The organism is Pantoea sp. Cy-639, assembly GCF_011752525.1.
GTDB lineage: Bacteria > Pseudomonadota > Gammaproteobacteria > Pseudomonadales > Pseudomonadaceae > Aquipseudomonas.
In genome coordinates, this window is the sequence record NZ_VWXI01000002.1 from 340,911 (window position 1) to 454,984 (window position 114,074).

Annotated in this window: 107 protein-coding genes (2 of these 107 cut by a window edge); 29 read left to right on the plus strand and 78 right to left on the minus strand. The window is 64.1% G+C overall.

Annotated elements, in window-relative coordinates; all coding sequences use genetic code 11:
* The 11 genes from F3J43_RS03835 to F3J43_RS03885 all read right to left on the minus strand — a co-directional run.
* On the minus strand, nucleotides 1–18 hold the 5' end (the start) of the coding sequence (locus F3J43_RS03835) for a hypothetical protein (protein ID WP_166883492.1). It extends 534 nt beyond the left edge of the window; the window shows 18 of its 552 coding nt (coding positions 1–18); the start codon lies at nucleotides 16–18; the stop codon falls past the left edge of the window.
* 10 nt (nucleotides 19–28) lie between these two features.
* Nucleotides 29–1,759: a phage tail protein gene (locus F3J43_RS03840; protein WP_166883493.1), complete on the minus strand. Its 1,731-nt coding sequence runs from the start codon at nucleotides 1,757–1,759 to the stop codon at nucleotides 29–31.
* Nucleotides 1,752–2,360 (minus strand): phage tail protein I, encoded by a 609-nt coding sequence (locus tag F3J43_RS03845; protein WP_166883494.1) that lies wholly within the window; start codon nucleotides 2,358–2,360, stop codon nucleotides 1,752–1,754. Before F3J43_RS03845 ends, F3J43_RS03840 begins: the two co-directional genes overlap by 8 nt.
* Nucleotide 2,361: 1 nt before the next feature.
* Nucleotides 2,362–3,243: a baseplate assembly protein gene (locus F3J43_RS03850; protein ID WP_166883495.1), complete on the minus strand. Its 882-nt coding sequence runs from the start codon at nucleotides 3,241–3,243 to the stop codon at nucleotides 2,362–2,364.
* Nucleotides 3,240–3,566 (minus strand): GPW/gp25 family protein, encoded by a 327-nt coding sequence (locus F3J43_RS03855; RefSeq protein ID WP_166883496.1) that lies wholly within the window; start codon nucleotides 3,564–3,566, stop codon nucleotides 3,240–3,242. The genes F3J43_RS03850 and F3J43_RS03855 overlap by 4 nt, the downstream gene beginning before the upstream one ends.
* Nucleotides 3,567–3,655: 89 nt before the next feature.
* Nucleotides 3,656–4,216 (minus strand): phage baseplate assembly protein V, encoded by a 561-nt coding sequence (locus F3J43_RS03860; protein WP_166883497.1) that lies wholly within the window; start codon nucleotides 4,214–4,216, stop codon nucleotides 3,656–3,658.
* On the minus strand, nucleotides 4,213–4,710 hold the full coding sequence (locus tag F3J43_RS03865; protein ID WP_166883498.1) for a hypothetical protein: 498 nt from the start codon (nucleotides 4,708–4,710) through the stop codon (nucleotides 4,213–4,215). The genes F3J43_RS03860 and F3J43_RS03865 overlap by 4 nt, the downstream gene beginning before the upstream one ends.
* 56 nt (nucleotides 4,711–4,766) lie before the next feature.
* Nucleotides 4,767–5,597: a putidacin L1 family lectin-like bacteriocin gene (locus tag F3J43_RS03870; RefSeq protein ID WP_166883499.1), complete on the minus strand. Its 831-nt coding sequence runs from the start codon at nucleotides 5,595–5,597 to the stop codon at nucleotides 4,767–4,769.
* A 10-nt stretch (nucleotides 5,598–5,607) separates the two neighbouring features.
* Entirely contained in the window at nucleotides 5,608–5,796 is a 189-nt protein-coding gene (locus F3J43_RS24275) for a Com family DNA-binding transcriptional regulator (protein WP_166883500.1), read from the minus strand.
* Between the two features lie 24 nt (nucleotides 5,797–5,820).
* On the minus strand, nucleotides 5,821–6,168 hold the full coding sequence (locus F3J43_RS03880) for a phage holin family protein (protein ID WP_166883501.1): 348 nt from the start codon (nucleotides 6,166–6,168) through the stop codon (nucleotides 5,821–5,823).
* Nucleotides 6,169–6,634: 466 nt separating this feature from the next.
* Entirely contained in the window at nucleotides 6,635–7,372 is a 738-nt protein-coding gene (locus F3J43_RS03885) for a LexA family transcriptional regulator (RefSeq protein ID WP_205297608.1), read from the minus strand.
* A gap of 260 nt (nucleotides 7,373–7,632) precedes the next feature.
* Here F3J43_RS03885 and mutS point away from each other — a divergent pair, with 260 nt between their 5' ends.
* Nucleotides 7,633–10,206, plus strand: coding sequence for a DNA mismatch repair protein MutS (gene mutS / locus F3J43_RS03890; RefSeq protein ID WP_166883503.1), 2,574 nt, complete (start codon nucleotides 7,633–7,635; stop codon nucleotides 10,204–10,206).
* Nucleotides 10,207–10,345: 139 nt separating this feature from the next.
* Entirely contained in the window at nucleotides 10,346–10,669 is a 324-nt protein-coding gene (fdxA, locus tag F3J43_RS03895; RefSeq protein WP_166883504.1) for a ferredoxin FdxA, read from the plus strand.
* Nucleotides 10,670–11,171: 502 nt separating this feature from the next.
* On the opposite strand, the gene rpoS is transcribed toward fdxA, so the two are convergent.
* The 8 genes from rpoS to F3J43_RS03935 all read right to left on the minus strand — a co-directional run bounded on the left by rpoS (nucleotide 11,172) and on the right by F3J43_RS03935 (nucleotide 18,338).
* Nucleotides 11,172–12,179, minus strand: a complete 1,008-nt coding sequence (gene rpoS, locus F3J43_RS03900) for an RNA polymerase sigma factor RpoS (protein WP_166883505.1) — start codon at nucleotides 12,177–12,179, stop codon at nucleotides 11,172–11,174.
* A 105-nt stretch (nucleotides 12,180–12,284) separates the two neighbouring features.
* Nucleotides 12,285–13,100, minus strand: a complete 816-nt coding sequence (locus F3J43_RS03905) for a peptidoglycan DD-metalloendopeptidase family protein (RefSeq protein WP_205297609.1) — start codon at nucleotides 13,098–13,100, stop codon at nucleotides 12,285–12,287.
* A gap of 221 nt (nucleotides 13,101–13,321) precedes the next feature.
* Nucleotides 13,322–14,002, minus strand: a complete 681-nt coding sequence (locus F3J43_RS03910; protein WP_205297633.1) for a protein-L-isoaspartate(D-aspartate) O-methyltransferase — start codon at nucleotides 14,000–14,002, stop codon at nucleotides 13,322–13,324.
* Nucleotides 13,999–14,748: a 5'/3'-nucleotidase SurE gene (surE, locus tag F3J43_RS03915; RefSeq protein WP_166883508.1), complete on the minus strand. Its 750-nt coding sequence runs from the start codon at nucleotides 14,746–14,748 to the stop codon at nucleotides 13,999–14,001. The genes F3J43_RS03910 and surE overlap by 4 nt, the downstream gene beginning before the upstream one ends.
* Nucleotides 14,736–15,794 (minus strand): tRNA pseudouridine(13) synthase TruD, encoded by a 1,059-nt coding sequence (truD, locus tag F3J43_RS03920; RefSeq protein ID WP_166883509.1) that lies wholly within the window; start codon nucleotides 15,792–15,794, stop codon nucleotides 14,736–14,738. Before truD ends, surE begins: the two co-directional genes overlap by 13 nt.
* On the minus strand, nucleotides 15,791–16,264 hold the full coding sequence (gene ispF, locus F3J43_RS03925; protein WP_166883510.1) for a 2-C-methyl-D-erythritol 2,4-cyclodiphosphate synthase: 474 nt from the start codon (nucleotides 16,262–16,264) through the stop codon (nucleotides 15,791–15,793). Before ispF ends, truD begins: the two co-directional genes overlap by 4 nt.
* Nucleotides 16,265–16,367: 103 nt before the next feature.
* Nucleotides 16,368–17,210 (minus strand): S-formylglutathione hydrolase, encoded by an 843-nt coding sequence (gene fghA / locus F3J43_RS03930; protein ID WP_502706596.1) that lies wholly within the window; start codon nucleotides 17,208–17,210, stop codon nucleotides 16,368–16,370.
* 15 nt (nucleotides 17,211–17,225) lie between these two features.
* Nucleotides 17,226–18,338, minus strand: coding sequence for an S-(hydroxymethyl)glutathione dehydrogenase/class III alcohol dehydrogenase (locus F3J43_RS03935; RefSeq protein WP_166883512.1), 1,113 nt, complete (start codon nucleotides 18,336–18,338; stop codon nucleotides 17,226–17,228).
* Nucleotides 18,339–18,446: 108 nt separating this feature from the next.
* Between F3J43_RS03935 and F3J43_RS03940 the strand changes: the two genes are divergently transcribed.
* A complete protein-coding gene (locus tag F3J43_RS03940) occupies nucleotides 18,447–19,343 on the plus strand; it encodes a LysR substrate-binding domain-containing protein (RefSeq protein ID WP_166883513.1) in 897 nt (298 codons plus the stop codon).
* Nucleotides 19,344–19,376: 33 nt separating this feature from the next.
* On the opposite strand, the gene ispD is transcribed toward F3J43_RS03940, so the two are convergent.
* From ispD to rpsB, 23 genes are all read right to left on the minus strand, one after another.
* Nucleotides 19,377–20,084, minus strand: coding sequence for a 2-C-methyl-D-erythritol 4-phosphate cytidylyltransferase (gene ispD / locus F3J43_RS03945; protein ID WP_166883514.1), 708 nt, complete (start codon nucleotides 20,082–20,084; stop codon nucleotides 19,377–19,379).
* The gene (ftsB, locus tag F3J43_RS03950) at nucleotides 20,081–20,362 is read right to left on the minus strand and encodes a cell division protein FtsB (protein WP_166883515.1); all 282 of its coding nucleotides are present in this window, start codon (nucleotides 20,360–20,362) and stop codon (nucleotides 20,081–20,083) included. The genes ispD and ftsB overlap by 4 nt, the downstream gene beginning before the upstream one ends.
* Before the next feature lie 158 nt (nucleotides 20,363–20,520).
* Nucleotides 20,521–21,810, minus strand: coding sequence for a phosphopyruvate hydratase (gene eno, locus F3J43_RS03955; protein ID WP_166883516.1), 1,290 nt, complete (start codon nucleotides 21,808–21,810; stop codon nucleotides 20,521–20,523).
* A gap of 153 nt (nucleotides 21,811–21,963) precedes the next feature.
* Nucleotides 21,964–22,809, minus strand: a complete 846-nt coding sequence (gene kdsA / locus F3J43_RS03960; protein ID WP_166883517.1) for a 3-deoxy-8-phosphooctulonate synthase — start codon at nucleotides 22,807–22,809, stop codon at nucleotides 21,964–21,966.
* Between the two features lie 3 nt (nucleotides 22,810–22,812).
* Nucleotides 22,813–24,441: a CTP synthase gene (pyrG, locus tag F3J43_RS03965; RefSeq protein WP_028690661.1), complete on the minus strand. Its 1,629-nt coding sequence runs from the start codon at nucleotides 24,439–24,441 to the stop codon at nucleotides 22,813–22,815.
* A 269-nt stretch (nucleotides 24,442–24,710) separates the two neighbouring features.
* Complete coding sequence (tilS, locus tag F3J43_RS03970) at nucleotides 24,711–26,009, minus strand: tRNA lysidine(34) synthetase TilS (protein ID WP_166883518.1); 1,299 nt, start codon at nucleotides 26,007–26,009, stop codon at nucleotides 24,711–24,713.
* 100 nt (nucleotides 26,010–26,109) lie between these two features.
* The gene (locus F3J43_RS03975; protein ID WP_166883519.1) at nucleotides 26,110–27,057 is read right to left on the minus strand and encodes an acetyl-CoA carboxylase carboxyltransferase subunit alpha; all 948 of its coding nucleotides are present in this window, start codon (nucleotides 27,055–27,057) and stop codon (nucleotides 26,110–26,112) included.
* Between the two features lie 105 nt (nucleotides 27,058–27,162).
* Nucleotides 27,163–30,687 (minus strand): DNA polymerase III subunit alpha, encoded by a 3,525-nt coding sequence (dnaE, locus tag F3J43_RS03980; protein WP_166883520.1) that lies wholly within the window; start codon nucleotides 30,685–30,687, stop codon nucleotides 27,163–27,165.
* Nucleotides 30,688–30,862: 175 nt separating this feature from the next.
* A complete protein-coding gene (gene rnhB, locus F3J43_RS03985; RefSeq protein WP_205297634.1) occupies nucleotides 30,863–31,480 on the minus strand; it encodes a ribonuclease HII in 618 nt (205 codons plus the stop codon).
* Between the two features lie 7 nt (nucleotides 31,481–31,487).
* Nucleotides 31,488–32,615, minus strand: coding sequence for a lipid-A-disaccharide synthase (lpxB, locus tag F3J43_RS03990; protein ID WP_166883522.1), 1,128 nt, complete (start codon nucleotides 32,613–32,615; stop codon nucleotides 31,488–31,490).
* Nucleotide 32,616: 1 nt separating this feature from the next.
* Nucleotides 32,617–33,393: an acyl-ACP--UDP-N-acetylglucosamine O-acyltransferase gene (lpxA, locus tag F3J43_RS03995; RefSeq protein WP_166883523.1), complete on the minus strand. Its 777-nt coding sequence runs from the start codon at nucleotides 33,391–33,393 to the stop codon at nucleotides 32,617–32,619.
* The gene (fabZ, locus tag F3J43_RS04000) at nucleotides 33,390–33,830 is read right to left on the minus strand and encodes a 3-hydroxyacyl-ACP dehydratase FabZ (protein ID WP_166883524.1); all 441 of its coding nucleotides are present in this window, start codon (nucleotides 33,828–33,830) and stop codon (nucleotides 33,390–33,392) included. Before fabZ ends, lpxA begins: the two co-directional genes overlap by 4 nt.
* Nucleotides 33,831–33,944: 114 nt before the next feature.
* Nucleotides 33,945–35,000 (minus strand): UDP-3-O-(3-hydroxymyristoyl)glucosamine N-acyltransferase, encoded by a 1,056-nt coding sequence (gene lpxD, locus F3J43_RS04005; protein ID WP_166883525.1) that lies wholly within the window; start codon nucleotides 34,998–35,000, stop codon nucleotides 33,945–33,947.
* Between the two features lies 1 nt (nucleotide 35,001).
* Nucleotides 35,002–35,505 carry an OmpH/Skp family outer membrane protein gene (locus F3J43_RS04010; RefSeq protein ID WP_166883526.1) on the minus strand — a complete coding sequence of 168 codons (504 nt, stop codon included), beginning with the start codon at nucleotides 35,503–35,505 and terminating at the stop codon, nucleotides 35,002–35,004.
* 44 nt (nucleotides 35,506–35,549) lie between these two features.
* Nucleotides 35,550–37,910, minus strand: coding sequence for an outer membrane protein assembly factor BamA (gene bamA / locus F3J43_RS04015; protein ID WP_166883527.1), 2,361 nt, complete (start codon nucleotides 37,908–37,910; stop codon nucleotides 35,550–35,552).
* Nucleotides 37,911–37,986: 76 nt separating this feature from the next.
* Nucleotides 37,987–39,339, minus strand: coding sequence for a sigma E protease regulator RseP (gene rseP / locus F3J43_RS04020; RefSeq protein ID WP_166883528.1), 1,353 nt, complete (start codon nucleotides 39,337–39,339; stop codon nucleotides 37,987–37,989).
* A gap of 43 nt (nucleotides 39,340–39,382) precedes the next feature.
* A complete protein-coding gene (gene ispC / locus F3J43_RS04025) occupies nucleotides 39,383–40,564 on the minus strand; it encodes a 1-deoxy-D-xylulose-5-phosphate reductoisomerase (protein ID WP_353618200.1) in 1,182 nt (393 codons plus the stop codon).
* A gap of 5 nt (nucleotides 40,565–40,569) precedes the next feature.
* Nucleotides 40,570–41,385 (minus strand): phosphatidate cytidylyltransferase, encoded by an 816-nt coding sequence (locus tag F3J43_RS04030; RefSeq protein WP_166883530.1) that lies wholly within the window; start codon nucleotides 41,383–41,385, stop codon nucleotides 40,570–40,572.
* Nucleotides 41,385–42,140 (minus strand): polyprenyl diphosphate synthase, encoded by a 756-nt coding sequence (uppS, locus tag F3J43_RS04035; RefSeq protein WP_166883531.1) that lies wholly within the window; start codon nucleotides 42,138–42,140, stop codon nucleotides 41,385–41,387. The genes F3J43_RS04030 and uppS overlap by 1 nt, the downstream gene beginning before the upstream one ends.
* Nucleotides 42,141–42,155: 15 nt before the next feature.
* A complete protein-coding gene (frr, locus tag F3J43_RS04040; RefSeq protein WP_166883532.1) occupies nucleotides 42,156–42,713 on the minus strand; it encodes a ribosome recycling factor in 558 nt (185 codons plus the stop codon).
* Entirely contained in the window at nucleotides 42,710–43,453 is a 744-nt protein-coding gene (gene pyrH, locus F3J43_RS04045; RefSeq protein WP_166883533.1) for a UMP kinase, read from the minus strand. The genes frr and pyrH overlap by 4 nt, the downstream gene beginning before the upstream one ends.
* A 180-nt stretch (nucleotides 43,454–43,633) precedes the next feature.
* Nucleotides 43,634–44,497, minus strand: coding sequence for a translation elongation factor Ts (gene tsf, locus F3J43_RS04050; protein WP_166883534.1), 864 nt, complete (start codon nucleotides 44,495–44,497; stop codon nucleotides 43,634–43,636).
* A 185-nt stretch (nucleotides 44,498–44,682) separates the two neighbouring features.
* Nucleotides 44,683–45,420, minus strand: coding sequence for a 30S ribosomal protein S2 (rpsB, locus tag F3J43_RS04055; protein ID WP_166883535.1), 738 nt, complete (start codon nucleotides 45,418–45,420; stop codon nucleotides 44,683–44,685).
* 359 nt (nucleotides 45,421–45,779) lie between these two features.
* Between rpsB and map the strand changes: the two genes are divergently transcribed.
* Genes map through dapC form a run of 3 tightly spaced genes read left to right on the plus strand, consistent with a single transcriptional unit; the run spans nucleotide 45,780 to nucleotide 50,505 of the window.
* Nucleotides 45,780–46,562, plus strand: a complete 783-nt coding sequence (gene map / locus F3J43_RS04060) for a type I methionyl aminopeptidase (protein ID WP_166883536.1) — start codon at nucleotides 45,780–45,782, stop codon at nucleotides 46,560–46,562.
* 25 nt (nucleotides 46,563–46,587) lie between these two features.
* Entirely contained in the window at nucleotides 46,588–49,287 is a 2,700-nt protein-coding gene (locus F3J43_RS04065) for a [protein-PII] uridylyltransferase (protein WP_166883537.1), read from the plus strand.
* A gap of 21 nt (nucleotides 49,288–49,308) precedes the next feature.
* On the plus strand, nucleotides 49,309–50,505 hold the full coding sequence (dapC, locus tag F3J43_RS04070; RefSeq protein ID WP_166883538.1) for a succinyldiaminopimelate transaminase: 1,197 nt from the start codon (nucleotides 49,309–49,311) through the stop codon (nucleotides 50,503–50,505).
* 98 nt (nucleotides 50,506–50,603) lie between these two features.
* On the opposite strand, the gene F3J43_RS04075 is transcribed toward dapC, so the two are convergent.
* Nucleotides 50,604–52,250: a Na+/H+ antiporter gene (locus tag F3J43_RS04075; protein WP_166883539.1), complete on the minus strand. Its 1,647-nt coding sequence runs from the start codon at nucleotides 52,248–52,250 to the stop codon at nucleotides 50,604–50,606.
* Nucleotides 52,251–52,533: 283 nt separating this feature from the next.
* On the opposite strand from F3J43_RS04075, the gene F3J43_RS04080 reads away from it, so the two are divergent.
* The 4 genes from F3J43_RS04080 (at nucleotide 52,534) to F3J43_RS04095 (ending at nucleotide 55,643) form a co-directional block, all read left to right on the plus strand.
* Nucleotides 52,534–52,881, plus strand: a complete 348-nt coding sequence (locus F3J43_RS04080) for an ArsC family reductase (protein WP_166883540.1) — start codon at nucleotides 52,534–52,536, stop codon at nucleotides 52,879–52,881.
* 42 nt (nucleotides 52,882–52,923) lie between these two features.
* Complete coding sequence (gene dapD, locus F3J43_RS04085) at nucleotides 52,924–53,958, plus strand: 2,3,4,5-tetrahydropyridine-2,6-dicarboxylate N-succinyltransferase (protein WP_166883541.1); 1,035 nt, start codon at nucleotides 52,924–52,926, stop codon at nucleotides 53,956–53,958.
* Nucleotides 53,959–54,036: 78 nt separating this feature from the next.
* Complete coding sequence (locus tag F3J43_RS04090) at nucleotides 54,037–55,242, plus strand: cysteine desulfurase (RefSeq protein WP_166883542.1); 1,206 nt, start codon at nucleotides 54,037–54,039, stop codon at nucleotides 55,240–55,242.
* A complete protein-coding gene (locus F3J43_RS04095) occupies nucleotides 55,239–55,643 on the plus strand; it encodes a SufE family protein (protein ID WP_166883543.1) in 405 nt (134 codons plus the stop codon). The genes F3J43_RS04090 and F3J43_RS04095 overlap by 4 nt, the downstream gene beginning before the upstream one ends.
* Before the next feature lie 43 nt (nucleotides 55,644–55,686).
* On the opposite strand, the gene tcdA is transcribed toward F3J43_RS04095, so the two are convergent.
* Nucleotides 55,687–56,496, minus strand: coding sequence for a tRNA cyclic N6-threonylcarbamoyladenosine(37) synthase TcdA (tcdA, locus tag F3J43_RS04100; RefSeq protein ID WP_166883544.1), 810 nt, complete (start codon nucleotides 56,494–56,496; stop codon nucleotides 55,687–55,689).
* Nucleotides 56,497–56,730: 234 nt separating this feature from the next.
* Between tcdA and F3J43_RS04105 the strand changes: the two genes are divergently transcribed.
* The 4 genes from F3J43_RS04105 (at nucleotide 56,731) to F3J43_RS04120 (ending at nucleotide 61,824) form a co-directional block, all read left to right on the plus strand.
* Nucleotides 56,731–59,322: a glycosyltransferase gene (locus F3J43_RS04105; protein ID WP_166883545.1), complete on the plus strand. Its 2,592-nt coding sequence runs from the start codon at nucleotides 56,731–56,733 to the stop codon at nucleotides 59,320–59,322.
* A gap of 141 nt (nucleotides 59,323–59,463) precedes the next feature.
* A complete protein-coding gene (gene dapE, locus F3J43_RS04110; RefSeq protein ID WP_166883546.1) occupies nucleotides 59,464–60,615 on the plus strand; it encodes a succinyl-diaminopimelate desuccinylase in 1,152 nt (383 codons plus the stop codon).
* Nucleotides 60,615–61,427 carry a putative RNA methyltransferase gene (locus F3J43_RS04115; protein WP_166883547.1) on the plus strand — a complete coding sequence of 271 codons (813 nt, stop codon included), beginning with the start codon at nucleotides 60,615–60,617 and terminating at the stop codon, nucleotides 61,425–61,427. The genes dapE and F3J43_RS04115 overlap by 1 nt, the downstream gene beginning before the upstream one ends.
* 19 nt (nucleotides 61,428–61,446) lie before the next feature.
* A complete protein-coding gene (locus F3J43_RS04120; protein WP_166883548.1) occupies nucleotides 61,447–61,824 on the plus strand; it encodes a hypothetical protein in 378 nt (125 codons plus the stop codon).
* Nucleotides 61,825–61,909: 85 nt separating this feature from the next.
* Here the strand turns inward: F3J43_RS04120 and F3J43_RS04125 are convergent, their stop codons facing one another.
* A complete protein-coding gene (locus F3J43_RS04125; protein WP_011535295.1) occupies nucleotides 61,910–62,119 on the minus strand; it encodes a cold-shock protein in 210 nt (69 codons plus the stop codon).
* A 225-nt stretch (nucleotides 62,120–62,344) separates the two neighbouring features.
* Between F3J43_RS04125 and plsB the strand changes: the two genes are divergently transcribed.
* From plsB to F3J43_RS04145, 4 genes are all read left to right on the plus strand, one after another.
* Entirely contained in the window at nucleotides 62,345–64,834 is a 2,490-nt protein-coding gene (plsB, locus tag F3J43_RS04130; protein ID WP_166883549.1) for a glycerol-3-phosphate 1-O-acyltransferase PlsB, read from the plus strand.
* A gap of 159 nt (nucleotides 64,835–64,993) precedes the next feature.
* Nucleotides 64,994–65,392 carry a YbaY family lipoprotein gene (locus tag F3J43_RS04135; RefSeq protein ID WP_166883550.1) on the plus strand — a complete coding sequence of 133 codons (399 nt, stop codon included), beginning with the start codon at nucleotides 64,994–64,996 and terminating at the stop codon, nucleotides 65,390–65,392.
* A gap of 32 nt (nucleotides 65,393–65,424) precedes the next feature.
* On the plus strand, nucleotides 65,425–66,111 hold the full coding sequence (locus F3J43_RS04140) for a DUF4197 domain-containing protein (RefSeq protein ID WP_166883551.1): 687 nt from the start codon (nucleotides 65,425–65,427) through the stop codon (nucleotides 66,109–66,111).
* A 124-nt stretch (nucleotides 66,112–66,235) separates the two neighbouring features.
* On the plus strand, nucleotides 66,236–66,562 hold the full coding sequence (locus F3J43_RS04145) for a YbaY family lipoprotein (protein WP_166883552.1): 327 nt from the start codon (nucleotides 66,236–66,238) through the stop codon (nucleotides 66,560–66,562).
* Nucleotides 66,563–66,607: 45 nt separating this feature from the next.
* On the opposite strand, the gene F3J43_RS04150 is transcribed toward F3J43_RS04145, so the two are convergent.
* On the minus strand, nucleotides 66,608–69,673 hold the full coding sequence (locus F3J43_RS04150) for an efflux RND transporter permease subunit (protein ID WP_166883553.1): 3,066 nt from the start codon (nucleotides 69,671–69,673) through the stop codon (nucleotides 66,608–66,610).
* Between the two features lie 6 nt (nucleotides 69,674–69,679).
* Nucleotides 69,680–70,777 (minus strand): efflux RND transporter periplasmic adaptor subunit, encoded by a 1,098-nt coding sequence (locus tag F3J43_RS04155; RefSeq protein ID WP_166883554.1) that lies wholly within the window; start codon nucleotides 70,775–70,777, stop codon nucleotides 69,680–69,682.
* A 183-nt stretch (nucleotides 70,778–70,960) separates the two neighbouring features.
* Between F3J43_RS04155 and F3J43_RS04160 the strand changes: the two genes are divergently transcribed.
* Nucleotides 70,961–71,590 (plus strand): TetR/AcrR family transcriptional regulator, encoded by a 630-nt coding sequence (locus tag F3J43_RS04160; protein ID WP_166883555.1) that lies wholly within the window; start codon nucleotides 70,961–70,963, stop codon nucleotides 71,588–71,590.
* Between the two features lie 943 nt (nucleotides 71,591–72,533).
* On the opposite strand, the gene recJ is transcribed toward F3J43_RS04160, so the two are convergent.
* A complete protein-coding gene (gene recJ / locus F3J43_RS04165; RefSeq protein ID WP_166883556.1) occupies nucleotides 72,534–74,243 on the minus strand; it encodes a single-stranded-DNA-specific exonuclease RecJ in 1,710 nt (569 codons plus the stop codon).
* Nucleotides 74,244–74,271: 28 nt separating this feature from the next.
* On the minus strand, nucleotides 74,272–74,814 hold the full coding sequence (locus tag F3J43_RS04170; protein ID WP_166883557.1) for a YaeQ family protein: 543 nt from the start codon (nucleotides 74,812–74,814) through the stop codon (nucleotides 74,272–74,274).
* Between the two features lie 205 nt (nucleotides 74,815–75,019).
* On the opposite strand from F3J43_RS04170, the gene F3J43_RS04175 reads away from it, so the two are divergent.
* Both F3J43_RS04175 and F3J43_RS04180 read left to right on the plus strand, forming a co-directional pair.
* The gene (locus F3J43_RS04175) at nucleotides 75,020–76,219 is read left to right on the plus strand and encodes a CaiB/BaiF CoA transferase family protein (protein WP_166883558.1); all 1,200 of its coding nucleotides are present in this window, start codon (nucleotides 75,020–75,022) and stop codon (nucleotides 76,217–76,219) included.
* A 9-nt stretch (nucleotides 76,220–76,228) separates the two neighbouring features.
* Complete coding sequence (locus F3J43_RS04180) at nucleotides 76,229–77,107, plus strand: TIGR02285 family protein (RefSeq protein ID WP_166883559.1); 879 nt, start codon at nucleotides 76,229–76,231, stop codon at nucleotides 77,105–77,107.
* Between the two features lie 166 nt (nucleotides 77,108–77,273).
* On the opposite strand, the gene F3J43_RS04185 is transcribed toward F3J43_RS04180, so the two are convergent.
* The 6 genes from F3J43_RS04185 to xerD form a co-directional block, all read right to left on the minus strand.
* Nucleotides 77,274–77,555, minus strand: a complete 282-nt coding sequence (locus F3J43_RS04185) for a DUF3509 domain-containing protein (protein WP_166883560.1) — start codon at nucleotides 77,553–77,555, stop codon at nucleotides 77,274–77,276.
* Nucleotides 77,556–77,651: 96 nt separating this feature from the next.
* Complete coding sequence (locus F3J43_RS04190) at nucleotides 77,652–78,065, minus strand: histidine kinase (protein ID WP_166883561.1); 414 nt, start codon at nucleotides 78,063–78,065, stop codon at nucleotides 77,652–77,654.
* 163 nt (nucleotides 78,066–78,228) lie between these two features.
* A complete protein-coding gene (thrC, locus tag F3J43_RS04195) occupies nucleotides 78,229–79,638 on the minus strand; it encodes a threonine synthase (protein WP_166883562.1) in 1,410 nt (469 codons plus the stop codon).
* Nucleotides 79,639–79,692: 54 nt separating this feature from the next.
* Nucleotides 79,693–80,997, minus strand: a complete 1,305-nt coding sequence (locus F3J43_RS04200; RefSeq protein WP_166883563.1) for a homoserine dehydrogenase — start codon at nucleotides 80,995–80,997, stop codon at nucleotides 79,693–79,695.
* Nucleotides 80,998–81,079: 82 nt separating this feature from the next.
* Nucleotides 81,080–81,841 (minus strand): thioredoxin fold domain-containing protein, encoded by a 762-nt coding sequence (locus F3J43_RS04205; RefSeq protein ID WP_166883564.1) that lies wholly within the window; start codon nucleotides 81,839–81,841, stop codon nucleotides 81,080–81,082.
* Nucleotides 81,842–81,995: 154 nt separating this feature from the next.
* Nucleotides 81,996–82,892 (minus strand): site-specific tyrosine recombinase XerD, encoded by an 897-nt coding sequence (gene xerD / locus F3J43_RS04210; RefSeq protein WP_166883565.1) that lies wholly within the window; start codon nucleotides 82,890–82,892, stop codon nucleotides 81,996–81,998.
* A gap of 68 nt (nucleotides 82,893–82,960) precedes the next feature.
* Here xerD and F3J43_RS04215 point away from each other — a divergent pair, with 68 nt between their 5' ends.
* A complete protein-coding gene (locus F3J43_RS04215) occupies nucleotides 82,961–84,781 on the plus strand; it encodes a cation:proton antiporter (protein ID WP_166883566.1) in 1,821 nt (606 codons plus the stop codon).
* 78 nt (nucleotides 84,782–84,859) lie between these two features.
* On the opposite strand, the gene F3J43_RS04220 is transcribed toward F3J43_RS04215, so the two are convergent.
* The 6 genes from F3J43_RS04220 to ffh form a co-directional block, all read right to left on the minus strand.
* Nucleotides 84,860–85,267 (minus strand): acyl-CoA thioesterase, encoded by a 408-nt coding sequence (locus tag F3J43_RS04220; protein ID WP_009683444.1) that lies wholly within the window; start codon nucleotides 85,265–85,267, stop codon nucleotides 84,860–84,862.
* A 100-nt stretch (nucleotides 85,268–85,367) separates the two neighbouring features.
* Nucleotides 85,368–85,718, minus strand: a complete 351-nt coding sequence (gene rplS, locus F3J43_RS04225) for a 50S ribosomal protein L19 (protein ID WP_011535315.1) — start codon at nucleotides 85,716–85,718, stop codon at nucleotides 85,368–85,370.
* 42 nt (nucleotides 85,719–85,760) lie between these two features.
* Nucleotides 85,761–86,513 (minus strand): tRNA (guanosine(37)-N1)-methyltransferase TrmD, encoded by a 753-nt coding sequence (gene trmD / locus F3J43_RS04230; RefSeq protein ID WP_008094486.1) that lies wholly within the window; start codon nucleotides 86,511–86,513, stop codon nucleotides 85,761–85,763.
* A 3-nt stretch (nucleotides 86,514–86,516) separates the two neighbouring features.
* Nucleotides 86,517–87,053 (minus strand): ribosome maturation factor RimM, encoded by a 537-nt coding sequence (gene rimM / locus F3J43_RS04235; protein ID WP_134694047.1) that lies wholly within the window; start codon nucleotides 87,051–87,053, stop codon nucleotides 86,517–86,519.
* A gap of 5 nt (nucleotides 87,054–87,058) precedes the next feature.
* Nucleotides 87,059–87,310 carry a 30S ribosomal protein S16 gene (gene rpsP / locus F3J43_RS04240; protein WP_011535318.1) on the minus strand — a complete coding sequence of 84 codons (252 nt, stop codon included), beginning with the start codon at nucleotides 87,308–87,310 and terminating at the stop codon, nucleotides 87,059–87,061.
* Between the two features lie 233 nt (nucleotides 87,311–87,543).
* On the minus strand, nucleotides 87,544–88,920 hold the full coding sequence (ffh, locus tag F3J43_RS04245; protein ID WP_166883567.1) for a signal recognition particle protein: 1,377 nt from the start codon (nucleotides 88,918–88,920) through the stop codon (nucleotides 87,544–87,546).
* 303 nt (nucleotides 88,921–89,223) lie between these two features.
* Here ffh and F3J43_RS04250 point away from each other — a divergent pair, with 303 nt between their 5' ends.
* The 3 genes from F3J43_RS04250 to F3J43_RS04260 all read left to right on the plus strand — a co-directional run bounded on the left by F3J43_RS04250 (nucleotide 89,224) and on the right by F3J43_RS04260 (nucleotide 92,780).
* A complete protein-coding gene (locus tag F3J43_RS04250; protein ID WP_166883568.1) occupies nucleotides 89,224–90,033 on the plus strand; it encodes a cytochrome C assembly family protein in 810 nt (269 codons plus the stop codon).
* Between the two features lie 7 nt (nucleotides 90,034–90,040).
* Nucleotides 90,041–91,234: a transporter associated domain-containing protein gene (locus F3J43_RS04255; RefSeq protein ID WP_166883569.1), complete on the plus strand. Its 1,194-nt coding sequence runs from the start codon at nucleotides 90,041–90,043 to the stop codon at nucleotides 91,232–91,234.
* 241 nt (nucleotides 91,235–91,475) lie between these two features.
* Entirely contained in the window at nucleotides 91,476–92,780 is a 1,305-nt protein-coding gene (locus F3J43_RS04260; protein WP_166883570.1) for an MFS transporter, read from the plus strand.
* 78 nt (nucleotides 92,781–92,858) lie between these two features.
* Here F3J43_RS04260 and purT read toward each other — a convergent pair whose 3' ends face one another.
* From purT to F3J43_RS04285, 5 genes are all read right to left on the minus strand, one after another.
* On the minus strand, nucleotides 92,859–94,040 hold the full coding sequence (purT, locus tag F3J43_RS04265) for a formate-dependent phosphoribosylglycinamide formyltransferase (protein WP_166883571.1): 1,182 nt from the start codon (nucleotides 94,038–94,040) through the stop codon (nucleotides 92,859–92,861).
* 74 nt (nucleotides 94,041–94,114) lie between these two features.
* Entirely contained in the window at nucleotides 94,115–94,582 is a 468-nt protein-coding gene (locus F3J43_RS04270; RefSeq protein WP_166883572.1) for a 7-cyano-7-deazaguanine/7-aminomethyl-7-deazaguanine transporter, read from the minus strand.
* A 93-nt stretch (nucleotides 94,583–94,675) separates the two neighbouring features.
* A complete protein-coding gene (locus tag F3J43_RS04275; protein ID WP_286184328.1) occupies nucleotides 94,676–94,870 on the minus strand; it encodes a DUF1289 domain-containing protein in 195 nt (64 codons plus the stop codon).
* Entirely contained in the window at nucleotides 94,863–95,387 is a 525-nt protein-coding gene (locus tag F3J43_RS04280; RefSeq protein ID WP_166883574.1) for a gamma carbonic anhydrase family protein, read from the minus strand. The genes F3J43_RS04275 and F3J43_RS04280 overlap by 8 nt, the downstream gene beginning before the upstream one ends.
* A gap of 45 nt (nucleotides 95,388–95,432) precedes the next feature.
* Nucleotides 95,433–96,065: a CoA pyrophosphatase gene (locus tag F3J43_RS04285; protein WP_353618198.1), complete on the minus strand. Its 633-nt coding sequence runs from the start codon at nucleotides 96,063–96,065 to the stop codon at nucleotides 95,433–95,435.
* A gap of 99 nt (nucleotides 96,066–96,164) precedes the next feature.
* Here F3J43_RS04285 and F3J43_RS04290 point away from each other — a divergent pair, with 99 nt between their 5' ends.
* From F3J43_RS04290 to F3J43_RS04305, 4 genes are all read left to right on the plus strand, one after another.
* Nucleotides 96,165–96,719, plus strand: a complete 555-nt coding sequence (locus tag F3J43_RS04290) for an NUDIX hydrolase (protein WP_166883576.1) — start codon at nucleotides 96,165–96,167, stop codon at nucleotides 96,717–96,719.
* 19 nt (nucleotides 96,720–96,738) lie between these two features.
* Nucleotides 96,739–97,281: a L,D-transpeptidase family protein gene (locus F3J43_RS04295; protein WP_166883577.1), complete on the plus strand. Its 543-nt coding sequence runs from the start codon at nucleotides 96,739–96,741 to the stop codon at nucleotides 97,279–97,281.
* A gap of 437 nt (nucleotides 97,282–97,718) precedes the next feature.
* Nucleotides 97,719–99,332, plus strand: a complete 1,614-nt coding sequence (locus F3J43_RS04300; protein ID WP_205297612.1) for a ShlB/FhaC/HecB family hemolysin secretion/activation protein — start codon at nucleotides 97,719–97,721, stop codon at nucleotides 99,330–99,332.
* Nucleotides 99,333–99,364: 32 nt separating this feature from the next.
* A complete protein-coding gene (locus F3J43_RS04305) occupies nucleotides 99,365–103,834 on the plus strand; it encodes a hemagglutinin repeat-containing protein (protein WP_166883579.1) in 4,470 nt (1,489 codons plus the stop codon).
* A gap of 104 nt (nucleotides 103,835–103,938) precedes the next feature.
* Here the strand turns inward: F3J43_RS04305 and F3J43_RS04310 are convergent, their stop codons facing one another.
* The 12 genes in view from F3J43_RS04310 to F3J43_RS04365 are tightly spaced (at most 16 nt apart) and all read right to left on the minus strand, a layout consistent with a single transcriptional unit that may run on beyond the window.
* Nucleotides 103,939–104,598, minus strand: coding sequence for a type II secretion system protein N (locus tag F3J43_RS04310; protein ID WP_166883580.1), 660 nt, complete (start codon nucleotides 104,596–104,598; stop codon nucleotides 103,939–103,941).
* Nucleotides 104,595–104,981 (minus strand): type II secretion system protein GspM, encoded by a 387-nt coding sequence (gene gspM, locus F3J43_RS04315; protein ID WP_166883581.1) that lies wholly within the window; start codon nucleotides 104,979–104,981, stop codon nucleotides 104,595–104,597. The genes F3J43_RS04310 and gspM overlap by 4 nt, the downstream gene beginning before the upstream one ends.
* Nucleotides 104,978–106,051, minus strand: a complete 1,074-nt coding sequence (gene gspL / locus F3J43_RS04320) for a type II secretion system protein GspL (RefSeq protein ID WP_166883582.1) — start codon at nucleotides 106,049–106,051, stop codon at nucleotides 104,978–104,980. Before gspL ends, gspM begins: the two co-directional genes overlap by 4 nt.
* Nucleotides 106,048–106,641, minus strand: a complete 594-nt coding sequence (locus F3J43_RS04325) for a prepilin-type N-terminal cleavage/methylation domain-containing protein (RefSeq protein ID WP_166883583.1) — start codon at nucleotides 106,639–106,641, stop codon at nucleotides 106,048–106,050. The genes gspL and F3J43_RS04325 overlap by 4 nt, the downstream gene beginning before the upstream one ends.
* A complete protein-coding gene (locus F3J43_RS04330) occupies nucleotides 106,638–107,006 on the minus strand; it encodes a type II secretion system protein GspI (protein WP_166883584.1) in 369 nt (122 codons plus the stop codon). The genes F3J43_RS04325 and F3J43_RS04330 overlap by 4 nt, the downstream gene beginning before the upstream one ends.
* The gene (gene gspH / locus F3J43_RS04335; protein ID WP_205297613.1) at nucleotides 107,003–107,464 is read right to left on the minus strand and encodes a type II secretion system minor pseudopilin GspH; all 462 of its coding nucleotides are present in this window, start codon (nucleotides 107,462–107,464) and stop codon (nucleotides 107,003–107,005) included. The genes F3J43_RS04330 and gspH overlap by 4 nt, the downstream gene beginning before the upstream one ends.
* 16 nt (nucleotides 107,465–107,480) lie before the next feature.
* Nucleotides 107,481–107,915: a type II secretion system major pseudopilin GspG gene (gene gspG / locus F3J43_RS04340; RefSeq protein WP_166883586.1), complete on the minus strand. Its 435-nt coding sequence runs from the start codon at nucleotides 107,913–107,915 to the stop codon at nucleotides 107,481–107,483.
* Between the two features lie 14 nt (nucleotides 107,916–107,929).
* Nucleotides 107,930–109,132 carry a type II secretion system inner membrane protein GspF gene (gene gspF / locus F3J43_RS04345; protein WP_166883587.1) on the minus strand — a complete coding sequence of 401 codons (1,203 nt, stop codon included), beginning with the start codon at nucleotides 109,130–109,132 and terminating at the stop codon, nucleotides 107,930–107,932.
* A 2-nt stretch (nucleotides 109,133–109,134) separates the two neighbouring features.
* Nucleotides 109,135–110,583, minus strand: a complete 1,449-nt coding sequence (locus F3J43_RS04350; protein WP_166883588.1) for a GspE/PulE family protein — start codon at nucleotides 110,581–110,583, stop codon at nucleotides 109,135–109,137.
* Nucleotides 110,583–112,541, minus strand: a complete 1,959-nt coding sequence (gene gspD / locus F3J43_RS04355) for a type II secretion system secretin GspD (protein ID WP_166883589.1) — start codon at nucleotides 112,539–112,541, stop codon at nucleotides 110,583–110,585. Before gspD ends, F3J43_RS04350 begins: the two co-directional genes overlap by 1 nt.
* A gap of 3 nt (nucleotides 112,542–112,544) precedes the next feature.
* On the minus strand, nucleotides 112,545–112,970 hold the full coding sequence (locus F3J43_RS04360; protein ID WP_166883590.1) for a pilus assembly protein PilZ: 426 nt from the start codon (nucleotides 112,968–112,970) through the stop codon (nucleotides 112,545–112,547).
* Nucleotides 112,967–114,074, minus strand: partial view of a bifunctional UDP-sugar hydrolase/5'-nucleotidase gene (locus F3J43_RS04365; RefSeq protein ID WP_166883591.1) — the 3' portion only. It continues 533 nt past the right edge of the window; the window shows 1,108 of its 1,641 coding nt (coding positions 534–1,641); its start codon lies beyond the right edge, outside the window; the stop codon is at nucleotides 112,967–112,969. Before F3J43_RS04365 ends, F3J43_RS04360 begins: the two co-directional genes overlap by 4 nt.

A 114,074-nucleotide genomic window follows, 5' to 3' on the forward strand; every position in this document is an offset into this window, starting at 1 on the left:
TACTACGAAAATTGACATTGATTCCTCCTCAAAAACCAATCGCGCGCCACTGCACCATGCGCCCATCCGCAAGATTGGTGTCGCAGAAAGCCTGCCCATCAAACCCCAGCGCGCTAGGTTTCCCAATACTTACGGAATGTCGATCCTGACGGTAGAACGGCTCTTTATCGTAATCATCAATCGTCACACCAATGCTGGCGACAACTGACAAGCAGCCATTGGGAAACTTCAATGGGAAAACCGTATCAATGTTGACCGTTGAAATATTTGCCGGAAGATATATTGTCCCCCACTGCTCAATCAAACCGTTGGGGTTATTCGCCCAACCGTTCATAGCAATCAGAGAAGAGTATGCCGCCGTATTGGAAAGTCCTCCTGAAATGACCGTATAGATGTTATCGGATACACACATCAACATGACCGGCAGCTCGCTGGAGCGGATGGTGATCGCATCGTACTGAGCGGACCCAATGCTGATGTAGCCACCAACGGCCACAGGCTTCTTGATGGTCACTGTCCCGTTACCATTCCCTACCGAGATGGTGAAGATCGATCCTGTGGCAATGCCCGAGGAGGGCAACTGAAGACTGCCACTCCATACCCCGCTACCGCCCATGTAGGTCAAGCGCCCCACATGCTCGGCCGTCAGCGTGGAGCCCGTCGCCGCCGACACGATTTTTGAAGTCAGGTTCAGGCCAAGTTCTCTGGAAAACTCAGTGGTGGCCACACGGTTCGAACTGTCGCCCCGTGCCGCTGTCGGTGCCTTTGGATCGCCGATTAGTACAGGGCTTTCCAACGGAGCCTTGAGAGCTAACGCAGTATCCACCTGCCCTTTGGTGTAGACATCTGTCAAACCATAACCAGCAACAGTCGTTGGATTGGTTGCGGCAGTCACTCGCCCATATTTATCAACAGTGACACTCCGGTAAGAGCCCGCTCCCACGCCAGTGCGACCGAAGGCCATCTCATATTCCTGAGGGCTGACACCCAATGTGATTGGCCCATCACTGGTCAACTGCCAGGCACTATCGCCATTGACAGTGCCTTTTTCGACCAGCACCAGAAGACCCGGTGTGACCTTGGCATCGGTATCGGCATCCACCGTACGCACCCAAGCCCCTCCAGCGACCTGGTACAAACCATTGTCCTTAGCCGCCGCCTGGTTTTTCACCAGAACCCTAGCCCCCGCCAACAGCACGATGCCATCAATGGTCTGCAATCCACTCAAGATAATGGGAGCAGTGGTCGCCACCTGCACTGAATGTTTGAAATCCTGTCGGGCCAGCTCTTCAGTGACCCACTCGCGGGTAGCGAGCACGACAGCCGGATCAATTTTCAACTGCACGTTGCTGGCGCTGCTGACCACCAGGTTCATGCGTACTACCTGGGTACGCCCCGAGCCCTGACTGAGCAACGGTTTGTAGGTCGGCGCGCAGTTGGCCACGGCCACCATGTCGCCGTCCGCGTCGTACAACGCAATTTCACGGATCCACCTGCCACCGACATCCGCCGGAATGACCTGCTCGGCGACGATGATCGCGCTGTTCTTGTCGTCCACCTTCAACTGGTTCAGCGGGGCGCGGCGCCACTCGTTGATCAGGCTGGTCTGGGTGGCATTGGGCATCGGGTCGGCGCCATTGGCGTCGCCGATACCCATCTGGGTGATTTTCCAAGGGATGCCCAAGGCATCCGCGTTGGCCTGCTTCGCCGCTCCCACGTTGGTGAGGATGGCGTAGAACTGTGAATTCTGATCAACCATGTGCAATGTCCAAGGTATCGATTGTGTGTTCGCGACCACCGCGACCGATCACGCCACCGACGACAAGGTCAGGTGACGAGGGCGGATAGACGTCAAGCTCGTCGCCGTCCTGCTGCGCGCAGCCGAAATGGAGCCCGCCACGGCTTTCGAGACTGATCGCCAGGCCGGTCATGTGGCGGCTGACGGGGCGGGCGTCGTCGATCAACGACGACAGTTCGTTGTAGGTCTGCTCGTCGATGCCGCTGTCGGTCACCCCCACTTTCAGGGCGAAGGTCCCCGGCACGCCGGCAGGCTCGGCCTGCCACCACTCCTGCACCTCGATCAGGTAGCCGAACGGCTCGACCACGCGCCGCAGGGCGCCGAGAGTGCCCTTGTGGGCGTGAATGAAGAACGCCGAGCGAATCACCGAGCGCTTGATCGGCTCGCTCCAGCTGTCGTCCCAACGGTCCACCGACCAGGCCCAGGCCAGCTGGTAAAGCAGGTGTGCCGGGCAGGTGTCGGGGTTGTAGAGGGTACGCAGGGCGGCCTTGAGGTCCTCGTCGGCCGCCACTTCGATGGCCCGCTCCAGTGGTGTGCGGTTCAGTGGCAACAGGCTCTGCATGTCACTCACCTCGCCGCAGTTCGATGCCCGTGCACCAGGCGGCCTGGGCCTTGCTCGGGCGGATGTCCTGCCAGCCGACCAGCTCGACTCGGCTCACGCCGTCGATATGCAACTGGGCATCGACCCCGGAGCGCGCGACCTCGAGCCCCAGGCGGCGACGCGGATTGATCCAGGCCTCCAGTCGACGCCGGCACTCGGTGAGCAGCGTCTCGTATTCCGGCCCGCTGGCACCCATGTACAGCACGGCCTCGACCCGATAGGGCAACACCTCGGCGCTGCGCACGTTGACCCGGTCGGCGACCGGGCGAATATCGTCGTCGTTGAGGTAGGCCTTGACCCGCGCCAGCAGCTCGGGACTGGCCACGCCATCACCCTCCAGGCTCAGCACGGTGACATCCACCACCGCCGGCGACGGGCTTTCCGCCGTTGCATCGGCGACCTGCCCCGACGCATTGCGGGCATGCAGGATGTAGCTGTTGCGCGGGCCGGCGGTGGTCAGACCCTCATAGACCAGTTGCACCCGCTCGCGCAGGGCATCGTCGGCTTCGAGGATCGCCTCGGTGGGCGGAATCGTGGCTGGGTCGGCCGCCTGGATCACCAGGCGTTGCAAGCTGACGTTGGCCGCCAGCTGGTCGAGGTCGCTGCCTTGGGCATAGGCCAGCAGCAGGGCCTTGGCCGCGTCGTTGATTCGCGCCCGGTTGAGCAGCTTGCGGTAGGCGCCGACCTCCAGCAGCTTGGTCACCGGATCGCTTTCCAGGTTAGCGGTCCAGGCGTCGCCCATCTGGGCGCGAAAACTGTCCAGATCCTGCTGGTACAGCGTTTCGAAATCGAGGTCCTCGAGCAGTTGCGGGGCGGGGAGCTTCGACAGGTCGACCTGGCTCATACCGTCACCTCCACCAGGGCGTCGTCACCCAGGTAGCGACCGGTCAAGGCCAGACTGACCTGGCCGTCGAGCACGGCGACCACCTTGACCCGTTCCAGCTTGAGTCGCGGCTCCCAACGCCCGAGGGCACGGGCTACCTCGGCCTGCACGGCGCTCTTCCAGCCATCGTTGACCGGCAGGTCGACGTAGCGGCGCAGTTGGCTACCGTATTCCGGGCGCATGCGGCGGCTGCCCAGAGGCGTGGTGAGGATGTCTTCGATGGATTGGCGCAGGTGGGCGATGCCCGCCAGGGGCTGGCCGGTGTGACGGTCCATGCCGATCATGGGGCACCTCCTGTCCTGGGCACATCCCGTCGGCGGATATGCATGGCGTTCTCCTGAAATGAAAAAGCCCGCAGTGGCGGGCATTGGGTTCAGTGCTTGTGGTTGGCCGTGTTGCCGGCGGTATCGATGATTCGTCCGCCACCATTGATGTCGCCGGTGACCGTCAACGGCCCCTTGACCGCAACCGTACCGGTCAGGGTGATCGTGGCCGCCTCCAGGGCAATCGCACTGTCGCTGACCACCAGGGTGCTGCCGCCAACCTTGATCGTGGCGTTGCCGCTGGGCAGCTGGATGTCGTAGCGCTTGGCCTGCCAGTCGTAGACCAGCGAACCGCCGTCGTCGAAGCGCCAGACCTCGACATGGTCACGACTGTCCGGCGCCGATCCGGCGTTGCCATAGAGCCCAGGCACGAAGGTGCCCTGGGCCGGATCACCACTGGGGCTGACCAGCACGCCCTGTTCATCGAGACTCGGCACCCGCCAGTGGCGGGCCTTGCCCGCCGCCTGGGCATGCCAACGTACCCAGGCGCTGGTCCAACCGCCGCCGTCGGAGACCCTGACCCGTGCGGCGGCAAGGTCCACCGCCACCACGCGACAGGGGATCACCAGACTGGCCAGCATGCGGTCGTGCATGGCGCTGGCGTAGCTCATGCCAGGTCCTCCGGGGCGAAGTACTTGTCCTGATTACCCGACCCGGTTTCCGGGGCAAACCCCAGCGCCAGACTGCCAGGCGGCTGGTCCGGCCACGGCCACTGGGCGACACCGAGCAAGACCGGCTGCTCCCATTGCACCCGCCACGACGCGCCTTCGGCCTCGGCGGTGACATTACGCGCCGCCTCGACGAAATCTAGCCCCCAGAACTGCTGCCGCAACTGGTCGACCACCTGCGCCGCCAATATGCCGGCCTGCGTTCGTGCCTGTGCGGAACTGCCCTGGGCAGTGATACGCGCCTCCAGCGTCGCCATCAGCAACGAACGCCCGTCGCGCAGCGCCTCGTCGCCACGCAGGCGTACCAAGCTGTGCACCAGTGCCGGAAGTTGCAACTCGCCGTGCGCGTCAGCGTCGGCCAGCACCGTGGCAAGCTCCGGAAGGGCGGCTTGCAGGGTGGAGGTGACGGCCGCATACAACTGGACCAGCTCGCTCATGTGAGTACTCCTCGGGTCGTGGCGAAAGCCGGGTCGGCGAGGACCCGGCATCCGGCTCAGAAGTGCCAGGTCCAGATATCGATCGGCTTCTGGTCAGGGTTGATCTTGCGGATATGCCGATAGGTCGGCTGGAAACCGAAGCGTGCCCACACCGGTTTTTCCTCCAGGATGGCGATACCGCCATTGGCCTGCAGGCGCAGTACCGCCGAGGCATGACCAGCCGTGTGCGACTGCCACAGCACCGCATTGCCGGCACCGTACACCACCAGGTTGCCGTCCCCTTGGAACAGCGCGCGCGTCGCGCCTTTGCCGTAGGTCCCGGAGTTCCAGGTCGCGGCGCCATTCGGGCCATAGGCCACGACATTGCCATCGCCCTGGAACACCAGTTTGCTGGCACCGGCGCCGTAGAGAACGCCCTGCGTCAGTTCAGTGCCGGCCGGCAGCAGCAGCGAATCCACCGCGCCCGGCACCAGCGGGATGGCTGCAGTACCGTTCCACAGCGCCAGGGAGTCGACAAGCACGATATTGCCGTCGTCCTGCAATACCAGGTGGGTGCGGTTCCACTGATCCTGGCTGGTGAAGGTGGTGTTGTTGGTCAGCCAGACCCGGCGACGCGAGTAGTCGTCGAGGAACGCGCCGTACTGCACATAGAAGGCCAGCGGCGCTTTCTTGTCGCGCAATGGAACGCTCGAACTGAACGGTTGGTTGCCATCGGCAACCCACACCGTGGCGCCATTGTCCTGGATCACCAGGTTGCCATCGCCCTGGAGCAGCAGCTTGAAGCGCTGGTTGGGCGACAGCAGGTACTGGCCTGCGGACAAGGTCTGATAAGCGGGCAGCACCGAAGTGCCGACGCCGTTGAAGGGAATACGCGAACGACCTGCCATGGTCTGTCTCCTATTGAATCGCTTGAAGGGTGTGTGGACTTGAAGTCCCGTGCTGTTCGCTCGGAGGCGGATCGTCGAGGCGCATGGCCTTCATGTGATTGAGGGTGGCGCAGCGTGGGCATTTGATCTGCACCAGCGCCGGCCCGTCAGCTCTCGCCAGCAAGCGGTTGCATTGACCGCAACGGAAATCATGGAGCATCCGTTTCTCTTCCTTGTTAGCGCTTTACTCTTTGTCCTGGCGCGCCATCGCTGCCGGGTCGCCCAGCCCAAGACGCCGCGCCGCCCAGCGCTCGTACAGGCCGATGGCCACGTCGGCGCCGGCCATGGCGGTCAGGCAGCCGAAGGCGCTGGCACTCCAGATCGACATGCCGCTGGCATACAGCAGCATCACCGTCGACACCCCGCAGACCATGCAGGCCCCCGAGCGCAGCGCCAGACGCCGCAGCAGCGACCAGCCGCGAGCGCCGGCCTTGTCAGCCCGCCACATCTCGCCGGAAAGACCGCCCAGCAATGCCAGGACGATCACCAGCCAGAGCGGCATTTCCAGCAACGTCTGTTGCTCGTTAGTCACTGTCCTGTCTCCTGTGTGAATGCCCATCGGCGACATGCCGATGGCGCGTGTTGTCGTTGGACTTGGCATTCCAAAAAGCCCGCCCCGCAGGCTTTTCAGTAATGCGTTGTCGAACCGCCGGCCACGACTGGTGACGCCAAGCGGTTCCGCTTCAATTTGATGACTCCGACCGCGGCCGCCTGCCCGCCGGATAACTGATCGTGGTGCTTTACGCTGCACACCCGGGCCAGTTGCCAACCCTCTGAACAGTCGAGGCCTGTTCATTGCTGCCTGTGTAACAACCGGTTGCTGACCGGCTTGAGACACAGATTATGCATTCATGCATATGCAGTCAATGCATTTTTGGAAATATTTATGCACGCGAATTTCCGCAAATGCATGCAGTCCTTTGTCGGCGTAGGTTGTAGGGCTTTTCTGCGGGCGAAAAAAAAACCCGCCAAGGCGGGTCTCTTTCAGGAGGGAGGGATCAGCGGGCGTACATGCCCCACCAGAAGACATGGCCCAGGACACTGATCTGCTCGTCCTGCATCTGTTGGAAGCTGTAGTCTTCGTCCGGATGCTCGTCGCGGTTGAAACTGCGCAGGCGAATACCGGTAGGCAAGCGGTAGACCTGCTTAACCCGCAGTTGCCCGTTGTGGTTGATGGCATAGAGGTCGCCGTCGATGATGTCGCTGATCGAGCTCTTGCCGGTATTGACCCCGACCGTCGCGCCATCGCGCAGCACCGGCAGCATGCTGTTGCCGCGCACCGTCACGCACTTGGCGTTGTCGAACTGCACACCGTTATGGCGCAGGCTGCGCTTGCCGAAGCGCAGGCGGGCGTGCTCGCTCTCCTCGATGACGAATCTTCCTGATCCTGCTGCCAACTCGACCTCGCGTAGAAAAGGAACGGATACCTCGTCGTCCTCGACGGGGGTTTCATCGTCCCAGAGACTGATGTCGCTCAGTTGCGCATGCCCTTGGGTCAGGGGCGCAGCTTCGCGGGAGTCGCCCAGCTCGGCACGGCCACGCAACTGATCGGTGCTGACGCCGAAGTATTCGGCAATCTTCGACACGTGCTTGTCCGACGGGTCGACGATCTTCTCGCTGAGAATGCGCGACAGGGTGGATTGAGGGACGCCCGTGCGCCGGTGCAGCTCCGTCGGGGACAGGCCGTGGCGATCGAGCAGTTCTCTGAGTACGGATGCTACGTTGCGTTTTTGCATAGCCCGCATGGTGCATCGGAATCATGGGTTTTGCAATCCCCTCCTCGCTATGGCAGCAAGACCTGCCGTAGCAGGACTGAAGCCGTACTGGAATGCGCCAAGAAGCAACTTGCACAAATGCATATTCATGGGTAAAATCCCCCTCCTGGAGGCGTCCATGCAACCTGCTGCGGCCATCGGCCCCGGCATGCGGAGAAAAATCCCTGTACTATTAGCCGTTTCGCAAAAACGCCAACCGGATTCCCGCTGTAAGGCCCCGAATGTCTGATCTCTCCGCACACACCCCGATGATGCAGCAGTACTGGAAGCTGAAGAACCAGCATCCGGACCAGCTGATGTTCTACCGCATGGGCGACTTCTACGAGATCTTCTATGAAGATGCGAAGAAGGCCGCGAAACTGCTGGACATCACCCTGACCGCCCGCGGCCAGTCGGCCGGCCAGTCGATCCCCATGTGCGGGATTCCGTTCCACTCGCTCGAAGGCTACCTGGCCAAGCTGGTCAAGCTCGGCGAGTCGGTGGTGATCTGCGAACAGATCGGCGACCCGGCCACCAGCAAGGGCCCGGTGGAACGCCAGGTCGTGCGCATCATCACCCCTGGCACCGTCAGCGACGAGGCGCTGCTCGACGAGCGCCGCGACAACCTGCTGGCCGCGCTGCTCGGTGACGAACGGCTGTTCGGCCTGGCCGTGCTGGACATCACCAGCGGCAACTTCACGGTGCAGGAGATCAAGGGCTGGGAAAACCTGCTGGCCGAGCTCGAACGCATCAACCCGGTGGAACTGCTGATTCCCGACGACTGGCCACAAGGCCTGCCGGCCGAAAAGCGCCCCGGCGCCCGACGTCGCGCGCCCTGGGACTTCGACCGCGATTCTGCACGCAAGAGTCTGTGCCAACAGTTCGCCACCCAGGACCTCAAGGGCTTCGGCTGCGACAAGCTGACCCTGGCCATCGGCGCCGCCGGCTGCCTGCTGAACTACGCCAAGGAAACCCAGCGCACCGCCCTCCCCCATCTGCGCAGCCTGCGCCACGAGCGCATGGACGACACGGTCATCCTCGACGCCGCCAGCCGCCGCAACCTGGAGCTGGACATCAACCTGGCCGGTGGTCGCGACAACACCCTGCAATCGGTGATCGACCGCTGCCAGACCGCCATGGCCAGCCGCCTGCTGACCCGCTGGCTGAACCGCCCGCTGCGTGACCTGAAAGTGCTTCGGGCACGCCAGGACTCGATCCGCTGTCTGCTCGACGGCTACCGCTTCGAGAAGTTGCAGCCGCAGCTCAAGGAAATCGGCGACATCGAGCGCATCCTCGCACGCATCGGCCTGCGCAACGCCCGTCCTCGTGACCTGGCGCGCCTGCGCGATGCCCTCGGCGCCCTGCCCGAACTGCAGAACGCAATGGCCGAGCTGGAGGCCCCGCACCTGGCGCGCCTGGCCGCCATCACCGGCACTTACCCGGAGCTTGCCGGCCTGCTCGAGCGGGCGATCATCGATAACCCGCCAGCAGTGATCCGCGACGGCGGCGTACTCAAGACCGGTTACGACAGCGAACTCGACGAACTGCTGGCGATGAGCGAGAACGCCGGCCAGTTCCTCATCGACCTGGAAGCCCGCGAAAAAGCCCGCACCGGCCTGGCCAACCTCAAGGTCGGCTACAACCGCGTACACGGCTACTTCATCGAACTGCCGACCAAGCAGGCCGAGCAGGCGCCCGCCGACTACATCCGCCGGCAGACCCTCAAGGGCGCCGAACGCTTCATCACGCCCGAGCTCAAGGCCTTCGAGGACAAGGCGCTGTCGGCCAAGAGCCGCGCCCTGGCCCGGGAAAAGATGCTCTATGATGCCCTGCTGGAAACCCTGATCAGTCACCTGGCGCCCCTGCAGGACAGCGCCGCCGCCCTGGCCGAACTGGACGTGCTGAGCAACCTGGCCGAGCGAGCACTCAACCTCGACCTGAACTGCCCGAACTTCGTCGACGAGCCTTGCCTGCGCATCGACCAGGGCCGTCACCCGGTGGTCGAGCAGGTGCTGACCACGCCGTTCGTGGCCAACGACCTGCAACTGGACAACAGCACACGCATGTTGATCATCACCGGCCCGAACATGGGCGGTAAGTCCACCTACATGCGCCAGACCGCATTGATCGTGCTGATGGCCCATATCGGCAGCTTCGTGCCTGCTGCACGCTGCGAGCTGTCGCTGGTCGACCGTATCTTCACCCGCATCGGCTCCAGCGACGACCTGGCCGGCGGACGCTCGACCTTCATGGTCGAGATGAGCGAGACCGCCAACATCCTGCACAACGCCACCGACCGCAGCCTGGTGCTGATGGACGAGGTAGGCCGTGGCACCAGCACCTTCGACGGTCTGTCGCTGGCCTGGGCCGCCGCCGAGCGCCTGGCCCAGCTACGCGCCTACACCCTGTTCGCCACCCACTACTTCGAGCTGACCGTACTGCCGGAGAGCGAGCCACTGGTGGCCAACGTGCACCTGAACGCGACCGAGCACAACGAGCGCATCGTCTTCCTGCACCATGTGCTGCCAGGGCCCGCCAGCCAGAGCTATGGCCTGGCCGTGGCGCAACTGGCCGGCGTGCCGGGACCGGTGATCCAGCGTGCCCGCGAACACCTGGGACGACTGGAGACCGCCAGCCTGCCCCACGAAGCGCCGATTGCCAGCAAGAGCAAGGGCGAGCCAAGCGTGCCGCACCAGAACGACCTGTTTGCCAGCCTGCCGCACCCAGCCATCGAGAAGCTGGGCAAACTGGACCTGGACGACATGACGCCGCGCCAAGCTATCGAAACGCTATATCAACTGAAAAACCTGTTATAACGGCCAACCGCGCAAGCTGGTAGAATCCGGCGCGGTTTGCGAGCGCTGCAGGTTATTAGCCTGGCCTGCAGCCACAACCGTGAACCGCGCTGCCCCGGAAGGAGGGGCAAGCTGCCGTCGCCTGAGGAGAGAACTAGAAATGACCTTCGTCGTCACCGACAACTGCATCAAATGCAAGTACACCGACTGCGTGGAAGTCTGTCCGGTGGACTGCTTCTACGAAGGCCCGAACTTCCTGGTCATTCACCCGGACGAGTGCATCGACTGTGCACTGTGCGAGCCTGAATGCCCGGCCCAGGCGATCTTCTCGGAAGACGAGGTGCCGTCTGGCATGGAGAACTTCATCGAGCTGAACGCCGAGCTGGCGGAGATCTGGCCGAACATCACCGAGAAGAAGGACGCCCTGCCGGACGCCGAAGAATTCGACGGCAAGCCAGGCAAGATCGCCGATCTGGAACGCTGAATAGAACCCAGACACGAAAAAGGCCCTCACGGGCCTTTTTCATTTCTGCAGGCAAAAAAAAGGGGCGGTTTGACCCGCCCACATTTTTTCCGTAGTCCCTGTATATCCCACTCATCATCCTGATGAATCGCATCCTGCGATGTCCTTGGCCCTCATCCTTGAAAGCCTGTGTCAGTCCGTCGACACAGTTCGAATACTAGCGACTTCAGCGGGCTAGGCAACGGACAGATCTCTCAAAAGATTTCGAGCGACATACTTTTTCAAATCAGCAAATTCTTTATATTTCATGAAGTTATGAAATATGAGCAGCTGAAAACGACTTTGATTTACTGATCCCTACAGCAATCACTTACGCATCGAGTAAGCAATTGCTTACACGCAATGATACGAGGGTGGATAAGTACATCTCTTGCGCCCACACGGCGCGCCCCCGATGGATAGGTTCAGCCGCAAACGAAAACGCCCCGACAAGGTCGGGGCGTTCGTCTGCCAGTGCCTGGGGCTACTGGAACAACGACTCGCTGGATAGGCCATTCTTTTCCAGGATCTCGCGCAGGCGCTTGAGCCCTTCGACCTGAATCTGCCGTACCCGCTCACGGGTCAGGCCAATCTCCAGGCCGACGTCTTCCAGGGTACTGCTTTCGTGGCCGCGCAGGCCAAAACGGCGCACCACCACCTCACGCTGCTTGTCGGTCAGCTCACCCAGCCACTGATCGATGCTTTGCGACAGATCATCGTCCTGCAGAAGCTCGCAAGGGTCGGTCGGACGATCATCGGTCAGGGTGTCCAGCAAGGTCTTGTCGGAGTCCGGCCCCAACGACACATCCACCGAAGACACCCGCTCGTTCAGTCCGAGCATGCGCTTGACCTCGGACACGGGTTTCTCGAGCAGGCTGGCAATCTCCTCCGGCGACGGTTCGTGGTCGAGCTTCTGGGTCAGCTCGCGCGCGGCACGCAGGTAGACGTTGAGCTCCTTCACCACGTGAATGGGCAGGCGAATCGTGCGGGTCTGGTTCATGATCGCCCGCTCGATGGTCTGGCGGATCCACCAGGTGGCGTAGGTCGAGAAGCGGAAACCGCGCTCAGGATCGAACTTCTCCACCGCGCGGATCAGGCCAAGGTTGCCTTCCTCGATCAGATCGAGCAAAGAGAGGCCACGATTGACATAGCGGCGGGCGATCTTGACGACCAGGCGCAGGTTGCTTTCGATCATGCGCTTGCGCCCGGCAGGGTCGCCTTTTTGCGACAGGCGCGCGAAATGCACTTCCTCCTCCGGCGAAAGCAGAGGCGAGAAGCCGATTTCATTGAGATACAGCTGGGTGGCATCGAGCGCCCGGCTGTAATCGATGTACTTGTGTTGTTTGAGCGAGGCACTCTGTTTCGACTTTGTCCGAACCGAAGGTACAGCAGGTTCGTCTGACACCACATCCGTTTCCAAAACGATCCCTGTCTCCATCAAGAGCAGATCATCGTCGATGTCAAACTCCGGCACTTCTTTACTGAGAGCCATTGTTATAGTCCTTTGCTGAGTTCGAACTCAGACTCGAGCGTCACCTTTCCATGGTAGCGCTGGAGCCTGTCCCCTCTACATCCAAGGAACAGGCCGGGCCACTGATCAACGGCGTGGCAGGAACTGGAGAGGATCTACGGGTTTGCCCTGACGGCGAATCTCGAAATGCAGCTTCACCCGATCAGTGCCCGTGGACCCCATTTCTGCGATCGTCTGCCCTGCCTTGACCTGCTGCCCCTCCCGAACCAAAAGCCTGCGGTTGTGACCGTAGGCGCTGACGTAGGTATCGCTGTGTTTGATGATGATGAGCTCGCCATAGCCCCTCAGGCCACTACCGGCGTAGACCACCGTGCCACCAGATGCAGCAAAAACAGGCTGTCCCAAATCACCGGCGATATCAATGCCTTTATTCAAACTACCGTTTGAAGCGAATTTTCCAATCAGCACGCCGTTCGCCGGCCACGTCCATCCCCCCACCGCACGCTCTGCGGCGGGCACTTGGGCAACCGTTTGCGACGTGCTGGAAGAGACAGGCGTGGCAGGTTTGCCACTGTTCGCCGGGGACTGCGTGGTGGTGCCCACTGGCCGACGAATGACCGTGGTCCTGCTCGATGACGACGGGCCTGAGACTACCGTGGTGCTACCTCTGCTGGCGCTGTTGAAGCGGATCGGCTGGCCAGGACGGATGGTATAGGGCGCGGGGATATTGTTGCGCGCCGCCAGTTCCTTGTAGTCCCAGCCATAGCGAAAGGCAATCGAGAACAGGGTGTCACCGGGCTTGACGATGTACTGCCCGGAAGTGACGGTCGCGCGCTTGGGCGCCGCGTTGTTGCGGTCGACCACCCGGGCACCGTTCGAGCCAGTGCTGGAGCAGCCGGCCAGCAGGGTACCCATGGCCAGCGCGAGCACCAGAAGCTTCAATCCCGATCGATCCTTGCGCTGCCGAACGACTGTGTGACCCACCCGCGCTCCCCTCATGGTGCCAAAAGCTGACGATATGAAATGCAATATTGTTTCAATTATAACCGAGCCGCCACGCTTGGGGGGACTCAGGGTGTGGCCTGGCAGCGCCAGGCACCACGCCAGATAGACAGGGGCGGGCCGGAGGAATTCGCCGCGGCCGCAAAAAATCCGGCGCGGACTCAGGCCAGCGGGCCGTTGAGCAACGGCACGAACCGCACCGCCCCCAGCACCCGACGGCTGAACCCCTGATCTTCACGCACGATCAGCATCAGTTGCTGGACCTCTCCGGCCGGGCCGACCGGGATCACCATGCGCCCACCCGGCGCCAGCTGATCGAGCAATGCCTGGGGAACCTCCGGCGCCACGGCAGTGACGATGATGCCGTTGTAGGGCGCCAGCGCTGGCCAGCCTTCACAGCCATCGCCCCAGCGGAATACCACGTTGCGCAGGTTGAGCTCGACCAGGCGCTCCTTGGCCCGGTCTTGCAGGACCTTGATCCGCTCGACCGAAAACACCCGTTCGACCAGCTGGGCGAGGATGGCGGTCTGGTAGCCGGAACCGGTACCGATCTCCAGCACCTTGTCCAGAGGACCTGCCTCCAGCAGCAGCTCGCTCATGTGCGCCACCATGAATGGCTGGGAGATGGTCTGGTTGTGGCCGATCGGCAGTGCGGTGTCCTCGTAGGCGCGGTGCGCCAGGGCCTCGTCGACGAACAGGTGGCGCGGGGTGCGCCGGATCGTCTCGAGCACCTTGGTGTTCGACACGCCCTCTTCGTACAGGCGCTGGATCAGCCGCTCCCGCGTGCGCTGGGAGGTCATGCCGATCCCGCGGCGCATCAGATCGTCCTGCTCACGCATCAGAGCACGCCCTCCAGCCAGCCTTCGAATCGTTCGAAAGCATCGTTGAAGGTGCGATCCAGTTGCAGCGGGGTGATCGAGACATAGCCCTGCATCACCGCGTGGAAGTCGGTGCCAGGACCGCCGTCCTCGGCATCACCGGCCACGGCGATCCAGTAGCCCTCCTTGCCCCGCGGATTGACCACCTTGGTCGGTGCCGCCGCGCGCGCCCGATGCCCCAGGCGAGTGAGCTGGATGCCACGGATATGCTCCAGCGGCAAGTTGGGGATGTTGATGTTCAGCACCGTACGCGGCGGCAACTCCAGGCGCGACTGTGCCTCGACCAGACGCCGGGCGATATGGGCCGCGGCTGGCAGGTTGTCGGGCTGGCGAGACAACAGCGAGAACGCCAGCGAGGTACCACCGAGGAAGCGTCCCTCCAGGGCCGCCGCGACCGTGCCGGAGTACAGCACGTCGTCGCCCAGGTTGGCCCCCAGGTTGATGCCGGAGACCACCATGTCGGGCGTCTGCGGCAACAGACCATTGAGCCCCAGGTGCACGCAGTCGGTCGGCGTGCCGTTGAGACTGATGAAACCATTGGCCAGGGTCTGCGGATGCAGCGGCCGGTCGAGCGTCAGCGAACTGCTGGCGCCGCTCTTGTCTTGATCCGGGGCAATCACCGCGCACTCGGCGTAGTCCGCCAGCGCTGCATGCAGCGCGGCGATGCCAGGTGCGGTGACACCGTCGTCATTCGAAATCAGAATACGCATGGGCTGTCCGTCTGCCCTGCCGGCACCAGATCGACGAGTTCGCGCACCACCACGGTGGCGAAGCATCCGGCCGGAAGGACGAATTCCAGTTGCAGGATATCAGGCTCGGGATAATGCCACGTAAGCCGCCCAATAGGGAGCCGCAGGATACGCCGTTCGTGACTCATGCCCGCACCTGCCAGCCATTGGCACAATGCCGGGTGGCGCGCCGCGATAGCCGCCTCGACACACTGGGTGGCGCCGCCGGTGGGCGTTTCGCCCTCGCCCCACATCGGACCGGTCGGGTGCAGGTCGAGGATAGCCAGGCGCGGATCAGAACATTCCTGTTCACCTGCAGGAAAGAAGCTACGGCTGTCCGTGAACGCCAGCAGGTCGCCGACCTGCGCGTGCTGCCAGCTGCCGTCGGCGACACGTGCGGCCAGGACCTGGTTGAACAGGTAGCTGCGCCCGGCAGAGAGCAGCCGCGAGCGAACATTGCGCTGCTCCGGCAGCGCCTGGCGCGCCGCCCAGTCCTGGGCGTCATGCACGTTGCCGCCGGCGTGGCCAAAGCGTTGAGTGCCGAAGTAGTTCGGCACCCCTTGTGCCTGCAACTGCTCGAGGCGGGCATCCAGAGCCTGGCGATCGGCCTGCAGGGCCGTCAGGCGCAGGGTGAAGCCGTTGGCCGAGTGGGCGCCACGTTGCAGCTTGCGCTGGTGGCGCACCTGCTTGAGCACCCGCAGCGTATCGTCCTCGGCGCGGGACAGGTCGGGGTCGGCCTTGCCCGGCAGGTGCAGACTGAACCATTGGCGAGTCAGGGCCTGGCGGTCCTTGAGGCCGGCATAGCTGATGGCGCGCACCGGCACCCCGGCGGCGCGGGACAGGCGACGAGCGGCCTCCTCAGTGTTGAGGTCGCGCTTCTCGACCCACAGCCACAGATGCTCGCCCTGGCCGGACAGCGGGATATCGAGCACTTCATCAACCTGGAAGTCCTCGGCCACCGCCTTGAGTACGGCAGTCCCCAGCGCATCGCCCGTAGCCCTCGGGCCCAGCAGTTCCAGTTCGGTCATACTGGCAGCAACAGGGCCACCGCGTGAACGGCGATACCCTCCTCACGGCCGGTGAAGCCCAGTTTCTCTTCGGTAGTGGCCTTGACGTTGACCTGGTCGAGTTCGACCTGCAGATCGGCAGCGATCTGCTGGCGCATGGTGTCGATATGCGGGGCCATCTTCGGCGCCTGGGCGACGATGGTGGCGTCGACGTTGCCGACCTTCCAGCCCTTGTTGCGGACGACCCCGACCACATGGCGCAGCAGCACGCGGCTATCGGCCCCCTTGAACTGCGGGTCGGTGTCGGGGAAATGCTTGCCGATGTCGCCCAGCGCCGCAGCGCCAAGCAGGGCATCGCTCAGGGCGTGCAGCAACACATCGCCGTCGGAATGGGCCAGCAGGCCGTACTTGTGGGGGATACGCACCCCGCCCAAGGTAATGAAATCACCGTCGCAGAAGCGGTGGACATCGTAGCCGTGGCCAATACGCATAGAAAAACGCCCTGATTATGTCAGGGCGTGATTCTACCTGCTTTGCCGGGGCTTGGGCGGATGTGTTTGGGGCTGTACCGGCCTCGCCCGGCGCGGCCTTGGGCTACAACCTGCCCAGTGCCACCGCGTGATGGCGCAGGTGCTCGTCGATGAAGCTGGCGATGAAGTAGTAGCTATGGTCATACCCCGGCTGCAGACGCAAGGTCAGTCCATGCCCGCCCTTGCGTGCGGCCTGCTCCAGCGCCTGTGGCTTGAGCTGCTTGTCGAGGAAGTCGTCGCGATCGCCCTGGTCCACCAGCAGCGGCGGGCACTCCCCCGCCTGCGCCAGCAGCACGCTGGCATCCCACTCCCGCCAACGTGCACGATCTTCGCCGAGGTAGCGGGAAAATGCCTTCTCCCCCCACGGGCAATCCATCGGGTTGCTGATCGGCGAAAATGCCGACACCGAGCGGTATCGCCCCGGGTTGCGCAGGGCACAGACCAGCGCCCCATGCCCACCCATGGAGTGGCCACTGATACTGCGCAGCTCCGATGCCGGAAAGTGCGCCTCGATCAACGCGGGCAGTTCGTGCACCACATAGTCGTGCATCCGGTAGTGCTGCGCCCAGGGTTGCTGGGTGGCATTGAGGTAGAAGCCAGCGCCCAGGCCGAAGTCCCAGGCGCCGTCCGGATCCCCCGGCACCTGCTCGCCACGCGGGCTGGTGTCGGGCGCGACGATGATCAACCCTAGCTCCGCGGCCAGACGCTGGGCCCCGGCCTTCTGCATGAAGTTCTCGTCGGTGCAGGTCAGGCCGCTGAGCCAGTACAGCACCGGCAGTTGCTCGCCCTGCTCGGCTTGGGGCGGCAGGTAGACGGCGAACACCATGTCGCACCCCAGCACCTTGGAACTGTGCCGGTAGCGCTTGTGCCAACCGCCGAAGCTCTTCTGGCAGGAGATGTTTTCCAACGTCATGGCCAGTCCTCAGAAGTGGATGACGCTGCGAATGCTCTTGCCTTCGTGCATCAGGTCAAAGGCCTTGTTGATGTCTTCCAGGCCCATGGTATGGGTGATGAACGTGTCCAGCGGGATTTCGCCCTTCTCGGACATCTCGACATAACTTGGCAATTCGCTGCGACCGCGCACGCCACCGAACGCCGAGCCACGCCAGACGCGGCCGGTGACCAGCTGGAACGGACGGGTGGCGATTTCCTGGCCGGCCCCGGCCACGCCGATGATCACCGATTCGCCCCAGCCCTTGTGGCAGCATTCCAGCGCCGCACGCATCAACTGAACATTGCCCACGCACTCGAAGGAGAAGTCCACGCCACCGTCGGTGAGGTCGACGATGACTTCCTGGATCGGCCGGTCGTAGTCCTTCGGGTTGACGCAGTCGGTGGCGCCCAACTGGCGGGCGATCTCGAACTTGCCCGGGTTGATGTCCACGGCAATGATGCGCGAGGCCTTGGCCTTGACCGCGCCAATGATCGCCGACAGGCCGATGCCGCCCAGGCCGAAGATGGCCACGGTGTCACCAGGCTTGACCTTGGCAGTATTGAGCACCGCGCCGATGCCGGTGGTCACGCCGCAGCCGAGCAGGCAGACTTTTTCCAGCGGCGCCTCTTTCTGGATCTTGGCCACTGAAATTTCCGGCAACACGGTGTACTCGGAGAAGGTCGAGGTGCCCATGTAATGGAACAGTTGCTGGCCCTTGTAGCTGAAGCGAGTGGTGCCGTCGGGCATCAGGCCCTTGCCCTGGGTGGCACGGATCGCCTGGCACAGGTTGGTCTTGCCCGACAGGCAGAACTTGCACTTGCCGCACTCGGGGGTATACAGCGGAATCACGTGGTCGCCCACCGCCACCGAGGTGACGCCCTCGCCCACAGCCTCGACGATCGCCCCGCCCTCGTGGCCGAGAATCGACGGGAAGATACCTTCCGGGTCGGCGCCGGACAGGGTATAGGCGTCGGTATGGCAGACGCCCGAGGCCACCACGCGCAGCAAGACTTCGCCTGCCTTCGGCATGGCTACGTCGACTTCGACGATTTCCAGGGGTTTCTTCGCCTCGAAGGCGACAGCAGCGCGGGACTTGATCATCAATGGTCTCCAGACAGAGTGTCGATTACAGTCCCGCAGTGTAATTCACCATCTTTTGATGAATAATCGGGCTTACCACAAAACATTATTGCCACGCAGGGATAATCCATGAGCAGTCGCTGGGAGGGCATCGACGAGTTCGTCGCCGTGGCCGAGTCAGGCCAGTTCACCGCTGCGGCGGAGCGTCTCGGCGTGTCCTCGTCACATATCAGCCGGCAGATTGCCCGCCTCGAAGAACGCCTGCAGACACGCCTGCTCTACCGCAGCACGCGTCGGGTGACCCTGAGCGAGGCCGGCCAGACCTTCCTGCAGCATTGCCAACGCCTGCAGGATGGACGCGAGGAAGCCCTGCGGGCCATGGGCGACCTGGCCAGCGAACCGAAGGGGCTGTTGCGCATGACCTGCGCGGTGGCCTACGGCGAACGCTTCATCGTGCCGCTGGTGACACGGTTCATGGCGCTGTATCCGCAGTTGCGGGTCGAAGTGGAATTGAGCAACCGCACCCTCGACCTGCTGCACGAAGGCATGGACCTGGCCATCCGCCTGGGCCGCCTGCAGGACTCCCGGCTGGTGGCCACGCGCCTGGCACCGCGACGCATGTACCTGTGCGCCTCGCCGGCGTACCTGGAACGCTACGGGCGGCCGCACAGCCTGTCGGAGTTGGCTCGGCACAATTGCCTGATCGGCAGCTCCGACCTGTGGGTATTGCAGCAGGATGGCCGCGAGATCAGTCAGCGGGTACAGGGCAACTGGCGCTGCAACAGTGGCCAGGCGGTACTGGATGCGGCCTTGCAAGGGATGGGGTTGTGCCAGCTTCCGGACTATTACGTCCTGGAGCACTTGCACAACGGCGCGCTGGTCTCGTTGCTGGAGGGGCATCAGCCGCCGAACACGGCGGTGTGGGCGCTGTATCCGCAACAACGACACCTGTCGCCGAAAGTCAGGCGCCTGGTGGATTACCTGAAGGAAGGGTTGGCGCAATTACCAGAATATCGGGGCGCCTGATCGAAAGCGGGTCCGTTGTGCGGCCCCACAATCTCAGCGTCTGGCTGTCCAGCGCTGGCGCAGCCACTCCAGGTCTTCCGGTCGGGTCACCTTGATGTTGTCGCTACGCCCTTCGACCAGGCGGGGCGCATGCCCGGCCCATTCGATGGCCGAGGACTCGTCGGTCACGGCGACATCGGAGACCAGGCACTCGGCCAGCGCCCGGTGCAAGGTGCCCAGTCGGAACATCTGCGGTGTATAGGCCTGCCAGACGGTGCTGCGATCCACCGTAGCGGCGACCCGACCATCCGGCCCCGCACGCTTGAGGGTGTCGCGCGCCGGAACAGCTAGCAACCCTCCTACAGGATCATCAGCTAGCTCTGACAGCAATTTGTCCAAATCACTACGCGCCAAGTTCGGGCGGGCGGCATCGTGCACGAGCACCCAATCGTTATCCGAAGCCCCCTGGGCGTGCAGCAGCAACAGGGCGTTGAGCACCGAGTCTGCACGCTCGCGCCCACCCGGTGCACGCTGGATGCGCGGATCGCCGGCGCAGCGTAGGCCGGGCCAGTACGGGTCTTCATCGGCAATACTGACCACCACGCCCTTGAGCGCGGGATGGTCGAGAAAACAGTCGAGGCTATGCTCGAGAATGGTCTGCCCACCCAGTTGCAGATATTGCTTGGGCCGGTCGGCAGCCATGCGGGCACCTACGCCCGCGGCGGGAATCACGGCCCAGAAGGCCGGCAGTAGTTCGATCATTTCTGTGGCAACTGGTAGAGGGTTTCGCCCTCCTTGACCATCCCCAGTTCGTGGCGAGCCCGTTCTTCCACGGTCTCCATACCTTTCTTCAACTCCAGCACCTCGGCGTCGAGCACGCGATTGCGCTCCAGCAAGCGCTCGTTCTCAGCGTGCTGGTCGGCGATCTGCTGCTTGAGTTCGGTCACTTGCGCCAGGCTGCCAGTACCGACCCAGAGCCGATATTGCAGGCCGCCGAGCAACAGGAGCAGGACGAGGAACAACCAATAGGGACTGCGCATGAAGATATCCAGGGTAAAAAAGGCCGCCGCAGCGAGCTTCCGATAGCACGAAGCCTGGCCGAGGCCAGGCTTCGATGACAGAAACCCTTGTAGGACGTCTGAAATTTCAGTGTGAAAGTTCAGACAGCCTCGGCTGCTGCCTTTTTACCATCTCTTGCTCAGCCGCGAAACTCGGCACGACCGCGGTAAACGGCCTTGGCACCCAGTTGCTCCTCGATGCGCAGCAGCTGGTTGTACTTGCTGACGCGGTCGGAACGGCACAGCGAACCGGTCTTGATTTGGCCAGCAGCGGTACCAACCGCCAGGTCGGCGATGGTCGAGTCCTCGGTTTCACCGGAACGGTGCGAGATGACCGCGGTGTAGCCAGCGGCCTTGGCCATCTGGATGGCTTCCAGGGTTTCGGTCAGCGAGCCGATCTGGTTGAACTTGATCAGGATCGAGTTGCCGATACCCTTCTCGATGCCTTCCTTGAGGATCTTGGTGTTGGTCACGAACAGGTCGTCACCGACCAGTTGCACCTTCTCGCCAATCTTGTCGGTCAGGATTTTCCAGCCCGCCCAGTCGGACTCGTCCAGGCCGTCTTCGATCGAGATGATCGGGAAGCGCTCGGTCAGGCCTTTCAGGTACTCGGCAAAACCTTCGGCGTCGAACGACTTGCCTTCACCGGAGAGGTTGTACTTGCCCTCCTCATAGAACTCGGAAGCTGCGCAGTCCAGGGCCAGGGTCACGTCGGTACCCAGCTTGTAGCCGGCTTTCTCGACGGCTTCGGCGATGGCGCCCAGGGCGTCTTCGTTGGAAGCCAGGTTCGGAGCGAAGCCGCCTTCGTCACCGACGGCAGTGTTCAGGCCACGGGCCTTGAGCACGGCTTTGAGGTGGTGGAAGATCTCGGTGCCCATGCGCAGACCGTCGGAGAAGGTCTTGGCGCCTACCGGCTGAACCATGAACTCCTGGATGTCGACGTTGTTGTCGGCGTGCTCGCCGCCGTTGATGATGTTCATCATCGGAACCGGCATGGAGTACTGACCCGGGGTGCCATTGAGGTTGGCGATGTGTGCGTACAGCGGCAGGTCCTGGTCCTGGGCTGCAGCCTTGGCAGCCGCCAGCGACACGGCCAGGATGGCGTTGGCGCCCAGCTTGGCCTTGTTCTCGGTACCGTCGAGGTCGATCATCGCGCGGTCCAGAGCTTTCTGGTCAGCCGGATCCTTGCCCAGCAGCAGTTCGCGGATCGGACCGTTGATGTTGGCAACGGCCTTCAGCACGCCCTTGCCCAGGTAACGGCTCTTGTCGCCATCACGCAGCTCCAGCGCTTCGCGCGAGCCAGTGGAAGCACCCGACGGCGCGCAAGCGCTGCCGATGATGCCGTTGTCGAGCAATACATCGGCTTCCACGGTGGGGTTGCCACGCGAATCGAGAACTTCACGACCTTTGATGTCGACGATCTTTGCCATTGTTGTAAGCACTCCAGAATTGACGAAAACAACGCAGCTTTGGGAATTCTTGCCGTTCACCAGGCGACATGGCACGGGCAGGCCTGGGGAAGGGAGCCCCTGACCGATGGGTCAGGGGGTGGAACGGGCGGTACTTTACCCGAGAAATGAGCTTTACGCGGTTTCTACCGTCGGAAAACTTTTCACCAGGTCGTCCAGCTGCTTGAGCTGGCTGAGGAACGGTTCCAGCTTGTCCAGGCGCAAGGCGCACGGGCCGTCGCACTTGGCGTTGTCCGGATCCGGGTGGGCCTCGAGGAACAGACCGGCCAGGCCCTGGCTCATGCCGGCCTTGGCCAGGTCGGTGACCTGGGCGCGGCGACCACCGGCGGAGTCGGCACGACCACCCGGCGTCTGCAGCGAGTGGGTCACGTCGAAGAACACCGGGTACTCGAACTGCTTCATGATGCCGAAGCCGAGCATGTCCACCACCAGGTTGTTGTAGCCGAAGCTCGAACCACGCTCGCAGAGGATCAGTTGGTCGTTGCCCGCCTCGACGCACTTGGCGAGGATGTGCTTCATCTCGTGGGGCGCCAGGAACTGCGCCTTCTTGATGTTGATCACCGCGCCGGTCTTCGCCATCGCCACGACCAGGTCGGTCTGGCGCGACAGGAAGGCCGGCAACTGGATGATGTCGCACACCTTGGCTACCGGCTCGCACTGGTAGGGCTCGTGCACGTCGGTGATCACCGGCACGTTGAAGGTCCGCTTGATCTCTTCGAAGATCTTCAGCCCTTCTTCCATGCCCGGGCCACGGTACGAGTTGACCGACGAACGGTTGGCCTTGTCGAAGCTGGCCTTGAACACGTACGGGATGCCGAGTTTCTCGGTCACCCGCACGTACTCCTCGCAGACCTTCAGGGCCAGGTCACGGGACTCCAGGACGTTCATGCCGCCGAACAGGACGAACGGCTTGTCGTTGGCGATCTCGATGTTACCGACGCGAATGATCTTCTGAGTCATGGATCAGGCCTTGTTCTTCTGTGCCAGGGCCGCCTTGACGAAACCGCTGAACAGCGGGTGACCGTCACGCGGGGTGGAGGTGAACTCCGGGTGGAACTGGCAGGCGACGAACCATGGGTGGTCCTTGGACTCGACCACTTCGACCAGCGCGCCGTCTTCGGAACGGCCGGAAACCACCAGGCCGGCGTCGACCAGTTGCGGCAGCAGCACATTGTTGACTTCGTAACGGTGGCGGTGACGCTCGGTGATCACATCCTTGCCGTAGCAGTCATGGACCTTGGAGCCGGCCGCCAGTTGGCAGTCCTGTGCACCCAGGCGCATGGTGCCACCCAGATCGGAGGCTTCGGTACGGGTCTCGACCGCGCCGGTGGCGTCAGCCCACTCGGTGATCAGGCCAACGACCGGGTGGCCGCTGTTGCGGTCGAACTCGGTGGAGTTGGCGTCTTTCCAACCCATGACGTTGCGCGCGAACTCGATCACGGCCACCTGCATGCCCAGGCAGATGCCCAGGTACGGCACCTTGTTCTCACGGGCGTACTGCACCGCGGTGATCTTGCCTTCGACGCCACGCAGGCCGAAACCGCCCGGGACGAGGATGGCATCGGCGCCTTCGAGCAGGCTGGTGCCCTGGTTCTCGATGTCTTCGGAGTCGATATAGCGCAGGTTGACCTTGGTGCGGTTGGTGATGCCGGCGTGGCTCATCGCTTCGATCAGCGACTTGTACGCGTCCAGCAGCTCCATGTACTTGCCGACCATGGCGATGGTGACTTCCTGCTCAGGGTTGAGCTTGGCGTCGACCACCTTGTCCCACTCGGACAGGTCGGCACTGTTGCACTGCAGGCCGAAGCGCTCGACGACGAAGTCGTCCAGGCCCTGGGCGTGCAGTACGCCTGGAATCTTGTAGATGGTGTCGACGTCTTCCAGCGAGATCACCGCACGCTCTTCGACGTTGGTGAACAGCGCGATCTTGCGGCGCGACGAGGCATCGACTGGGTGGTCGGAGCGGCAGATCAGCACGTCCGGCTGCAGGCCGATGGAGCGCAGCTCCTTGACCGAGTGCTGGGTCGGCTTGGTCTTGGTCTCGCCAGCGGTGGCGATGTACGGGACCAGGGTCAGGTGCATCAGCATGGCGCGCTTGGAGCCCACTTCGACACGCAGCTGGCGGATCGCCTCGAGGAACGGCTGCGACTCGATGTCACCCACGGTGCCGCCGATCTCGACCAGGGCCACGTCGGCGTCGCCGGCACCCTTGATGATGCGGCGCTTGATTTCGTCGGTGATGTGCGGGATGACCTGGATGGTCGCGCCCAGGTAGTCGCCACGGCGCTCTTTACGCAGCACGTGCTCGTAGATGCGGCCGGTGGTGAAGTTGTTGTTCTGGGTCATCGTGGTGCGGATGAACCGCTCGTAGTGGCCCAGGTCGAGGTCGGTCTCGGCGCCGTCGTGGGTGACGAACACTTCACCGTGCTGGAACGGGCTCATGGTGCCCGGATCGACGTTGATGTACGGGTCCAGCTTGAGCATGGTGACCTTCAGGCCCCGCGCTTCCAGGATGGCCGCCAGGGAAGCCGAGGCAATGCCTTTCCCCAATGAAGAAACAACACCGCCCGTGACGAATATGTAGCGCGTCATGAAAAACCCTAGAAGTCTGCGTTAAGGCGGCCAGCGCCGCCGGAGAAAGCGAAGGAAGGCCGAAGCCCCCGATCACCTGCGTCAATTACAGTGCATCTCGAACAACTGCCGCGTCTGTACAGACCAGGGGTGTCCCCGGTTTGGAGCTCGCTCGTCATTTTAAGAATCAGCCCAGCAAAAAACTGCTTGGTAATCGGCAACTCCTGTGTTTTCGAGGAACCCACAGAAGCTGTATCAAGAAGGGAGGGTAGTCTACCCGAATGTACCCTTCAGCTCAAACCTTGCGCGCTGGTCGGCGGTTGCCAGCGCAACTGCCAGCCTGCCTGGCCAAGGGCCGGCAGGTTGGCCACCGCCAGCAACCGCTCGCCCTGGAACAGCAGCGGCAGGCGCGGACGCACGAAGCACGGAATCATCTGCTCGTTGAGCAGGCGCTTGAGATCGCGTCGGCCGCGACCGGGCACCTCGAGCACTTCGCCGCCCTGGCGGTAGGCGATACGCAGCTCGATGTCGCCGGGCTGGCCTTCAAGCCATATCCGACCGTTGCCAGGCAGCGTCACCGGCACGCGGTGGTCCGGCCAGTCGATGGCGCAGGCATCCGGGCTGCCCTGCCATGGCCCGCTCAACCACCAGATACGACCATGACTGCGCTGCAACTCACCGTCGGTCAGGCGCCAGACTGGCCGTGCATCGACAGCCGCGTCGCGCAAGTCCTCCCAACCGGCCCAGTGGCGGCTGTCCGGCAACCGGGTACGCTGGCCGAGCCAGTATTGCAGTGCATTGCGCTGACGCGCCGGCGACAGCGCAGCCAGTACCTCCAGGTCGAGAGAGTCCAGGCCGAGCCAGGGCAGCGGCGCATTGCCGCAGGCCTTCGCCAGATCGCCCCTCGCCAGCTCGTCCAGCAAGCCCAGCGCCTCGCCAAGATGCTCGGCGCTGCGGGCAAGATTGCCTGCAGCCTGCGGCCAGCGCTGGCACAGCAGAGGGAAAACCTCGCCTCGCAAGAAGTTGCGGGCAAAAGCGGTATCGCGATTGGATGGATCTTCGACCCACCTCAGCGCGTGGACTTCGGCATAGGCCTGCAACTGCTGGCGCGACGTCTTCAACAGTGGACGCACCAGGCTGCCCTGCCCCAACGGCCGCGCCTCGGGCATGGCGGACAGGCCACGCAGGCCGGCACCACGCAACAGGCGGAACAGCAAGGTCTCGGCCTGGTCATCGCGGTGCTGGCCGGTGAACAGTACCGCGCCGGGACCCAGCAGCTTGGCGAAGGCAGCATAACGGGCATCCCGGGCAGCCTGTTCGAGGCTGGCGCCAGGCGCGACCTGAACGGGAATCACGTCGAGTTCGACCCCAAGGGCATCGCAGATCGACTGGCAATGGCCAGGCCAGGCATCGGCCACGGTTTGCAGACCATGATGCACGTGCACGGCGCGCAGGGGCGGCGAGGGATGGCCATGGGCGTAGCCGGCGAGTTGGTGCAGGAGGACGGTGGAGTCGAGGCCGCCAGAGAAGGCGACGTACCAGGCGGGGGCATTGAGCCAGGGAGCGAGTTGCGTGGCGAGGTCTGGCATTGGCGTCCCTCTCCTGGATCGCATCGCGGGACAAGCCCGCTCCCTCGCGCGCAATCCTTGCGTGGGAGCGGGCTTGTCCCGCGATTATCACTGCGACCTGTTAGAGGCCGTAGCTCATCAGGCGATCGTAACGGCGCTTGAGCAGCGCGTCGTGGTCGAACTTGCCGAGCATGTCCAGCTGTTCGATCAGGTCGGCGCGGATGCTCTCGGACATTTTCACCGGGTCACGGTGAGCGCCGCCCAGCGGCTCCTGGATGACCTTGTCGACGATGTTCAGGCTCTTCAGGCGCTCGGCGGTGATGCCCATGGCCTCGGCGGCGTCGGCAGCCTTCTCGGCGGTCTTCCACAGGATCGAGGCGCAGCCTTCCGGCGAGATTACCGAGTAGGTCGAGTACTGCAGCATGTTCAGTTGGTCGCACACGCCGATGGCCAGTGCGCCGCCGGAACCGCCCTCACCGATCACGGTGGCGATGATCGGGGTCTTCAGGCGTGCCATGACACGCAGGTTCCAGGCGATGGCCTCGCTCTGGTTGCGCTCTTCGGCGTCGATGCCCGGGTAGGCGCCCGGAGTATCGATGAAGGTCAGGATCGGCATCTTGAAGCGCTCGGCCATTTCCATCAGGCGGCAGGCCTTGCGGTAGCCTTCCGGACGCGGCATGCCGAAGTTGCGGCGCACCTTCTCGCGCACCTCACGGCCCTTCTGGTGACCGATGACCATGACCGGCTTGTCGTTCAGGCGCGCGGTGCCACCGACGATGGCAGCGTCGTCGGCGAAGTGACGGTCGCCGTGCAGCTCTTCGAACTCGGTGAAGATGTGCTCGAGGTAGTCGAGGGTGTACGGACGGCGCGGATGACGGGCCAGGCGTGCGATCTGCCAGCTGGTCAGGTTGCCGAAGATGCTCTCGGTGAGGGTGCTGCTCTTGTCCTGCAGACGGGCAATCTCATCGCTGATGTTCAGCGAGTTGTCGTTGCCCACCAGGCGCAGCTCTTCGATCTTGGCTTGCAGGTCGGCAATCGGCTGTTCGAAATCGAGGAAATTCGGGTTCATAGGCTTCCGTCTTGGGTCTACGGCCAGGCGGCCGGCCGGTGGATCCGTTTGGCGCCCTACCTTAAGGGATCAGGCGCATTCAGGTCGAGATTAAAATTCGTCGCTTCAACGATATTGCAGGAAGACGTTCTCACGCCCGAACTGGTCACGCAGCGTCTGTATCAGACCGTCGGCCGGGTCGATGCACCACTGGTCGCCGAACTGCAGCATGGCCTTGGCGTCGCTGCCGGTGTACTCGAGGGTGATCGGACATCCCCCGCGGTGGCGGGTGATCAGGTCGCCCAGCCAGCTCAGGCGATCGCCCTTGAGCGCGTCATGGGCGACTTTCAGGCGCAGGCTCTCGGCCAGCTTGGTGCGCGCATCCTCGAGGGTCATCACGGTCTTGACCCGCAGGCGCAACCCGCCGGAGAAGTCATCGTTGCTGACCTCGCCCTCCACCACCACCATGGCGTCGGTCTGCAACAGGGCCTGAGCAGCCATGAAGGCGTCGGCGAACAGCGAGGCCTCGATACGTCCGGAACGGTCGTCGAGGGTGACGAAGCCCATCTTGTCACCCTTCTTGTTCTTCATGACCCGCAGGGCAATGATCATCCCGGCGATGGTCTGGGTATCGCGCGCGGGCTTCAGGTCGACGATGCGCTGGCGGGCGAAACGACGGATCTCGGCCTCGTACTCGTCGATCGGGTGGCCGGTGAGGTACAGGCCCAAGGTGTCCTTTTCCCCTTTCAGACGCTCCTTGAGCGTCAGTTCGCGCACCTTGCGGTGGTTGGCGTAGACGTCCACATCGGCGGCATCGAACATGCCGCCGAACAGATCGACGTGGCCACTGTCGGCAGTGTGGGCAGCCTGCTCGGCGGCCTTCACGGCCTCGCCCAGCGCCGACAGCAAGGTCGCGCGGTTGAGGTCGATGTTGGCCTGGTAGGCCTTGATCTCGTCATGGAAGTGCGGGCCCAGGCGGTCCAGCGCACCGCTGCGGATCAGCGCATCGAGGGTACGCTTGTTGACCCGTTTGAGGTCGATACGCTCGCAGAAGTCGAACAGGTCCTTGAACGGGCCACCTTGGGCACGCGCCTCGACGATCGCCTCCACCGGCCCCTCGCCCACGCCCTTGATCGCTCCCAGGCCATAGACGATGCGGCCATCGTCATTGACGGTGAACTTGAAGTCGGAGAAGTTCACATCAGGCGCGTCGAGGCGCAGCTTCATGCTGCGCACTTCCTCGACCAGCACCACCACCTTGTCGGTGTTGTGCATATCCGCCGACAGTACCGCCGCCATGAACGGCGCCGGGTGGTGGGTCTTCAGCCAGGCGGTCTGGTAGGACACCAGGCCGTAGGCGGCGGAGTGGGACTTGTTGAAGCCGTAACCGGCGAACTTCTCTACCAGGTCGAAGATGTTACCGGCCAGGTCCGCGTCGATATTATTGGCCACGCAACCTTCGATGAAGCCACCGCGCTGCTTGGCCATCTCCTCGGGCTTCTTCTTGCCCATGGCCCGGCGCAGCATGTCGGCGCCACCGAGGGTGTAGCCTGCCATCACCTGGGCGATCTGCATCACCTGTTCCTGGTACAGGATGATGCCGTAGGTAGGCGCGAGTACCGGCTTGAGGCCTTCGTACTGGTAGTCGGAATGCGGGTACGCAAGCTCGGCGCGACCGTGCTTGCGGTTGATGAAGTCGTCGACCATGCCCGATTGCAGCGGGCCGGGACGGAACAGCGCCACCAGTGCGATGAGGTCTTCCAGGCAGTCAGGCTTGAGCTTCTTGATCAGCTCCTTCATGCCGCGGGATTCGAGCTGGAACACCGCCGTGGTCTCGGCCTTCTGCAACAGCTCGTAGGTCTTGCGGTCGTCCAGCGGGATGAAGTCGATATTGACGTCGGGCAGGTCCTTCTTGGCCTGCTCGCGGTTGATGATTTCCATCGCCCACTTGATGATCGTCAGCGTCCGCAGGCCGAGGAAGTCGAACTTCACCAGGCCCGCGGCCTCGACGTCGTCCTTGTCGAACTGGGTCACCAGACCGCCACCCTCTTCGTCACAGGCGATCGGCGAGAAGTCGGTGAGCTTGGTCGGGGCGATCACCACGCCACCGGCGTGCTTGCCGGTACCACGGGTGACGCCCTCGAGCTTGAGGGCCATGTCCCAGATCTCGCGGGCGTCCTCGTCACCCTTGAGGAAATCGCGCAGGATCTCTTCCTGCTCGTAGGCCTTCTCCAGGGTCATGCCCACTTCGAACGGGATCATCTTCGACAGGCGGTCGGCCAGGCCGTAGGACTTGCCCTGCACCCGCGCCACGTCACGCACCACCGCCTTGGCGGCCATGGTACCGAAGGTGATGATCTGGCTCACCGCGTTGCGCCCGTAGGCCTCGGCCACGTAGTCGATCACCCGGTCACGGCCGTCCATGCAGAAGTCGACGTCGAAGTCGGGCATGGAAATACGTTCGGGGTTGAGGAAACGTTCGAACAGCAGGTCGTAGGCCAGCGGATCGAGGTCGGTGATCTTAAGTACGTAGGCCACCAGCGAGCCGGCACCCGATCCCCGCCCCGGACCAACCGGCACGTCGTTGTTCTTGGCCCACTTGATGAAGTCCATGACGATCAGGAAGTAACCGGGGAAGCCCATCTGGATGATGATGTCCAGCTCGAACTTCAGGCGGTCCAGGTAGACCTGGCGCTTCTCTTCGTAATTCGGCGTGGTCTCCTTCGGCCAGAGCACCGCCAGGCGCTCCTCCAGGCCTTCGTGGGAGACGTGGCGCAGGTAGTCGTCGATGCCCATGCCGTTGGGCGTGGGGAAGTCGGGAAGGAAGTACTTGCCCAACTGCACGGTGATGTTGCAGCGCTTGGCGATCTCCACGGTGTTGGCGATGGCATCCGGCAGGTCGCTGAACAGCTCGGCCATTTCCTCGGCCGACTTGAGGTACTGCTGGTCGCTGTAGCCGCGCGGACGGCGCGGATCGTCGAGGGTCCAGCCCTCGCCGATGCATACGCGAGTCTCGTGGGCGTCGAAGTCCGACTGCTTGACGAACCGCACGTCGTTGGTCGCCACCAGCGGTGCGCCGAGCTTGTCGGCCAGGGCCACGGCGGCGTGCAGGTACTCTTCGTCACCGGCGCGGTTGGTGCGCTGCACCTCGACATAGAAACGCTCGGGGAACATGCCCATCCAGTCGCCGAGCAAGGCCTCGGCCTCGGCCTGGCGACCGGCCATCAGGGCCATGCCGATATCCCCCTCCCTGGCCGCGGACAGGGCAATCAGCCCTTCGCTGGCCGGGGCGATCCAGTCGCGCTGGATGACCACCAGGCCGTTGCGCTGACCGTCGGTCCAGCCTCGCGAGATCAGCTCGGTGAGGTTGCGGTAGCCCTTGGGGTTCATGGCCAGGAAGCAGATCCGCGACAGCGGCGCGTCCGGCTCGTCACCGGCCAGCCACAGGTCGGCGCCGCAGATCGGCTTGATGCCGGCGCCCATGGCGGTCTTGTAGAACTTCACCAGCGAGCACATGTTGCTCTGGTCGGTGATCGCCACCGCCGGCATGTTCATCCCGGCCAGGGCCTTGGCCAGCGGCTTGATCCGCACCAGGCCATCGACCAGGGAGAATTCGGAGTGCACGCGAAGGTGAACGAAGGAGACCGACATGGAGGATCCTGTAGCAGAGCTGAACGACAAGGGCGGGATTGTAGCGTATTGAACTTCACTTGCCTCACCTGGAGGCCAGCGGTTGGTTGCAGAATGCATCGCGGGGCAAGCCTGCTCCTACGCGCATCCATCTGCGCGAGGGAGCGGGCTTGCCCCGCGAATGGGCACGCCAGGATCAGATCAGCGAGCTGGAGATCCCTGCACGGGCCTCCCACGCAGCCCGTACCGGCGCGAACGAACGCCGATGAATGGGCGTCGGCCCGAGACGGGCCAGGGCCTCGAGGTGCACCGGGGTCGGATACCCCTTGTGCCCACCGATACCGTACCCCGGATAGATCCGCTCGAACTCGCTCATCTCGCGGTCACGGGTAACCTTGGCCAGGATCGAGGCCGCCGCAATGGCCGGCACCTGGGAGTCACCCTTGACCACCGGTGCCGCTGGCACCGCCAGCTTCGGGCAGCGGTTGCCGTCGATCAGCGCCAGTTTGGGCGTGACATGCAAGCCTTCCACCGCGCGCTGCATGGCCAGCATGGTGGCCTGCAGGATGTTCAGGCGGTCGATTTCCTCGACCTCGGCGCGGGCAATGCAAAAACTCAGCGCTTTTTCGCAGATCTCGTCGAACAGTGCCTCGCGCTTGGCCTCGGTGAGTTTCTTCGAATCGTTCAAACCAAGAATCGGCCTGCGCGGATCGAGGATCACCGCGGCGGTGACCACGGCGCCGCACAACGGGCCACGACCGACTTCGTCGACACCGGCGACCAGTTCCTCGACCAGGTTGAAATCCAGTCCCATCTGCATGTCAGCGGTCCTTCAACAGGGCCAGCACCGCCTCGGCCGCCTGGTTGGAGGCGTCACGGCGCAGGGTTCGGTGAATCTGATCGAAGCTCTCGGTCTGCTGCGAGCCATCGGCGACCAGCGGTGCCAGGGTCTGTGCCAGGGCTTCGCTGGTGGCGGCATCCTGCAGCAGCTCAGGCACCAGCAGACGCTGGGCCAGCAGGTTCGGCAACGACACGTAGGGGCTCTTGACCAGGCGCTTGAGAATCCAGTAAGTCAACGGCGCCAGGCGGTAGGCCACCACCATCGGCCGCTTGTACAGCATGGCCTCCAGGGTCGCGGTGCCGGACGCGATCAGCACCGCGTCACAGGCCGCCAGCGCGTTGTGCGACTGGCCGTCGAGCAGGGTCAATGGCAGCTCGCGCCCTTCCAGCATCTGTTCGACCTGGGTCCGGCGCGCGGCATTGGCGCACGGCAGCACGAAACGCACCCCCGGCACCAGTTCGCGCAAACGCTGGGCAGCATCGAGGAACAAGGCCCCCAGGCGCCCGACCTCACCGCCCCGACTGCCCGGCATCAGGGCAATGACCGGACCTTCGCCCAGCCCCAGTTCGGCACGCGCCGCACCACGGTCGGCCTCGAGTGGAATGGTGTCGGCCAGCGGGTGGCCGACGAAACGCACCGGCACGCCCTGCTCTTCATAAAAGCGCGCTTCGAACGGCAGCAGCGTGAGCATCAGGTCACAGCCTTCGCGGATCTTCAGCACACGCTTCTGCCGCCAGGCCCAGACCGACGGGCTGACGTAGTGCACCGTCTTGATCCCGGCCTGACGCAACTTGAGTTCGATATTGAGGGTGAAGTCCGGCGCATCGATACCGATGAAGACATCGGGCTTTTCGTCGATCAGCGTCTGGATCAGCGCCTTGCGCCGCTTGAGCAGCTCGCGCAGGCGTCCGAGCACTTCCACCAACCCCATGACCGCCAGGCGTTCCATGGGGAAGTAGGAAGTCATACCCTCGGCTTCCATCAAAGGCCCGCCAACACCGATGAAACGCACATCGGGATGACGGGCCTTGATGGCGCGCATCAGGCCGGAACCAAGAATGTCGCCGCTGGCCTCGCCCGCGACCAGCGCAACGCAGAGCGGGGCCATGTCAGCGGGTGATGCCGCGGGCGGAGGCGATGATCGACTGGCGGAACACTTCGACTTCCGGGAACTGGCTCGCCAGCTCGTCCAGCTCCTTCATCGCCTCTTCGACGGTTAGCCCTTGGCGGTAGACGATCTTGTAGGCGCGGCGCAGCGCATGCAGCACTTCATCGCTGAAGCCACGACGGCGCAAGCCCTCGAAGTTCATGCTGCGGGCTTCGGCAGGGCTGCCGAACACGGTGACATAGGCTGGCACGTCCTTGCCGATCGCCGTGCCCATGCCGGAGAAGGCATGAGCGCCGATGTGGCAATACTGGTGGACCAGGGTGTAGCCAGACAGGATCGCCCAGTCGCCGACATGCACATGACCCGCCAGCGCGGTGTTGTTGACCAGGATGCAGTGGTTGCCGATCACGCTGTCGTGACCGATATGGGCATAGGCCATGATCAGGTTGTGATCGCCCAGCGTCGTTTCCGCGCGGTCCTGGATGGTACCGCGGTGGATGGTGACGCCCTCGCGAATCACGTTGTGATCGCCGATTACCAGGCGGGTCGGCTCACCCTTGTACTTCAGGTCAGGGGTGTCTTCACCGATCGACGAGAACTGGTAGATGCGGTTGTGCTTGCCGATACGGGTCGGCCCCTTGAGCACCACATGCGGACCGATGACGGTGCCCTCCCCGATTTCCACATCGGGGCCTACGATCGACCAGGGGCCGACCTCGACACCCTCGGCCAGCTTGGCCGAGGGGTCGATGATCGCCCGAGGATCAATCGAACTCATAGGGAGCGTTCCGCGCAGGTGATCTCGGCCGAGCAGACCTGCTTGCCGTCGACCAGGGCGCGGCATTCGAATTTCCAGATCATGCTCTTGCGGCTGAGGAACTTGGCTTCCAGCACCAACTGGTCGCCCGGCAGTACCGGCTGGCGGAAGCGCAGCTTGTCGGAACCGACGAAGTAGTAAAGGGTGCCATCAGCCGGCTTGGTGTCGAGCATCTTGAAGCCGAGAATCCCGGCCGCCTGGGCCATTGCCTCGATAATCAGCACGCCCGGCATGATTGGATGCGCCGGGAAGTGGCCGTTGAAGAACGGCTCGTTGATGCTGACATTCTTGTAGGCACGAATGCTTTGAGCCTCGACATCCAGATCCGTGACCCGGTCCACCAGCAGGAACGGGTAACGGTGAGGCAGGTATTCGCGAATCTCGTTGATGTCCATCATTTCGGGGGGAAGCCTGTAATAAGAATAGGGAGCGCAGGGACTGACCTCACGCTCCTTTTGCAGATCCAAAGAGGAGCCAGCTAGCGACAGTTGACGCGTGCTCAGGGAATGGTATCAGCCTTCTGATGTCGGCTGGCCAGCCAAGGTCACGGTGTCGACACGTTTTTCCAGCTGCTGGAGACGTTTGGACATCTCGTCCAGCTGGCGAATACGCGCGGCGCTCTTGCGCCATTCGGCCAGGGGTTGCATGGCCGTGCCGGACGAATAACCGCCCGGTTCGGTGATCGAACGCGTCACCATGGTCATACCGGAAACGAACACGTTGTCACAGACGTCGATGTGACCGACCATCCCGACGCCGCCGGCGATCATGCAGTGCTTGCCGATCTTCGTGCTGCCGGAGATGCCGACGCAGGCCGCCATCGCAGTGTGGTCGCCAACCTGGACGTTATGGGCGATCTGGATCTGGTTGTCGAGCTTGACGCCATCGCCGATACGGGTATCGGACAACGCGCCACGGTCGACCGCAGTGTTCACGCCGATCTCCACGTCATCGCCGAGGGTGACCCCGCCGATCTGGGCGATCTTGCGCCAGATGCCTTTCTCGTTGGCGAAACCGAAGCCCTCGCCACCGATCACCGCACCCGACTGGATGACCACGCGCTTGCCGATGGTCACGTCGTGGTAGAGCGTGACACGGGGAGCCAGCCAACCGCCTTCGCCGATCACGCAACGGGCACCGATGAAACAGTGCGCACCCACGGTGACATTGGCACCGATGCGGGCACCGCTTTCGATGACCGCGAACGGACCGACGCTGGCGCTGACATCCACGTGCGCGTCCTCATGCACCACGGCGCTGGGATGAATGCCCGCCACAGCCTTGGGTTTCGGATCGAACAGGTGGGAAATGCGTGCGTAGGCCAGGTAGGGGTCCGCCACGATCAGAGCATTGCCGGTAAAGCCTTCGGCGTCCTCGGCCTTGAGCAGCACCGCACTGGCCTGGGACTCGTCCAGGAACTTGCGGTACTGCTTGTTGGCGAGGAAGCTCAATTGTCCGTGGCTGGCTTCCTGCAAGGTGGCCAGCCCGGTGATTTCCAGCGCCTCGGGGCCGTTCAACGTGGCCCCGAGGGCCTCGGCCAGCTGGCCGAGTGTCATCATCACGGTCATATCAACGCGCTTGGTTCATGCGCTCGATGACTTGGCGGGTGATGTCGTACTGCGGTTTGACATCGATGACCGCACCGCGCTCGAGCACCAGATCGTAGCCGCCCTTCTTGATCACTTCCTCGACGGCACCGTCCAGCTTGGGCTTGAGCTGCTTGAGCATGTCGCGATCGGCAACGGCCTTGGCTTCGTTCAGTTCCTTGGACTGGAACTGGAAGTCACGGGCCTTCTGCTTGAACTCGAGCTCCAGGCGCTCACGCTCTGGCTGAGGCATCTTGTCGCCGCCCTTGATCAGACGGTCCTGGATACCCTTGGCGCTGCTTTCCAGGCCCTTGAGCTTGGTCAACTGCGGACCGAACTTCTTCTCGGCGTCGACAGCGTACTTCTTGGCCGCGTCGGATTCGAGCAGGGCCATCTGATAGTTCAGCACCGCTACCTTCATTTCAGCAAAAGCCGGGGTGGCGACAAGCGCCGCGGCCACGATGGCCAGTTTGGTCAACTTACGCACGATGCACTCCTGGATAATTCGTTGTCGTTGTACGCGGGCCGACCTCAGAAGGTCTGGCCCAGAGAGAATTGGAACACTTGCGTATCGGCGTCGGATGGCTTCTTGACCGGCATCGCCAGGCTGAAGCTCAACGGGCCCAGGGCGGTAATCCAGGTCACACCCAGACCGACCGAGCTAGCCATGTCGGAGAAGCCGGGCTTGGAGCAGCTAGGCTTCGAGCCACAGTTGGTATCGAACACGTTACCGACATCCCAGAACACGGACGTACGCAGCGAGCGCTGATCCTTGACGAACGGCAGTGGGAACAGCAACTCGACACCGCCCTGGACGAGGACGTTGCCACCGAACGGCAGCGGATCCTGGTCCGGGTCGGCCACGGTGCCACGGTTGCCCGTCACTGCCGCGCCACGGCTTGGCGTACTGCGCGGACCGAGGGTGCTGTCCTTGAAGCCACGTACCGAGTTGAAACCACCCGCGTAGTAGTTCTCGTAGAACGGCAGGCCGGAGGTCGAACCGTAGCCGTCACCATAGCCCAGCTCGGTGTGCAGGCGAAGGGTGTAGTCGTTGCTCAGCGGCTTGAACAGCTGGCCACGGTAGTCAAGCTTGTAGAACGACAGGTCGCTGCCCGGCACGGTGGTTTCCAGGGTCAGACTCTGGGAATGACCACGGGTTGCCAGCACGCCTTTGTTCAGCGTGGATTCGGACCAGCCGATCGACGCCTTGAAGTTCAGGAAGTTGTCGCCTTCGTCCTGGAGGAACTTGAAGATCTCGTCGACGGTGTAGCGGCCGGTCTTGATCTTGTCCTGCTGCACGGTCAGGCCGTAGGTCAGACGCGAAGTCTCGCTGATCGGGTAGCCAAGGCTGACACCGGCGCCGAGGCTGTCCACCGCATAGCTTGCCACGTCGACGTCAAGGTCGTCGTAGTTGGTGCTGCGATAGAAGGCGTTGTAGCCCAGGCTCACGCCATCGGCGGTGAAGTAGGGATCAACGAAGCCAAAGTTATAGCGAGTCTGGTATTCCGAACGGGTCAGACCGATGGAGACCTTGTTACCGGTACCCAGGAAGTTGTTCTGGCTGATCGAGCCGCCAAGGATCAAACCCGCGCTCTGGGCGAAGCCCACGCTGGCGGTGATCGAGCCGGAAGCCTGCTCTTCGACGCTGTAGTTGACGTCGACCTGGTCGTCGGTACCAGGCACCGGCGGCGTCTCGACGTTGACTTCCTTGAAGAAGCCCAGGCGCTCGAGACGGGTCTTGGACTGGTCGATCAGGTAGGTCGAGGCCCAGCCGCCTTCCATCTGGCGCATCTCGCGGCGCAGCACCTCGTCCTCGGTCTTGGTGTTGCCGCGGTAGTTGATGCGGTTGACGTAGGCGCGCTTGCCCGGATCGACGACGAACATGATGTCGACGGTGTGATCCTGGTCGTTCGGTTGCGGCACGCCGTTGACGTTGGCGAAGGTATAGCCTTCGTTACCCAGGCGACGGGTGATCAGGTCGGAAGTGCTGGTCATCACCTTGCGCGAGAATACCTGGCCCGGTTGCACCAGCAGCAGCGAACGGACCTGGTCTTCCGGCACCTTCAGGTCACCGGAGAGCTTCACGTCGCGAACGGTGTACTTCTCGCCTTCGTTGATGTTGACGGTGATGTAGACGTGCTTCTTGTCCGGGGTGATCGACACCTGGGTGGAGGCGATGTCCATGTTGATGTAGCCGCGGTCCAGGTAGTAGGAACGCAGGCGCTCCAGGTCACCGGACAGTTTCTCGCGGGCGTACTTGTCGTCGTTCTTGAAGAACGACAGCCAGTTGGTGGTCTTGAGCTCGAACAGCTGCGACAGCGTTTCGTCGTCGAACACCGTGTTGCCCACCACGTTGATGTGCTGGATCGCGGCCACGGTGCCTTCGTTGATCTTGATCTTCAGGCCGACGCGGTTGCGTGGCTGCGGTACGACTTCGGCGTCGACCTCGGCCGAGTAGCGGCCCTGGGCGACGTACTGGCGCTGCAACTCGTTACGCACGCCTTCGAGGGTCGCGCGCTGGAAGATCTCGCCTTCGGCCAGGCCCGACTGCTTCAGGCCCTTCATCAGGTCTTCGGTGCTGATCGCCTTGTTGCCTTCGATCTCGATGCTCGACACCGACGGGCGCTCGACCACGTTGATGATCAGGACATTGCCGTCGCGGTTCAGCTGGATGTCCTGGAAGAAGCCAGTCTTGAACAGCGAGCGAGTCGACTCGACCAGACGCCGGTCATCGACCTGGTCACCGACGTTCAGCGGCAACGCGCCGAAGACGCTGCCGGCGGACACCCGCTGCAGGCCGTTGACACGAATATCGGAGATGGTGAAGGACTCGGCGTGAACTTCAGCGATCATCAGTGCGGAGAGCACCGCAGTTAGCAGCAGACGTTTCATGAAGTCCTTTTATTCCAACTGGCAATAAACAACCTGCCGTGAAGAAACGGCAGGTTTTCGCGATTGAGCGAAGCTTTTATAGTCGACCCAGATCGTTGATCAGGGCGAGCAGCATGACCCCGACGACCAAACTGACACCGATCTGGACCCCCCAACCTTGCACCCGATCAGAGAGCGGACGACCGCGCGCCCACTCGATCAGGTAGAACAGCAAATGCCCCCCATCCAGTACTGGGATGGGCAGCAGATTCAGAACCCCCAGGCTTATGCTCAGATAGGCCAGGAAATTCAGGAAATCCCCAATGCCGGACTGGGCCGAAGCGCCCGCCACTTTAGCAATGGTTATCGGTCCGCTCAAGTTTTTTACCGAGAGCTCCCCGAACAGCATTTTCTTCAGCGACTCGAGGGTCAGGACACTCATGTTCCAGGTCCGCGACAGCCCCTCGCCCACCGCCTCCAGAGGCCCGTAGCTGACTTCGCGGAGCATCTGCGCCGGCCATTGGGCAGCTTTCACCCCAGCCCCGAGATACCCCCCGGACGCTTGCCCTTCCCCCTTGCGCGCCAGCGTCACCGGCAACTCCAGCTGCGTACCATCGCGTTCTATACGCAGGCTGACCTTGCGCTCGGGGCGGGCACGCACCGCATCGACCACCTGCTGCCAGTCGCCCAGTGCGACACCGTCGAGCGCCAGCAGCGTATCGCCGGTCTTCAGCCCTGCGGCAGCGGCCGGCCCTTTCGGGTCGATCTCGGCCAGCACCGGCGCTACCGCTGGGCGCCACGGACGCAAGCCCAGGGACTGGATCGGATCAGGCTCGTCGACGCCCTTGAGCCAGTGAGTCAAGGTGATCTCGCGACTACGCTCGACACTTGCCCCCTCTTCACGCACCCCCACCTTGAGCGTGCCGCTCTCACCAAGGCGACGCACCAACTGCAGATTGACCGCCGACCAACCGTTGGTCGGCTTGCCGTCGATGGACACGATTTCCTCGCCGACGCTCAGCCCGGCACTCGCCGCCAGGCTGCCCGGCTCGATGGCGCCGATGACCGGGCGCACCTGCTGGGTGCCCAGCATGGCGATGAGCCAGAAGAACAGGATGGCCAGCAGGAAGTTGGCAATCGGACCAGCGGCGACAATGGCGATACGCTGGCGCACCGACTTGCGATTGAACGCCTGCCCGAGCTGCGCCGGCGACACCTCGCCCTCGCGCTCGTCGAGCATCTTGACGTAGCCACCCAGCGGAATCGCCGCGACCACGAACTCGGTGCCATGCCGATCATGCCAGCGCAGCAGCGGCGTGCCGAAACCCACCGAGAAACGCAGCACCTTGACCCCGCAGCGCCGCGCCACCCAGAAGTGGCCGAACTCGTGGAAGGTGACCAGCACACCTAGGGCGACCAGGGTGCCGACAATCATGTAGAGCGCAGTCATGTCCAATCTCCGGATGACGTTCAGCGGAGCCGGTCGGCGCCGGTCAGCGACCGTGGCGCCGCAGCCACTCCCGGGACAGCTCCCGGGCACGCTGATCGGCGGCGAACACCGCGTCGAGGGTGGCAAGCGGCACCACCGGCTCCTGGTCGAGCACCTGCTCGATCATACCCGCGATCTCCGGGAAGCGGATACGCCCCTGGAGAAACGCATCCACCGCCACTTCGTTGGCGGCATTGAGCACGGCCGGCGCACTGTGACCAGCCTCGGCAGCCTGACGCGCCAGGCGCAGGCAAGGGAAGCGCTGTTCGTCGGGCGCCTGGAAATCCAGACGGGCGATGGCGAACAGATCGAGCGGCGCGACCCCCGAATCGATACGCTCCGGCCAAGCCAGAGCGTTGGAGATCGGCGTGCGCATATCCGGGTTGCCCAACTGGGCCAACACCGAACCATCGACATAGTCCACCAGCGAGTGAATGACGCTCTGCGGGTGCACCACCACCTCGATCTGCGCAGGCTTGGCATCGAACAGCCAGCAAGCCTCGATCAATTCCAGGCCTTTGTTCAGCATGCTCGCCGAGTCGACCGAGATCTTGCGCCCCATGGACCAGTTCGGGTGGGCGCAGGCCTGCTCCGGCGTGACATCCAGCAAGGCCTCGGCCGGCGTTTCGCGGAACGGGCCTCCGGAGGCGGTCAGCAGGATCCGACGCACGCCGACAGCGCCAAGGCCGCGGGCATAGTCACCAGGCATGCACTGGAATATCGCGTTGTGCTCGCTGTCGATCGGCAACAGCACCGAACCACTGCGGCGCACCGCATCCATGAACAACGCCCCTGACATGACCAGGGCTTCCTTGTTGGCCAGCAGCACCTTCTTGCCCGCCTCGACGGCAGCCAGGGTCGGACGCAGGCCGGCGGCACCGACGATGGCAGCCATCACCGTGTCCACCTCGCCGGCAGCCGCCACCTGGCACAGCCCACCCTCGCCTTCCAGCACTTCGGTGGCGCAGCCGGCAGCCGCCAGCCCTTCACGCAGACGCACGGCGGCGTCGCTGGAAGGCACCACGGCATAGGCCGGGCGGTGGCGTACGCACAGGGCCAGCAACTCGTCGATACGCGAGAAGCCGCTCAAGGCGAACACCTGATAGCGATCCGGATGACGAGCGATGACATCCAGGGTGCTCAAACCGATGGAACCGGTGGCACCCAGCACGGTGATACGTTGCACGCGAGTCACAGCACACCCCATTCGGCAGCCCACAGCAGTACGGCGAACATCGGCACGGCCGCGGTCAGGCTGTCGATGCGATCGAGCACGCCACCATGGCCTGGCAGCAGATTGCTGCTGTCCTTGATGCCCTCGCGGCGCTTGAACATGCTTTCGGTCAGGTCACCGACCACCGAAGACATGACCACTATCGACGCGCCCAGCAGCCCCAGCAGCAACTGGCCGATAGACCAGTCGCGAACCAGGCCGACGCCCAGAGTGATCAGCAGGCTGACCAGCAGGCCGCCATACACGCCCTCCCAGCTCTTGCCCGGGCTGACCTGTGGCGCCAGCTTGCGCTTGCCGAAGGCACGCCCGGAGAAGTAGGCACCGATGTCGGCAGCCCAGACCAGCACCATGACGGCCAGGATCAGCCCATTGCCCAACGGCCAGTGCTTGAGCAGCACCAGCCCCTGCCAGGCCGGCAACAGCACCAGCAAGCCGATCAGCAGGCGACAGGCGGCGCTGCTCCACAGTTCGTTGCTGCGCGGATAGGTCAACACCAGCCAGGTGGCCAGCGCCCACCAGATCACCGAAGCGCCCAGCACCCAGGGTGCCAGCTCCGGCAGGACGTACAGCAGCATCAGCGCCCCGGCCACCACGGCGGCATAGGCGATGCGCAGCGGCTGGGCCATCAGGCCGGCCAGGCGCGCCCATTCCCAGGCACCGAGCGTCACCACGAAGCCGATGAACAGGGCGAAATCCCCACCGTTGAGCAGGAAGAATCCACCCAGCGCGATCGGCAGCAGGATCAGCGCGGTAATGATGCGTTGTTTAAGCATTAAGCACGGGCTCCAGCCTCGACCTGCTCGCTGGTCTTACCGAAGCGGCGCTGGCGCGAGGCGAAATCGGCTAGCGCGTTGCGCATGGCCTCGTGTTTGAAGTCCGGCCAGTACAGGTCGGAGAAATACAGCTCGGCATAGGCCAGCTGCCACAGCAGGAAGTTGCTGATGCGATGCTCGCCACCGGTGCGGATGCACAGGTCGGGCAGCGGCAGGTCACCGGTGGCCAGGCAGGTCTGCAGCAGGCCCGGGGTGATGTCCTCCGGGCGCAGATGCCCGGCCTGGACCTCTCGCGCCAGACGCTGAGCGGCCTGGGCGATATCCCACTGCCCACCATAGTTGGCGGCGATCTGCAGGATGAAGCGGTCGTTGCCGGCCGTGATGGCCTCGGCCTCGCGCATCGCGGCCTGCAGCTCGGGATGGAAGCGCGAGCGATCACCAATGATCCGCAGGCAGATGTTGTTCTCGTTCAGGCGCTTGGCCTCGCGACGCAGCGCCGAGAAGAACAGCTCCATCAACGCACCGACCTCTTCGGCCGGGCGTTGCCAGTTCTCGCTGGAGAAGGCGAAGAGCGTGAGCACCTCGACCTTCGCCTCGGCGCAGACCTCGATCACCGCCCGAACGGCATCCACGCCGGCCTTGTGCCCGGCGACGCCGGGCAGCAGGCGCTTCTTCGCCCAGCGGTTGTTGCCATCCATGATGATCGCGACATGGCGCGGCACCGAGGACGGCGCCGCTGACTTGGTCTTTTCCATTAAAAAACCCCGGCCTTAGACGGCCATCAGGTCCTTTTCCTTGGCCTTGAATGCCGCATCGACTTCTGCGACGAACTTGTCGGTCAGCTTCTGGATGTCATCCGCTGCGCGACGCTCTTCGTCTTCGCTGATTTCCTTGTCCTTGGTCAGCTTCTTCAGATCGGCCAGGGCGTCACGGCGCACGTTGCGCACAGCGACCTTGGCGTCTTCGGCCACGCCGCTGGCCTGCTTGGTGTAGCCCTTGCGGGTTTCCTCGGTCAGGGCAGGCATCGGCACACGGATGGTGGTGCCGGCGCTGGACGGGTTCAGGCCCAGGTCGGAGGTCAGGATGGCCTTCTCGATGGCGGCGCTGAGGTTCTTGTCGTGGGCGACGATCTTCAGGGTACGGGCGTCCTCGACGGTGATCGCGGCCACCTGGTTCAGCGGCATGTCGCTACCCCAGGCCGGAACCTTGACGCTATCCAGGATGCTCGGGTGGGCGCGACCGGTGCGGATCGCCGCCAGGTTGCGACCCAGGGCCTCGATGGACTTGGTCATGCGCTCCTGCGCGTCTTTCTTGATGTCGTTGATCATGCTTCGCCTTCCTCGATCAAAGTACCTTCAGCGCCACCCACCACGATGTTCAGCAGGGCGCCAGGCTTGTTCATGTTGAATACCCGCAATGGCATCTTGTGGTCGCGGCACAGGCAGATTGCGGTCAGGTCCATGACGCCGAGCTTGCGGTCGAGCACCTCGTCATAGGTGAGGTGATCGAACTTCTCTGCGTGGGGATCCTTGAACGGATCGGCAGTGTACACGCCGTCGACCTTGGTCGCCTTCAGCACGACGTCGGCATCGATTTCGATGGCGCGCAGGCAAGCTGCGGAGTCGGTGGTGAAGAACGGGTTGCCGGTACCGGCGGAGAAAATTACCACATCACCCGAGTTCAGGTGACGAATAGCTTTGCGACGATCGTAATGATCGGTGACACCGACCATCGAAATGGCCGACATGACCAGGGCCGGGATATTCGAACGCTCCAGCGCATCGCGCATGGCAAGGCCGTTCATCACGGTAGCCAGCATGCCCATGTGGTCGCCGGTGACGCGATCCATGCCAGCCGCGCTGAGCGCCGCGCCACGGAACAGGTTGCCACCACCGATCACCAGGCCGACCTGGACACCGATCCCTACCAACTGGCCAACTTCCAGGGCCATGCGGTCCAGCACCTTCGGGTCGATCCCGAAGTCTTCCGAGCCCATCAGGGCCTCGCCGCTAAGTTTGAGCAAAATGCGTTTATAGCGAGGTTGGCGACCACTCACCTGCTGAGCCATTGCGAGTCTCTCCTGCGGCGTACTTTTAAGATATTCGTGCGAGCTGCTTGCAGCCCGCTAACTGTAGCGCGGCACCGCTTCGGTGCCAGCAAGGCCAGGTTTCACAAACCTTTCCTCGCTTTGACAAAGAGGCTGCGCGCGTGAGCGGGCAGCCTCTTTGGGGCGACAGACGGGGCTGTCTTACTGCTTGGCAGCAGCTACCTGGGCAGCAACTTCGGCAGCGAAGTCGTCAACCGGCTTCTCGATGCCTTCGCCAACCTTGAAGTAGGTGAAGGAAACGATTTCGGCACCGGCTTTCTTGGCCAGCGCGCCGACCTTGACTTCCGGATCCATCACGAAGGCTTGCTCTTTCAGCGAGGCTTCGGCTTTGAACTTGGAGATACGACCGTTGATCATGTTTTCAACGATGTTTTCCGGCTTGCCGGCGATCTTGTCGGCGTTCAGCTGCAGGAAGACGTTCTTCTCGCGCTCGATGGCCTCGGCGGAAATTTCCGACGCATCCAGGAACTCTGGGTTCGAAGCAGCAACGTGCATGGCAATGTTCTTGGCCAGCTCGACGTCGCCGCCTTTCAGGACAACGACAGCACCAATCTTGTTGCCGTGCAGGTAGGCGCCGACAACGTCACCCTCAACGCGCGCCAGGCGACGGATGTTGACGTTTTCGCCGCACTTGGCGACCAGGGCTTCACGAGCAGCTTCGCGCGAGGCGATCAGCGGAGCGGCGTCGGTCAGCTTCTGGGCGAAGGCTTCTTCGATGCTCTCGGCAACGAAGTTCTTGAAGTCGTCTTGCAGGGCCAGGAAGTCGGTCTGCGAGTTCACTTCCAGCAGGACGGCGGATTTACCGTCGGTCTTGACGGCGATAGCGCCTTCAGCAGCGACGTTGCCAGCCTTCTTGGCAGCCTTGATGGCGCCCGAGGCACGCATGTCGTCAATGGCTTTTTCGATGTCGCCGCCAGCCTTTTCCAGGGCCTTCTTGCAATCCATCATGCCTTCGCCGGTACGCTCGCGCAGTTCTTTGACCAGCGCCGCAGTAATTGCTGCCATTTCAAAATCCTCTTGGAAAGTTTTTCAACCATTCCACCCGCTGTTCACGGGCGTTAAATTCTGCAAATCGCTGCTTTTATATCAGCTCGCCCATGATGCGGGGCCGTTGCTGACAGCAGGATTTCAAGGTGGCAAAAAGGGGGCCAAGCCCCCTTTTTGCGTGCCAAGTAGACGCTAAGCGTCAATTACTCAGCAGCAGGTGCAGCCGCTTCTTCAGCGTAGACTTCGGTGCCGCCGGCAACATTGTTGCGGCCGCGGATGATGGCGTCAGCCATCGAAGTCATGTACAGCTCGATGGCGCGAATGGCGTCGTCGTTACCTGGGATCACGTAGTCAACGCCTTCCGGGCTGCTGTTGGTATCGACAACGCCGATAACCGGGATGCCCAGCTTGTTGGCTTCGGTGATGGCAATGCGCTCGTGGTCGACGTCGATCACGAACAGGGCATCAGGCAGGCCGCCCATGTCCTTGATACCACCCAGGCTGCGGTCCAGTTTTTCCAGATCGCGGGAACGCATCAGGGCTTCTTTCTTGGTCAGCTTGGCGAAAGTGCCGTCTTCGGCCTGGGTTTCCAGGTCGCGCAGACGCTTGATCGAAGCGCGGATGGTCTTGTAGTTGGTCAGCATGCCGCCCAACCAACGGTGATCAACGTATGGCGAACCAGCGCGAGCAGCCTGCTCGGCGACGATCTTGCCGGCGGAACGCTTGGTGCCGACGAACAGGATCTTGTTCTTGCCCTGGGCCAGGCGCTCTACGAACGACAGAGCGTCGTTGAACATCGGCAGGGTTTTTTCCAGGTTGATGATGTGGATCTTGTTACGCGCGCCGAAAATGAACTTGCCCATTTTCGGGTTCCAGTAACGGGTCTGGTGGCCGAAGTGCACACCGGCCTTCAGCATATCGCGCATGTTGACTTGGGACATGATAGTTCCTTGATAAGTCGGGTTGGGCCTCCACGTATCCCAATGACCAACCCGCGTCTCCAAGAGGAGTCGGGGCACCCAGGCCATCGTGTCGACACGTGTGTGGGTTTGAGCTTGCGAAGGACCTCCTCCGAAAGCGGCGCATGTTATACCACAGACCACGGACGAACGGAACCCGGATGATGCAGCGTCCGTCAGTGGTTTTTGCAGCGACCCGCCTTTGGGGCCAGAATGCCTTCAATAGCCCACCGGATCGCCGGGATTCTCCCATGGGATCCCGCCAGATCGCCGCCGCGCTCTGGTAGAATCCGGCCTTTCCCGTTCGTTCGCGCCGCCCGCGGCGCCGTAGAGAGCCTGTAATGACCGTCACCATCAAGACCGCAGAAGACATCGAGAAGATGCGCATCGCCGGCCGCCTGGCCGCCGAAGTGCTGGAAATGATCGAAGAGCACGTCAAGCCCGGCGTCACCACCGAAGAGCTCGACCGCCTGTGCCACGACTACATCGTCAACGTCCAGCAGGCCATCCCGGCGCCCCTCAACTACAAGGGCTTCCCCAAGTCGATCTGCACCTCGATCAACCACGTGGTATGCCACGGGATCCCCAATGACAAGGCCCTGAAGGACGGCGACACCATCAACATCGACGTCACCGTGATCAAGGACGGCTACCACGGCGACACCAGCCGCATGTTCCACGTCGGCAACGTCGCACCGTGGGCCGAGCGCCTGTCGGCAGTCACCCAGGAATGCCTGTACAAGGCCATCGAGCTGGTCAAGCCGGGCTGCCGCCTGGGCGACATCGGCGAGGTGATCCAGAAGCACGCCGAGAAGAACGGTTTCTCGGTAGTCCGCGAGTTCTGCGGCCACGGCATCGGCAAGGTGTTCCACGAAGAACCGCAGATCCTTCACTACGGCCGCGCCGGCACCGGCATGGAGCTCAAGGAAGGCATGACCTTCACCATCGAGCCGATGATCAACCAGGGCAAGGCCGACACCAAGGTGCTGGGCGACGGCTGGACCGCCATCACCAAGGACCGCAAGCTCTCGGCCCAGTGGGAGCACACCCTGGTGGTGACCGCCACCGGTTACGAGATCTTCACCCTGCGCAAGGACGACACCATTCCGCGCACTTCGGCCTGACTCTCCTCGACAGGAACGCGACTCGATGCCCCAGGTGGATCCCGAGCTGTTCGACCGCGGCCAGTTCCAGGCGGAACTGGCCCTCAAGGCAAGCCCCATCGCCGCCTTCAAGAAAGCCATTCGCCTGGCCGGCGAGGTGCTCGACAAGCGTTTCCGGGAAGGCGGCGAGATCCGCCGACTGATCGAGGACCGCGCCTGGTTCGTCGACAACATCCTGCAACAGGCGTGGAACCAGTTCGACTGGGGCAACCCCGACGGCATCGCCCTGGTCGCGGTCGGTGGCTACGGCCGTGGCGAGCTGCACCCGTATTCCGACATCGACCTGCTGATCCTGCTCGAGGCCGCCGAGCACGAGCAGTACCGCGAGGCCATCGAGCGCTTTCTCACCCTACTGTGGGACATCGGCCTGGAGGTCGGCCAGAGCGTGCGCACCCTCGACGAGTGCGCCGAACAGGCCCGCGCCGACCTCACCATCATTACCAACCTGATGGAGAGCCGTACCATCGCCGGCCCCGAGCCACTGCGCCAGCGCATGCTCCAGGCCACCAGCACCGAACACATGTGGCCGAGCAAGGAGTTCTTCCTGGCCAAACGCGCCGAACTCAAGGCTCGCCACCACAAGTACAACGACACCGAGTACAACCTCGAGCCCAACGTCAAGGGCTCGCCCGGCGGCCTGCGCGATATCCAGACCGTGCTGTGGGTAGCCCGCCGTCAGTACGGCACGCTGAACCTGCACGCCCTGGCCAACGAGGACTTCCTGCTGGAGAGCGAGAGCGAGCTGCTGGCCTCCTCCCAGGCCTTCCTCTGGCGCGTGCGCTACGCCCTGCACATGCTCGCCGGACGCGCCGAGGACCGGCTGCTGTTCGATCACCAGCGCAGCATCGCCAGCCTCCTGGGCTATCACGACGACAACCCCAAGCGCGCCATCGAACAGTTCATGCAGCAGTACTACCGGGTGGTGATGAGCATCAGCCAGTTGTGCGACCTGATCATCCAGCACTTCGAGGAAGTCATCCTCGCCGACGACAGCGGCACCACGCAGCCACTCAACGCCCGCTTCCGCGTGCATGACGGCTATATAGAAGCGGTAAACCCGAACGTGTTCCGGCGTACCCCGTTCGCCATGCTGGAAATCTTCGTGCTACTGGCCCAGCACCCCGAGATCAAGGGCGTGCGCGCCGATACCGTGCGCCAGTTGCGCGAGCACCGGCACCTGATCGACGACAAGTTCCGCAACGACATCCGCAACACCAGCCTGTTCATCGAGCTGTTCAAGTGCGCGATCGGCATCCACCGCAACCTGCGGCGGATGAACCGCTACGGCATCCTCGGCCGCTACCTGCCGGAGTTCGGCCTGATCGTCGGGCAGATGCAGCACGACCTGTTCCACATCTACACCGTGGATGCGCACACGCTCAACCTGATCAAGCACCTGCGCAAGCTGCAGTACACCCCGGTATCGGAGAAATTCCCGCTGGCCAGCAAGCTCATGGGCCACCTGCCCAAACCCGAGCTGATCTACCTGGCCGGGCTGTACCACGATATCGGCAAGGGGCGTCAGGGCGACCACTCCGAGCTCGGCGCGGTGGACGCCCAGCAGTTCTGCGAACGCCACCAGCTCCCGGCATGGGACAGCCGGCTGATCGTCTGGCTGGTGCAGAACCACCTGGTGATGTCCACCACCGCCCAGCGCAAGGACCTGTCCGACCCACAGGTGATCAACGACTTCGCCCTGCACGTGGGCGACGAAACGCGCCTGGACTACCTCTACGTGCTCACCGTGGCCGACATCAACGCCACCAACCCCAGCCTCTGGAACTCCTGGCGCGCCAGCCTGCTGCGCCAACTCTACACCGAGACCAAGCGCGCCCTGCGCCGCGGCCTGGAGAACCCGCTGGACCGCGAGGAACAGATTCGCCAGACCCAGAGCGCGGCACTGGACATCCTGGTGCGCGAAGGCACCGACCCGGACGATGTCGAACAGCTATGGTCGCAACTGGGCGATGACTATTTCCTCAAGCACACCGCGGCCGACGTGGCCTGGCATAGCGACGCGATCCTCCAGCAGCCGGCCGACAGCGGCCCTTTGGTACTGATCAAGGAAACCACCCAGCGCGAGTTCGAGGGCGGCACGCAGATCTTCATCTATGCCCCCGACCAGCACGACTTCTTCGCCGTGACCGTGGCGGCCATGTCGCAGCTCAACCTGAACATCCACGACGCCCGGATCATCACCTCGAGCAGCCAGTTCACCCTCGACACCTACATCGTGCTCGACAATGATGGCGGCTCGATCGGCGACAACCCGCGGCGGGTCAGGCAGATCCGCGACGGCCTCACCGAAGCGCTGCGCACCCCCGAGGACTACCCCGCGATCATCCAGCGCCGGGTGCCGCGCCAGCTCAAGCACTTCAATTTCCCGCCCCAGGTGACCATCCTCAACGACGCCCAGCGCCCGGTGACCATCCTCGAGATCACCGCCCCCGACCGCCCCGGCCTGCTGGCACGGATCGGGCGGATCTTCCTGGAGTTCGACATCTCGCTGCAGAACGCCAAGATCGCCACCCTCGGCGAACGGGTCGAAGACGTGTTCTTCATTACCGACGCCGACAACCAGCCGCTGTCCGACCCACAGCTGTGCAGCCGCCTGCAGGAGGCCATCGTCCAGCAGTTGCAGGCCGGCCAGGCCAGCGACGCCAGCCCCACCCGCATGACTTTTTGACGATAACGAGACCTTGCGCCGATGAACCACGCCTTGACCCAGCTTCAGCCCTACCCGTTCGAGAAACTGCGCGCCCTGCTGGGCACCGTGAAACCGGCAGCCGACAAACGCGCCATCGCCTTGTCGATCGGTGAACCCAAGCACGCCTCGCCGGCGTTCGTCGCCCAGGCCATGGCCGATAACCTCGACAAGCTGGCGGTCTACCCGAGCACCCTGGGCCTGCCGGCGTTGCGCCAGGCGATCGGCCAATGGTGCGAGCGCCGCTTCGGCGTGCCAACCGGCTGGCTCGATGCCGAGCGCCACATCCTGCCGGTCAACGGCACCCGTGAAGCGCTGTTCGCCTTCACCCAGGCGGTGGTCAACCGCGCCGACGACGGCCTGGTGGTCAGCCCCAACCCGTTCTACCAGATCTACGAGGGCGCGGCGCTGCTGGCCGGCGCCACTCCACACTACCTGCCATGCCTGGAAAGCAACGGCTTCAACCCGGACTTCGACGCGGTACCGGCCGAGGTCTGGCAACGCTGCCAGATCCTGTTCCTGTGCTCGCCGGGCAACCCCACCGGCGCCCTGGTGCCGATGAACACACTGAAAAAGCTCATCGCCCTGGCCGACGCGCACGACTTCGTGATCGCCGCCGACGAATGCTACAGCGAGCTGTACTTCGACGAAGACGCCCCGCCACCCGGCCTGCTGAGCGCCTGCGCCGAACTGGGTCGCCATGATTTCAAGCGTTGCGTGGTGTTCCACAGCCTGTCCAAGCGCTCCAACCTGCCAGGCCTGCGCTCGGGCTTCGTCGCCGGCGATGCCGAGATCATCAAGCCGTTCCTGCTGTACCGCACCTATCACGGCTGCGCGATGCCGGTCCAAACCCAGCTGGCCAGCATCGCTGCCTGGCAGGACGAGGCGCATGTGCGCGAAAACCGCGACCTGTACCGCGCCAAGTACGACGCCGTGCTCGACATCCTGCAGCCGGTGCTTGACGTACAGCGCCCGGATGGCAGCTTCTACCTGTGGGCCAAGGTGCCGGGCAACGACGCCGACTTCACCCGCGACCTGTTCGAGGCCGAGCATGTGACCGTGGTGCCGGGGTCGTACCTGTCCCGCGAAGTCGATGGCGTGAACCCTGGCGCCGGTCGAGTGCGCATGGCGCTGGTCGCGCCGCTGGCCGAGTGCATCGAAGCCGCCGAACGCATTCGCGCTTTCACGCAACGACGCTGAACACGTCGCTGCACCCACCCGGAGCGACGCCAGCCTTGCTGGCGAAACCAACGTCGCAGCGCAGGGCACCGGCACAGCCGGCGCCTCCATGCTTCTGGCTAGCGCACCTGGCCGAGGTTCGCCTCGCTCAGATCCAGCTCGCCCAGCACCTTGCGCACCACTTCGTCGCCGACCAGGTGCTGGCGGTGCAGCTCATACAGCTCCAGACGCTGGGCACGCAGCGCCCGCAGGCGCAGGCGGCGCTCCAGCAGGTCCATCTGCTCGGCCAGGGCGCGGGCCTCGGCAGTGTCGTTGTAGCTGTCCAGCTCGTCCCGATATTCGGCCATCAGGCGTGCCTTGAGCTCCGCGGCCAGGGTCGCCTGGGCAGCATCCTGTGGCGCATTGGCATCACTCACCTCCTCGGCCTCCAGGGCATGGATCGCCGCCTCCGCAGTACGCCGCCAGGCCTCCTGCACTTCCTGGCGCAGGCGCTCGTCCGGGCTCTTGGTGACGCCACGCAGCAACACCGGCAGGGCGATCACGGCACTGATCAGCGACAGCAGGATCACCCCTGCGGCAATGAAGATCAGCAGGTCACGCTCGGGGAAGGCCTTGCCAGCCCCCATCAGCAACGGCACCGACATCACGCCCGCCAGGGTCACCGCCCCGCGCACGCCGCCCAGGGTGAGCAGCCAGCAGGAGCGAGCGGTCGGCATCAGCACCAGGGCCGGCTTGCCGCGCCAGCGCCGCACCACGCCAATGGCGCGCCAGATGCTTTGCACCCAGACGAAACGCAGCAGCACCAGGGTGGCGAAGATGGCCAGCACGTCCAGGCAGCGCCAGGCCAGCGTTGGCCACACTGCGGCTTCGTCGGTGACCACCGCTTTGATGATGTCCGGCAGTTGCAGGCCCAACAGCAGGAAGATCAGGCCGTTGAAGGCAAACTCCAGCAATGACCAGACACTGCGGTTGAGCAGGCGCGTGCTGGTCTGGCGTGGCAGCAGGTCGAGCCAGCTCTGCATCATGCCCGCCGCCACCGCCGAGAGGATGCCCGAGACGCCAAGGCGCTCGGCCAGCACATAGGCGGCGAACGGCAACAGCAGCATGAACACCACGTGAGTGGCCGGATCGTCCCAGCCACGGGTGATCATCCACATGCGCAGGCGTCCCACCAGCCAGCTCAGCGCCACGCCCACCGCCAGGCCACCCAGGGCAACGAGGACGAAAGTGAGGCTGGCCTCGGTCAGCGAGAACACCCCGGTGATGGCGGCGGCCAAGGCGAACTTGAAGGTCACCAGGCCCGAGGCGTCGTTCATCAGCGCCTCGCCCTGGAGCATGTGCATCAGCGGCGTCGGCAGGCGGTCCTGGGTAATCGCCGAAACCGCCACGGCGTCGGTAGGCGACAGTACCGCGGCAAGGGCGAAGGCCACCGGCAGTGGAATGCTTGGCAGCAGCCAGTGGATGAAGTAACCGGCTCCGACCACGGTAAACAGCACCAGCCCCACCGCCAGCGCCACCACCGGCCCACGCAGACGCCACAGCTCGCGCTTGGGCATGCGCCAGCCATCGGCGAACAGCAGCGGAGGCAGGAACAGGAACAGGAACAGCTCGGGGTCCAGCGCCACATGCAGGCCCAGGGTCGGCCAGGCGAGCAAGGCACCGGCGGCGATCTGCACCAGCGGCAACGGCAGCGGCAACAGGCGCCCCACCAGTTTTGACACGCTCACCAGCATCAGCAGGATAAGGACGGTATAGGCTGACTGCATCGGCAAGTTTCCTGTGTGATCGGAGGAACGACAGCGGGGCGAAACATCGCCATTGAAACAATATGTTAGCGGTCGGCGTCTATCTTGGGCCGCTGCACGATAGTCGCAGCCTGCCCGGGAATATGTAACACAATGCTACGCGAAGCGCCGTGCCCCCCCCTCCTCCCCTGCCGATGGGCCCGCAGCCGTGGCGCCAACCCCATCGATGCCGCATAATCGGCCCCACCCAATCTTCAAGGAGTATCGGGGACGCCAGGCCCGGCCCGGCAGCCCCAGGCATTCAATGGCTTACACTCTCTACGGCATCAAAGCCTGCGACACCATGAAAAAAGCCCGTACCTGGCTTGAAGAAAACGCCATCGGCTTCGAGTTCCACGACTACAAGACCCAGGGCATCGACCGCGACAGCCTCAACCGCTGGTGCGACGAGCACGGCTGGCAAGTACTGCTGAACCGCGCCGGAACCACCTTCCGCAAGCTCGACGATGCCAGCAAGGCCGACCTCGACCAGGCCAAGGCCGTCGAGCTGATGCTCGCCCAACCGTCGATGATCAAGCGCCCGGTGCTCGACCTCGGCGAACGCACGCTGGTCGGTTTCAAGCCCGACCTGTACGCCGCCGCGCTGGCCTGATCCCGCCTTACGCTCCATCCCCTTTTCGCATGAGGTAATCGCATGTCTCAATCGCTGTTCAGCCTGGCCTTCGGTGTCGGCACTCAGAATCGCCAGGGCGCCTGGCTGGAAGTCTTCTACGCCCAACCGCTGCTCAAGCCGTCCGCCGAGCTGGTCGCCGCCATCGCGCCGATCCTCGGCTACGAGGGTGGCAACCAGGCCATCGCCTTCAGCACCACCCAGGCCGCACAGCTGGCTGAAGCCGTCAAGGGCGTGGATGCCGCCCAAGCCGCCCTGCTGACCCGCCTGGCCGAAAGCCACAAGCCGCTGGTCGCCACCGTGCTGGCCGAAGATGCCGCGCTGACCTCGACCCCCGAGGCCTACCTCAAGCTGCACCTGCTGTCGCACCGTCTGGTCAAGCCACACGGCGTATCGCTGGCCGGCATCTTCCCACTGCTGCCGAACGTTGCCTGGACCAACCTGGGCGCCATCGACCTGGCCGAACTGGCCGAGCAACAGCTCGAAGCGCGCCTCAAGGGCGAGTTGCTGGAAGTGTTCTCGGTGGACAAGTTCCCGAAGATGACCGACTACGTGGTCCCGGCCGGCGTGCGCATCGCCGACACCGCCCGCGTACGCCTGGGCGCCTACATTGGCGAAGGCACCACCATCATGCACGAAGGCTTCGTCAACTTTAACGCCGGCACCGAAGGCCCTGGCATGATCGAAGGCCGCGTGTCCGCCGGCGTGTTCGTCGGCAAGGGCTCGGACCTGGGCGGCGGCTGCTCGACCATGGGCACCCTGTCCGGTGGCGGCAACATCGTCATCAAGGTCGGCGAAGGCTGCCTGATCGGCGCCAACGCCGGTATCGGCATCCCGCTGGGTGACCGCAACACCGTCGAGGCCGGCCTGTACATCACCGCCGGCACCAAGGTGAACCTGCTGGATGAAAACAACCAGCTGGTCAAGGTGGTCAAGGCCCGCGACCTGGCCGGCCAGACCGACCTGCTGTTCCGCCGCAACTCGCTCAACGGCGCGGTGGAATGCAAGACCCACAAGTCGGCCATCGAGCTGAATGAGGCACTGCACGCCCACAACTGAGAACCCTCAGGTGTGAAGTGATAAGATCGGGTCTGCTCTCGCGAGCAGACCCGATCTTTCATTCCAGGCCCCGCGAACATGTTCCAGCCCTCCCCCTGGCGTGCCGACTTTCCCGCCATCGCCGCCCTGCAACGGCAGCACCAGACCTACCTGGACAGCGCCGCCACCACACAGAAACCCCAGGCCCTGCTCGACGCCCTGAGCCACTACTACGGTCACGGTGCCGCCAACGTGCATCGCGCCCAGCACTTGCCCGGCGCACTGGCGACCCAGGCCTTCGAAGGCACGCGTGACAAGGTCGCCGCCTGGCTCAACGCCGAGGACGCCCGACAGGTTGTCTTCACCCATGGCGCCACCTCGGCGCTCAATCTGCTGGCCTATGGCCTGGAGCACCATTTCGAGGCAGGTGACGAGATTGCCGTCAGCGCCCTGGAACACCACGCCAACCTGCTGCCCTGGCAGCAACTGGCCCTGCGCCGCAATCTGCGCCTGGTGGTCCTGCCGGTGAACGACCATGGTCATGTCGACCTGGAGCAGGCCCTGCAACTGATCGGCCCACGTACCCGCCTGCTGGCCGTCAGCCAGCTGTCCAACGTGCTCGGCACCTGGCAACCGTTGGCGCCGTTGCTGGCCCATGCCCGTGCCCAGGGTGCCTTGAGCGTGGTCGACGGCGCCCAGGGCGTGGTCCATGGCCGTCATGACGTGCGGCAACTCGGCTGCGACTTCTATGTGTTCTCCAGCCACAAGCTCTACGGCCCGGAAGGTGTCGGCGTGCTGTATGGCCAACCACAGGCGCTGGCGAGGCTGCGACACTGGCAGTTCGGCGGCGAGATGGTGCAATTGGCTGACTACCACGATGCCAGCTTCCGTCCCGCCCCCCTGGGCTTCGAGGCCGGCACCCCACCGATCGCCGGGGTGATCGGGCTGGGCGCCAGCCTGGATTACCTGGCCAGCCTCGACGCCAATGCCGTGGCCAACCATGAAGCCAACCTGCACCAGCACCTGCTGCGCGGCCTGGCCGATCGCGAGGGTGTCCGTGTGCTGGGCTCGCCGCAAACGGCACTGGCCAGTTTCGTCATTGACAGCGTGCACAACGCCGATATCGCCCACCTGCTGACCGAACAAGGGATTGCCGTGCGTGCCGGGCAGCACTGCGCCATGCCATTGCTCAAGGGGCTGGGCTTGGACGGGGCGATCCGCGTCTCCCTCGGTCTCTATTCCGACAGCGATGACTTGCAACGCTTCTTCGACGCGCTCGACCAGGGCCTGGAGCTGCTGCGATGAGCCTGTCGCCAGAAGCCAGTCAGGCGCTGGAGCTTTTTGAACAAGCCCGAGGCTGGGAACAGCGCGCGCGTTTGCTGATGCAGTGGGGCGAACGGCTGGAGCCGCTGGATGACAACGACAAGACCGAAACCAACCGGGTGCACGGCTGCGAGAGCCTGGTGTGGCTGGTGGCGCAGCAGGTCGAGGGCCGGTGGCGGTTCAAGGCGACCAGTGATGCGCGGCTGCTGCGCGGGTTGCTGGCGTTGTTGCTGGTGCGGGTGCAGGGCTTGCCCAGTGAAGAGCTAGCCGGGCTGGATCTGGGTGCATGGTTCACCCAGTTGGGGCTGGAACGTCAGCTTTCGCCGTCGCGCAGCAATGGTTTGCATGCCGTGTTGCTGCGCATGGCCGAGCTACAGCACTGATTGCATCGCGGGGCCCGTGGGAGCGGGTTTGCCCCGCGATGCTTCACTCGGGCCTGGCCCGCTCCGAAGGCCGCCGCGCGCCGGCCACCAGTTTTTCCACTGCCTTGCTCGCCGCCACCATGCCGAAGGTGGCGGTGACCATCATCACCGCGCCAAAACCTCCCGCGCAGTCCAGGCGTACGCCCTCGCCGACGAAACTCTTCTGCAGGCACACACTGCCATCCCCCTTGGGATAGCGCAGTTGCTCGCTGGAGAATACGCACGGCACACCATAGTTGCGGCTGGTGTTGCGCGAGAAGTTGTAGTCCCGACGCAAGGTCGAACGTACCCGCGAGGCCAACGGGTCATTGAAGGTCTTGTTCAGATCACCCAGCTGGATCTGCGTCGGGTCGATCTGCCCGCCCGCACCACCAGTGGTGATGATGGCGATCTTGCGTCGACGGCACCAGGCGATCAGCGCGGCCTTGGCCATTACGCTGTCGATGCAGTCGATGACGCAGTCCATCTCTTCGCTGATGTACTCGGCCATGGTCTCGCGGGTGACGAAGTCAGCCACCGCATGCACCGTGCAGGCAGGGTTGATGGCGCGCAGGCGCTCGGCCATCACCTCGACCTTGGCCCGGCCGACCTGGCCTTCGAGGGCATGGGCCTGGCGGTTGGTGTTGCTCACGCAGACGTCGTCGAGATCGAACAGGGTGATCTCACCCACACCGCTACGGGCCATGGCCTCGGCCGCCCACGAGCCGACCCCGCCAATACCGACGATCGCCACATGGGCCTGGCGCAAGCGTTGCAAGCCCTGGTCGCCGTACAAACGGGCGACGCCGGCGAAGCGTGGATCTTCTGTGCTCATGACTCAACCTCGAAAAAAACGCCGCGCATTATAAGCCAAGCCGCCTGATTGCGGACTGCCGTTGGAAAGAGTCCTACCAAGACTGCTTTAATGTCCTATCAAGCAAACAGATCTGGACGACAATCGAGCGGGTTCAGAACTTCAGCCCCAGGCACCGATCCAACACGGTGCCCGTTCCGGCAGTGTAACGCCCTGACGGTCCCGCCCCGCTCCCCTTCGGAAATTCGAGCACCTATGTCATCACGCAAATTCGGCCTCAACCTGGTGGTGGTCCTGGCCATCGCCGCGCTGTTCACCGGGTTCTGGGCCCTGATCAACCGCCCAGTTTCCGCTCCCGCCTGGCCGGACCAGATCTCCGGCTTCTCCTATTCGCCGTTCCGCCTGGGCCAGAGCCCGCAAAAAGGCCAGTACCCGAGCGAAGACGAGATCCGCCAGGACCTGGAGCAGTTGAACAAGCTGACCGACAACATCCGCATCTATACCGTCGAAGGTACCCAGGCCGAAGTACCGCGCCTGGCCGAGGAATTCGGCCTGCGGGTCACCCTGGGCATCTGGATCAGCAACGACCTGGAGCGCAACGAGCGTGAGATCGAAAAGGCCATCGGCCTGGCCAATACCTCGCGCAGCGTGGTGCGGGTGGTGGTCGGCAACGAGGCGCTGTTCCGCGAAGAGGTCACCGCCGAGCAACTGATCGGCTACCTGGACCGGGTCCGCGCAGCGGTCAAGGTGCCGGTGACCACCAGCGAACAATGGCATATCTGGAAGGAACACCCGGAACTGGCCAAGCACGTCGACCTGATCGCCGCGCACATCCTGCCCTACTGGGAGTTCGTGCCGATGAAGGATTCGGTGCAGTTCGTCCTCGACCGCGCCCGCGACCTGCGCAAGCAGTTCCCACGCAAGCCGCTGCTGCTCTCGGAGGTGGGTTGGCCGAGCAACGGCCGCATGCGCGGCGGTGCCGACGCCACCCAGGCCGACCAGGCGATCTACCTGCGCACCCTGGTCAACACCCTCAACCGTCGCGGCTACAACTATTTCGTCATCGAAGCCTACGACCAGCCGTGGAAAGCCAGCGACGAAGGTTCGGTGGGCGCCTACTGGGGCGTGTACAACGCCGAGCGCCAGCAGAAATTCAACTTCGAGGGGCCAATCGTGGCGATCCCGCAGTGGCGCGCCCTGGCCGTGGCCTCGGTGGTGCTGGCGATGATCGCCCTGACCGTGCTGCTGATCGACGGCTCGGCGCTGCGCCAGCGCGGGCGTACCTTCCTCACCTTCGTCACCTTCCTCGGCGGATCGATGCTGGTGTGGATCGCCTACGACTACAGCCAGCAATACAGCACCTGGTTCAGCCTCACCGTGGGCGTGCTGCTGGCGCTCGGCGCGCTGGGCGTGTTCATCGTGCTGATGACCGAAGCCCATGAACTGGCCGAAGCGGTGTGGATTCACAAGCGGCGTCGGGAGTTCCTGCCAGTGCAGGCCGACAGCGCCTACCGCCCGAAGGTCTCGGTGCATGTGCCGTGCTACAACGAGCCACCCGAGATGGTGAAACAGACCCTCGACGCCCTCGCCGCATTGGACTACCCCGACTACGAAGTGCTGGTGATCGACAACAACACCAAGGACCCGGCCGTGTGGGAGCCGTTGAAGGCCCATTGCGAGAAGCTGGGCGAGCGTTTCAAGTTCTTCCACGTCGCACCTCTGGCCGGCTTCAAGGGCGGCGCGCTGAACTACCTGATCCCGCACACGGCCAAGGATGCCGAGGTGATCGCGGTGATCGACTCGGACTACTGCGTCGACCGCAACTGGCTCAAGCACATGGTGCCGCACTTCGCCGACCCGAAGATCGCCGTGGTGCAGTCGCCGCAAGACTACCGCGACCAGCACGAAAGCACCTTCAAGAAGCTGTGCTACAGCGAGTACAAGGGGTTCTTCCACATCGGCATGGTCACCCGCAACGACCGTGACGCGATCATCCAGCACGGCACCATGACCATGACTCGGCGCAGCGTGCTCGAGGAACTGGGCTGGGCCGAGTGGTGCATCTGCGAGGACGCCGAACTGGGCCTGCGGGTGTTCGAAAAGGGCCTGTCGGCCGCCTACGCCCACAACAGCTACGGCAAGGGCCTGATGCCCGACACCTTCATCGACTTCAAGAAGCAGCGCTTCCGCTGGGCCTATGGCGCCATCCAGATCATCAAGCACCATGCCGCCGCCCTGCTGCGCGGCAAGGGCAGCGAACTGACCCGCGGCCAGCGCTATCATTTCCTGGCCGGCTGGCTGCCATGGATCGCCGACGGCATGAACATCTTCTTCACCGTCGGTGCACTGCTGTGGTCGGCGGCGATGATCATCGTGCCGCACCGGGTCGATCCGCCACTGATGATGTTCGCCATCCCGCCGCTGGCGCTGTTCTTCTTCAAGGTCGGCAAGATCCTGTTCCTTTACCGCCGCGCGGTGGGCGTCGACCTCAAGGATGCCTTTGCCGCGGCGCTGGCGGGGCTGGCGCTGTCGCATACCATTGCCAAGGCGGTGCTGTACGGCTTCTTCACCAGCAGCATGCCGTTCTTCCGCACGCCAAAGAACGCCGACAGCCATGGCCTGCTGGTGGCGATCGCCGAAGCGCGCGAAGAGCTGTTCATCATGCTGCTGTTGTGGGGCGCGGCGCTGGGCATCTATCTGGTACAGGGGCTGCCGAGTTCGGACATGCGTTTCTGGGTTGCCATGCTGTTGGTGCAGTCGCTGCCTTATGTCGCGGCGCTGGTGATGGCGTTGCTGTCGTCGCTGCCCAGGCCGGCGGACAAACCCGCCGCAACACAAACCGTCTGAGTACGCGTGGGAGCGGGCTTGCCCCGCGATCGATTCGTGGCACAAGCCCGCTCCCGCCAAGCACACCGTGCCCGTTGACATCATTTGATATAAGATAACGCCCCTCAGTTTTCCCGCCTTGCCTTGCCCCGGAGTCCCGCAATGACGGCCCCTGCCGAGCTTTCGCCTACCCTGCAACTGGCCTGCGACCTGATCCGTCGCCCGTCGGTCACCCCGGTCGACGCCGACTGCCAGACCCAGATGATGAATCGCCTGGGCGCCGTCGGCTTCCAGCTCGAACCGATGCGCTTCGAGGACGTCGACAACTTCTGGGCCACCCACGGTACCCAGGACGGCCCGGTGCTGTGCTTCGCCGGGCACACCGACGTGGTCCCCACCGGCCCCGTGCAGCAGTGGCAGCATGAGCCGTTCGAGGCGCTGATCGACGCCGACGGCATGCTCTGCGGCCGCGGCGCCGCCGACATGAAAGGCAGCCTGGCGTCGATGGTGATCGCCTGCGAACGCTTCGTGCAGGACTACCCCGACCACCGCGGCAAGGTCGCCTTCCTGATCACCAGCGACGAGGAAGGCCCGGCCCACCATGGCACCAAGGCCGTGGTCGAGCGCCTGAAGGCGCGCAACGAACGCCTGGACTGGTGCATCGTCGGCGAGCCGTCGAGCACCACCCTGCTCGGTGACGTGGTCAAGAACGGCCGCCGCGGCTCGCTCGGCGCCAAGCTGACCGTGCGCGGCAAGCAGGGCCACGTGGCCTACCCGCACCTGGCGCGCAACCCGATCCACCTGGCCGCCCCGGCCCTGGCGGAGCTGGCGGCCGAGCACTGGGACGAAGGCAACGCCTTCTTCCCGCCGACCAGCTTCCAGATCTCCAACCTCAACTCCGGCACCGGCGCCACCAACGTGGTCCCGGGCGATCTGACCGCGCTGTTCAACTTCCGCTTCTCCACAGAGTCGACAGTCGAGGGCCTGCAGCAGCGCGTCGCGGCGATCCTCGACAAGCACCAGCTGGAATGGAGCATCGACTGGGCGCTGTCGGGCCTGCCGTTTCTCACCGAGCCAGGCGAACTGCTCGATGCGGTGTCGTCGAGCATCCAGGCGGTCACCGGCCGCGAGACCCGGCCATCCACCAGCGGCGGCACCTCCGATGGTCGCTTCATCGCCACCATGGGCACCCAGGTGGTCGAGCTCGGCCCGGTCAACGCCACCATCCACCAGGTGGACGAACGCATCCTGGCCAGCGACCTCGACCTGCTGACCGAGATCTACTACCAGACCCTGGTACGGTTGCTCGCCTGATGCTCGCCTGTCCACTTTGCCAGGCGCCTCTGGCGCAGCTCGACAACGGCGTGGCCTGTCCCGCTGGTCATCGTTTCGACCGCGCCCGCCAGGGCTACCTGAACCTGCTGCCGGTGCAGCACAAGAACAGCCGCGACCCGGGCGACAACCAGGCTATGGTCGAGGCCCGCCGCGACTTCCTCGATGCCGGCCACTATGCACCGGTTGCGCATCGCCTGGCGGAACTGGCCGCCGAACGCGCGCCACGCGCCTGGCTGGACATCGGCTGCGGCGAGGGCTACTACACCGCGCAACTGGCCCAGGCCCTGCCCGCGGCCGACGGCTATGCCCTGGACATCTCCCGCGAGGCGGTCAAGCGCGCCTGCCGCCGAGCCCCGGACGTGACCTGGATGGTCGCCAGCATGGCTCGGGTGCCCATGCAGGACGCCAGTTGCGGTTTCATCGCCAGCGTGTTCAGCCCGCTCGACTGGAGCGAGGCCAAGCGCCTGCTGACGCCAGGTGGAGGCCTGATGCGGGTCGGCCCGACCAGCGGCCACCTGATGGAATTGCGCGAGGTGCTCTACGATGAAGTACGCCCCTACGCCGACGACAAACACCTGGCCCTGGTGCCAGAAGGCATGCACCACGCCCACGGCGAAGTCCTCGAGTTCCGCCTGAGCCTGGCCGAGGCCAAGGCCCGTGCCGACCTGCTGGCGATGACCCCTCACGGCTGGCGCGCCAGCGCCGAGCGGCGCGCGCGGGTGATCGAGCAAGCCGAGCCGTTCGAGGTTACCGTTTCCATGCGTTATGACTATTTCGTGCGCCAAGACTGAGCACACACCGGAGCCCCCCATGCGCCAACCCGATATCGAGATCTACCTCAAGGACGACGAGGTCGATCACAAGCAGATCGCCGACTGGCTGACCCAGGCCCTGGGCCCATGCAGCGAATGGAAGCAGAAAGGTCAGACCTTCAAGTGCACCGCCGGTAACATTCCGGTCACCTGGTTACCGAAGGCTGTAGGGAAATGGAACAGCTTGTTCCTGGAAAGCGACCAGACTCCATGGGACGACGACATCGCCTGCGCCCGTGCGGCCCATGCCGTACTCAACGTCGAAGTCCGTTGCGCACCCGGCAGCTGGAGCGAGGAAGACGGGGAAGAAGATGCCGATCGCTGGATCCGCATCAGCGCCGACGGTGAACAGGAAATCACCTGGCGCACCAGCTGAAGCTACACGTTTGAGCGTTCGATCGCATCAGGCTGCAAGCTCCACGGACAGCTTGCAGCTTGAAGCTTACCGCTTCAGACAGCGGTCAGAGACCGACGACGTCTTCAGCCTGCAGGCCTTTCTGGCCTTGCACGAGGGCGTACTCCACCTGCTGTCCCTCGACCAGGGTGCGATGCCCCTCGCCGCGGATAGCCCGATAGTGGACGAACACATCCGCCCCACCTTCGCGCTGAATGAAGCCATAACCCTTGGCATCGTTGAACCACTTCACATTCCCAGTCTCACGAGACGACATCTGACTACTCCGGATTTTTATTTTGAAGATCGCCTTGCTGGCACAGGGTCACCCCGTTGCCGACGCAGCTTGCGTGATTAACTTGCAAGCGGCAGGCCGAGTATATGACAGGGAACAAAAAATTTTCATGACGGGACTGATTTTTGCCGAATTTTGCTGAACTTACGCAGATACGGCAGACTAACGCCCTGTAAAAACACCGAAACCTCACCAGGGCCTCACCCCATGACCCGTTCTCCCCTGCGCCGCCTCATCTTCGGCGCCCTGCGTCGCGTGCTGTACCTGTGGGTGCGCTCCGAGACCATCAACCAGTCCTCGCTCACCCTCAAGCTCGACCGCAGCCGCCCGGTGTTCTACGCCCTGTCCTCGCCATCGCTGACCGACCTGGCAGTAGTGGACCACGAATGCTCCAAGGCGGGCCTGCCGCGCCCGGTGCTGCCCGTGGCCGTCGGCCCGCTGCAGGAGCCGGCGGCGTTCTTCTACCTGACCCCCGACCCGGACTGGCTCGGCCGCCAGGACAAACGCGGCGCCCCTCCCACCCTGGAGCGCCTGGTCGCGGCGATCAACCAGCACGCCGAGGAGGATGCGCAGATCATCCCGGTCAGCGTGTTCTGGGGCCAGAGCCCGGCCAGCGAATCGAGCCCGTGGAAACTGCTGTTCGCCGACAGCTGGGCGGTCACCGGGCGCTTGCGCCGCCTGCTCAGCGTACTGATCCTCGGGCGCAAGACCCGGGTGCAGTTCTCCGCGCCGATCCACCTGCGCGAGCTGGTCGAGCAGAACAAAGGCCATGAACGTACCGTGCGCATGGCCCAGCGGGTCATGCGCGTGCATTTTCGCAACCTCAAGAGCGCAGTGATCGGCCCGGATATCTCGCACCGGCGCAACCTGGTCAAGGGGCTGGTCCACGATCCGCTGGTACGCCAGGCCATCAGCGACGAGGCCGAGCGCGAGAAGATCCCCTACGCCAAGGCCGAAGCCAAGGCGCTGCACTACGGCAACGAGATCGCCTCCGACTACACCTACACCGCGATCCGTTTCCTCGAAGTCGTGCTCAGCTGGTTCTGGAACAAGATCTACGACGGCATCAAGGTCAACCACATCGAGCAGGTACAGGGCATCGCGCCAGGCCACGAGGTGATCTACGTGCCCTGCCACCGCAGTCACATCGACTACCTGCTGCTGTCCTACCTGTTGTTCCGCAACGGCCTGACCCCACCGCACATCGCCGCCGGCATCAACCTCAACATGCCGGTGATCGGTGGCCTGCTGCGCCGTGGCGGCGCCTTCTTCATGCGCCGCACCTTCAAGGGCAACCCGCTGTATACCGCCGTGTTCAACGAGTACCTGCACACCCTGTTCACCAAGGGTTTCCCGGTGGAGTACTTCGTCGAAGGCGGCCGCTCGCGCACCGGACGCATGCTACAGCCGCGTACCGGCATGCTGGCGATCACCCTGCGCAGCTTCCTGCGTTCGTCGCGTACACCGATCGTCTTCGTACCGGTATACATCGGCTACGAACGCGTGCTCGAAGGCCGCACCTACCTCGGCGAACTACGCGGCGCGAGCAAGAAGAAAGAATCGATCTTCGACATCTTCAAAGTCATCGGCGCGCTCAAGCAACGCTTCGGCCAGGTCTACGTCAACTTCGGCGAGCCGATCCGCCTGAACAGCTTCCTCGACCAGCAGCAGCCCGGATGGCGCTCACAGGAGCTCGGCCCGCAGTTCCGCCCGGCCTGGCTCAACGACACCACCACCCGCCTGGGTGAAACCGTCGCCCGCCACCTCAACGAGGCGGCAGCAGTCAACCCGGTCAACCTGGTGGCCCTGGCGCTGCTGTCGACCAGCCGCCTGGCCCTGGACGAGCGCGCCCTGACCCGCGTGCTCGACCTGTACCTGATCCTGCTGCGCCAGGTGCCCTACTCGCCGCACACCACCCTGCCCGAGGGCGACGGCAAGGCGCTGATCAATCATGTGCTGGGCATGGACCTGCTGGCCGAGCAGAAGGACGCGCTGGGACGCATCCTCTACCTGGACGAAGCCAACGCGGTGCTGATGACCTACTACCGCAACAACGTACTGCACATCTTCGCCCTGCCGGGGCTGCTGGCGAGCTTCTTCCTCAGCAGTTCGCGCATGAGCCGCGAGTTGCTCGGCCAGTATGTGCGGGCACTGTACCCCTACCTGCAAGCCGAACTGTTCCTGCGCTGGGCGCCCGAGCAACTGGACGAGGTGATCGACCAATGGCTGGCAGCGCTGGTCGAGCAGGGCCTGCTGCGCCACGAGAACGGCGTCTACATGCGCCCGGCGCCAAGCTCGCGTCAGTTCGTCCTGCTGACCCTGCTGGCACGCACCATCACCCAGACCCTGCAGCGCTTCTACATGGCCACCTCGCTGCTGCTCAACAGTGGCCAGCACAGCCTGAGCGCCGAGGCGCTGGAAGAACTGTGCGTGATGATGGCCCAGCGCCTGTCGATCCTGCACGGCCTGAACGCCCCGGAGTTCTTCGACAAGACCCTGTTCCGCCACTTCATCCAGACCCTGGTGCGCGAAGGCGTGCTGCAACCCGACGGCGAGGGCAAGCTCGGCTACCACGACAAGCTCGGCGAACTGGCCGAAGGGGTGGCCAAACGCGTGCTGTCGGCGGAGTTGCGCCTGTCCATCCGACAGGTGGCACTGCAACGGGATGAAACGTCGGAGCCCGTTACGCCTGAATGATCGGCCCCCCAAGCCCGGCTGGGTGGTGCCGGGATTTGTGGGCGCGGGCTTGCCCGGCGATGGCATCAGCCCATGACGCCCGCAACACCTCGGCACGGCAAAATCCGCTAAAGTCCCTGTGGTTCGCCACACGCCAGCCTCATGTACACCGGAGACATCATGAAAAAGATCCTCACCCTGTGTTGCGCCACGCTGCTGGCGGCCTGCTCCAGCCACACGCCATCGCACCAGGCCAGCCTGGATGGCGAAGTCTTCTACCTGCAGCGCATGGCCCTGCCGCCAGCCGCCACCCTCAGTGTCGAGCTGCAGGACGTGTCCCTGATGGACGCCCCCGCCGTGACCCTGGCTCGCCAGGCCGGCCCGGTCAAAGGCAACGTACCACTGCCATTCCACCTCGACTACAACCCGAACCAGGTCAAGCCTGGCCATCGCTATGCGGTCAGCGCGCGTATCGAACTGGACGGCAGGTTGCTGTTCATCAGCACCGAGCACCACGGCGTCGCCCTCGACGGCAGCGACAGCCAGCCAGTACGCATCAAGGTCGACCCGGTCCGTTGAGATCGCTCAATTTCGTTCATAAGGAAAGCCCCATGATCCGCACTTCCCTGCGCTTCACCACCCTGTGCGCCGGCCTGCTGCTGTCGGCCAGCGCCCTGGCCCTGTCGCTCGGCGACCTGTCCCAGAGCGATGCCTCCGGCGGCCTCAAGGACGCCCTCACCCAAGGCGCGCAGATTGCCGTCAAGCAACTGAGCACCCCCGGTGGTTTCAGCAACAATCCCGACGTGCGCATCGAACTGCCGGGCAACCTCGGCAAGGCCGCCAAGGCCATGAAGATGTTCGGCAAGGGTGACCAGGTCGATGCCCTGGAAACCAGCATGAACAAGGCCGCCGAAGCCGCTGTGCCACAGGCCCAGGCGATCCTGGTGGATGCGGTGAAGAAGATGACCGTGAGCGATGCCAAGGGCATCCTCAGCGGCGGCCAGGACTCGGCCACCCAATACCTGAACAAGAGCAGTCGCGAACAGATCCGCGCCAAGTTCCTGCCAATCGTCAAGCAGGCCACCGACAAGGTCGGCCTGGCCCAGCAGTACAACAGCTTCGCCGGGCAGGCCAAGGGCCTTGGTCTGATCAAGGATGACGCGAACATCGAGAACTACGTGACCGAGAAGGCCCTGGACGGCCTGTTCGAGATGATCGCCAAGCAAGAGGAAAGCATCCGCCAGAACCCGGCACAGGCGGCGACCAGCCTGGCGAAGAAGGTGTTCGGCGCTCTCTGAGGACATGTTCGGGCCGATGCCAGGCTGGCGCGGCCTGAATTGAGAGCGTTTCCATCTGCTACGCGTCTGTCATGGCGCGTACTTTCGTGACTGCCAATTCCTGGCAGTCCACAGAGAGAACACCATGACAGACACCACCCAGATCGCACTGAATATCGTCTACAGCATCGGCCAGGCCGAACAGCCTGCGGGCATGACTGTCACCCTGACCGATATCACCCATGCCGACAAAGCGAAAACGGTATTTGCCACCGGCGCCAACAGTGCTCCCTCTTCCCCGTGTGCCTATACCTTCAACATCGATAAGAGCACCATCGTTTTCGGCAACCAGTACCAGGTCACCGTGAACGTCAAGACCGATGCCGGCACCCAGTATCAGGACACCCGCACCTTCTCGCTGGTCGCTGACAACGATGCGCATGTCTTCGGCCTGAAACTGTCTCGCCAGTGATCCGTGCCGCGCCTGCCACCGTTTCTGCCGGCAGGCGCGTCGAGGTCAACCCTTCCGGACCCTGAACCACGCCGCATACAGCGCCGGCAGGAACAACAGGGTCAGCACCGTGGCCACGATCAGCCCACCCATGATCGCCACCGCCATCGGCCCGTAGAACACGCTTCGGGACAACGGGATCATCGCCAGCACCGCCGCCAACGCGGTCAGCACGATCGGCCGGAAGCGCCGTACCGTGGCCTCGATGATCGCCTGCCAACGGTCCAGCCCCGCCGCGATGTCCTGTTCGATCTGGTCGACCAGAATCACCGAGTTGCGCATGATCATCCCTGCCAGGGCGATGGTCCCGAGCATCGCGACGAAACCGAACGGCTGACGGAATACCAGCAGGAACAGCGTCACCCCGATCAGCCCCAGGGGCGCGGTGAGAAACACCATGAACATCCGCGAGAAACTGCGCAGCTGGATCATCAGCAGGCTCAGCACCACCACGATGAACAGTGGCATACCTGCGTTCACCGAACGCTGGCCGCGCTCGGAGTCCTCCACCGTGCCCCCCACTTCCAGCAGGTAGCCGTCCGGCAATGCATCCCTGACCTGCTGCAGGGTCGGCAGGATCTGCTTGACCAGGGTCGCCGGCTGTTCCTTGTCGTAGATGTCGGCGCGCACGGTGACGGTCGGCAGGCGGTTGCGGTGCCAGATGATGCCTTCCTCGAAGCCGTACTCAAGCGTCGCCACCTGCGACAACGCCACGCTCTGGCCGTTGTCGGTGGGCAGCGCCAGGCTGCCCAGGTTGCCCAGTTCGCGACGCTCCTCGGCGGTGCCACGCAGGAGGATCTCGATCAGCTCGTTGTCCTCGCGATACTGACTGACGCTGCTGCCGGTCAGCGAGCTCTGCAGGAAACTCGACAGGTGCGCGGTACTCACCCCCAGGGCGCGGGCGCGGTCCTGGTCGATGTTCAGGTACACCGCCTTGCTCGGTTCTTCCCAGTCCAGGTGAACGTTGACCACATGGGGGTTCTCGCGCACCTTGTCCGCCACCTGGCGGGCCAGGGCGCGAACTTTCTCGATGTGCTCGCCGGTCACCCGGAACTGCACCGGATAGCCCACGGGCGGGCCGTTCTCAAGACGCGTGACTCGCGAGCGCAGGTCGGGGAACTGCTGGTCGAGGGTGTCGATCAGCCAACTGCGCAGGCGCTCGCGGTCTTCCAGCGACTTGGCCAGCACCACGAACTGGGCGAAGCTCGCCGCCGGCAACTGCTGGTCGAGCGGCAGGTAGAAACGCGGTGAGCCGGTGCCGACGTAGGCCACATAGTTGTCGATGCCCTGCTGCTGCTTGAGCATCGCCTCCAGTTGCCGGACACGCTCGGCGGTGTTGTTCAGCGAAGCACCCTCGGCCAGCTTCAAGTCGACCATCAACTCCGGTCGCCCGGAGGCCGGGAAGAACTGCTGGGGCACGAAGCGGAACAGCAGGATGCTGCCGACGAAAGCAGCGATGGTCAGCAGGATGACCGTCTTGCGTCGCCGCACGCACCACTCCACCAGCCGCCGCACGCGCTGGTAGAACGGCGTCGCGTAGGGATCCGGGGCCTGGCCGTCCTTGCCATGACGCGCCGCGTGCAACTTGGCCAGGTCTGGCAGCAGGCGCTCGCCCAGGTACGGCACGAACACCACCGCCGCGACCCAGGAGGTCAACAGGGCGATGGTCACAACCTGGAAGATCGAACGGGTGTACTCACCGGTGCTGGAGGCTGCCGTGGCGATCGGCAGGAAGCCTGCAGCAGTGATCAGGGTGCCGGTGAGCATCGGGAAGGCCGTGCTCGACCAGGCGTAGCTGGCAGCCTTGAGCCGGTCGTAGCCCTGCTCCATCTTGATCGCCATCATCTCCACCGCGATGATCGCATCGTCCACCAGCAAGCCCAGGGCCAATACCAGCGCGCCCAGGGAGATCTTGTGCAGGCCGATGCCGAAGTAGTGCATCGCGGCGAAGGTCATGGCCAGCACCAGCGGAATCGCCAGGGCCACCACCAGGCCGGTGCGCAGGCCCAGGGAGAAGAAGCTCACCAGCAGGACGATGGCCAGGGCCTCGATCAGCACCTGGACGAACTCGCCGACCCCAGCCTTGACCGCCGCCGGCTGGTCGGAGACCTTGCGCAGCTCCATGCCGGCCGGCAGCCCCTGGGCCAGACGAGCGAACTCGCCTTCCAGGGCCTTGCCCAACACCAGGATGTCGCCGCCGTCCTTCATCGACACCGCCAGGCCGATGGCGTCCTCGCCCATGAAGCGCATGCGTGGCGCGGGCGGATCGTTGAAGCCACGCTTGACCTCGGCGACATCGCCGATACGGAAGGTGCGATCGCCCACGCGAATGGGGAACTGGCGGATCTGCTCGACACTGTCGAAACGGCCACTGACCCGCAGTTGCAGGCGTTCGCTGGGGGTTTCGAAGAAACCCGCGGTGCTCAGCGCGTTCTGCTCGCGCAGCGCCTGCTGCACCGCGCTCAGGGGAACGCCGAGGGTCGCCAGCTTGACGTTGGACAGCTCGATCCAGACCTTCTCGTCCTGCAGGCCGAGCAGTTCGACCTTGCCCACATCCTTGACCCGCTGGAGCTGGATCTGGATACGGTCGGCATAGTCCTTGAGCACCGCGTAGTCGAAGCCAGGACCGGTCAGGGCGTAGATGTTGCCGAAGGTGGTGCCGAACTCATCGTTGAAGAACGGGCCCTGGACTTCCGGTGGCAGGGTGTACTTGATGTCCGCGACCTTCTTGCGGATCTGGTACCACAGCTCGGGAATGTCCTTGGAGTGCAGGGAGTCGCGCGCCATAAAGGTGACCTGCGACTCGCCCGGGCGGGAGAACGAGACGATCTTCTCGTACTCGCCGGTCTCCATCAGTTTCTTCTCGATGCGCTCGGTGACCTGGCGCGAGACTTCCTCGGCGGTGGCTCCCGGCCACAGGGTACGGATGACCATGGCCTTGAAGGTGAAGGGAGGGTCCTCGCTCTGCCCCAGCTTGGTGTAGGACATGGCACCGACCGCGGCCAGCAGGATCATCAGGAACAGCACGATCTGGCGATTGCGCAGCGCCCAGGCGGAAAGGTTGAAACCCATCGGGACTTACTCCTTGGCCGCCAGGTTCACATCACGGTTGCTACGGTCCACTGGCCGCACCTGCTGCCCCTCGCGCAGTACATGACCGCCAGCGGCGACCACCCAGTCGCTGGCCTGCAGGCCCTCGAGCACCGGCACGCTGTCGGCGCCATAGGGGCCCAGGCGGACCATCGCGCGTTCCAGCCGGTTGTCCTTGCCCACCCGCCAGACATAGGCCTGGCCGCTCTCGGCGGTGACCGCCGAGAGCGGCACCGCCAGTGGCGAGCGTTCGGCATGGGCAATGAACACCCGGGCGCTTTGCCCCAGCTCCGCCGGGGCATTGCTGGAGGTGAAGGCGATTCGCGCGGCAAAGGTGCGCGAGCGCGGGTCAGCGGCTGGCGACAGCTCGCGAATACGCCCTTCGAAGCGTTGATTGGGGTGCGACCACAGCTCGACGCTGACCGTCTGCCCCACTGCGAAACGGGCGAACTGCTGTTCAGGCAGGCCGATGGCCACCTCGCGTTCGCCGTCAGCGGCGAGGGTGAACACCGTCTGCCCCGCCGCGACCACCTGGCCAACCTCGACCTGGCGCTTGGCGATCACTCCGGCCTGGGGGGCACGCAACACGGCGTAGTCGGCCTGGTTGCCGGCCACCTCGAACTCGGCCTTGGCCTGTTTCAGACGAGCCTGACCGGCACGGTAGAGATTTTCGGCGTTGTCGAACTGGGAATGGCTGACCATCTGCCGGTCCAGGAGTTTCTGGTAGCGGTCGCGCTCGGCGCGAACCAGGGCCAGGTTGGCCTCGGCGGCGGCGAGCTGGGCGCGGTTGGCTTCCAGTTGCAGGCGTACGTCCTGCGGGTCGAGCTCGGCCAGTGGCTGCTCGGCCTTGACCCGCTGGCCCTCCTCCACCAGGCGCTTGCTGACCTTGCCACCGATGCGGAAGGCCAACTCCGGCTCGAAGCGCGCGCGCACTTCGCCGGGGTAGCTGTCGGCGGAGGCGCCGGCGGGCTGGGGCTGGACCACCAGCGCCGGACGCGGCGGCGCCGGTGGCGCGGCGTCCTGGCCGCAGGCGGTGAGCAGCACGATGGCCGCGGGCAAGGCAAGGGACAACGCACGACGCAACATGATGAGGGACCTTTAGCAGAGGGCGCATCGAATATTTATACTGGCCGGTATATTAAGTCAGCGGCACGGGGCGGGGAAGCGGGGCGAGGCGAGAAAAAGCAGATCAACGTTGCGACATACACTGCAGCCTGATGTGCCGTGACCCGGTAAGATGCTCATCTTTCACAGCAAATACGGATTCCAATGTCCCACGACGCACCCACTGGCCCAGGCCGGCCCAAGGACCTGGCCAAGCGCGAGGCCATCCTCGAGGCCGCCAAGTCGCTGTTCCTCAGCCTTGGCTATGCCAGCACCAGCATGGATGCGGTCGCTTCGGCGGCAGGTGTTTCCAAACTCACGGTCTACAGCCATTTCACCGACAAGCAGACATTGTTCGGCGCGGCGGTCATGGCAACCTGCCAGACCCAGTTGCCTGACTTGATCTTCGAATACCCGGAGGGGGCTGCGCTGGAAGAGGTACTGCTGAGCATCGCCCGGGGGTTCCAGGCGCTGATCAGCTCCGACGAGTCGGTCAAGCTCAGTCGGCTGATCATTGCTCAAGGGAGCCAGGATCCGGGGTTCGGGCAGTACTTCTACGAAGCGGGGCCCAAGCGAGTGGTGGCGGGGATGGAGGCGCTGCTGCGTACGGTCGATCAACGGGGGGCGCTGAAGATCGACAACCCGCTGCGGGCGGCGGAGCATTTCTTCTGCCTGGTCAAGGGGGCGCCGGATTATCGATTGCTGATCGGGTGCGCGCCGGCGTTGACGGGGGATGAGGCGGAAGTGCATGTGCGGGAGGCGGTGGGAGTGTTTGTTCGGGCTTATCGGGTTTAGGGGATTCGGGATTAAAGGTGATGGTTTTGCTAGATGTATGCGCATTCGTTTTCTTTATCGACGCATAGTCACCTTTCCGCCCTTACGGCGGGTCCCTTTTTGAAGGATCAAAAAGGAACCAAAAAATCCTCGCTCCATCATCCGGCCCCTACGCTTCGCTTCGGGGTCCCCTCGCTACGGTGCCTTCCGGGCCAGCGCGGCCTACGACTTGCTGCGCAAGTCTACATCTCGCGCCCTCGGCTACGCCGAGGGGTGCTGCGCACCTGGCCCTACAGACACCTTCGCTCGGCCTCCTGAAGTCGCAATAGGTGTCGCCTGGACTATTGCGCGCTTAAAAGCCAAAGCAAGAGCAAGAGCAAGAGCAAGAGCAAGAGCAAGAAGCTTGAAATTTTAAATATCTGCCCAAGAATTATTTGGCAGCACACCCTGATTTATCTGCTGATATCTCTAGCGAATATATGCTTGCTTGGCCTGCAACCCATTAGTTTGGACTGTGTGCGGCCTGCCTTGTTGTAAAAGTATGGCTTTCGCCCCCCATCGCAGGCTCCACCAGCGCCTACAGCCGACGACCAAAAGACAAAAGACAAAAGACAAGAAACAGGAAACAGGAAACAGGAAACAGGAAACAGGAAACAGGAAACAGGAAACAGGAAACAGAAGCCTAGGCGACTAGTGGGGAAAATGTGGGAGCTGGCGAAGCCAGCGATTGGGCCGGCAAGATCACACGAGACCCTGCTAGGGCGCACAGGGCCGGATGAACGGAGCGTATGTGGGTGAGTCATCCCCGCAGCGTTTTTTGACCACTTTCTGTCGCGTTTGACAAGAAGTGCCCCACCGTAAGGGCGCAAAGGTAACTAAGCATCGATAAAGCAAATGAACGCGCATATAACGTTCAAAACAAACCAGCCCCTGCCAAGCCAACACCCAACCAGAACCAAAAGAATCAGCGCGGTTCCATATGCGCAATCATCAACTGCACACTCTCATTCCCCCGAAACTCATTCACATCCAGCTTATAAGCCAACTCCACCCACCGCACAGTAGGATTCGGCCAAACCTCCCGATCAACCCCAAACGCAATCCCATCCAACCGCACCGAACCACACTCGCTCTTGAGCACCACCTTCAGATGCCGCTCCCCCACGACCCGCTGCTCGACCAGCTGGAACACCCCATGGAACAACGGCTCCGGAAAGTGCTGCCCCCAAGGCCCGGCATTACGCAACGCCCGCGCCAGATCCAAGTGAAACTCCTCGACCGCCAGCGAGCCATCGGACAGCAACCGCCCAGTCAAGTCCTCCTCCCGAAGCTGACGCCGCACCTCCTCGTCGAACGCCTCGGCGAATGCCGGAAAATGCTCGGCCGGCAACGACAACCCAGCCGCCATCGCATGCCCGCCGAACTTGCTGATCAACGCCGGATGCCGTGCCGCCACCGCATCCAGCGCATCACGGATATGGAAACCCGCCACCGAGCGCGCCGACCCCTTGAGCATCCCCTCCCCCGCGTCGGCAAACGCAATCGTCGGTCGGTGGTAACGCTCCTTCAGACGAGAAGCCAGGATCCCAATCACCCCCTGGTGCCAATCTGCATCGAACAGGCACAAACCATAGGGCATGGACTCGACAGGCAAGTCCTTGAGCTGGGCCAGCGCCTCGCGCTGCATACCCTGCTCGATGGACTTGCGGTCCTGGTTCAGGCCATCGAGCTGCTGGGCCATGTCCAGCGCCAATGCCGCGTCATCGCACAACAGGCACTCGATACCCAGGCTCATGTCATCCAGGCGCCCGGCAGCATTGAGTCGCGGCCCCAGGATGAAGCCCAGATCGGTGGAGGTGATACGGCGGTGATCCCGCCGGGCGACCTCCAGGATCGCCTTCAAACCCGGCCGGGCACGACCGGCACGAATGCGCTCCAGGCCCTGGTGCACCAGGATCCGGTTGTTGGCATCCAGCGGCACCACATCGGCCACACTGCCCAGCGCCACCAGGTCGAGCAGTTCGCCGATGTTCGGCTGCGCCTGGGTCTCATAGCGCCCCAGGCCCCGCAAGCGGGCGCGCAATGCCATCAGCACGTAGAAAATCACCCCCACACCCGCCAACGACTTGCTCGGGAACGCACAACCCGGCTGGTTCGGGTTGACGATGGCATCGGCATCAGGCAACTGCTCACCGGGCAGGTGATGGTCGGTAACCAGCACCTTGAGCCCAGCAGCCTTCGCTGCGGCGACACCGTCAATGCTGGAAATGCCGTTGTCCACGGTGATCAGTAACTGCGGCTGGCGTTGCAAGGCCACCTCGACGATCTCCGGGGTCAGGCCATAGCCATACTCGAAACGGTTGGGCACCAGGTAGTCGACATGCGCCGCGCCCAACAACCGCAGGCCAAGGACACCAACCGTGCTGGCCGTGGCGCCGTCGGCGTCGAAATCACCAACGATGAGGATACGCTGGCGCTGATCGAGGGCCTCGACCAGCAGATCCACCGCCGCCTCGATACCCTTGAGCTGCTGGTACGGCAGCAAGCGTGCCAGGCTCTTGTCCAGCTCGGCCTCGGACTGCACGCCACGGGCGGCGTACAAGCGGGTCAGCAGGGGCGGCAGGTTGCCCAGCATGGGCAGGATCGACGGCAGGGGACGGGGTTCGATTCGCATGAGATCTTCGGTATCGGGTGTGAACAGGTCAGCCGCGCTCGCCGAGCAGCCACTCCAGCTGCACTTCGTGCTGGCCACGATCGTCGGTGACGAACAGCGTACCTTCGCTGATCATCACATCCCACTTGATCGTCCGTGGCATGTCGGTGGCCAGGGTTTCCAGCACTTCCTGGGGAACTGCGGCGATATTCAGGTTTTTCAGGCCCTTGACCGCGTCGACCACCTTGTTCTGCCAGACCCGCAAACTACCGTAGGCCAGCAGGCTGGTACGCTCGGTACGGCGCGAACACCAGGTCAGGCGCTCGGCGTCAGGCTGGCCGACCTCGATCCAGTGCAGGATGCGGTCGTCCAGGCTCTTTTCCCACAACGCGGCTTCATCGACATCAGACAGGCCACGGCCAAACGACAACTGCTCGTTGTACCACAGGGCATAGGCCAGCAAGCGCACGGCCATGCGCTCCTCGGTTTCCGAAGGATGGCGGGCGATAGTCTGGCGGACGCTCTCGTAGACGCCACGGTCGAGGTCGGTCAGATTCAGTTCGAACTTGTAGGTGGTGGACGGCTGGGCCATGGGCACGGGCTTCGTTGAAAAATAAAGTCGCACAGTCTAACTGATCCGACGCCATCGCGGACCTGCCCCGCCGATTCCATCGCCCAAACGCCATGGGGATCCACCCCAGGAGCAGACTTGCCTCGCGCGGCTCGAACAGCTCTATACCTGCCACCGCCCAGCTGTGATACAACCACCGCTCGACGCCCTTCGCCACGGATGCCCCATGCCCACGCCCAGCAAACCTCTCGCCGGCCTGAAAGTCATCGAACTCGGCACCCTGATCGCCGGCCCGTTCGCCTCGCGCATCTGCGCCGAGTTCGGCGCCGAGGTGATCAAGGTCGAATCCCCCGATGGCGGCGATCCGTTGCGCAAGTGGCGCAAGCTGTACGAAGGCACCTCGCTGTGGTGGTTCGTCCAGGCCCGCAACAAACAGTCCCTGACCCTCAACCTCAAACACCCCGAAGGCCGTGACGTGCTCAAGCGCCTGCTCGCCGACGCCGACATCCTGATCGAGAACTTCCGGCCCGGCGTGCTGGAGAAGCTTGGCCTGGGCTGGGACGTGCTGCACGCGCTCAACCCGCGCCTGGTGATGGTGCGCCTGTCAGGCTTCGGCCAGACAGGCCCGATGAAAGACCAGCCAGGCTTCGGCGCGGTTGGTGAGTCCATGGGCGGGCTACGCTACATCACCGGCTTCGAGGACCGCCCCCCCGTGCGCACGGGAATCTCCATCGGCGACTCCATCGCCGCCCTGTGGGGTGTGATCGGCGCGCTGATGGCCCTGCGTCATCGCGAGGTGAACGGCGGACAGGGCCAGGTGGTCGACGTGGCACTGTACGAGGCGATCTTCGCCATGATGGAAAGCATGGTCCCGGAGTTCGACGTGTTCGGTTTCATCCGCGAACGCACCGGCAACATCATGCCTGGCATCACCCCCTCCTCCATCCATACCAGCGCCGATGGCCGCCACGTACAGATCGGCGCCAATGGCGATGCGATCTTCAAGCGGTTCATGCAGGCCATTGGCCGCGACGACCTGGCCAATGACCCCACGCTGGCCAGCAACGATGGCCGCGACAGCCGTCGCGACGAACTGTATGGCGTGATCGACCGCTGGGTGAACAGCCTGCCACTTGACGAAGTGATGCAGGCCCTCACCGCCGCCGAGGTTCCCGCCAGCCGCATCTATAGCGCCGAAGATATGTTCAGCGACCCGCAGTTCCTCGCCCGCGAGATGTTTCTCCAGGCCCGCCTGCCGGACGGCAAGCCGTTCAAGATGCCCGGCATCGTGCCCAAGCTCTCGGACACACCCGGCTCCAGCGAATGGGTCGGCCCAGCGCTCGGCGAACATACCGTGTCAGTGCTGGCCAAGCTGGGCTACGACAGCAAGGCGATCAGCCGCCTGCGCGCCGACGGCACGGTCTGACCACGGACCATGCGTATCGTCCACCTGCCTCTGTTGCTGTGCCTGCTCACGACCTTCTGCCTGGCACAGTCGGCGGTGGCGCGCGAGCGGCTGCTATGGCTGGTTCGCGATCTGCCGCCGTTCACCATCCTCGAAGGTCCGGCCAAGGGCCAGGGCGTGATCGACCAGTTGCTGCCGCAACTGATCGAGCAGATGCCCGAATACGAGCACAGCATCGTCCGGGTCAACCGCGCGCGGGGTATCCAGATGCTCCAGGACTCAAGCTTCACCTGCGACCCCACCCTGCTCTGGACCCCGGAGCGGGAAAAGTACGTGCGCTTCTCCACCCCCTCGCTGGCGGTGATGAGCAGCGGCCTGGTAGTACGCCGCCAGGACCAGGCCCTGCTGGCGCCCTTCCTCGACGACCAGCACGTCGACCTGCAGCGCCTGCTGGCACAGACCCGACTCAAGCTCGGCATCGTCGCCGAGCGCAGCTACAGCGCACAGGTCGACCAGGTGCTGCGCCAACTGCCCGATAGTGCCTTCAGCCGCCACTACGGCAACGATGCCACTGCCAACCTGCTGCAGATGCAGCAGCTAGGGCGCCTGCAACTGGTGCTCGGCTACTGGCCCGAGGTGCGTTACCTGATCCAGCAGCAAGGTGGCTCCCTCGAGGACTACCGGTTCTATCCGATCAGCGGCGTGAACCGCTACCAATACCTGCACGTGGGTTGTTCCAACACACCACTCGGACGCGAGGCGATCGCCCACATCGACCAGTTGTTGCCCGAGCTGCGCCGCGGCCCTCTGCCAGAGCTCTACGCGCACTGGCTCGACCCTGAACTGCGGGGTGACTACCTGGAACAGGTCCGGCACGCCTTCGAACATGGCCTGACCGGCCTGCGCTAGGCCACGGTCGCGGGAACCGTCTGCGCCCGTTCAGGCCAAAAGAAACCCCGACCATCGGGGAGCAATGATCGAGGTCAAGCGAAAGCCTTTGTGGCCTATCAGTGACAGGCGAATGGGCACCTGAACATGGCCCCATACGCTGTCCCTGAAGATTCCGGGGGCCCTCTCAGGCAAAGGTTCCCTGGATCTGTCGCTGATGCTGCAAGGCAGCAATGACACAGGGCTGCAACCGACCCTCGGCGATCTGCAGGTCACGGTGCAGACCGTCGACCAGATCGACCAGCAATTGCTGTTCCTGCAACTGGCGGGGGCTCACCTTGCGTTGCAGGATCACCGCCCCGTGCTCGTCATGCACCGACAACTGCCGGTTGCCGGTGCTGTCCAGGGCGTCCAGGCGCGCCTGGTAAGGGCTCAGGGCATCATTGAGCAGTCTGCAGATTCTTTCCATCCGGATCACTCGCTGTTTGAGGGTCGTATCGGAACTGACCGTCGAGGCCACTGCAAAGTTCGCCCCGTCCGGCCCGTTACAGCGAGCATGAGCGCACTACATGACAGTTTCTCGCGTCTGACGGCGCCGCCCTGTCCTCGACAACTGCCCGAGCGCCTGCTGCAACTCGACGCTGGAAAGCGGCCAGCTCAGTTCCGCCAACACCCACAGGCCATGGCGACGAGCCTCGCTCGCCAGATTGCATACTTGGTCATTCCCCCGTCCGACGAACAGCAGCGCCTTGGCCCAGATCTGCTGACGCAGGCTGGCGAACAGCGAGCGTGCGCTGACCAGCACAGCATCGCAATCCAATACCAGCACATCCACGGTGCGTCGCTCGAGCCTGACCAGGGTATGACGCACATCTTCCACCACACGGACATTGAACACGCCTTGGGCGTTGAAGGCCTGGTGCAGCAGGATCTGATGGGAGGAGCGAGGTTGCTGAATCAGAATCTGAAGCTGGTGCATGAGCCTTTCCCGAGAACCCCTGTGAAGGATATGCGGAGCACATTAGCGGAAATGCGTACCCAAGCCACATAGGATAAATCTGATAAAGAACCAGGCGCCGCCAGGCGGCAGGCATAAAAAAACCCGTCCATAGGACGGGTTCTTTATTTGCTTGCCGGATCGCTTACAGCGGCTTGCCGCGATTGCCGTGCTGGCTGACGAAGGCCTGTACAGCCTTGAGGTCATTGGCCAGCACCGTGCAACGCTCTTCACGGCTGAACAGGTCACTCAAGTGGGACGGCAGCTCGAGAGCCTTTTCAACACCGGCCTTTTCCACGGCTTCAGGGAACTTGACCGGATGCGCAGTGCCCAGCACCACCATCGGCGTGTCCAGGCTGCGACGGCATTCACGGGCCGCCTTGACGCCAATGGCGGTGTGCGGGTCGAGCACCTCGCCAGTACGCTCGAACACCTCGGCGATGGTCTCGCAGGTTTGTTCGTCGGTCACGGCCAGGGAGTCGAACAGTTTGCGCGCTTCGGTCCAACGGTCCTGTTCGACACTGAAGCCACCGCCTCGCTTGAAGGTGTCCATTAGCTCGGCGACAGCCGCGCCATTGCGACCGTGCAGGTCGAACAGCAGGCGCTCGAAGTTGGACGACACCATGATGTCCATCGACGGCGACAAGGTCGGGTGCAGGGCATCCTTGACGTACTGGTTGCCGCTCATGAAGCGGTGCAGGATGTCGTTGCGGTTGGTCGCCACCACCAGCTGGCTGATCGGCAGGCCCATGTTGCGGGCGAGGTAGCCGGCGAAGATATCGCCGAAGTTGCCGGTCGGCACCGAGAACGCCACCGAACGCGCCGGGCCGCCCAACTGCAGGGCCGCGTGGAAGTAGTAGACGATCTGGGCCATGATCCGCGCCCAGTTGATCGAGTTGACCGCCACCAGGCGGGTGCCCTTGAGGAACGACTGGTCGGCGAAGCTGGCCTTGACCATCTCCTGGCAGTCGTCGAAGTTGCCCTCGATGGCGATGTTGTGGATGTTGTCGCCGAGGATGGTGGTCATCTGCCGGCGCTGCACTTCCGACACACGCTGGTGCGGGTGCAGGATGAAGATGTCGACGTTGTCGCAACGGCGGCACCCTTCGATGGCGGCGGAGCCAGTGTCACCGCTGGTGGCCCCGACGATCACCACGCGCTCGCCGCGCTTGACCAGGACGTGGTCGAGCAGGCGGCCGAGCAGTTGCAAGGCGAAGTCCTTGAACGCCAGGGTCGGACCGTGGAACAGCTCCATGACCCACTCATTGCCGTTCAATTGGCGCAGCGGCGCAACGGCGGCATGGGCGAAGTTGCCGTAGGTTTCCTCGAGAATTTTCTTGAAATCGGCATCGGCGATGCTGCCTTCGACGAACGGACGCATCACCCGGAAAGCCAGCTCGTGATACGGCAGGCCGGCCCAGGAGGCAATCTCTTCCTGGGTGAAGCGCGGCAGGTTCTCAGGCACGTACAGACCGCCATCGCTGGCCAGGCCAGCCAGCAGGACGTCTTCGAAATTCAGGGCCGGAGCCTGGCCACGGGTACTGATATAGCGCATGGGTACAAACCTTCGATGCTGGGCGCGGGCCGCCCGGGCGGCCCGCCGCTGAGATTAATTGAGCTGTTCGACGCGAATCCGCACGACCTTGCCGACCACGTCCTGAAGCCCCTCGAGGGCGACGATGGCGTCATCGATGCGCTGCTCGACCACACGGTGGGTCAGCAGGATCATCGGCACCAGGCCGTCCTGTTCCTCGGCTTCCTTCTGCATGATCGACTCGATGTTGATGCCACGCGCCGAGAGGATGCTGGCGACCTGGGCCAGCACGCCCGGATGGTCCTTGGCCTGGATGCGCAGGTAGTAGGCGCTTTCGCATGCCTCGATCGGCAAAATCGGATGGGCCGACAGTGCATCCGGCTGGAAGGCCAGGTGCGGCACACGGTTTTCCGGGTCGGAGGTCATGGCGCGGACCACGTCGACCAGATCGGCGACCACCGACGAGGCGGTCGGCTCCATGCCGGCACCGGCACCGTAGTACAGGGTCGAGCCGGCGGCATCGCCGTTGACCATGACTGCGTTCATCACGCCGTTGACATTGGCGATCAGGCGATCGCTGGGGATCAGCGTCGGGTGCACGCGCAGCTCGATGCCGTCGGCAGTGCGCCGGGCCATGCCCAGGTGCTTGATGCGATAGCCCAGGGCCTCGGCATAGTTGACGTCGGCAGTGGTCAACTGGGTGATGCCTTCGGTGTAGGCCTTGTCGAACTGCAGCGGAATGCCAAAGGCGATGGAGGCCAGGATGGTCAGCTTGTGCGCCGCGTCGATGCCCTCGACGTCGAAGGTCGGGTCGGCCTCGGCGTAACCCAGCGCCTGGGCTTCGGCCAGCACGTCGGGGAAGGCACGGCCCTTGTCGCGCATTTCGGTGAGGATGAAGTTGCCGGTGCCGTTGATGATCCCGGCCAGCCAGTTGATACGGTTGGCCGACAGGCCCTCGCGGATGGCCTTGATCACCGGGATGCCGCCAGCCACCGCGGCCTCGAAGGCGACGATGACGCCCTTCTCGCGGGCCTTGGCGAAGATTTCGTTGCCGTGCACGGCGATCAGCGCCTTGTTGGCGGTGACCACGTGCTTGCCATTTTCGATGGCCTTGAGCACCAGGTCGCGGGCGATTGTGTAGCCGCCGATCAGCTCGATGACGATATCGATCTCGGGGTTGCTCGCGACTTCGAACACATCAGCGGTAATGGGGGTACCGGTAATCTGGCAGTTCGGGTTCGGCGAGCGCATGGCAATCTGTGCCACTTCAATACCGCGCCCGGCACGGCGGGCAATCTCCTCGGCGTTGCGCTGAAGTACATTGAAGGTTCCGCCACCGACGGTCCCCAACCCACAAATGCCTACTTTGACCGGATTCACAGTGAACTCCCCATTGAACGGCCGGCACCTGCGCCGACCGTGAAACATGCCGTCACCCCATGACGACGGCGTACTGAATTGATTACTTGCTCTCGGCCAGCGCCAGCTTGGCCACCTGTGGTGCCGGCTGGTAGCCCGGGATCACCTGGCCGTTCTGCAGCACGATGGCCGGCGTACCGTTGACACCGATCGACTGGCCGAGCTGGAACTGCTTGCCGACCGGATTGGCGCACTTGGCGGCCTTGATTTCCTTGCCTTCGACCATCTTGTCCAGCGCCGCGCGGCGATCACTGGAGCACCAGACCGCCTGCAACTGCTGGTCGCCCGGCGAGCCGGGGCCCTGGCGCGGGAAGGCGACATAGCGCACTTCGATACCGCGGCGGTTCAGTTCGGGGACCTCGGCATGCAGCTTGTGGCAATACGGGCAGGTGGTGTCGGTGAACACAGTGATGTGCGACTTGGTTTCACCCTTGGCCGGGTAGACGACCATCTCGCCTGCCGGAATGCCGTTGATCAGCTTGGCAATGCCCTGGCGCTCGGTCTTCTCGGTGAGGTTGACCGGTTTGCCGTCCTGGATCTGGAACAGGTAGCCCTGCATCACGAACTGGCCGTCGGCGCTGGCGTACAGCACGCGGCCGCCCTGCAGCTTGACTTCGTACAGGCCATTGAGCGGGCTGCTGGCGACGCTCTCGACCGGCACCTCCAGCTCGAGGTTCTGCAGCGACTTGCGGATCGCCTGCTCGGCACCGGTGTTGGCGGCGGCAGCGTTATCGGTCGCGGCAGCGACGGCAAAGGTACTGGCCAGCGCCAGGGCGGCGGCGGCGAAAATCGGGGTCAAGCGCATGGGGTACTCCTGAAAGCGGACGGGGCCTGAAGGGCGTCGTCCACGCCGCAAGCGTGGCGAACGGTCGGCCCTTGCAACAAACCGTCCAAGCCTACCACAACAGACCGGCGCAGAATGGCTCCTCACGCACCGGTCAGCGGAACATGAATATCATTCATCCACGCGGATGGTGCTGGGCATGCAACTGCTGCAGACGGGCCTTGGCGACGTGGGTGTAGATCTGTGTGGTCGACAAGTCGCTGTGCCCCAGCAGCATCTGTACCACGCGCAGGTCGGCGCCATGGTTGAGCAGATGAGTGGCGAAGGCATGACGCAGGGTATGCGGCGACAGCGCCTTGCCGATCCCGGCCACCAGGGCATGGTGCTTGATGCGGTGCCAGAAGGTCTGGCGGGTCATCTGCTCACCGCGCAGACTGGGGAACAGCACATCGCTGGGGCGGCCGTTGAGCAGCTCGGCGCGGCCCCCACGCAGGTAGCGCTCGATCCATAGCACCGCCTCCTCGCCCATCGGCACCAGGCGCTCCTTGCTGCCCTTGCCCATCACCCGCAGCACGCCCTGGCGCAGGTTGACCTGGTCCAGGCTCAGGCTGACCAGCTCGGTCACCCGCAGGCCACAGGCATACAGCACCTCGAGCATGGCCCGGTCGCGCTGACCGATGGCTTCGCCCAGGTCGGGCGCCTGCAACAGCGCCTCGACATCGGCCTCCGACAAGGACTTGGGCAGTGGCCGACCGAGTTGCGGCATGTCTACCTGCAAGGTCGGGTCGACGGCAATCATCCGTTCGCGCAGCAGGTACCGGTAGAAGCCCCGCGCGCCGGACAGAAACCGCGCGGTCGAGCGCGGCTTGTAAGCCTGGTCGAAACGCCAGGCCAAGTGGTCGAGGAGCAGTTCGCGCCCGGCGTCCGGCAGCGCCACCCCTCGCTCCTGCAGCCAGCCGTTGAACAGGGCCAGGTCGCTGCGATAGGACGCACGGGTGTTGTCGGACAGGCCTTTTTCCAGCCACAGGGCATCGAGGAACTGGTCAATCAGGGGATGGTCTAGGGCTGGCATGAAGACTCGGTGGCAAACGGCGAAATGGCGCTTAGTCTTTCATAACACCGCCTGCATAGGGAGCCCGCATGAGCGAACAACAGATTCTCCTGAGTATCGGCGGCATCGGCGCCGCCGCCCTGGCCTGCCAGTGGCTGGCCTGGCGCCTGAAGCTGCCGGCCATTCTGTTCCTGCTGCTGTGCGGCATTCTCGCCGGGCCCGTAATGGGCTGGCTGCAACCTCAGGCACTGTTCGGCCCGCTGCTGATGCCACTGGTCTCGCTGGCCGTGGCGCTGATCCTGTTCGAGGGCAGCCTCACCCTGCACCTGTCGCAATGGCGCGAAATCGGCAGCGTGGTGCATCGCCTGGTCACGGTGGGCGCGCTGAGCACCTGGCTGGTGATCGCCCTCGCCACCCGCTGGCTGCTGGGCTTCGATTGGCCCCTGGCGATCCTGTTCGGCACCCTGACCCTGGTCACCGGCCCTACGGTGATCGTGCCCATGTTGCGGGTGGTGAGGCCCAAGGCAACAGTCGCCAACATCCTGCGCTGGGAGGGCATCGTCATCGACCCGGTCGGTGCGTTGCTGGCCGTGGTGGTCTACAGCTTCATCATCGCCAGCGTCGCAGGCAACGGCCTGAGCCAGAGCCTGGCGACCTTCGCCGGGGTGATCTTCTGCGGCAGCGCACTGGGCGTTGCCGGCGGCTGGCTGCTGGGACAGGTGATGCGTGAGCAATGGCTGCCAGAGTACCTGCACAACCTGGCATCGTTGGCCGCGGTGCTAGGCATCTTCATTGCCGCCAACCAGATCGTCCACGAGTCGGGACTGCTGGCGGTCACGGTCATGGGCATGTGGCTGGCCAACATGCCCGGCGTGGATGTACGGCAGATCCTGCATTTCAAGGAAAACCTCAGCGTATTGCTGATCTCCGGCCTGTTCATCCTCCTGGCCGCACGTCTCGACCTGCATGCGCTGCTGACCCTGGGGCCGGCGGTACTGGCACTGTTGCTGGTCATCCAACTGCTGGCTCGCCCGCTGAACGTGTGGCTGTCGACCCTGGGTTCATCCCTGAACTGGCGCGAGCGGGCCTTGCTGGCATGGATTGCACCCCGCGGCATCGTCGCCGCGGCAGTATCGGCTATCTTCGCCATCCGCCTCGACGAGGCCGGCCACCAGGGCGCCCTGCTGCTGGTGCCGCTGACGTTTTCCGTGATCATCGGCACCGTGGTGCTGCAAAGCGCCACGGCCAGGCCACTGGCACGCCTGCTCAAAGTGGCGGAGCCGGCGCCCAGCGGCTTTCTCGTGGTCGGCGCCAACCCACCCGCGCGGGCCATCGCCAAAGCCCTGCAACAACTGGGTTGCCGAGTGCTGCTGACCGACTCGAGCTGGGAGAACATCCGCGCCGCGCGCATGGATAACCTGCCCACCTACTTTGGCAACCCCGCCTCTCAGCATGCCGATGCTCACCTCGACCTGGTCGGGCTCGGCCACCTACTGGGCCTGTCACCGGCGGGAGAGCTCAATGCCCTGGCCTGCGCCCGCTTTCGCCACGACTTTGGCCAGGCGCGACTGTTCGTGCTGGCCAGCGGCCTGGAGAGACAACGCAGCGACAAGCATCGGGCCAGCGAGGAGCACCGTGGGCAGTTACTGGGCTCGAACCCGATGACCTACGGGCAGTTGGCCAAGCAGTTGCAGCAAGGCGCCGAACTGTACAGCACCACGCTGACCGAGGCCTTCGACTGGAGTGAGTACCAACAGCTGCATGGCGCGCGGGCCACGCTGCTGTTCGCCCGGGACGGGCAAGGCTGGGTGCATGTGGCCAGCCCGGACACCCCGCTCATTCCTCAACCGGGATGGACGGTGGTGGCACTGGTAGAGCCGCAAACCGGCGAACAGCCCGCGGCGTCGTAGGCCTGCACCACGTGGGAACAGGCTTGTCCACGGCGACATCGGTGCCATCTTTCGCGGAACAAGCTCGCCCTCGGCAAATCAGGCCTGGGGCAGTACCGGCACCGGGCGCTTGTCCTCGTCGATCGCGACGAAGCTGAACACGCCATGGATCGCCCGCTCGCGGCCATCGAGGTACATGTTCTCGACGAATACATCCACCTGCACCTGCAGGCTGGTGTTGCCGACCTTGATCACCGTGCCCACCAATTCGACGATCGAGCCCGCCGGGATCGGATGCTTGAAGTCGATGCGATCGGTGGACACGGTCACCAGCGGCAGACGGCAGAAACGCGTGGCGGCGATGAACGACACTTCGTCCATCCAGGCCAGGGCGGTGCCGCCGAACAAGGTGTTGTGGTGGTTGGTGGTGTTGGGGAACACCGCCTTGGTCACGCGGGTCACCGACAGTTCGGTGCGGCGCTGGATTTCCTGGTCTCGGGTTGTCATCTCGGGGTCACATCGCAAAGGCAAGATTCAAAACGCAAAAAAGCAGCCCGAAGGCTGCTTTTTTCTCGCTAGGCGGCCTTGGCCACCGGGCAAACTGCACTCAGGACAGTTTTTCCTTGATGCGAGCGGCTTTGCCGGACAGGTCGCGCAGGTAGTACAGCTTGGCTTTACGCACGTCACCACGACGTTTCACGGCCAGGCTGTCGATCTGCGGGCTGTAGGTCTGGAAGGTACGCTCAACGCCAACGCCGCTGGAGATCTTGCGCACGGTGAAGGCGCTGTTCAGACCGCGGTTACGCTTGGCGATGACGACGCCTTCGAACGCCTGCAGACGCGAGCGATCGCCTTCCTTCACTTTGACCTGAACGACAACGGTGTCGCCTGGTGCGAAGGTCGGGATTTCCTTGCTCATCTGCTCGGCTTCGAGCTGCTGGATGATCTTGTTGGTCATGCTGTGCTCCTAAGATGGATACGCGATCCACCATCGATACGTTTAACTATCGTCCCGCTCGCGGAGATATTCCTCGAGCAGCTTCTTCTCTTCTCCAGAAAGCGAGCGACTTTCCAGAAGATCGGCGCGTCGTTCGAAGGTCCTACCAAGGGACTGCTTCATCCGCCAACGCCGGATATGTGCATGGTTGCCACTTAGCAACACGTCGGGAACACGCTGATCCGCATACACCTCAGGTCGGGTGTAGTGCGGGCAATCCAGCAGACCGTCGGTGAAAGAGTCTTCCTCCGCCGAGTCCACATGCCCTAAAGCTCCGGGCAGCAGCCGTGTAACCGCATCGATCAGTACCATGGCCGGCAGCTCGCCGCCGGAAAGCACATAGTCACCAATCGACCACTCCTCATCGACATGAGCCTCGATAAAGCGCTCGTCGATGCCTTCATAACGACCGGCGATCAGGATCAACGACTCCTGTTCGGCCAGGCCTTTGACCGCCTGCTGAGTCAGCTTGCGGCCTTGTGGCGAGAGGTAGATCACCTTCGCCGATGCTCCGGTCGCCTGCCTGGCGCTAACCAGGGCGTCTTCCAGAGGCTTGATCTTCATCACCATGCCCGGACCACCGCCAAACGGCCGATCATCCACCGTGTGATGGCGATCAGTGGTGTAGTCCCGCGGGTTCCAGCAGGTCACTTGCAGCAACCCCTGTTTCACCGCGCGGCTGGTAATGCCGTACTCCGTGATGGCCGAGAACATCTCGGGGAACAACGTGATGACGTCTACGCGAAGGTTACCCATCGTTCAGAAGTCCGCGTCCCACTCAACCCGCATCACGCCTGCTTCCAGGTCGATACCGAGCACGCATTGCGCCGTATAGGGCAACAGACGCTCGCGATCATCCAGGCTGCCTGCGCAGGGTTTGACCACCATTACATCGTTCGCGCCGGTCTCCAACAGGTGATCGATCGTGCCGAACAGCTGTTCGTCCTGATTGATGACCTTCAGGCCCACCAACTGGTACCAGTAGTACTCGTCGGCTGCCAGGTTGGGCAAAAGGCTCCGCGGGATGCAGATTTCGAAGCCGCTCAGAAGACGGGCTTCATCACGATCATCGAGGCCTTTGAGCTTCACGACCAGGCCCTTCTGGGAGCCACGACCGCTGACCAGCTCGACCTGCTTTACCTTGCCTTCGTGCCTGAGCGTCCAGCGCGGATAATCCAACAGGTTTTCAATCGGATCGGTAAAGGAATACACCTTCACCTCGCCGCGAACGCCGTGAACCGAAAAAATCTTGCCAACGACGATCAGGTCGTCAGCCTTTTCTGGCGTCGCGTTCATACTGCTCAGGCTGCGGCCTTGGCAGCTTCCTTCAGCAGCTGAGCAACACGCTCAGACGGCTGTGCGCCCTGGCTCAGCCAGTAGGTGACGCGCTCTTGGTTGACCGACAGCTTGACTTCAGCGCCCGAAGCGATCGGGTTGAAGAAGCCAACGCGCTCAACGAAACGGCCGTCACGGGCGTTACGCGAGTTGGTCACGGTCAGGTGGTAGAAAGGGCGCTTCTTGGAGCCGCCACGGGCAAGACGGATGGTTACCATGTGAACATCGTTCCTATAGTCGGTGCTGCAAAACTGAATGCCCAATGGGCACACGCGTGCCCAAAAGGCCGCATATTCTCGGGGAATACACGGACATTTGCAAATGCCTTTTTCGGCAAGCCCTTGGCCCACCGTTCAGCTCTGCCGGTTTCAGCCGCCTCGCGGCGGCCATGTTCCCGCCAAAGCGGGGGTCTGACCGGCTCCCTTATATAAAGGAAGCCGGTCGGATTCGATTACAGCTTCGGCATGCCGCCACCTGGCAGCATCCCGCCAAGGCCACGCATCATCTTGGCCATGCCGCCCTTGGCGGAGAATTTCTTCATCATCTTCTGCATCTGCTTGTGCTGCTTGATCAGTCGGCCGATGTCCTGCACCTGGGTACCGGAACCGAGGGCGATGCGGCGCTTGCGCGAGCCGCTGATCATGTCGGGGTCGCGACGCTCGGCAGGGGTCATGGAGTTGATGATCGCCTCCATCTGCTTGAACTGCTTCTCGGCCGCGCCCTGGGCATTGCCCATCTGCGACAGGTTGACGCCACCGATGCTCGGCAGCTTGTCCATCAGGCCGCCGAGGCCGCCCATGTTCTTCATCTGCTGCAGCTGGTCGCGGAAGTCCTCGAGATCGAAGCCCTTGCCCTTCTTCAGCTTCTTGGCCAGCTTGTCGGCCTTGGCCTTGTCGATGGTCTGCTCGGCCTGCTCGATCAGGCTGAGCACATCGCCCATGCCGAGGATGCGCGAGGCGATACGATCGGGGTGGAACGGCTCGAGGGCTTCGGTCTTCTCGCCCATGCCGATGAACTTGATCGGCTTGCCGGTGATGGCGCGCACCGACAGCGCGGCACCGCCACGGGCATCACCGTCGACCTTGGTCAGCACCACGCCGGTCAGCGGCAGGGCGTCGCCGAAGGCCTTGGCGGTGTTGGCGGCGTCCTGGCCGGTCATGGCGTCGACCACGAACAGGGTTTCGATCGGCTTGACCGCGGCATGCAGGGCCTTGATCTCGTCCATCATGTCGGCGTCGACGTGCAGGCGGCCGGCGGTGTCGACGATCACCACGTCGATGAACTTGAGCTTGGCCTCGCGAATCGCCGCCTCGGCAATGGCCACCGGCTTCTGGCTGATGTCGGACGGGAAGAAGGTCACGCCGATGTCGTTGGCCAGGGTCTCGAGCTGCTTGATCGCGGCCGGACGGTAGACGTCGGCCGAGACCACCATCACGCTCTTTTTCTTGCGCTCTTTCAGGTGACGCGCCAGCTTGCCGGCGGTGGTGGTCTTACCAGCACCCTGCAGACCGGCCATCAGCACCACGGCGGGCGGAGCGGCATTGAGCGTCAGCTCTTCGTTGGCCGCGCCCATCAGGCTTTCCAGCTCGGCCTGGACGATCTTCACGAAGGCCTGGCCCGGGGTCAGGCTGCGCGACACTTCGGTGCCGACCGCGCGTTCCTTGATGCTGTTGACGAAATCCTTGACCACCGGCAGGGCAACGTCGGCCTCGAGCAGGGCCATGCGCACTTCGCGCAACGTGTCCTTGATATTGTCTTCAGTCAGCTTGGCCTTGCCGGTGACATGGCGCAGCGTCTGTGACAGGCGGTCGGTCAGGTTTTCGAACATGGTGATCCTTTCAGGCCCAGTGAAGCCGAGGTTTTTCAGGTGCCCAGGGGGAAAGTACACACGCGCCGGGCACAACAAGGCGGCGATTATAGCGAAGACTGGGAGCGGCGCACACCTTGCGCTGGACCACCGGGCAAACGTGTCGTGCGATTGGCGCAACCGGCACCGCGCCGCATGACACCGGCACGCCGGTGTTCGCCGGCAAGCTCGGCGCCTGCATCGCCCGCGATTGATACGCAGTCTTCCTTGCCCACCGCGTTCTATGCCAAACTCCGTCCCTTTAGGGCTTGCCTGCCAGGACTTATGTTCTCTTCACCCAGCCTCATCCCCAATCTGATCGCCGCCTTCCTTTATCTGGCCGCGACTGTCTACCAGGCCACCGGCCTGGCCCGTGGCGCCCGCGCCGATAAACGGCTGCTTGGCCTGCTCGGGATGCTGGCCGTGCTCGCCCAGTCCGGCGCGCTGCTCTTCCAGCTGATCACCCCGCTTGGCCTGAGCCTCGACTTCTTCAGCGCCGCCAGCCTGATCGCCGTGGCGGTGATCGGCCTGACGCTGATCGCCTGTCTGAGCATTCCCGTGGAGAACCTGCTGGTGCTGCTGTTCCCGCTGGGGGCGGTGACGGCGTTGCTGGCCCAATTCGCCCCACCCGGCACGGTGCCGCTGGTCAACGAAGCGCCCGGCATTCTCGCGCACATCCTGCTGTCGATTCTGGCCTACGGCCTGTTCACCATCGCGGTGTTCCAGGCACTGTTGCTGTTGCTGCAGGATCGTCAGCTGAAGAACAAGCATCCGTCCGGACTGATCCGCAACTTCCCACCGCTGCAGACCATGGAAAGCCTGCTGTTCGGCTTCCTCTGGGCCGGCTGGGGCCTGCTGTCGCTGTCGCTGATTTCCGGCTGGCTGTTCCTCGACAACCTGTTCGCCCAGCACCTGGTGCACAAGACCTTGCTGGCCTGCCTGGCCTGGATCGTCTTCGGCGTGCTGCTGTGGGGCCGTACCCGCCTGGGCTGGCGTGGCCACAAGGCGATCCGCTGGACCCTCGCGGGTTTCTGCCTGCTGATGCTGGCCTATTTCGGCAGCAAGCTGGTCCGCGAATTCATCCTGCATATCTGACGGCCCCATGGACACTCTGCCGTACGCCCCGCTGCTCGGCACCCTCGCACTGGCCCTGCTGTGGTCGGCGCTGTTCACCGCGGTGGATTGCGCCCGCCAGCAGTTCAACGGTCGCGGCGACGCCAGCGAACCTGCCGTGCCGATCCAGGCCCTGGTCCTGTGCGCCAGCTTCGGCAAGTTGCTGGTATTGGGCCTGGCCTGCCTGATCGGCCAACGCCACAGTGGCGAGCACGGTTTCTGGCTCGCCGGCCTGACCGCCACGCTGGCCCTTTTGGTGCTGGCCGAATACCTGCCTCGACGCCTGGCCCGACGCAACCCACAGACATTCATCAGCCTTGGCGGCAACCTGCTCGCTGTTCCACTGAAACTGCTGCAGCCGCTGGCCTGCCTGCTCGACGGCTGCGCCAGGCTGATCCTGCGGCCATTTCGGGTGACAACCAGCGCCATCGCCCTGCACCCGCAGGAAGACGATGCCGACCCGGACGCTCCCCACGACCCCGTTCACCACGGCATCAACGAAGGCCTGCAGGCGCTGGACAAGATCACCGTCAACGACATCCTGGTGCCGCGCAACGAAGTGGACGGCATCAACCTCGACGACCCGATCGAGCGCATCGTCGAGCAGTTGATCGTCAGTCGCCATACGCGCCTGCCGGTGTTCCACAGCGATATCAACCAAGTCGAGGCGGTGCTCAACACCAAGCTCATCAGCCACCTGCTGCCCCGCGCCGAACTGACCCTGGAAACCTTGCGGGCCGCCTGCTACGAGCCCTACTTCGTCCCGGAAAGCACCCCGCTGCAGATGCAACTGCTGAACTTCCACAAGCAGCAGCGGCGCATGGGCGTGGTAGTGGACGAGTATGGCGAGGTGCTGGGCATCGTCACCCTGGAAGACATCCTCGAGGAAATCGTCGGCGAGTTCGAGGACGAACACAGCCTCGACAACCCCCATGTCCATCCGCAGGCCGACGGTCGTTTCGTCATCGAAGGCACCGCCTCGCTGCGCGAGATCAACCGTTCGCTGGGCTGGCACCTGCCCTGCGACGGCGGCCCGAAGACCCTCAACGGCCTGGTCACCGAAGCCCTGGAAAGCATCCCGGAAAGCGCGGTGTGCCTGAAGATCGGCCGCTATCGCCTGGAAATCCTCGAAACCGAGGACAATTGCGCCAGCAAGGTACTGGTCTGGACCGTGACCCGGTAGCTATACTCGGTCCACGCTTACCCAGCCCTGCCGCCCCGCCTGCTACCCGCACCCGGCGCTCCGCGGCCAGCGCGCATCACTGACACGCCCGCGGCCCTGCTTCAGCACCCCGAACAGCGCCCGCCTCCCTTCTATCCCCTGGGCTATCGTCAGTCACGCCACTCATAACAATACGCTCCGGCTCCCGTGTGCCTGCCACATGGGCCGTGCCCCATGGAGCACCGACTGTCAGGGATCCCGCATGACTACCAGCAGCACCTATGCCGAGCCTGCCTCGGCCGCCCCGGTCAACTCGCCTGCCCGGGTGGCGACCGCCAGCTTCATCGGCACCGCCATCGAGTTCTACGACTTCTACGTCTACGCCACCGCCGCCGCGCTGGTGATCGGCCCGGTGTTCTTTCCATCCGGGTCAGGCACCGCGCAGATGCTCGCGGCCTTCCTCACCTTCGGCATCGCCTTCCTCGCCCGGCCGCTGGGCTCGGCGCTGTTCGGTCACTTCGGCGACCGCATCGGGCGCAAATCGACCCTGGTCGCCTCGCTGCTGCTGATGGGCGTTTCCACCACCTTGATCGGCGTGCTGCCCGGCTACGACAGCATTGGGGTATGGGCGCCGGTGTTGCTCTGCCTGCTGCGCTTCGGCCAAGGCCTGGGACTGGGCGGCGAATGGGGCGGCGCGGCATTGCTGGCCACCGAGAACGCCCCCGAAGGCAAGCGCGCCTGGTACGGCATGTTCCCGCAACTGGGCCCGTCGATCGGTTTTCTCGCCGCCAACGGCCTGTTCCTCACCCTCGCCCTGCTGCTCAGCGACGAGCAGTTCCGCGACTGGGGCTGGCGCATTCCGTTCCTGCTCAGCGCCGCGCTGGTGCTGGTGGGCCTGTACGTGCGCCTGAAACTCGAGGAGAGCCCGGTGTTCGCCAAGGCCGTGGCACGCCATGAGCGGGTGAAGATGCCGGTGGTCGACCTGTTCGCCCGCTACTGGCTGGCGACCCTGCTCGGCGCGGCGGCGATGGTGGTGTGCTACGCGCTGTTCTACATCTCCACGGTGTTCTCGCTGAGCTATGGCGTATCGACGCTGGGCTACAGCCGCGAGAGCTTCCTCGGCATGTTGTGTTTTGCCGTGGTCTTCATGGCCCTGGCCACGCCGCTGTCGGCCTGGCTCAGCGATCGTTACGGGCGCAAGCCGGTGCTGATCGTCGGCGGTTTGCTGGCGATCGCCTCGGGCTTTGCCATGGAGCCGCTGCTGACATCGGGCTCGACCGCAGGCGTGACACTGTTCCTGAGCATCGAGCTGTTCCTGATGGGAGTGACCTTCGCACCGATGGGGGCACTGCTGCCGGAGCTGTTCCCGACCCACGTGCGTTACACCGGCGCTTCGGCGGCCTACAACCTGGGTGGCATCGTTGGCGCCTCGGCGGCACCGTTCTTTGCCCAGAAGCTGGTGAGCATGGGGGGATTGAGCTGGGTAGGTGGTTATGTATCGGCAGCGGCGGTGATCAGCCTGGTGGCCGTGCTGTGCCTGAAAGAGACGCGCAATACCGCACTTTGACCCCATCGCGGGGCAAGCCTACGCCCACGCCAGGCCGAAACCTGCGTGGGAGCGGGCTTGCCCCGCGAAGGTGTCACATCAGAACTCGACCTTGACCGCCTGCGAGGCACGAGTCGCCTTGGCCCGCGCCGCTTCGACCGATACATCGCGCGCCAGGCACACGCCCATGCGGCGGGTGCCGTTGATCTCAGGCTTGCCGAACAGGCGAATGGCGGTGTCCGGCTCGCTCAGGGCGGCGCCGAGGTTGGCGAAACTGGTCTGCTGCGACTGCCCCTCGGGCAGAATCACCGCCGAGGCCGACGGCCCGAACTGACGCACCACCGGGATCGGCAGGCCGAGGATCGCGCGGGCATGCAGGGCGAACTGCGACAGATCCTGGGAAATCAGGGTGACCAGGCCTGTGTCGTGCGGGCGCGGCGAGACTTCGCTGAACCACACCTGGTCGCCCTTGACGAACAGTTCCACGCCGAACAGGCCACGCCCGCCCAGCGCGTCGGTGACTGCCTGGGCCACCCGCTGCGATTCGGCCAGGGCCTTCGCGCTCATGGCCTGTGGCTGCCAGGACTCCTGGTAGTCGCCCTTCTCCTGGCGGTGGCCGACCGGCTCGAGGAAGGTGGTACCGCCGACATGGCGCACGGTCAGCAGGGTGATTTCGTACTCGAAGTCGATGAAACCCTCGATGATCACCCGGCCCTTGCCGGCTCGGCCACCTTCCTGGGCATAGTCCCAGGCTCGCTGCAGGTCGTCGGCACTGCGCAACAGGCTCTGGCCCTTGCCCGACGAACTCATCACCGGCTTGACCACGCACGGGTAGCCAAGGTCGGCGACGGCCTTGCTGTAGTCCTCGAAGGTATCGGCGAAGTGGTACGGCGAGGTCGGCAGGTCCAGCTCCTCGGCTGCCAGGCGGCGGATGCCCTCGCGGTTCATGGTCAGCTGGGTGGCACGGGCGGTGGGTACCACGTTGAACCCTTCGTTTTCCAGCTCGACGAGTGTGGCGGTGGCGATGGCTTCGATTTCAGGGACGATGTAGTGCGGTTTCTCGGCCTCGATCACCGCACGCAGGGCGACACCGTCGAGCATGTTGATCACGTGGCTGCGGTGCGCGACCTGCATGGCCGGCGCATTGGCGTAACGGTCCACGGCGATCACTTCGACGCCCAGGCGCTGCAACTCGATCACCACTTCCTTGCCCAACTCGCCGCAGCCGCACAGCAGTACACGGGTCGCGGTGGGCGACAATGGGGTTCCGATACGGGTCATTTCAGGTCCTCGAAGACATCCGGGGCTGCGCCACGCTGGCTGCCGCCCGCTGAAAAATGGACCGATATTCTACATCAGGATGCCGCCAGCGCGCGCCGTGCACGCCAGGCCATGATCAGCCAGACCACGGTGACCCCGGCGAACTTCGAGGCCAGCGCGGTACCGATCACCGCCGGGGTCAGCGCGCCGATCATGCCGAAGAAGATGAAGGTGTCCACCGGGATGCTCAGCGCCGAGCTGAGCCACAGGCGATCACGCAAGGGACGGCGGGTGACGCTGAACACCAGCCAGTCGATCAGTTCGGAAACGAAGAACGCCGTCGCGCTGGCCAGGGCGATGGCCGGCTCCGAGGTGGCATAGGACAACACCAGCGCCACCAGCATCGCCAGCAGCGCGCCATGCCCGTAGCGGGTCTGCACCATGTCGCGCAGGATGAACACCAGGCCGCCCCAGGCGGACCAGATCACGTCCAGGTGCGGCGCGCTGGAAAAGGCGTAGTTGATCAGCACCACGCTGCTGATGTAGGCGATGAGATAGAACATGATGACTGTTTGGTTTGGGCAAGCCGGACAGATTAGCGTTGCCCCTATCGCGGGGCAAGCCCGCTCCCACGCGACAATCCTCGCGGGAGGAGACTACAGGCCGATGATCAGCCCCGCCGCCGCCGCGCGCTCGTGACAGCGCTGCAACACCAGCCGCCGCTCGGTGTTGTCCATGCGGCCCCAGCGGGTGATCTCGTCCACCGTGCGCTGGCAGCCGGTGCAGATATCCTGCTCGTCCAGTGCGCAGATGCTGACGCAGGGCGAGGCCACGGGGCGTTCGTCACTCATCATCGACGACCAGCTCCGCCGCGTAACGCTGGGCGTTGTGCACGTAGTGCGCGGCGCTGGCCTCGAGCATGCGTTTCTGCAGCTCGGTCAGCTCGCGCACCACCTTGCCCGGCGAGCCCATCACCAGCGAACCGTCGGGAATCTCCTTGCCTTCGGGAATCAGCGCGTTGGCGCCGATGATGCAGTGCTTGCCGATGCGCGCGCCGTTGAGAATCACCGCATTGATGCCGACCAGGCTGTAGTCGCCCACCGTGCAGCCATGCAGCATGGCGTTGTGGCCGATGGTCACGCCCTTGCCAAGGGCCAGCGGCGAGCCCATGTCGGTGTGCATCACCGTGCCATCCTGGACATTGCTGTCTTCGCCAATGTCGATCAGCTCGTTGTCGCCGCGCAGCACCGCGCCGAACCAGACACTGGCGCGAGCCTGCAGGCGCACCTTGCCGATCAGCGTGGCGTTGGGCGCGGCCCAACTGGTGGGGTGGGTCTCGACGCGCAGGTCGCCCAGGCGGTATTTCATGTATCGCTCCTCACGGATGAACGGCAGTGACGGGGTGGACCCCGTTCAGTTCTGGATGAATCGCTCGGGGGGCTGGTGCAGACTGATACCGGCGTCGAACAGCAGGTTGACCAGCTCGACGATCATGATCGCCGACAACCCCCAGATCTTGTAGTCACCGTAACGGTAGCTGGGCACATACCAGCTGCGCCCCTGGTAATCGATGCGGTGGGTATGATCACGCGGATCCTGGCGGAAGAAATCGAGCGGAACACTGAACACGGCGGCGATTTCCGCATCGTTGGCGCGGTATTCGACATAATCCGGGATCAAACCGACGAACGGCGTCACTTTCAATCCATGCAACGAGATCAGCGGGCTCAGCGGGCCAATCACTTCGACCAGGCCCGGCGGCAGGCCGATCTCTTCCTCCGCCTCGCGCAGCGCGGTGAACACCAGATCCGGATCCTCCGGATCACGCCGGCCACCGGGGAACGCCACTTCGCCGCCATGGGTGGACAAGCCCTTGGCGCGCAGCGTCAGTACCAGCTCCGGCTCTTCGCTGCGGGTGATGGGCAGCAGCACCGCCGCCTCGGGGAAGCGACGATCCACCTCCAGCTGGGCCGGGGTGTGGTTGCTCATTCGGCGAAGAAGCTCGTCCAGCATTACGCACTCTCGATTCCATGGCCTGCCCTGCATGATGCACCAAAGCCGCGGGGCACCCAAGCCCCGCCCGCAGGCCCTTGCGGTAGGTGAGGCTGGCACGCCAAGATAGCCAGACCCCACAGGAATGAAAGCATGAAATTCTGCAGCGCGTGCGGCCAGCCGGTCACCCTGAGAGTCCCCGCGGGCGACAGCCGTCCACGGTATGTCTGCGACCACTGCCAGACCATCCACTACCAGAACCCCAACATCGTCGCCGGCGTGCTGCCCACCTGGGGCAGCCAGGTGTTGCTGTGCCGTCGCGCCATCGAGCCGCGACGCGGCTTCTGGACCTTGCCCGCCGGTTTCATGGAGAACGGCGAGACCCTCGATGCTGCCGCCCGTCGCGAAACCGTCGAGGAAGCCTGCGCCCGGGTCGGCGAAACCCACCTGTACCAACTGTTCGACCTGCCGCACATCAACCAGGTGCATGTGTTCTTCCGCGCCGAGCTGAGCGACCTGGACTTCGCCGTGGGTGTCGAGAGCCTGGAGGTGCGCCTGTTCGAGGAACAGGAGATCCCATGGGACACGCTGGCTTTTCGCACCGTGACACGCACACTAGAATGCTATTATCACGACCGCATCAGGCAGCATTACCCGATAGGCCATGAATACCTGCCGCCGATGAACGTTTCGTCGTCCACCACCTAAGTTTCAGGGATACGGTTTCATGCGTTGGTTGCTTGCCCTCTTCTGCCTCAGTGTCGCCTCGGTGTCGCAGGCGGCCTTCACCGAAACCATCATCCGCAAGACGCCGTCGGCGTCCCAGGTCGTCGTGCCGCAGGGCCCGCAGATCGACAAGGTGCTGGTGCTCAAGTCCGAGCGCCGCCTGCAGTTGATCAGCCGTGGCCAGCCGCTCAAGACCTATCGTATCTCCCTGGGCAAGCAACCCAAGGGGGCCAAGGAGCGCGAGGGCGACAAGAAGACCCCCGAGGGCTTGTACTCGCTGGACTGGCGCAAGGTCAGCGACCGCTACAACCTGGCCATGCACATCTCCTACCCGAACATCACCGACGCGGCCAAGGCACGCCGCGAAGGTGTCGATGCCGGCAGCATGATCATGATCCACGGCACGCCGCTCAACGAAGAGTACCCGGAGTGGTACTTCCATACCCTCGACTGGACCGAAGGCTGCATCGCCATGCGCAACGCCGACATGCGCGAGGTATGGAGCATGGTCAAGGACGGGACGGTGATCGAAATACGCCCCTGATCGCCCCACCGCTGGCCAACGACCAAAGCCTGTCCTGCTCATGCACGACAGGCTTTTTTCTGGCTACTGAAAAGACCGTTCAGCAAGACCGCGCTGCCCCGACAGCCTTGCCTGGTCGTACCTTGGCCTGCCCCGCGCCATTGCAACGCGAATGGATGCATCGCTTCCCCACGCCTACACCTCCTGCCACCACAGCCTGTCACCGGAACACTCAGCAATCTGCCTGAGACCGACAGCTTCAAAAGAAAACTCTCACAACTCTACCCCGCCTCATCCCACGGTCGCAGTGGACATTAGACACATCCAATTGAATGGCTTTTTTTTAGAGTTCTCGCACGCCCTTTCACGCTTCCTACATCATTTTGCGAGGTTACTCGATGCCATCCTGGGGCACCTCCCATTGGTTTCTCCTGTGCACCGCTTTCACGCTGTTGTCGTTGAGCGACCTCAGGGCCGATCCCGCCAGCCAGCAGCTACGTGAACAACAGCAGATGTTGCGCCAGCAGGAACAATTGCAGCAGCTCGAACGCTGGCAGCACCTTCCCCCCCTCGATACCCGTGATGACGACCAGGTCGCAAGCGAACCGGACGCACGTTGCTGGGCCATCAGCGAAATACGGCTGGCCGGCAACCACAAGCTCGGAATGCAACAACTGCAACCGGCGGTCCAGGCGTTCGCCCGCCCCTGCATGGATATCGCCGACATCGAACGGCTGCTCAGGGGCCTGACACAGCGCTACGTGGAGGCCGGCTACCCCACCAGCCGCCCCTACCTCGCTCGCCACCCCGAAAACGGCACGCCGCTCGACATCATCATCATCGAAGGTTTCGTCGAGTCGATCGAACTGGTGGGGGCCGACCTGCCCCTGTCACTGCACGGTGCCTTTCCCGACGTGCTGGGCAATACCTTGCACCTGCCCGATATCGAGCAAGGACTCGACCAGCTCAATCGGCTACGGGCCTACGACCTGGGTATCGAGCTTCACCCTGGTGAACGGCAAGGCGGCACGCGAGTGATCCTCGAGCCGCGGCGGATCGACAGCCCCTGGCACCTCGACAGCCGGCTCGATAACCGCGGCAGCAGCCTGACTGGCCGTCACCGCCTGAGCCTGGGGCTGGGCCTGGACAGCCCGCTGGGCTTGAACGACGAACTGCGCCTCTGGCTGGTGTCAACCGTGTTCGATGCCCCTGGAAACAGCCAGGGTGCAAGCCTGCACTACAGCCTTCCCTACGGCCCCTGGACCTTCAGCCTCAATGCCAGCCAGATGCGCTACCGCGCCCCGATCCCGCAAACCCGCCTGATCAGCAATGGCCAGAGCAATACCTTGGGACTTGGCGCCGAGCGCGTGCTCTGGCGCAACCAGCACGGCATGCTCAGCGCCAGCGCACGACTGGACCGCAAGCAACTGGCCAACCGTATAGGCAGCACACTCATCGCCCTGCAGAGTCCGACGCTCTCCAGCGTGGAGGCCGGACTCAACCTGCTGTGGCTCGACCACGGCCTGTGGAACGCCTACCTGGGCATCAGCCAAGGCCTGGACTGGTTCGGCGCAGACCGCCCCGTACCAGGCGCCCGAACGCCACGTCCGGACTTCATCAAGTACCGCGCCAACCTGCTGCACCTGCGCCAGGGGCCTGCGCAACAGCCCTGGCGCTGGCAAAGCGAACTGGCCCTGCAGTACAGCCGCGACCTGCTGCCGGCCGTCGAGCAGTTGCAGCTCACCGACCACACCGCAGTACGCGGCTTTCGCCAGCACAACGTGGCCGGGGCCAATGCCGCCGTGTGGCGCAACACCCTCAGCCAGCCGCTGCCACTGAGCTGGGCAGCGCCCCTGCAAGTACGCCCGACCTTCGGGCTCGACCTGGGCTGGACCCGCTTTACGCGCAACAGTCCCTCGCAACGCCTGGCCGGAACCTCGACAGGTATCGAACTGAGCCTGCCGCAAAGCCGGCTGCGCCTCGATTACCAGCGGCCACTGCATGCCAGCGACCGCCCAAGCAAATCCCTCGAAGAAGGCTTCTGGGTCATGGAATGGACCCTCTCCATCTGAAACCCCGTCCCATCCAAACCGAGATCATTACCATGCCCCCATCCAACCTCTCCCGCTCCCCGGCCAGGCCGGACAACCTGCGCTGGGCGATTTTCCTCGCCCTGCTGGGCACCAGCCAGGTACAGGCGCAGTTTCCCCTGCAAGCCCAAGCCGGTCCTGGCGGCACCCCGATCATCGACCATGGTCATGGCGTGCCAGTGATCAACATCGCCGCACCCAACGCCAATGGCCTGTCCCACAACCAGTTCCTCGACTACAACGTCGATCGACAAGGCCTGGTGCTGAACAACGCCCTGCAGGCCGGCTCATCGCAACTGGCTGGCCAACTGGCCGCCAATCCACAATTCCAGGGGCAGGCTGCCTCGACCATCCTCAATGAAGTGGTCAGCCGCAATGCCTCGCGGATCGAGGGCCCGCAGGAAATTTTCGGCCAGAAAGCCGACTACCTGCTGGCCAACCCCAATGGCATCACCCTCAACGGCGGTAGCTTCATCAATACCGCCAACGCGACGTTCCTCGTCGGCACACCTGGTATCGAGGACGGAAAGCTCCAGCGCCTCGATACCCTGTCAGCCCACGGCGACCTTCAGGTGCTGTCCGTTGGCCAGGCCAACGCCGAAGGTGCCCTGCGCCTGATCGCGCCACGCCTGCACAGCGAGGGCTATCTGAAAGCCAAGGAGCATCTGGATATCGTGGTTGGGCGCAACGTCATCGACCAGCACAATGGCAGAATTCTCGAACATCGCCCCGGCCTACCGGCAACCATCGATGCCAACCTGCTCGGCGCCATGCATGCAGGACGCATCCGTATCCGCAGCACCGCCGAGGGGGCAGGCGTGCGCATGGGACCGACCTGGGTCAGTGCAGACAAAGGCATGAGCATCGAGTCGGCAGGCAGGCTGGACATCGTCGGTGAACATGACCGTCCGGTGGTATTCAAGAGCGAACAGGGCACATTACGCTTCAAGGCCGCCGATGACCTGCACCTGCGTGCCGTCGATGGACATGCCAGACAGATCTCCGTCCAGGCCGGCAAGAACCTGTTCGTGGACGCGGCGGTCAAGCAGCAGCGCATGCACGACAGGACAGAGACCGATCGCTACAACGCCACGGAACGTCAAAGCACCGCCGACCAGTTCGAAATCACCACCTTGCGCAGCAGCGATGGCACTACGCTACGCTCAGGGCAGGGCATGGAGCTGACAGCAGCAAGGCTGACGGCCGGTGACGCCCTACGGCTGGAAAGCGGCGCTGACCTGACGATTACGGCAGGGATCAAGAACGAATGGGGTCATGAGCCCCAAAGTGAGTACGACGAAATCTGGCGCGACAACCAGCGCAGCAGCTACCAAAGGCAAAGTGCGGTAGGAAGCCGGCTGGTCGCCAACGACCTGCAGATCGCCACTGCCGGAACGTTCACAGCCCGCGCAAGCCAGCTTAAAAGCTATGGCCATCTGCAAGTCAATGCTGAAAAGGCCACGATAGAGCACCAGGGTCTGATGGAGAAGACGCAGCACTGGACCCGAGACAAGCACATTGACAATGCCCCGGACCAGCAGCAGCAATGGAATGCTGCCTCCAGCCACGTCACCGCCCGAACCCTGGGCGTGAAGGCTGGGCAGATCACGCTCAAGGGCAGCCACCTGACCAGCGGTGACGACACCCTGCTTGAAAGCAGCCAGGGGCCGTTGCTGGTGGAGGCTGCTCGGACTCGCGAAGAATCCACCCATTCGAAAACAAGCAAGCGCCTACTGGGCGCTCTGGGCAGCACGCAGAAAAGCCATGTCACCAAGCAGTTGGCACAACATAGCTCGATTCATGCCGGCGGTGACCTGCGCCTCTCCAGCGCAGACGAACTCCGCATCCATGGCAGCGAACTCAAGTCAGGCAGGCAACTGAGCCTGAAGTCAGAGGGCAACCTGTTCCTCGACAGCACCGAGTCATTTCGCGACAGCGTCAGCAACTCCTCGAGCAAGGAGTTCACTGCCGGAATTCGTGAAACCCTGAAAGCGCAGGATGGCAAGCCTGGCTCGCGCCAGTGGGAAGCCTTCGCCGGCCTGGTCACCCCAGAGAAAACCATGGCAACGCGTGAAAAAACTTCAACCGCCAGTGTCATCGAAGGCGGCTCGGTCAGCCTGAACAGTAAAGGGCTGTTGCAGACCGATGGCGCCAAGCTGCAAGCCAGGACTGGCAACCTCGACCTGGAAGGTAGCCAGGTCAGCCTGGGGGCTGCTCAGCACTTCAGCAATGAGTCCACCCATGTCCATGAGCGCGGCGTGGAGTTGGCCTTTACCGCCGGTGTCGACCGAATAGGCCACTCCTACGGGTTGACGGACGAAACCGAAATATCGAGCCGCCGAGGCAACAGAACCCAGGGTAGCGAGTTGCTGGCCAAAGGTGACGTGACGATCAAGAGCGCAAGCCTGATCACCGAAGCCAGCCGTATCAACGCGGACGGGAACCTCAAGATCACTTCAGGCCATATCGACAACCGCGCCATGACGGATACTGAGGTTCAACAGAGCGCGAACGACAGCTGGCGTATCGGTGCCGGGGTCAGCGTGGAATACGCGGGGTTGACCAAGCCCTTCCTTGAAATTGCCGACGGCAAGCCCGCCGACCGCTTCCAGCAAGACGCACTGCACGATGCCCTCAGCCCGCCCAGCTTTGGTGCCGACCTGACAGTCCGTCATAACGAACGTCGCGAACCCCGGTTGATAGGGACGGCCCGGATCAGTGAACTCAGCGGGGCCTCGATCGATGTCAAGGCCGATGTCATCGACGATCAGGGCACCGCCTGGACGGCCAGCGCCGGCAAATTGAAAATCGATGCCCGGCAGCACCACATGCAGGCGGCTCAAAGTCGCAATGTGCATACCGTGGAAAACCTGGCGGGCGATGGTGACATCCGCATCGATACCACCACCGGTGAGGACATCGGTGTCCGAGGCGCAGGCAAGGGTGGCTACCGGGAAAAGGTGGCAACGCTCACCCGTGCGGTCGTCGGCCTTCTGCGTGGCCAGCAAGGCGTGGACATCCGGTTGCAAGGCGATGGCCAGTACGAAGGCACCCGAATCGACGGGGGCGAGGGCAGCGTATTGCTGCGCACTGACGGCAGCTTGTCGCTGACCCAGGCCACGGACAGCAACCACCTGCTTGCCGGCTCACGAGATGCCAAGGCCCGACTCAAGTTCGGTAACAAGCCGGGGGAGAAAAATGCCGAGTTCCGCGGCTACTTCGACCAGACGAGTCGTGAAGAGACGCAAACCTCGGCGCGTGTCGCCCAGGTCGATGGCAAAGGTGAAATCCTGCTGAGCAGCCTCGGCGATCAATCGCATGTAGGCACGCGTATCGGCAGTGAGGGCAGCGGGACCGGCGAGATCAACCTCCATAGCGGCGGTGCCTTGAAGGTTTCCAGCGCCAGCAACACCCACAAGGCAACCGGCGAGCGGCTGGACGCAGGTGCAGAGCTGGGCCGCAAGAAAGGTAATACCCATGGCCTGGGCATCGGTGGCCACCTGGGTGGCGGCAAGGTCGACGAGAATGATCGCTGGGCCGTGGATGCCAAGTTCCAGACGACGGCCAACATGACCCTGGCAAGCCAGGCCAGTGGCGTGCTGGCCCTTGATCTGGAGGGACTCCAGGCTTCGGCCAACCACTTGAGTCTGCAGGCACTGCGTGGCGGTATACGCATCCAGTCTTCGTCCAATCAGGAACAGCGGGACACCTGGGACGCCACCGTAGGCCTTGGCGGCCTCGACCACAAGGGCAAGACTGAAACCTCGGGCGCATTCATCCGGATCAAGGTCGAGGTTGACCAGCGCCAGAATCAAACCTGGAACGCCAACACGCTCAAGGCCCAATCCCTCGAACTGGAGAGCGGCGGCGATGCCCACCTGCAAGGTGCTCGCCTGGAAGCCAATCTGATCACCGGTCGGATAAAGGGTGATCTGCATGTCGAAAGCCGTCAGGACAACGTCGGCACCTGGATCGTCGGTACCGATATCCGCGCCAGCCACCAGAACAATCCCCAGGGCTGGGCAAACGCTGTAGGCGCCTTCGCCGGCCCATGGGGCAAGGAGGCCAAAGAGCGACTCAAGGAGCTGACCAAGCACCAGCCGAACAACTATCGCTACCCCCAGATCCATGTCCTGCGCGAGAAACGTGACACCGTTGCCCATCAGGCCGCGCTCGACGGACGCGATGGTATCGACCTGAAGGTTGCTGGCGGTGTTCACCTGGTCGGCGCGAAGCTGACCGCCGCCAACGGTAGCATCCGCCATGGCGCTAGCAGCGTGACGACCCAGTCACTCAGCGGCAACGACTACCGCGCAGCAGCATCGGTCGACCTGTCCAACTCGGTATTGGACCTGATACCCGCCTATGTCAAAGGCAACTCGGAAAAAGGCGCCGCGGACGGGGAAAACTGGGTGAACATACTCGGCCTGGTCAAAGGCAGCGGTCATTATCGTCAGGAACAGTGGGCGGCGAGCATCGACTAGCACACCACCGGTTCTTTCGCGACATGCTCGCGAAAGAACCGGTGCACCAGCCTGAATGCTGAGTTAAAGGGCAGGTGCAATGAGCTCATCCTGCCTATTGGCAGTCACCAGCGTATCTCCCGCTGTCCCTCCAACGCCTGCTCACCCAACCACTGCGCGCCACGCAACACCGGCGTGAGAGCCGCCTCAGGCTGGACCTGGAGGTCTAGCCTGGCCCGTCGCCCCACCAGATCGACATCCAGCCGCATCTGATGCTGCTGCGCCAGCCCCAGCTCACCCACCAACTGCCAACCCACCGGGCAGTTCATTTCCAGCACGCCTCTTCCCAGCCCCAGCGACCAAGGCTCGACCAGCGCCAGGTCCTCTACCACCAGGCGCCCTTCGGATTGGCGACAATAGCCACCGCTGCCGGTGACACGCAGGCTGCCCTGCCACAGGCCAACCAGGCGATAGCCCTGGTCGAAGGCAGGGCGTGCGCCCAGTGCCACAAGCTCACCTTGCCAGCGCCAAGGCCAGCCCGCGAGGCTGACCTGCCACCCCTGTCCCTGGAAGTCCAGCCAGGCCTGCGCCTGGAGACGCCACGGGCTGAGTTCCCAGCGCAGGTGGCCTACTGGCCCGAGACGCGTGGCCTGGCCCTGCCATAGGCTGCCGACGACGCCTTCGGCTGGTACTCCCAACCCACGTGCCAGCCAGACGGCCGGCAGCTCGGCCAACAGGCACAAACCGAACACCAGCCCCAACCAGACGGTGTGACGACGGCTCATGGCCGCACCCTGGCATCGAAGCGCAAGCCCTGGTCGGTTCGCTCCAGTCCCCACTGCAAAGGTTGCGCGCCCTCTTCGTCCAGCACTTGCAGCCAGGCTTGCAGGTCATGGGCATCCGCCACCTGGCCACGCACCTGCCAAGCCTGTCCCTCAGGCTGCACGTCCAACAGCTGGATTCGCCGGGCCTGGGCCGTCTGGTGCAAGCGCTCGAGGCCAAGCGGCGGCCTGGCATCCAGTTGCACCGTGGACTGTGCCAACGCCTGCCATTGCCCCAGCACCTGCCAGTAGCCAAGCCCCTCGCGCACTGCCAGCAATAGCATCAACGCCACCACCAAGCCCCAGGCCAGCGGCAGGCGGTTACGCTGCCACCACAACGGATTCATGCCGCCTCCAGGTCGAATATCGCACTGCGCGCGCCATCCTCGACATGCACTTGCCCCCCCATCGTCGTCGCCATCGCCTGCCAGGGCGGCGTATCGCCGCTGCCTTCCAGCTCCAGCCGCCAACGCTGACCATCGAAGTGCGCACTGCGCAAACGCCAACCCGGGTGCTCGTCCAGCCATGCCTGCAACTGGGCCTGTCCGCTTTCCAACTGTCGCAGGCGCAACTGCCGCTCGGCGCTGAAATCACGCAAACGGCGTAATGCCTGAGCTGCCAGGCCTGGCGTGGCCTGAGGCCCAGTCACCGCCTGCACCTGCTCACGGTAGAGCTGCGCCTGGCGCCACTGCAGGCTCAGCCACGCCCCAGCCCAGACGGTGGCCAGCACCAGGCAAGCCACCACCAGGCGCCGCTGCGAGGGTGCCAACAGCGGCAAGGCGCGGGCACGACGGGCCTCGAACAGTCCCGGCAAGCCATCCAGCGCCGTCACGGTATGCGGCCAGGCAGCATCGAGCGGTATCGACGTGCCGGTCTGCCAGGTCTGCGCCGGCGGCGCCCCCAGCGCCTGCGGCCATGCCAACCAATGAACATGGCCCTGCTCGTCACGCCCCAGGCACAACGTCTGCCCACCCCGCTGCCAGCGCCAGCTATCGCCCGTCGCGGGGGTAGGCAGCAACTGCAACTCCGCCCAGCAGCGCTCCAGCGGCAATGCCCACTCCGCGCACTGCGCCTGCCAGGACTCGAGCTGCGCCCGGGCCACCACCAGCAGACGTAATTGTCCAGGCGTGCGTTCGATGCAGGCGCAGAATAGCTGGTCGGCGTCCTGCAACAGCCGATCCTCGAGCAGCAAGGGCCACTCCTCGCGCTTGAGCCCGGGCGGCGCAGCCACCTGGAAATGACTGCAGGCCTCGCCCGGCACGATCAGCGCCACTCGCGCCTCGAGGTCCGCAGGCGGACGGCCCTGGCCCTGGCGCAGCGGTCGGTCCTGCGCCAGCAGCAACCAGTCCCACGCCGGCCCTGGCCGTACCAGCAGCCAGGGCCGGCGTGGCTTGCGACGCCGCCATTCAAGCTTCATGAACGCCCCCAGGGTAGAACGAAGGTACAGACATAAGGTGCTCCATCACGCACGAACTCCACGCGCACACCACGCCCGGGGTGCGCCGGTTGATCGGAAGGCCAGGCCAGCCAACGGTCGGACTGGTGGTAGAGAATGTTCAGCGCGCTGACCCGTGCCAGTTGCTCGCGCATCACCCAGTGCGGCGCCTCGGCGGCATACAGGTCGGCGGAGGTTTCCAGTAACAGCCGTTGCTCGCGTGCGTCGAAACGCAGGCGCTGGCGCTGCAGGCGTGAGCCACCCTCGGCCTGGGGCCAGGCGGCTGCGGCCACCCACGACAACTGCTGACGATCGGGCTGCCAGTCGAGCCAACGTACCGCCAAAGGCAGGCGTTGCTCGTAGAGACGGCGCAGCACCGGGCTGTCGAAGCGCCGCTCCAGCGCCAGGCAGAAGTCGGCCACACCGGTTTCAGGGGCCTGCCTATCGAGGCGCTCGCGCACCTTGAGCCAACCGTTGACCAAGGCCGCCAGCAACAAGCCGAGCAACACCGTCAGGGCCAGTGCCACCATCAGCTCGATCAGCGTCATCCCCGCCTCTGCCCGCCGCCTCATGGTCGCTCCAGGAAGACCGTGTACTGCCCCAGCGGCAGGCGCTGGTCACGGTCGGCGAACAACAGCAACTCGCCACGGCGCAGGTCGCGCACGCCGGTACCACGCAATTGCAGGTGCCAGTGGCACGCCTGGTCGCCCTCGGCCAGCAGGCCACTGGCCTGGTCAGTCACCGGCCAGAACTGCTCGACCACGAAGCGCGCCTGCAACTCGCGGGCGCAAAGCACGCCGAGGCGATGCTGTTGCACGCTGTGCTGCACTGCCAGGCGCTGGCGCAGGACCTGGCTGGTGATCACCGCCAGTACCGCGGCGATGGCCAGGGCCACGCTCACCTCCAGCAAGGTGAAGCCCTGTTGCCGCCGCCTCATGGCCGGTTGTCCACTCGCAGGTGACCATCACGATCCCAGCGCCAGGCCTGGCCGCCATTGGCCCAGTGCCAACGTACAGCGCCCGGCTGCGCCCAGCCGTCGGGGGTGAACAACAGCGCAGGCGTACGACTGGCTGGCCAATCGGGGCGCAGGTCCTTTGGCCATTCCCCCAGGGCGACCGGCTCGACCATCCACTGCTCGCCCTGGCGGCGCACGAACTCAGGCCGCTGGCCGTTCCAGCGCAGTCCGCGCAACTGCCCGGCATGACGCGCCAGGCCCGCCTGGGCCACGGTGACGGCCGCGAGGCGCTCGAGGGCCTGGTCGGCGCTGGCCTTGCCGCTGTCCAGCCAGGCCACTGCCAGGCCGGTCATCAGCCCGGCAATGGCCAGCACCACCAACAGCTCGAGCAGGCTGAAGCCACGTTGAACACCCGCCCTGCCCGGCGAACGCGCGCCCAAGACCAACCTCGTCAACTCAAAGCGCCCAGTTGCCCAGGTCGGCATCCAGCCCCTCGCCACCGGGCTGGCCATCGGCGCCCAGCGAATACACATCGACCCGCCCATGCTCGCCGGGCATGCGGTACTGGTACGGCGAACCCCACGGGTCCTCCGGCAACCGGCGGATATAACCATCGCTGCGCCAGTTGCGCGGCAACGGCTCGACGGTCGGCTGCTTCGCCAGGGCCGCCAGCCCCTGCTCGTTGCTGGGGAAGCGCAGGTTGTCCAGGCGGTACATGTCCAGCGCCTGCTCCAGGGTAGCTAGGTCGGCCATGACCTTCTGCTTCATCGCCTTGTCCTGGTTGCCCAGCACACTAGGGGCGACCACGGCGATCAACAGGCCGATGATGAAGATCACCACCATGATTTCCATCAGCGTGAAGCCGCGCTGGCGAGTGTGTCGTTGTTGCATCGAAGTTCTCCTTGTCACAGTTGCAATCCTTGGTTGAGCTGCATGATCGGCAACAGCACCGCCAGCACGATGAACAGCACCACCGCGCCCATCACCAGGATCATCAGCGGTTCGAACAGCGCCATGGCGGTGTCCACCTGGCGAGCGAAACCGCGCTCCTGGTCGTCGGCGACCCGCTCGAGCATGTCGGCCAGGGTGCCGCTGGCCTCGCCACTGCCGACCATGTTCACCAGCAGCGGCGGAAATTCCCCGGTGTTGTCCAGCGCCCGGTGCAGGCTGGAGCCCCCCTCCACCTGCTGGCGCACCTGCCCCATGGCGGCGCGGATACGCAGGTTGCCGACCGTTTCGGTGGCCACCTGCAACGCCTCGAGCAGGGCCACGCCGCTGCCGCAGAGGATCGCCAGGCTGCGCGCCAGGCGCGCGCTCTCCAGCACCTGCAGCACCGCGCCGATACGCGGCAGGCGCAACAGCAGGTCGTCACGACGCAGGCACCAGTGCGGCTTGCGCAACAGCCAGCCACCCAATACCGCGAGCAAGATCGCCCCACCCAGCAACCAGGGACCGGCCTGCACCAGCCCCTGGCTCAGGCCAATCAGCAGCGCGGTGATGAACGGCAGGCTCTGCCCGGAATGGGCGAACTGCTCGGTGAGCTTGGGCACCACGAAGGTCATCAGGCCGACCACCACCGCCAGCGACACCCCCATCAGCACCGCCGGGTAGATCAGCGCGGTGCGCGCCTTGTGGCGCTGGCGCTGCACCTGTTCGAGGTGATCGGCCAGGCGCGCCAGCACCTGGCCCAAGCGCCCCGAGCGCTCGCCGGCTTCGACCAGCGCGCAGTACAGTCCGCTGAACGGCGCGCCCTGGCGAGCCAGGCTGCGGGCCAGGCCCAGGCCTTCGGCGAGCGAGCCGCGCAGGCTCACCAGCACGGTGTGCAGGGCCGGCTGGCGCAATTGCCGCTCGAGGGTGGCCAGGGCATCCACCAACGGGATGCCGGCGCCGATCAGGGTCGCCAGCTGGCGTGTCAGCTCGCAAAGCTGGGCACGCCCGAGACGCTGGCGCCGCGGCTGCGAACGCTTGTCGTCATGCCGTTGCAGACTGCGTGCGAACAACCCCTGCTCACGCAGCAACTGCCGGGCGTGACGTTCGCTTTCAGCCTGCACACTGGCCTTGTGCGCCTTACCGGCAAGGTCCACGGCCTGGTAGCGGTAAGTCGGCATGTTCAGCCCTGCACCACGCGCAGCACTTCGGCCAGGCTGGTTTCGCCCCGCGCCAGGCAATCGCTGGCCATCGCCACCAGGCTTTGCCGGCGACCGTCCAGGTAGCCCTGCATGGCCAGCTCGCTTTCGCCGGCGTAGAGCATGGCTACCAACCCGGCATCCAGCTCGATGAATTCGTACAACCCCAGGCGCCCGACATAGCCACTGCCCTGGCATTGTTCGCAGCCCACCGGGTGATAGCTCTCGCGCAGGCTATCCAGCTCCGGCCACAGCGCGCGCTCGGTACACTGCAACGGCTGCGCCTGCGCGCAGGCGCACAGGCGGCGCACCAGGCGCTGGGCCAGCACTCCACGCAGGCACGAGGCGATCAGAAACGGTTCGATGCCCATGTCGCGCAGGCGCGTCACCGCGCCCACGGCACTGTTGGTGTGCAGCGTCGACAGCACCAGGTGGCCGGTAAGGCTGGCCTGCACGGCGATCTGCGCGGTCTCCTGGTCACGGATCTCGCCGAGCATGATCACGTCCGGGTCCTGGCGCAGGATCGCCCGCAGGCCGCTGGCGAAGGTCAGCCCGGCGCGCGGGTTGATGGCGGTCTGGCCGATACCGGCGATGGCGTACTCCACCGGGTCCTCGACAGTCAGGATGTTGCGGCTGCCGTCGTTGAGGCTGTTGAGGCTGGCGTACAGCGTGGTGGTCTTGCCCGAGCCGGTGGGACCGGTGGCCAGCACGATGCCGTTGGGTCGCGCCAGGCAGGCGCGCAAGCCACGCAGCACGGCGCCAGGCATGCCGAGATTGTCCAGCGCCAGCAGGCTGGCCTGCTTGTCGAGCACGCGCATCACCACCCGCTCGCCATGGATGCCTGGCAGGGTCGAGACCCGTACATCCACTTCGCGACCGGCAGCGCGCAGGGTGATACGGCCATCCTGGGGTTGGCGCTTCTCGGCGATATCCAGCCGGGCCATGACCTTGATCCGCGACACCAGCATCGCCGACAGCGCCCGCGGCGGGCGCAGCACTTCGCGCAGGTGGCCGTCGATGCGCAGGCGCACCACCAGGCTCTGCTCGAAGGTCTCGATATGGATATCCGAGGCCCGCAGGCGCAGGGCCTGGCCGAACAGACCGTTGATCAGGCGGATCACCGGCGCCTCGTCGTCGCTTTCCAGCAGGTCCTCGATACGCGGCATTTCGCTCATCAGGCTGTCCAGGTCGACCTGCTCGCCAATGCCCTCGATCAACGCCGCGGTGGCCGCCTCGCCGGCCTGGTACAGCTGGCCGAGACGCTCGTCGAACGTGTTGGCATCGAGCGCTTCGACCGCCAGCGGCTGGCCGTGCACGCGTAACAGTTCCTGCAACTGGTCACTGTCGGCATCGACGCGCAGCCACAGCTGCCAGCCTCCCTCGGCAGGTGCCATGGCCACGCCGCTGTGGCGCGCCAGACGATAGGCCAGCATCACCAGTCACCGCCTTCAAGACGTGCCCGGCTGGCCGGAAACGCCTGCAGCAACGGCACGCCTTCGGCCACCGTCGGCAGCTTGAGCGGGGTGTCCTGCTGCAGGCTGCGGTACTTCTGCTGGCTCAGGTCGGCCAGGCTTTGGCCATCGCGCAGGATTCGCGGACGGATGAACACCATCAGATTCTGCTTGCTGCTCTTGGTCGCGTCGGAACGGAACAGCCGGCCCAACCCTGGGATATCGCCAAGCAAAGGCACGCGCTGGTTCGAAGTATTCAACTGGTCGCTGATCAAGCCGCCGAGGATCACCAGGCCGTTGTCCTCGACCATCACCTTGGTGCGGATCTCGCGCTTGTTGGTGATCACGTCGCTGGCGGTGCGGGACTCGGCGATCGACGAAACCTCCTGGACGATGTCCAGACGCACGCTGTTGTCGATGTTGACCTGCGGCTTGATGCGCAGCTTCACCCCCACCTCCTTGCGCTCGATGGTCTGGTAGGGGTTGGCGTTGTTCTGGGTGATCGAGCCGGTGACGAACGGCACTTCCTGGCCGACCAGGATCGACGCCTCGGCGTTGTCCAGGGTCAACAGGGTCGGCGTCGACAATAGGTTGAAGCCGCTCTTGCCCTTGAGTGCGTTGACCAGCATGGCGAAGTTGAAACCGCCGCCGATATGGCCCAGGCCCACGGTGGCGCCCGTGGTGGCCGACAGCAGCTTGCCGAGTTTCTCGGTGTCGCCGCTGCCGGCGGCGCCGGCGATGCTGCCGATGTTCGCCCCGTTGCCGCCGAAGTTGACGATACCGGCGCCGAACTTCTCGTCGGCGAACAGCCACTGCACGCCCAGTTCCTGGGCGCTGCTGTCGGAGACTTCGGCGATGATCGCCTCGACCACCACCTGGGCGCGCCGGATATCGAGCTGCTCGACGATACTGCGGTAGGCGGCCAGCTCGCTGTCCGGACCCACCATGACCACGGCGTTGGTGCCCTCCTCGTACTCGAGGCGGATGCCCGAATCGCTGGCCGGCTGCAAGGGTTGGTCCTTGCCCTCACCTGCGCGCCCCTCGCTCGGCACCGCGCCGCCCTGGCTCAGCCCGCGCAGGACCTTGACCACTTCGGCGGCGCTGGCGTGGCGCAGGTACATGACCTGGGTGTTGCTGCTGCGCAGGCTGTCGCCGGGACGGTCGAGCTGGGCCAGCAGCACCCGCACCCGCTCGCGGCTGTCGGCGCTGCCGCGCACCAGCAGTGCATTGCTGCGCGGGTCGGCGACCACCTGGGCGCTGTCGGCGCCCTGCTCGCGGGCCAGCAAGCGGTTGATCAGGCCGGCGCTGTCGGTGGCGCTGGCATGCTTGAGCGGTATCACCTGCAACGGCTCGTCGCTGACCTGGTCGAGCTGACGCAGCAGGCTGTCGATGCGCTCCAGGTTGCTGCGCCAGTCGGTGACCACCAGCAGGTTGGCCGCAGGGTATGGCGTGATCACCCCGACCCGCGGGTCGACCAGCGGCTTGAGGATGTTGAGCATCTGCTCGCTGGCGGCATTGCGCACGTTGAACACCCGGGTCGCCACGCCATCGCTGGCAGCGGAAGGCTTGCCGGCGCGCTCCACGGGCACCGGCTCCAGACGCGCGGCCTGGTCCGGGACGATCTTCACGCTGCCATTGGGCAGGTCGACCGTGGCAAAACCCTGGGCGCGCAACTGGGCAAGGAAGATGTCGTAGATGGCGTCGGCGTCATGCCGATCGACCGTGCGCACGGTGACCTTGCCGGTGACCCGAGGGTCGACGATGAAGGTGGTGCCGGTGATCCGCGAGACGCTGTCGATGAACTCGCCCAGGTCGGTGTCGACGAAGTTCACCTCGTACAGCGGCGTGCCATCGTCGGCGAACACCTCTTCGGGCTCTTGCGCTCTGGCCAGGGACAGGCCGAAGGTCAGGACCACGGCCAGACAATACCTTGCAATCATCGTTCATCCTTGACGCTTGAAGCCGGTCACGGCAGGGCGTGGCGGCCAGGGCAGACGCTCGCGCCGCCCGTGGTTGTCGAAAATCAGGCCCTGGGCGTCGATGTCCTGCAGCACGATGCCCGGTGCCAGGCGCTGGCCACGGCCGAGCGTGCGCACCTGCTGGCCATGGCGCAGCACTACCACGCTGGCCGCCAACGGTTGAGCCTTGAGCCCGCCCAGGTACTGCAGTGGCAGGCGCGTGAGCGGCAGGCTGCCGTCGTCCACCGGCGCCTGCCAGTGCCCGGCCAGCAGCCCGGGCAATGCGCTGCGCGGCTGCACCGGTGCACTGGCCGGCTGGGGTTGGCGGGCGAAGGTCAGCACGCACTGTGCCGCCAGCCAGCCGGCAAGGGTCAGCAACAAGCCATTGGCCAGGCGCGGCAGCAGGTTCACGCCGCCACCTGGCGTGGATGCCAGCCAGGATGGCCCTGGACATGCCGCACCACCGGCACTTGCAGCGGCGCCAGGCGCCAGTCCGCTGTCTGCTGGGTCAGCCAGGCCTCGACCGTCTGCCACAATGGCGCTCCGGCCTGGGCATCGAATTGCACGGCGAAGGTGCGACACAGCCCCTGCACCGGTTCCAGGCCCGCGACGCGCTTGCCGCTGGGGCTATAGCTGACCTGCCAGGCCTGACCCTGCCAGCGCGGCAGGTCCTGGCTGTTGTCCAGCAACAGAGGATCGCCGAACAATTGCTCGGCGGCGTTCTCCAGTACCTGCTCGACTTGGCGCGCAGGGGCTTCGACCACCGGCGCGGAGTAGCCACCGGTCAGACAGATCAGGTGTTCGCGGGTGATCGGCTCGCCTGCCGCCAGCGGGTAGTCATAACGCAGGCCTGGCAGCAGTACCGGCATGCCCGAGCCATCGGCCAGGGCCTGGTGCAACAGACGGTCCCAACTGCCGCCACGGGTATCGCGACGCCACAACGCCTCCGGGGCGCGAGCCAGGGGTTGATCAAGCCAGGTCGCATGGCCGCCGCGCTGTTGTTGCAGCACCCCACGCAATTGGCTGGCGCGGGCCTGCGCGGCCGGACCGAGGCTGTGTTCGAAGGCTGGGAAGAAGCGCGCCTCGAAGCGCCACTGCCCAGCCGCCTGCTGACAGCGCAGACGAAACGCGCCGCTGCCCCGGCAACCGGCGAACAGCACCGGCACCTGCCGTCCGCTGGCCTGGGTGACCGACACCGGGGCCGGCCACAGGTCCTGGCCTCGGGCGCACAGCAGTACGTCGATATCCGCAACGCGTTCGGCCAGCCACAGTCCTGGCCCGGTGCCGACATCCGCCAGCGCCACCACCAGGTCGGCATCGCGACGGGCTTGCCGGAAACTCGGCAGCAACGCCTCGTACCACTGTTTGAGCGAAGCCTTCTGGTCCTGGGCATAGGGATCGGTGACACCGACCACCGCGACCCGCACACCCCCTCGGCGGAACAGTTTGACGGTCTCGAGGCCAAGCGCATCGCGCTGACCCGCGGACAATCCAGCGCCGAGGGTAATAGAGGAA

Bases quoted from the DNA above. Each gene is read 5' to 3' on its own strand.
- F3J43_RS03840 (WP_166883493.1), bottom strand. From the start codon at position 1,759: ATGGTTGATCAGAATTCACAGTTCTACGCCATCCTCACCAACGTGGGA.
- F3J43_RS03845 (WP_166883494.1), bottom strand. From the start codon at position 2,360: ATGCAGAGCCTGTTGCCACTGAACCGCACACCACTGGAGCGGGCCATC.
- F3J43_RS03850 (WP_166883495.1), bottom strand. From the start codon at position 3,243: ATGAGCCAGGTCGACCTGTCGAAGCTCCCCGCCCCGCAACTGCTCGAG.
- F3J43_RS03855 (WP_166883496.1), bottom strand. From the start codon at position 3,566: ATGATCGGCATGGACCGTCACACCGGCCAGCCCCTGGCGGGCATCGCC.
- F3J43_RS03860 (WP_166883497.1), bottom strand. From the start codon at position 4,216: ATGAGCTACGCCAGCGCCATGCACGACCGCATGCTGGCCAGTCTGGTG.
- F3J43_RS03865 (WP_166883498.1), bottom strand. From the start codon at position 4,710: ATGAGCGAGCTGGTCCAGTTGTATGCGGCCGTCACCTCCACCCTGCAA.
- F3J43_RS03870 (WP_166883499.1), bottom strand. From the start codon at position 5,597: ATGGCAGGTCGTTCGCGTATTCCCTTCAACGGCGTCGGCACTTCGGTG.
- F3J43_RS24275 (WP_166883500.1), bottom strand. From the start codon at position 5,796: ATGCTCCATGATTTCCGTTGCGGTCAATGCAACCGCTTGCTGGCGAGA.
- F3J43_RS03885 (WP_205297608.1), bottom strand. From the start codon at position 7,372: ATGCAAAAACGCAACGTAGCATCCGTACTCAGAGAACTGCTCGATCGC.
- mutS (WP_166883503.1), top strand. From the start codon at position 7,633: ATGTCTGATCTCTCCGCACACACCCCGATGATGCAGCAGTACTGGAAG.
- fdxA (WP_166883504.1), top strand. From the start codon at position 10,346: ATGACCTTCGTCGTCACCGACAACTGCATCAAATGCAAGTACACCGAC.
- rpoS (WP_166883505.1), bottom strand. From the start codon at position 12,179: ATGGCTCTCAGTAAAGAAGTGCCGGAGTTTGACATCGACGATGATCTG.
- surE (WP_166883508.1), bottom strand. From the start codon at position 14,748: ATGCGTATTCTGATTTCGAATGACGACGGTGTCACCGCACCTGGCATC.
- truD (WP_166883509.1), bottom strand. From the start codon at position 15,794: ATGACCGAACTGGAACTGCTGGGCCCGAGGGCTACGGGCGATGCGCTG.
- ispF (WP_166883510.1), bottom strand. From the start codon at position 16,264: ATGCGTATTGGCCACGGCTACGATGTCCACCGCTTCTGCGACGGTGAT.
- F3J43_RS03935 (WP_166883512.1), bottom strand. From the start codon at position 18,338: ATGATCAAGTCCCGCGCTGCTGTCGCCTTCGAGGCGAAGAAACCCCTG.
- F3J43_RS03940 (WP_166883513.1), top strand. From the start codon at position 18,447: ATGAGCAGTCGCTGGGAGGGCATCGACGAGTTCGTCGCCGTGGCCGAG.
- ispD (WP_166883514.1), bottom strand. From the start codon at position 20,084: ATGATCGAACTACTGCCGGCCTTCTGGGCCGTGATTCCCGCCGCGGGC.
- ftsB (WP_166883515.1), bottom strand. From the start codon at position 20,362: ATGCGCAGTCCCTATTGGTTGTTCCTCGTCCTGCTCCTGTTGCTCGGC.
- eno (WP_166883516.1), bottom strand. From the start codon at position 21,810: ATGGCAAAGATCGTCGACATCAAAGGTCGTGAAGTTCTCGATTCGCGT.
- kdsA (WP_166883517.1), bottom strand. From the start codon at position 22,809: ATGACTCAGAAGATCATTCGCGTCGGTAACATCGAGATCGCCAACGAC.
- pyrG (WP_028690661.1), bottom strand. From the start codon at position 24,441: ATGACGCGCTACATATTCGTCACGGGCGGTGTTGTTTCTTCATTGGGG.
- tilS (WP_166883518.1), bottom strand. From the start codon at position 26,009: ATGCCAGACCTCGCCACGCAACTCGCTCCCTGGCTCAATGCCCCCGCC.
- F3J43_RS03975 (WP_166883519.1), bottom strand. From the start codon at position 27,057: ATGAACCCGAATTTCCTCGATTTCGAACAGCCGATTGCCGACCTGCAA.
- dnaE (WP_166883520.1), bottom strand. From the start codon at position 30,687: ATGTCGGTCTCCTTCGTTCACCTTCGCGTGCACTCCGAATTCTCCCTG.
- rnhB (WP_205297634.1), bottom strand. From the start codon at position 31,480: ATGGGACTGGATTTCAACCTGGTCGAGGAACTGGTCGCCGGTGTCGAC.
- lpxB (WP_166883522.1), bottom strand. From the start codon at position 32,615: ATGGCCCCGCTCTGCGTTGCGCTGGTCGCGGGCGAGGCCAGCGGCGAC.
- lpxA (WP_166883523.1), bottom strand. From the start codon at position 33,393: ATGAGTTCGATTGATCCTCGGGCGATCATCGACCCCTCGGCCAAGCTG.
- fabZ (WP_166883524.1), bottom strand. From the start codon at position 33,830: ATGATGGACATCAACGAGATTCGCGAATACCTGCCTCACCGTTACCCG.
- lpxD (WP_166883525.1), bottom strand. From the start codon at position 35,000: ATGACCGTGATGATGACACTCGGCCAGCTGGCCGAGGCCCTCGGGGCC.
- bamA (WP_166883527.1), bottom strand. From the start codon at position 37,910: ATGAAACGTCTGCTGCTAACTGCGGTGCTCTCCGCACTGATGATCGCT.
- rseP (WP_166883528.1), bottom strand. From the start codon at position 39,339: ATGACTGCGCTCTACATGATTGTCGGCACCCTGGTCGCCCTAGGTGTG.
- F3J43_RS04030 (WP_166883530.1), bottom strand. From the start codon at position 41,385: ATGCTTAAACAACGCATCATTACCGCGCTGATCCTGCTGCCGATCGCG.
- uppS (WP_166883531.1), bottom strand. From the start codon at position 42,140: ATGGAAAAGACCAAGTCAGCGGCGCCGTCCTCGGTGCCGCGCCATGTC.
- frr (WP_166883532.1), bottom strand. From the start codon at position 42,713: ATGATCAACGACATCAAGAAAGACGCGCAGGAGCGCATGACCAAGTCC.
- pyrH (WP_166883533.1), bottom strand. From the start codon at position 43,453: ATGGCTCAGCAGGTGAGTGGTCGCCAACCTCGCTATAAACGCATTTTG.
- tsf (WP_166883534.1), bottom strand. From the start codon at position 44,497: ATGGCAGCAATTACTGCGGCGCTGGTCAAAGAACTGCGCGAGCGTACC.
- rpsB (WP_166883535.1), bottom strand. From the start codon at position 45,420: ATGTCCCAAGTCAACATGCGCGATATGCTGAAGGCCGGTGTGCACTTC.
- map (WP_166883536.1), top strand. From the start codon at position 45,780: ATGACCGTCACCATCAAGACCGCAGAAGACATCGAGAAGATGCGCATC.
- F3J43_RS04065 (WP_166883537.1), top strand. From the start codon at position 46,588: ATGCCCCAGGTGGATCCCGAGCTGTTCGACCGCGGCCAGTTCCAGGCG.
- dapC (WP_166883538.1), top strand. From the start codon at position 49,309: ATGAACCACGCCTTGACCCAGCTTCAGCCCTACCCGTTCGAGAAACTG.
- F3J43_RS04075 (WP_166883539.1), bottom strand. From the start codon at position 52,250: ATGCAGTCAGCCTATACCGTCCTTATCCTGCTGATGCTGGTGAGCGTG.
- F3J43_RS04080 (WP_166883540.1), top strand. From the start codon at position 52,534: ATGGCTTACACTCTCTACGGCATCAAAGCCTGCGACACCATGAAAAAA.
- dapD (WP_166883541.1), top strand. From the start codon at position 52,924: ATGTCTCAATCGCTGTTCAGCCTGGCCTTCGGTGTCGGCACTCAGAAT.
- F3J43_RS04090 (WP_166883542.1), top strand. From the start codon at position 54,037: ATGTTCCAGCCCTCCCCCTGGCGTGCCGACTTTCCCGCCATCGCCGCC.
- F3J43_RS04095 (WP_166883543.1), top strand. From the start codon at position 55,239: ATGAGCCTGTCGCCAGAAGCCAGTCAGGCGCTGGAGCTTTTTGAACAA.
- tcdA (WP_166883544.1), bottom strand. From the start codon at position 56,496: ATGAGCACAGAAGATCCACGCTTCGCCGGCGTCGCCCGTTTGTACGGC.
- F3J43_RS04105 (WP_166883545.1), top strand. From the start codon at position 56,731: ATGTCATCACGCAAATTCGGCCTCAACCTGGTGGTGGTCCTGGCCATC.
- dapE (WP_166883546.1), top strand. From the start codon at position 59,464: ATGACGGCCCCTGCCGAGCTTTCGCCTACCCTGCAACTGGCCTGCGAC.
- F3J43_RS04115 (WP_166883547.1), top strand. From the start codon at position 60,615: ATGCTCGCCTGTCCACTTTGCCAGGCGCCTCTGGCGCAGCTCGACAAC.
- F3J43_RS04120 (WP_166883548.1), top strand. From the start codon at position 61,447: ATGCGCCAACCCGATATCGAGATCTACCTCAAGGACGACGAGGTCGAT.
- F3J43_RS04125 (WP_011535295.1), bottom strand. From the start codon at position 62,119: ATGTCGTCTCGTGAGACTGGGAATGTGAAGTGGTTCAACGATGCCAAG.
- plsB (WP_166883549.1), top strand. From the start codon at position 62,345: ATGACCCGTTCTCCCCTGCGCCGCCTCATCTTCGGCGCCCTGCGTCGC.
- F3J43_RS04135 (WP_166883550.1), top strand. From the start codon at position 64,994: ATGAAAAAGATCCTCACCCTGTGTTGCGCCACGCTGCTGGCGGCCTGC.
- F3J43_RS04140 (WP_166883551.1), top strand. From the start codon at position 65,425: ATGATCCGCACTTCCCTGCGCTTCACCACCCTGTGCGCCGGCCTGCTG.
- F3J43_RS04145 (WP_166883552.1), top strand. From the start codon at position 66,236: ATGACAGACACCACCCAGATCGCACTGAATATCGTCTACAGCATCGGC.
- F3J43_RS04150 (WP_166883553.1), bottom strand. From the start codon at position 69,673: ATGGGTTTCAACCTTTCCGCCTGGGCGCTGCGCAATCGCCAGATCGTG.
- F3J43_RS04155 (WP_166883554.1), bottom strand. From the start codon at position 70,777: ATGTTGCGTCGTGCGTTGTCCCTTGCCTTGCCCGCGGCCATCGTGCTG.
- F3J43_RS04160 (WP_166883555.1), top strand. From the start codon at position 70,961: ATGTCCCACGACGCACCCACTGGCCCAGGCCGGCCCAAGGACCTGGCC.
- recJ (WP_166883556.1), bottom strand. From the start codon at position 74,243: ATGCGAATCGAACCCCGTCCCCTGCCGTCGATCCTGCCCATGCTGGGC.
- F3J43_RS04170 (WP_166883557.1), bottom strand. From the start codon at position 74,814: ATGGCCCAGCCGTCCACCACCTACAAGTTCGAACTGAATCTGACCGAC.
- F3J43_RS04175 (WP_166883558.1), top strand. From the start codon at position 75,020: ATGCCCACGCCCAGCAAACCTCTCGCCGGCCTGAAAGTCATCGAACTC.
- F3J43_RS04180 (WP_166883559.1), top strand. From the start codon at position 76,229: ATGCGTATCGTCCACCTGCCTCTGTTGCTGTGCCTGCTCACGACCTTC.
- F3J43_RS04185 (WP_166883560.1), bottom strand. From the start codon at position 77,555: ATGGAAAGAATCTGCAGACTGCTCAATGATGCCCTGAGCCCTTACCAG.
- F3J43_RS04190 (WP_166883561.1), bottom strand. From the start codon at position 78,065: ATGCACCAGCTTCAGATTCTGATTCAGCAACCTCGCTCCTCCCATCAG.
- thrC (WP_166883562.1), bottom strand. From the start codon at position 79,638: ATGCGCTATATCAGTACCCGTGGCCAGGCTCCGGCCCTGAATTTCGAA.
- F3J43_RS04205 (WP_166883564.1), bottom strand. From the start codon at position 81,841: ATGCGCTTGACCCCGATTTTCGCCGCCGCCGCCCTGGCGCTGGCCAGT.
- xerD (WP_166883565.1), bottom strand. From the start codon at position 82,892: ATGCCAGCCCTAGACCATCCCCTGATTGACCAGTTCCTCGATGCCCTG.
- F3J43_RS04215 (WP_166883566.1), top strand. From the start codon at position 82,961: ATGAGCGAACAACAGATTCTCCTGAGTATCGGCGGCATCGGCGCCGCC.
- F3J43_RS04220 (WP_009683444.1), bottom strand. From the start codon at position 85,267: ATGACAACCCGAGACCAGGAAATCCAGCGCCGCACCGAACTGTCGGTG.
- rplS (WP_011535315.1), bottom strand. From the start codon at position 85,718: ATGACCAACAAGATCATCCAGCAGCTCGAAGCCGAGCAGATGAGCAAG.
- trmD (WP_008094486.1), bottom strand. From the start codon at position 86,513: ATGGGTAACCTTCGCGTAGACGTCATCACGTTGTTCCCCGAGATGTTC.
- rimM (WP_134694047.1), bottom strand. From the start codon at position 87,053: ATGAACGCGACGCCAGAAAAGGCTGACGACCTGATCGTCGTTGGCAAG.
- rpsP (WP_011535318.1), bottom strand. From the start codon at position 87,310: ATGGTAACCATCCGTCTTGCCCGTGGCGGCTCCAAGAAGCGCCCTTTC.
- ffh (WP_166883567.1), bottom strand. From the start codon at position 88,920: ATGTTCGAAAACCTGACCGACCGCCTGTCACAGACGCTGCGCCATGTC.
- F3J43_RS04250 (WP_166883568.1), top strand. From the start codon at position 89,224: ATGTTCTCTTCACCCAGCCTCATCCCCAATCTGATCGCCGCCTTCCTT.
- F3J43_RS04255 (WP_166883569.1), top strand. From the start codon at position 90,041: ATGGACACTCTGCCGTACGCCCCGCTGCTCGGCACCCTCGCACTGGCC.
- F3J43_RS04260 (WP_166883570.1), top strand. From the start codon at position 91,476: ATGACTACCAGCAGCACCTATGCCGAGCCTGCCTCGGCCGCCCCGGTC.
- purT (WP_166883571.1), bottom strand. From the start codon at position 94,040: ATGACCCGTATCGGAACCCCATTGTCGCCCACCGCGACCCGTGTACTG.
- F3J43_RS04270 (WP_166883572.1), bottom strand. From the start codon at position 94,582: ATGTTCTATCTCATCGCCTACATCAGCAGCGTGGTGCTGATCAACTAC.
- F3J43_RS04275 (WP_286184328.1), bottom strand. From the start codon at position 94,870: ATGAGTGACGAACGCCCCGTGGCCTCGCCCTGCGTCAGCATCTGCGCA.
- F3J43_RS04280 (WP_166883574.1), bottom strand. From the start codon at position 95,387: ATGAAATACCGCCTGGGCGACCTGCGCGTCGAGACCCACCCCACCAGT.
- F3J43_RS04285 (WP_353618198.1), bottom strand. From the start codon at position 96,065: ATGCAGGGCAGGCCATGGAATCGAGAGTGCGTAATGCTGGACGAGCTT.
- F3J43_RS04290 (WP_166883576.1), top strand. From the start codon at position 96,165: ATGAAATTCTGCAGCGCGTGCGGCCAGCCGGTCACCCTGAGAGTCCCC.
- F3J43_RS04295 (WP_166883577.1), top strand. From the start codon at position 96,739: ATGCGTTGGTTGCTTGCCCTCTTCTGCCTCAGTGTCGCCTCGGTGTCG.
- F3J43_RS04305 (WP_166883579.1), top strand. From the start codon at position 99,365: ATGCCCCCATCCAACCTCTCCCGCTCCCCGGCCAGGCCGGACAACCTG.
- F3J43_RS04310 (WP_166883580.1), bottom strand. From the start codon at position 104,598: ATGAGCCGTCGTCACACCGTCTGGTTGGGGCTGGTGTTCGGTTTGTGC.
- gspM (WP_166883581.1), bottom strand. From the start codon at position 104,981: ATGAATCCGTTGTGGTGGCAGCGTAACCGCCTGCCGCTGGCCTGGGGC.
- gspL (WP_166883582.1), bottom strand. From the start codon at position 106,051: ATGAAGCTTGAATGGCGGCGTCGCAAGCCACGCCGGCCCTGGCTGCTG.
- F3J43_RS04325 (WP_166883583.1), bottom strand. From the start codon at position 106,641: ATGAGGCGGCGGGCAGAGGCGGGGATGACGCTGATCGAGCTGATGGTG.
- F3J43_RS04330 (WP_166883584.1), bottom strand. From the start codon at position 107,006: ATGAGGCGGCGGCAACAGGGCTTCACCTTGCTGGAGGTGAGCGTGGCC.
- gspG (WP_166883586.1), bottom strand. From the start codon at position 107,915: ATGCAACAACGACACACTCGCCAGCGCGGCTTCACGCTGATGGAAATC.
- gspF (WP_166883587.1), bottom strand. From the start codon at position 109,132: ATGCCGACTTACCGCTACCAGGCCGTGGACCTTGCCGGTAAGGCGCAC.
- F3J43_RS04350 (WP_166883588.1), bottom strand. From the start codon at position 110,583: ATGCTGGCCTATCGTCTGGCGCGCCACAGCGGCGTGGCCATGGCACCT.
- gspD (WP_166883589.1), bottom strand. From the start codon at position 112,541: ATGATTGCAAGGTATTGTCTGGCCGTGGTCCTGACCTTCGGCCTGTCC.